This window comes from Leisingera sp. S132, assembly GCF_025144465.1.
In the GTDB taxonomy this organism is placed as follows: Bacteria; Pseudomonadota; Alphaproteobacteria; order Rhodobacterales; family Rhodobacteraceae; genus Leisingera.
Genome location: NZ_CP083553.1, coordinates 3764648 through 3876097, shown reverse-complemented (window position 1 = coordinate 3876097; position 111450 = coordinate 3764648). Strand labels below are relative to the sequence as shown.

Below are 111450 nucleotides of genomic sequence, written 5' to 3'. Positions count from 1 at the left end.
GAGAAGCTGGAATTGCGGGTCGCCGCAACCGTAGTCGACGTGCTGCCCAACGGTGTTCTGGCAATCAGCGGCACCCAGGAATTGCGGGTGAACTTCGAACTGCGGGAGCTTTTGGTCACCGGCTATGTCCGGCCACAGGACATCAGCCGCCAGAACGAAATCACATACGACAAAATCGCCTCTGCCCGCGTCTCTTATGGCGGCCGCGGCCAAATCACCGATGTGCAGCAGCCCCGTTACGGCCAGCAGTTGCTTGACGTTGTTCTGCCGTTCTGAGGATTGTCATGCTGTCCAAACTTCTGCCAGTCATTTTGCTGATCATCGGAACCGCAGGCGGCATCGGCGCCGGCATTATGCTGGCGCCCGCACCTGAGGAAGACCACGCCGCCACCAGTGATGAAGCGGCTCCTGTCCCCTCCGCCGCAGAGGATCACTCCGAAGAAAGCGAAGAGGATCTGCGCGAATACGTCAAAATCAACAACCAGTTCGTTGTGCCGGTTGTTGATCGCGACCAATTGACCTCCCTTGTGGTGATTTCGCTCAGCCTGGAAACGGCCAAAGGCACCAGCGAGAAAATACGGACCTACGAACCCAAACTGCGGGATGTCTTCCTGCAGGTTCTGTTTGACCACGCAAACATGGGCGGGTTCCGCGGGGCCTTCACACGCTCCGACGTGCTTGAGCCGCTGCGCACCGCTCTGCGTGAAGCCGCGCAGAAACATGTCGGCAAAGGGATTTATGACGTCCTGATCATGGAAATCTCCCGTCAGGACGTATGACCAGTCCGTACCGCACGACAAAAGGGCCGGTCCTGCAGGACCGGCCCCTTTCTGTTTGAAAAGCATCCAAAGATTTCAGCTGTCCAGCAGCCTGTCCATAAACGCTTTCGCCTGCGCAGCCTTCTGGCGCTTGCGCTCGGTTGCCGCCATGGTTTCCACGGCGTGCTTGCGGCCAAATGCCGTGCGCAATTGATCCATCATCCTCAGCTTCTGAGCCGTCGCCTTGGCCAGATCCATGTTCAATTGGCGCCGGGTGCGGGAGTGCCAGCCCTCCCACAAAAGATCTGCACCCAAGGCTTTCATCGCGTGATCGCCGCTTGCCTGTTCCCGCGCGGCCTGCACTTGCTCGTTGAGCTTGGCCAGCTGGCCGCGCAGCTCCGCTTCCCGTGCCAGCGCAGGCTGGATCTTTGCGTGCTCCTGCATGTACTGCGCAGCGGTTACGGCCGCCATCTGGTCGAGCATCTTCTGCTTCATGTGATTTTCCCCTTGGCGCGCTTTCGCATTTCCTCGGCAAAGCGGATTGCCGCCGCCACCGGCGCATAGTGTTCTTCCAGAATCTCGTCGCCGATTTCGACTGCTGCATGCAAAGCCCGGGCCGTGGGCGGGTCGCTGTGTATCGGCACCGCATTTTCATTGGCCACACGCCGGATCGCCGCAGCCACTTCATCAACCCCCTTGGCAACGCAAACCGGCGCGGCTCCCTTTTCGCGGCTCCATTTCAAAGCAACCGCATAGTGGGTCGGGTTGACGATCACCACGTCGGCATTCGGCACCTCGGCCAGCATCTGGCCCATCGCAATCTCCTGGCCGCGCTGGCGTCTCTTGCCTTTCACATGCGGGTCGCCCTCGGCATCCTTCATTTCGTCCTGGATTTCCTTGCGCGACATCATGTTCTTGCGGCGGTGTTCAGCGTGCTGGAACACTGCGTCAACGACCCCGATCGCCAATGATATGACGAGAGCCAAGAACAGAAACTCCAGTGCGAGCTGCGACAGCATCAGCACGACCGATTGCGGCCCCGTGCCCGAGGACGAAATCATGTCCGGGAGCCGATGGCTCAAATAGACGCCGAGGCAAACGGAATAGAGCACCAGCTTCAGAAAGCTCTTCAGGAATTCGAAGAGCCCCGCGCGGCCAAGCTTGTTTTTGGCATTGGATATGATCGACAGGCGCGACAGTTTCGGCTCAAGCTTGCTGGGCGCAAAGACCATCGCACGCTGGCCGATGATGGACAGCAAAACCAAGGCAAACGGCACCAGGAACCAAGGCAGAATTGGCCTCAGCAGACTGCCTGCAAAGCCACCTGTGGGCGCAGTTGCGGACCCGCCGTCAAAGAACAGCGGCGCCAGCCTGTCGGGCTGATCCAGAAAAGCCATCAGCGCGGTTCCCATCCCCTCCACACTGGCGCTTCCTGTCGCGTAGAAGGCAACAATAAGCCCCAGATAGGCAGCTGCCACAGACAAGTCGGTGGACTTGGCAACTTCGCCCTTCTCACGCGCCTTGCGGAGTTTCTGTTCCGTTGGCTCAAATGACTTATCAGAATCGTCGTCTTCACCGCTCATGGCATTCCGACTCCGGGGTTGGAAAGAAAAGTCATCAGCGCCCGGGACCAGACATCCAAAATCATCGGACTGCCGACCATCAGGATGAACAACCCAAAGAAGGTGATGACCGGTGCGCCGACCATCGCCACCATAAGCTGAGGCATAGCCCGGTTAATGACACCAAGCGCCAGGTTGTAGATTACGGCTGTGACCACAAAGGGGGCTGCAAGCGTGAAAGCCATGGAGAAGCTCTCCGATACGCGGAACACGCCCCATTCCGTCAGTCCGGCCGCGACAGGGAACTGACCCGCGGGAAACATCTGATAGGATCCGATCAGCAGCTCCGCAATGCGGACATGAAGCCCCATCATGACCGCAAGGGTCACACCGGAAATCATCAGCACAGCCCCAAGTGCTGGCATTGGTTCTGCACCGATGCCGCCAAGGACCTGAGACAAGGAGGTGCTTTGCGCAGCCATCGTGCCGGCCGTCTGGAGCGCCAGAACAAACATTCGTGCGCCCACGCCGATCGCCAGGCCGATAATCGCTTCGGTCACCGCAAACCGCGCATAATCCATGACCCCGTCCGGTTCAGGAAAGGGCGGCAGTGCAGGCGCCACCACAAAGGTGAATGCCACAGCAATCGCCAGTTTGACGCGGGTCGGAACATAAAGCTCCCCCATTGCGGGCAGCACTGAAACCATTGCCGACACCCGCAGGAAGACGATTGCCGCATGCCAGAATCCTGACCCCAGAAGCAGCACCAGCTCCGGCGGCAGGAAATTCAGATTCATGCCTGAACCATCCCGACCAGGGCCGGCCGCGCTTCGAGTCCGATTTCCTCGAAGGACAGGACCGGATTTGTGATTCCGCGCGACTTCAGGATGGTTTTCAAATACCGGCGACGGCGGGTGGACGTCACCACTGCGGCAAAAACCCCCTGATCGGTAATCGTCCCCAGCTTGTCACTCAGCCCGTCTGCAAGCCTGTTGAACAAGTCGGGCGGCAAAGCGATATCCAGCCCAGCGCCCTGTGAATCAACTTGGTAAGTCGAGAACTTGTCTTCCCACTCCGGTGCCAGCTGGATCAGCGGAATGGTGCCGTCTTCGCGCTTCATTTCGGCGACCAGCTGGAATCCAAGGCGCTGCCGCACATGTTCGCAAATCAGCTCCGGCTGGGTGGTGTGCATCCGTGCTTCGGCAATCGATTCAAGGATCAACGGCATGTTGCGGATCGAAACCCGCTCTTCCAAGAGCAGCCGCAACACCGCATGCAGGGTATCCATCGGCACCTTGTCCGGCACCAGCGCATCCAGCAGCTTGCGGTTTGCTTCAGCCCGGAAACCGTCGGAGAGCTGAGTCATCTCATCCAACAAACGGCGCAGCGACTTGAGCGACAGCAGACGGGAGAAGTTCTGTTTGATGATTTCAAGAAGATGAGTTGCCAGAATTTCAGGCGGCGTCACAACTGTTGCGCCGGCCAGCGCGGCCTGTTCCTGCGACTTGGCAGAGATCCAGCGGGCTGGAGCCCCGTAAACCGGTTCAGTGACGTCCGTTCCGGGCGGCAGGGCATCATGATTGTCCGGCATCAGTGCCAGAACCATTTCCGGATGCAATGTGCCGCGCACTTGCTCGACACCTTGCACTTTGATCACGTAAGTGCCCCGCTCCAGTTCATGCTGATCTGTCAAGCGGATCTCGGGCAAGATCAGGCCGAATGTGGTGGCGATATGAGACCGCATATTGGCAATCCGCGCATCCAGGCCTGTGCCCGCATCCAGCACCATGCTGACCAGATCCGGCGAGAACTCCAGATGCAGATCATCCAGGTCCAGGATATCACCCAGCGGCCGGGATGCCGTAGGATCCGAGGCTTCCTCGATCTTTTCTTCGATCTCGGCTTCGGCATCGTCCCTCTTTTTCTTGGCCACACGGTATGCAACGTAGCCCAGCACACCGCCGCCGGTGACAAAAGGCAGGAACGGCAGACCTGGAACCAAGGCAAACAGCACCATCAGTACTGCAACCGTGATCAGCGCTGCCGGGTGACGGCCGAACTGATCGAACAGGGCAATATCCGTTGAGCCAGTCGTGCCGCCGCGAGCCAGCAGCAGCGCTGCTGCAATGGAGATGATCACCGAAGGGATTTGCGATACCAAACCGTCGCCTACGGTCAGGATGGCATAGGTCTCAAACGCGCTGCCGACCGGCATACCATGGACAAGAACGCCCATGATCAGACCCATCACCAGGTTCAGCAGCGTAATCAGCAGGCCTGCAACCGCGTCACCCTTGACGAACTTCGAAGCACCGTCCAGCGACCCGAAGAATGTGGTTTCCTGCTGATCGCGCTCCCGGCGTTCCTTGGCGGTCTGGTGGTCAATGGCGCCTGCTGACATGTCAGCGTCAATTGCCAGCTGCTTGCCCGGCATCCCGTCCAGGGCAAAGCGGGCGCCCACTTCGGCCATCCGAGCAGCACCCTTGGTGATCACCATGAAGTTGACGATCAAGAGAACGCCAAACACCACAAGTCCCAGGAAAACGCTGCCGCCCATGACGAACTGGGCAAAGCCTTCGATCACACCTCCCGCCGCATCGGTGCCTGTATGCCCCTGCCCGATGATCAATTTGGTCGAGGACACATTCAACGACAATCGCAGCATCAGCGACGCCAGAAGAATTGTTGGGAAGGAAGAAAAATCCAACGGCCGCTCGATGAAAAGCGTGATTGTAAAGATCAGGATGGCCAGCGCAAAAGAGGTTGCCAGGCCGACATCCAGAACCCAGGCCGGCATCGGCAGGATCATCATCACGATGATCGCCATCAAAGCCAAAGCCAGAAGCACCGTCGGACTAAAAAGTTGCTCTGTCGTCAGTTTAGGCACAGGTCACGCCTCGCTCGTTGGATTTCACGCTCGAGTTGAAGTGCCGGCCACGAAGCCCAGTCAGCGGGCAGGCAGGGTTATAAACAGATCCGAATTTTTGCTGTGACGCCCGCAGCGGAACGGGAATCGGGCAAGATACCATTCGCATCTTATGAGAACCAAACTCCCCCCTGCCGGCCGGACAGAAGAGCGGCACGATTTCCATTGAACGAAGTTTAACCAGCGCACGCGCGCTTAAATCGGCTTTGCAGCCTGCGGCCGCTGCGCGCTGAAACAGCCCATGCGGGCCAAAGAATATGTAGTTGTCCGGCATTCTGCCCGTTCCAAATCAGGATTCACCCGTTTTTGACGTTACCGGCAGGCGGTTGACAAAGTGTTATCAGAACTATCACCGGCTGCCGCATGGAAACGGCAGCCGGTGAAGCTTTAGTGCCGGGCTTGATTTACTGATTTGCGGCAGGCTGCGCACGACCTGTGCCGATTTGGCTCAGTAGGTCGGCAATACCGCCCCGCGTTCCTTCACTGCTTTCAACCAGCGCCCTGGCATGGGCCAGTGGTGCCAGGCCCACAGGGTCCTGAGCTGTCTCGCCGATCTGCGAGGTTACCGACGCAACGGGTCCGAAAGAGTCTGCAGCGTCTGTCCCGATTGCTTCGATTGCACCCAGGTTTTCAGAATGCCAGAAACCGCGGGCGGCAGCATCTGCCTCATCTTCAGCCAGAAGATATTCCCCCGCCCGTCCGTATTCTCCGTTACGCCACAGGGCCTGTGCGCGCATCCGGTTGGCTTCGGCTCCGTCAAGACCCATCAGCTCCACAAGGGCCCGGTGCGGTTTATCAAGATCCAAGGCTGCTTCGGCCATCAGCAGGCGGCGGGTTTCATCATCCGATTCCAACGCGAGTTTGGTCAGCAGCTCCTGGGCCTGGCTTGCAAAGCCAAGATTCAGCAGCCTGCGCGCCACCTGCGCCGCCACCGGCGCTGCCTCAGCCGGCGTGGCCTGTTTGGCAAACACCAGGGAATACTGAAGGAATGTCACGTCATCTGCACGCTCTGTCAGAAGCAGCATCAGCGGCTCCATCGCCTCGGCCCGCGCGATCGGCCCGTCCCTGTCTGACACGCTCTTCAGTTCCCCGAAGGCTTCGTGGAATTGCCCCATCAGCGCCAATGATGCGACAAGAGCGTGACGCAAATCCGCACCCAGTTCAGTTTCGCGGTTTTCCAGTTCATAAGAGGCAATCAGATCCGGCACATCCGGTGACAAAGCCTTACGTTCCTTGACGCTGAGCGCAACCAGGTCAATCAGTGCGGCAGGCGCGTTGCCAGTCCGCTCGGCGACTTCGCTGGTAAGCTCCTCCGCCATCGTTTCGGTATCGCCTTCCAGCTCAGCAATTGCGGCTTCAGCCAGGTTAATCTCGGGAACTTCCTCCACTCCGGTCCGGTCCACCGACCGCAGCACGGCCTCGGCAACGTGATGATTGCCGGCTTCTGCAAACATTTTGCTGACCCTCGGACCAAGATGCACCCTCAAGTGCACAGGAAGTTTGGAGAACGCCTGCTGAATGGCATCAGAGTTTGCGCTGCGCTTCACAGCACCATCGGCCAATGCCCCCCACAATGCGCTGTCGCCGTCACAGCGCTGCTGCCCGGAAAGCGCGTGGTTGACTGGCAAGGGGGTACCGTCCATCAGCTTTGCCAATGTCTCCAGCAATGCCGCTTCCGGACTATCCTGCTGCTCAGGCGGCAGGAACGTCATGATTGAACGGGCCTCAGCGCCAAAGCTAAAGTACAAGTAGAGCCGCGCAAGCGCCTGGACCGTTTCCGGATTCACATCATCAAATTCCCGAACCAGACCGCTGCGCAGCAGGGCTACCTGATCTGAAAACGGGCTGTCATCGCCCCAATTCTGAATGGCAACATCCCGGTCTTTCAGGCAATGCGACTGTTCGCCATTGTCATCCATCAAGGCGGCGATCAGCCCGGTTTCCCGGTCAATTGCAGAAGTAACGGAGATATGGTCCAGCGGATCAAGCGGCCTGCCAGTCCCGCCGAGCGGATCCAGCCCAGCAGAGGTTTCCGCGGACGGAACACCATCAAGCGTGACATTCAAAAGGCCTTGGTTGGCAGCTCTTCCAATTTGCTGCAGCAGCCGGCGTTCAGATTCGCCAACCGCAGCCGCGCGCTCAGATTCGTCCATATCGAGCAGCAAACCCGTCTCGGGTATACTGACTGGTGCTGCCTCTTCCGCGACGACCATGTCAGGTTCCGGAGCCGCTTCCTCCGCCCTGGTCAGACCGCCTAACAGCGGCAGTTCCAAATCCTTCAGGTCCGGCACGGACCCCTCGGCCACGGCAGAAGCGGAAGCTGCGCCCGCAGGCGGCGGACCCGCCTCTTCGCCCGGCCGCGCTGTTTGCGTGCGCTCCCGTTGTCCAGAAATCGCCGCTGCGAGTTCAAGCGCAAGACGCGCATCTGCTGCAGCCGGCTGGGAGAATCCAAAACGGTAGCCCGTTTCAGGAACCAGGGTCGTGAGCGGCAGAACGGATGCCGCTGAACTGAACTGCGGCTTCGCAGCTGGTTTGCCGCCGTCACGGATGTCGATTACCAGGTATCCATCCTTCTGAACGTAGGATGTAACGGTGCATTCGCATCCCAGCTGCAGGCGCAGTGGCTGGCCCGGACCGTTTTGCGCCAATGATTGCAGCCGGGTCCGGGGGATCAGGTTAAAGACGCGCGACGTATCAAAAACAGCTTCGGGCGCAGCAATGTTCACCGTTGCTGTCATACCGCTTTGTGTCAGCGACCAGTCTGCCCCGTTTGGAAGCCGCATCACAAGACGCGTGAACCCCTTGTGCTCGCCTGAGCGGGTCACGATTGTCTGCGCGTGGACAGCACCCGACGTCAGCAGAAAAGCTGCGGTGGCAAATGCTCGCCAGATCATGCTGCGTCCTGTTTCACCGATTTGAGGGCTTCTTCAAGTTCCGAAAAGCCTGGACGGAAGTGCGAGGGAGTGTTCTGGCGGCCGACCTCGATGCAGATGGCCGCGGCATGATTGTGCAAGTTGGCGACCAGCACTTCGCGGATCAGCTGGTAAAAGTGGGAATCCTCTTCGACCACGGCCTTCACCTTGCCCGCAAAAGGCGCAACCAGGCCGTAGGACAGGAAAACACCAAGGAACGTGCCAACCAGCGCGCCGCCAATCAGCTTGCCCAGTACTTCCGGCGGCTGGTCGATCGACCCCATGGTCTTGATCACACCCAGAACCGCCGCAACAATCCCAAGCGCGGGCAGACCATCAGCCATGGTCTGCAGCGCGTGGCTGGAGTGCAGCGCGTGATGGAGATTGGCCTCCATGCGCTTTTCCAGAACCTCCTCGACCTGATGCGGGTCATCATAGTTCATCGAAGCCGAGCGCATTGTGTCGCAAATCAGGTTCACTGCTTCCTTGTCACCCAGGATCTTGGGGTACTTGTTGAAAACAGAAGAGTTCTCCGGATCCTCGATATGCTGTTCCACTTCAACCGGATTGGCCCTCGCAATTCGGATCAGCGCGAACAGCAGGCAAAGAAGATCGCGGTAGTCATCCGGCTTCCACTTGGGGCCCTTGAACACCTTCCCAAGGTCCTTGAGCGTGTGCTTCACGCCGCCCATGTCATTGGCAATGAGGAAAGCACCGACCGCAGCCCCGCCGATCATCATCATTTCAAACGGCAGCGACTTCAGGATGATCGCCATCTTGCCGCCGGCCAGAAGGTATCCGCCGAACACCATGGCAAAGATCACCACAATGCCTACAATCCCGATCATAGGTCCACTCCGAATTCCGTTGGTTTTTATTAGTTTAGGCGAGTCTTCCTAAGGAAAGACTAAGCCGCCGCGCCCAAATTATTCCTTGGGCACGGATCCGTTACGTCCGGCCAGCACGACGCTGATCGTATAGGCTGCCTCGGGGCTGAGGCCTGCCATGATTCCCGCGGCTGCCTCCGGCTGCATGCGGGCCAGGAAACCCGCAGCAAAAGCCGGGTCCATTTCCTCGAACAATGCTGAGGCTTCCTTGGGTTTCATCTGTTCGTAAACCGTCGTCAGCCGGGACACATCTGCTTCAGTTGCCCCGTCAGCCAGCGCGAGGGTTGCGCGCAGCTTCTCTTCCGCCTGCTCCAACGCCGCCAGCTTCATATCAATCGCCTGATCAGCAATTTCCAGCGCCTTCATCCGGTCTTCGATCTCCGCCTCGCGGGCGGCCAAGACCTCTTCCCTCTGCTGAAATGCTGCCAGCATCGTCTGCAGCTCGGCCGATGTCGGCATCGCGTCGCGCTGCGGCTGCCCGTCATGCGCGGCACCTTCCTGGCCCGCCTCCTTGAGGCTCGCTACTTCACGTGCAATGGCAGGTCCGGCTTCAAGACCCAGCCGCACCACGGCAGAGCCCATCAGCAGCAGCGCCAGCATCATCAGAGTGCCGCTGCGCCGGAAGCGTTTGGTTTTCTTCGCCATCACGCCACCCGATTCTGGCTGCGGTTATGGCGCACAAACATCAAACCGGCAGACTTCGGTTCTTCCTGTGCCTCGGCAGCTGGCTGCGGGTCAGCCTCATAGGCTGCGGCCATTGCGGCGTCTTCGGCGGCGGGCTCCGCTGGCGCAGGGGCCGCAGCACCGGCCTCGGGTATGTCGTGCATCGAAGCCATCATCAGTTCCAGCCTCTGCGCCACAGATTCGGCCCGGCCGGTCAGCTGCTGCAGCGCCTTGCTGGACCCATCGGAAACCTGCTGTGCCGATTGCAGCGATTTGTTCAGGTCATCCACCTGTGCAGACAGAACGGCAACCGCTCCGCCAACACCTTTCTCCAGGTCATTGAACCGCTTCAGCCGGCGCGACAGCACCAGACAATAGAATCCGGCGCCCAACGCTCCGGCCGCAAGCAGGATATCAGCAATAATGTCCATCCTGTCCTCCTAGTTCAGTACGAAATCCATGATCAGCAGATCGCGCACCCGGCCCTGGCCGGTGGCAATATTGATCCGCCGCAGCATCTGCGCCCTCAGTTTCGGAAGAGCCATCGGATCTGACAGATCCTCCAGCTCCAATGCTCTCAGATAGCTGTTCAGGACATCGACAACCCGCGGGAGGACTCTTTCGACTTCAGCCTGGTGTGCCAGGCTGACCTCTAGTTGCGCGCGGAACCTGAGATGCTTCAAACCGCTGGCTTTGCGCAGGGTAATCAGAATCGGGTCCATTTCGATGAAGGCAAGATTGGCGATATCCATCGCCGTCTCACCTGTGTCCACGCCTTCTGGCGCCACTTCGGCCGCGTGCGCCGGTTCTGGCGCCGCTTTCTGACCAAAGGGAAGAAGGCCTGACTGTACGGCAAAGAATCCGCCGCCCGCGCCCGCCAGTGCAAGCACCACCCCAATGATCAGGGGCAATTTGCCTTTCTTGGCCGGGGCATCTGCTTCGATATCTACTGCAGCGTCTGTCATGGCTATCCCTAAAACGTCGTGCAGCTTCTTCATAACCTGCGAGGAACTAACCGAATGTTAAGGCCGATCCGTCAAAACGGTTGCATGCCGGAGAGAACGCCGGTGCGACGGAGGTTAATGTGCAGCAGATCAAGAATGTCTGGGCAGAAATGGACATGAGAAAGCGTCTGATTGCCGTGGGAGCCACGGTAATCATGATTCTCAGCGTCATCGCGATGTCCCATGTGGCAAGCAAGCCAACTATGACACTTCTCTATGCCGGGCTGGAAAGCGGCACGGCCGGGGATGTGGTGCGGGCGCTGGAACAGCGCGGCACCCAATTTGAAGTGCGCGGCGGCTCGATTTATGTGCCATCCACGCAACGCGATGAACTTCGTATGACACTGGCCAGCGAAGGCCTACCTGCCAATGGCGGTAAGGGATACGAACTCCTTGATTCGCTTAGTGGTTTCGGTACCACCTCACAAATGTTCGACGCAGCATACTGGCGTGCCAAGGAAGGCGAACTGGCCCGCACAATCGTCGCCAGCCCGCATGTGAGCCAGGCACGGGTGCATATAGCAAATACTGGGTCGAATCCGTTTCAGCGGACTGTTGAACCCACTGCTTCGGTCTCTATTGTGCCAATGGGATCCCCGATCACGCCCGCCCAGGCCAATGCGATCCGTTTCCTGGTATCATCCGCCGTTACCGGCCTGGCTGTGGATAACGTCGCGGTTATTGATGCCAATGGCGCGCTGATCGGCTCTGCCGATACAACTGCCGCAGCAGCTGCGGGCACTGACGACCGTTCGCAAACGATTCGGGAACGCGTGCTGCGGCTTGTCGAAGCCCGCGTGGGGCAGGGCAATGCCGTCGTCGAAGTGAGTGTGGAAACCATCACCGACACCGAATCGATCCGCGAGAAGCTGGTGGACCCGAAAAGCCGTGTTGCGGTCAGCACCGATGTCGAAGAGCGCGCTGATTCATCGACTAACCAGTCCGGCGAGGTCACAGTTGCGTCCAATATTCCTGACGGCGATGCAGCCTCTGGCCAAGGTTCCAAGGCAAACACCAGCGCCACCCGGGAGAGAATCAACTATGAAATCTCGGAAACTGAAAAAGAAATCCTTCGCGGCCCGGGCGCTATCAAACGCCTGACAGTTGCGGTCCTGATCAATGGCACTGCCGTTACAAACGAGGCAGGCGAAGCCGTTTTCCAGCCCCGCCCTGAAGAAGAACTGGCTGCAATGCGGGAGCTGATTTCCGCTGCGGTCGGCTTTGACGCAGACCGTGGAGACGTGATCACGCTCAAATCGATGGAATTGCCGGCAGTTGAACCGCAGGGCGTCGTGGCGACAGCTTCCTTTTTGGACAAACTGAACTTTGACGCCATGTCGCTGATTCAAATCGCGGCTCTCGCCATCGTCAGCCTGATTCTGGGCCTGTTCGTTGTGCGGCCAATCCTGTCGAACCAGGGTGGCTCGGCAACTGCGCTGCCAGCACCAGGTGGCGGGGCTGATGCGCTGCCTGGGCTTCCCGGAATGGGCGGCGACGGCTTCATGACCGCGCCTGACCTGGGTGCAGGGCTGGCTCTGGATGGCGAGATTGAAAACAACGAAACCGGACAGTTCGAGCCGCTAGGCGGCCTGCCTGAGATGGGCACCGGGGATATGATGGGCGCTATCGGCCTGCCCGCCATGGGCGGCAGCACGGGCGATCCCGTCGACCGGCTGCGCAGCCTGATCGGCGAACGTCAGGAAGAGACGGTTCAAATCCTGCGCGGCTGGCTGGAAGAGAGTAAGGAGCAGGCCTGATGACAATTGCACATTTGCTAGAAGACTTCGGTATGAAGACACCGGTGGAGCCTGCTCTGCCAGCAATTTCCGAGGAGCTCATCGAAGAACAGCGCCTGGCATCATTTGAGAACGGCTATAGTGCCGGCTGGGATGACGCGGTGACGGCCAAGGATCAGGAGAACACCCGGATCTCAGCAGAGCTTGCCAGCTCTCTTGAGGACCTGAATTTCACCTATCAGGAAGCGCAAAGCCAGCTGCTCGACTCACTGGATCCGATGTTCAAGGTTCTGACCAGTGCGGTTCTTCCGGATGCAATGGCCGCATCCTTCGGGCACCATATCGTCGACCAGCTGGCAAGCATGGCCAAGGGGCAGGCCGACCAGCCGATGCAAATCGTGGTTTCTCCAGGCGAGGGCGCTGCTGTGCGCAGTCTGCTGCCGGAGAAGTTTTCCGTGCCAGTGACAGTTCGGGAAGACAGCGTTCTGTCGCCGGGCCAAGCCTACCTGAGCGTGGGCAGCGCGGAGTGCGAAATCAACTGCGACGCCCTTCTCGAGTCCATCCAGGATTCGATCGAAGCCTTTACCTATCACGCAAATGAGGACAGCCACTATGGATGACGCGGCCGATCTGAACATGAAATCTGCCGATGCGAGCAACCCTTTCGTTTCGGTTCCAGTCGAAGTGCTCGTCTCAGTCGGCAAAGCCCGGCCATTGATCCGCGACCTGGTCAGCCTGGGTGAAAACGCCATTCTGACCTTGGACAAGAGAGTCGAAGACCCGGTGGACCTGTACGTCGGCGACCGCCTGGTTGCACGCGGCCAGCTGGAAGAACTGGAAGGCGACCAGGCAGGCCAGCTGGCCGTGCGCCTGACGGAAATTGCCGATCTGCAAAGCGGTTTGGGATGACACATACGACATTTGTGCGGGCGGCTCTGATCTCGGTGCTGCTGCTGACCCTGCCGCACACCGCCCTTGCTCAAGAATTGAGCCTCTCTCTGGCAGACGGGCAGTCGATATCCGCCCGTTCGATCCAGCTGATCCTGCTGATTACTGTGCTCAGCCTGGCCCCTGGGCTGCTGATCATGATTACCTGCTTCCCGTTCCTGGTGACGGTTCTTTCCATCCTCCGTCAGGGCATCGGGCTGCAGCAGGCGCCCCCCAATATGCTGATGATCAGCCTGGCGCTGTTTCTGACCTATTTCGTGATGGAACCGGTTTTCACAGAAGCCTGGTCCACTGGCATCAATCCGCTTCTGGAAGAGCGGCTCGAGCCCGGCGAAGCCATCACGCGCAGCTTGGAGCCGTTCCGGGCATTCATGGCCAACAGGCTGGACCCGGACACGTTTTATGCAATTGCTGATCTCAGACCCGAGACTCAGGGCCTGGACCCGGTGCCTGAGGCACCTTTGTCAGCCTTGGTGCCAAGCTTTCTGCTGTCGGAAATTGCCCGGGCCTTTCAAATCGGTTTCCTGGTGTTCCTGCCGTTCCTTGTGATTGATCTCGTCGTTGCCGCGATCCTGATGTCGATGGGGATGATGATGGTCCCTCCAGCAATCGTCTCCCTGCCCTTCAAACTGGCGTTCTTTGTTGTCGCTGATGGCTGGAGCCTGATCGCAACTGCACTGGTCCGCAGCTACTACCCCTGAACAGTTCGATCCAAGCTGAAGACGCCGGGCACATTGTGTGTCCGGCTTTTTTCTGCGGTAAAGCGATCTGCAAACAGTAGCAGAAAAGGAACCTGCTTTTGCCCGACTGCATTTGAACGCACATCCGGAAACACAGCCACAAACCCCTCTTGAAACAATACGTGCCGCTTCGGACATTCATCTTGGTTCGAAACCGCACATGTTGCCCAGCCAGGACGGCCAGTTTACGCAGCTCCCGTTGAACACACATGCCATCACAGGCAGATCCGGCTGCTAGTAAACCGATGAGAGAAAACCGGCCTTTGCTGAGCAGCTTTCTCTTCCAAAGCTGCGTCAGACGGCATCACCAGACAGCAAAATACCCGGCCCTTACAAGAAAGGCCGGGGCAAGCTTCCTAAGAAGACCAGGGTCAGCGGACCACAAACTCTGCGTGCAGCGCTCCCGCCGCCTTGAGGCTTTTTAGAATGTCGATCATGTCCCGCGGCGATACGCCCAGGGCATTCAGACCGGCGACAACTTCGGACAGCGACGTTGTTTCGGGAACTTCTGCCAGCTGAATTCCTTCCTCTTCCTCGATAGCGGCACCAGTGCGCGGCACGACAACTGTCTCACCATCAGAAAAGGGGTTGGGCTGCACAACCAGCGGCGTCTCCTCGATCCGTAAAGTCAGATTGCCTTGCGCCACGGCGACACGGGAAATCCGCACATCGCTGCCCATCACAATCGTGCCGGAGCGCTGATCGACAACGACGCGCGCCTTGCGCTGCGGCTCAACCAGGATGTTTTCGATCCGTCCCACCGCATGAGCGGTCGAGCGAGTATTGGTGCGGCGAATGTCGACTTCTACCGTGCCGGAATCGCGCATCAGAGCAACGTTGCCGCCAAATTCAGCATTAATTGCCCGCTCAATGCGGCCAGCGGTGGTGAAATCCGGTTCCCGCAGCGCCAGCCGCATGGAATTGAGCGAAGCAAGGTCAAAGTCGATTTCCCGTTCAACCCGGGCGCCCGAGGGGATTACCCCGGCAGTCGGCACCCCTTGGGTAACGACTGCGGCTTCACCTTCGGCGACTGCGCCGCCAGCCAGGATCGTTCCCTGGGAAACGGCGTAGATCTGCCCATCCGCCGCATTCAGCGGGGTCATGATCAGGGTGCCGCCCAGAAGGCTCTTGGAGTCGCCAATCGCAGACACTGTCACATCAATCGTGCTGCCGACACGCGCAAACGGCGGCAGTGTCGCAGTCACAAAGACCGCAGCAACATTCTTCGGCCGGAATTGCTCCCCGGTCACGTTGACGCCCAGACGTTCCAGGATGTTGGACATGATTTCTTCGGTGAAGGGTGAGTTGCGCAAACCGTCGCCGGTGCCATCCAGGCCAACAACCAGACCGTAGCCGACCAGGTCATTGCCGCGCACGCCATCAAATTCAACAAGATCCTTGAGCCGGATGGCATTGGCCTGGGCCACTGCAGGCAGCAGAAACAGGCATGCAATGAGAAGGCGGAGAATTCTGATCATGAGATGTACTTCAGCAGGGACAGCTGCGAGCTTCGCGCGGTGATTGTATAGATGCCTTCGAGCTGTGTCTGTGCTTCCTGCAACCGGGTGTAGGTTTCATACGGGTCGGCAGAGACCAAGTTGTTCTTGACGATGCTCAGGCTCGTTTTCGACGCTTCGTTGCGGGTGCTTATTGCATCCAGGCGGCCCTCGATGAAACCGACATCGGCTTGCACCTTGATCAGACGGTCTTCGCTTTCGGTCAGCTCGCTGCTGGCCTCGATCACCAGATCGATCTTAACATCTTCACTCAGGCCCAGGCTCGGCTCGTCTGCCAGCGCCGTGATGACATAACTCTGCAGTGTGTGTTTGAGGTTGGGATCTGTGGCCTGGATACCCAGAGAAACCTGTTCGCCCTCCCCCACAGTCACTGGCTGCAGCGCTGTTGCAGAACCATTGTACATGACGGTGTCAAAGCCTAACGGATCATCAAACCAGTCCTTGACCGCCTGAATGATGTCATTGGCTGTTGTCAGCCCCGACACTTCCGTCAGAATGGCGCTCATCAGCGTCCCGGAATTGTTGAGCGGTTTGGTATCTGTCGCTGTGCCGGCAAAGATAGTTCGGCCGCCGACAGAGGTGTTCATCATATTGATGGCGCTGGACATCCTTTGCCGGGCCTGGCTGCCAAACTGTTCAGCATTGTATTCATCCATCGCCGGAGACAGTGTCAGGATATCGTTGCGCATCGCCTGAACCTGGCCTTGAACCTTTTCAAGGCTGCCCTGGATAGTGGTGGCAAACAGTTGCACCTCGCTATTGGTGACCATGTAGCTGTCGAGCCGGTTCAAATTGCTCTCCAGATCCGCCAAATAGGTGAAGTCTCCCCCCAAGCGCTCAGTCAGATTCGAGGTTTTCCCCGTCGCGAACTCTTCGGAAAGAGTGGTGACGTTTTCCTTGAGATCCGCATTCCGGCCGCGGAGAAAGAGGTGCTGCGCCATATCGCCGTAAGAATTAATAATCATGCGTCAGATCCTCAGAAGCGTTTCCATAAGTTCATCAACAACGGAGATGACCCGGGCATTGGCGGCATAGTATTTTTCCACCAGCATCAGGTTCTGCAGCTCGGCATCGGTATCGACACCGAGCGCAAGCTCCGCCTGGCTCAGCTCATTGAAGCTGGTGGCCGCAAAGGCCGAGCCGCGTGAAGCTGTTTCATTGTCTTGCGCGAAACGCGACAACAGGTTCGCGCTTAGGGTGCTTGCTGTCAGGTCCGATGTCCCAAGACCAACCGAGGACACCGTGCGGGTGGTGTTCAGCGCGTCGGAATAGGCCTGCAGCAGGCTCGAATCGCCAGGGTCGCCCGGGGTGGCGGCATAAAGCCCGTCGCGGAACCGCCATGTCTCTGCGCTGCCCGTCAGAGACACCAGGTCGTTCAACTCGATCCGGTTGGAAATACCGACGGTGTTGGAAGGATCAAAAAAGCCGCCATCGTCGGTAAAGATACCTGCATCGGTCACCCCGATCGTGCCGTCCAAGGCCGGGTCCTGGAAGCGTTCGATCAGATCCCGTGCCATGGCATCCAGATCTTCCTGGGCTTCCACCGCGGTCACATCCCGGATTTCGAACTGCGCGGTCAAAGTGCCGCCCCGCAGCGGGCCGCCGGGGCTTGTGTCAATGACCCTTCCATCGACCTCAAGCCCGGACAGCATGCCATTGCCAAGCGTCATGTGTGGCATGATATCCCGCGACGGGTTAAAGCTCAGCTCAGACGCCTTGCCATCCAGCAGCCGCACGCCGCCCGTTGAATAGAGCGTCACCTGCCCATTGTCGCGCCGGACCACATTGACCGGAATGATCTTGTTCACCTGGTCGATCAGCTGGTCCCGCTGGTCATGCATGGAGACGGCATCCATGCCGCCAGCTTCCACAACCATGATACGCGCATTCAGCTTCTCGATTTCCTTCAGCGCCTGGTTCACGGTGTCGACCTGGCTGTTAATTGCACTGTCCGCGTTGATCCGCAGGTCCCGCAGTCCTTCCGCCGTTCGGGAAATTGAATCCGCCAGTGTCTCCGCCTTGACCGACAGATCATTAAGCCGGGGCTGCGAGTCCGGGCGGGAAACAACCTCAATCAGAGAAGATTCAAATTCCGACAGCTGGGACGCCAGCGACATCTCGTCGTCAACGGTGCCGACCAGATCTGACATCCGGCCGAAGAAATCGGCCTGAACCTTGGCCGCGCCGTATTCAGCCTCGGCCACCCTGCGGTTGGAAATCACAATCGGGTCGTTCAAGCGCTGGACATTGCCAATCCGGACCCCGGGAACGCCCGCGCCCGGGCTGTTCAGATCCAGGACCCGGCGCGTGTAGCCTGGCGTCAGAGCGTTGGCGAGGTTCTCTGAAACGATCTGCGAGGACCGGCTGGCCGCAGACAGACCGCTCATCGCGCTGTTAAGGGCGGAATAGATTGACATTTTCAGCCTGCTTTCATGAAGCCAGTGTCAGGGGGCCATCAAGCGCCTTAGCGCTTGATGTTGGTGGTTTCCTGCAGCATTTCGTCAACGGTTTGAATGACCTTAGCGTTGGACGAGTAAGCCCGCTGTGTCTTGATCATGTCGGTCAGTTCGGTCGCTACGTCGACGGCGGATTCCTCCTGGGCATACCCAAGGATTTCTCCGGTTGGGCCATTGCCTGCGTCCCACAAGTAGAACGCCCCGGAATCATCCGTCGGCTTGTAAGTTTGGGAATCCAGCGACTGCATGCCGTTCAGGTTGGACACATCCGCCAGCGGAACTTTGTAGATTACCTTGGTGTCACCGGAGTCATACTTAGCAATGACTTCCCCGGACTCGTTGATTTCGACGGACACAAAGGAGCCAACCGCGGTACCATCCTTCACGGTTGTGCCAGGAACGAACTCGTCACCCAACTGGCTCATCCCGTTCTGCTCGCCGATGACACCGATATTGATTTCAACCGGGCCGCTGGCAGTCGTGATGGTTACCGAGCCAGCCGTAGCATCATAAGCACCGCCGGTCACAGTGGCCACGCTTTGAAGCGTGCCGGCAGTGGAAGCACTGTCATCGAAGGTCAGGGTGTATTCGCCGATCACCGTCGCGCCAGTTGCCGAGTCGACGATCTGCATCGTCCATTCATTGGTGCCGGTTGTTGCAGGTGCCACTGCAACTGTCGGCGTGTAGGTGATCGACAGCTCCTCTGACCGGCCCATATTGTCAAAATACTGCACAACATGTTCCACCGGATCGCCGCTTGCGCCAGGGTCAGTTTCAGACGCCGGCAGGTTCGCGGTCAGGCTGATCTCGGTCGTGGGTTCTGCCGACAGGCGGTTCAGGTCAATGTGGATCGGTTCCAGAGAATCGCTGGTGTCGCGCGCGACGTCCGGAACGGTGCCATCAGCCAGTGCAGGGAACCCCATCAGGACCAGGCCGGACTCGGTCGAGAGATACCCGTTCGAATCAGTCCGGAAGGACCCGGTTGAGGTCAACAGCATCGTCGGGCTGCCGCCGGCTTCCACCTCAGTGATCGAGGCCACAGGCAGCATGCCGCGGCCGCGAACAGCCAGGTCGGTTGCGTTGTTGGTCGAGACCAGCGGTCCGCGCTCGTCGATCAGGCGGACGTTGGTCGTGCGCACGCCGCCCGCCGAATACGTGCCGCCGGAGCCGGACAGAACCATTGAGTGGAAGTCGGTCTGCACCCGCTTGTAGCCGCGGGTCGAGGAGTTGGCGATGTTATCGGAAATGGAAGCCAACCGGCTGGCGTTGGCGCTCAATCCTGAAACGCCCGCGTTCAGCGACGAAGAAATGGTCATAGCACGCCTTTCTGCTGCATCTAATCATTCTGGATGCAACAGCTAGCGCATGAGCGATTAACGGGCGGCTAACAGATAAAATATGACTCATCCGTCAGCCGCCGGTTCTCAAGTTTTCAGAGCTTTAGTCCCGCAAAAAGATGATTTCGACCCTGTCGTTGCGCGCCGCCATGGGGTTGCTGACCGCCAGCTTGCGGTCGGCATGGCCGGTCACGCGCTCAATCCGGGACGCCGCCAGCCCGCCTGATTCGAGAAGCTTGCGGGTTTGATCTGCCCGGTCATGGGACAGTTCCCAAACAGGATTCTTTGCCAGCACCACAGGATGCGACCGGATATGGCCGCCAACTGCGATGTGGTTGGTCACGCCGCCAGACACACGGGCAATCATTCTGACCAGATCGCGGAACAGGGCCGTCGGATCTGCGCCGCCGTCCTCGAACAGCGGTGCGTTCTCGCTGGCAAACAGTTCAATGATCAGCCCTTCGTCCGTCACCCGTGTCACGATGTGGCGCGCCATCACGGTAGACACCATGCTTTCACCGCCGCGTCCGGACAGTTCTTCCTCAATCGCGCGGAACTTGTCGTCCTCTTGTTCCCGCTTGTCGTCAGACTCAACACCGGTATCGCCCTGCGCCTTCTGAGCGTTGGCCGGATTGACGTCAGTCGCCCCGGTGCCGGACTTCGGCTGGATATCCTCGGTGAACATACTGTCCCCTTGAAATGCACCGTTTCCGCCGCCGGAAATCCGGCTGAGCGGAATCGACGGCGAGAAGTAATCCGCCAGCCCTTTTCGTTGTTTTTCCGTCGTCGCGTTCAGCAGCCACATCAGCATGAAGAAGGCCATCATCGCGGTCACGAAGTCGGCGTAGGCCACCTTCCATGCACCGCCGTGATGACCATCGCCACCACTGACTTTTTTCCTCTTGATGATAATGGGCGCCACATTGCTCTGTGCGCTCATATCCACCACCACTATTTTCACCCATCACCGGGATAGCAGGCGGCCCGTTAATCTGGACTTAACAATTAAATTTGCCGGCAGTTCATCTGACTTACACGCCAAATTCCACCTGGTCCTATTACGCCTCGCCTCAAGGACCTGTTCCTACTGGGCAGGCCTAAAACCTGTATCTTAAAAACCTCTTATCTCGACATCGAGAAATTTTATCGAAGGTTGATCAAGAGCAATATCCGGCGCCGCCCACGGACCTAAAGTCCGGGCAACACAGCAAATGAGACACCGAAAGGAGAATATCATGCTGACCCGCAGAGCCGCACTGATGGGGGCAGCCGGCGTAGCAGCGCTGCCTGTACTTGCCAAAGCCGCCAAGGCCGAAAGCACCACAGTTCACGAGGCCGCCGCGCCTGTGGACCTGTCCAGCCTGCAGCGCATCAAGCGCGAGCTGGTCGCACCGCCCTTCGTTCATGAGCACGAGCAGGTTGCACCGGGCGAACCCCGGATCGTCGAATTCGAGATGAAGATCGTCGAGAAAGAGATCGAGGTCGACCAGGGCGCTTACCTGCAGGGCATGACCTTTGACGGCTCCATTCCGGGTCCAATGATGGTGGTGCATGAGGGCGACTATGTCGAACTCACCCTGATCAACCCGCCGGAGAACATGTTGCAGCACAACATCGACTTCCACGCTGCAACCGGCGCTTTGGGCGGCGGCGCGCTGACGCTGGTGAACCCAGGCGAAAAGACCGTGCTGCGTTTCAAGGCCACCCGTCCCGGCACCTTTGTCTATCACTGCGCACCGGGCGGTCCCATGATCCCTTGGCATGTCGCCTCGGGCATGGCCGGCACCATCATGGTCCTGCCGCGCGAAGGGCTGTCTGACCACAACGGCAATCCGGTAAAATACGACCGCGTCTACTACATCGGCGAAAACGAGTTCTACATTCCGAAGGACGAAAACGGCGATTACATCCGCTATGAGGACGTCGGCGAAAGCTACCCGGATACTCTGGAAGTCATGAACGGGCTGATCCCCAGCCATGTGGTTTTCAACGGCGCAGTGGGTGCTCTCACTGGCGAAAACGCCATGAAGGCGAAGCAGGGCGAGAAAGTGCTGTTCGTGCACAGCCAGGCCAACCGCGACAGCCGCCCGCACCTGATCGGCGGCCACGGCGACCTGGTCTGGGAAGCTGGCAAGTTCAACAACGTGCCGGACCGCGACCTTGAAACCTGGTTCATCCGCGGCGGCTCTGCCGGGGCGGCACTCTATGAGTTCCTGCAGCCGGGCGTCTATGCCTATGTGAACCACAACCTGATCGAGGCTGTGAACCTGGGTGCAACCGCACATGTGGTGGTCGAAGGCGAATGGAACAACGACCTGATGGAACAGGTGGTCGCCCCGACTGAATACTCCGGCTCCTGATCTTCGGCTGGATCTGAAACTGGACCGGGCGGCTGCATTTCGCGGCCGCCCGTTTTTGCTTGAAGGGGCGCTGACATGAAATCTGAGCTGATTGCCGCCGGATTGGCCGCCGCCATTGGCGTTCCCGGCCTTTGGTTTTCAACAGCCAAGGATCCAGCCCCGCTGGCCGAAACTGTTTTGATTGCGGCAGACACCATCGCCTACCGTCCAATCGGGAATTTTCACAAAAACGGCAAAAGCGTGGTGCCGCCGGAACAGCAGCGCCACGTGGCCGCCTTTGAAATCATGAAGGACCAGGTTTCCGCCGGCGAATACGCCGCCTGCGTTGCGGCTGGCGGCTGCAAGGAGGCAGACAGAGCGCCGGAGGACGGCGGACAGGCGCAGACACATGTCAGCTGGCACGACGCAACCGCCTATGCCCAGTGGTACTCCAAGGAAACCGGCCAGCGCTGGCGACTGCCGGACGAAGCTGAATGGCAGCTGGCAGCAGCCGAGATTTTCGGTGACGAAGCCGTGGAATCGGATGACGGGGACCCCGCTCAGCGATGGCTGCGCCAATATGCGCGCGGGGTGACCCTGCGCGGGCTGCCGGGGCCTGCGCAAAATCCCAAAAGTGAACCCGGCGCCAATAGCAACGGCCTCACCGGTCTTGGCGGCAACATCTGGGAATGGACCGACGGCTGCATGCAAAATGGCGAAGTGAACAAGGATGGCAGCCTAGCGCTTGGCGATCCTTATTGCAGCGCCCGCATCACCGGCGGCCGCCACAGGGCGGTGGTGATTGACTTCATCCGCGATGCAAGTGTCGGCGGCTGCGCTGTCGGTCTGCCGCCGGATTACCTCGGCTTCCGCCTGGTGAAAGCCCCTTGAGCAGTCAGCACGCCCGCTCCTGGCTAAACTGAAATGGGCCTCCAGCAGGAGACCCGTAAACACGCAGGACAGCGTCGAAAACGGATCAGGACGCGCGGCTGTAGCGGACGCCTTCAGGCACATGGGCATCAAAGCAGCTTGCAATTATCCGGGTCAGCGGCCGGCCCTCGGGCAGAATTTCCAGGATTTCCGCGTCCAAGCGCACAAATTCGCCAAACCGGGCTGCAATCCGGGCCAGATCCGCATCCAGACGTCCCGCCAGTCCTCCAAAGCGCTGGCGCAGCTCGGCCCGGTCCAGCCGGAACTCGCACATCAGCATCTCAATGGCACGGCCCCGCAGCAGATCTTCCTGGGTCATCACATGCCCGCGTGACCCCGTCAGCTGCCCGGCCTCAACCCGCTGAACATAGGCAGGTGTTGCGGCAGCGTTTTGGATGTAGCCACCGGCAAAGCGGGAAATCGACGACGCACCGAAACCGATGAGGGTCGGGCAGGTGTCATCTGTATACCCTTGGAAATTCCGGCGCAGGTGACCAGTACGGGCCGCTGTCTCCAGCCCGTCGCCGGGTTTGGCAAAATGGTCGATACCGATTGCGGCGAACCCCGCCTCGGCGAACGTCTCCGCCGCCAGCGTCGCCAGATGGTAACGGGCGAGGTCGTCCGGCAGCGTCTCTTCCTTGATCAGCTTTTGCCGCTTGGCCACCCAGGGGACATGCGCGTAGCCGAACAATGCCAGCCGGTCAGGGTCCAGGCTCAGAACCTTCTCCACCGTATCCGTCATCCGCGCCTGTGATTGGTGCGGCAAGCCATAGACCAGATCGGCATTCAGAGAATTAATCCCCGCCGCACGCAAATCCTCGACACAGGACTTCGTCACCTCAAACGGTTGTTCCCGGCCTATCGCCTGCTGCACAAGCGGGTCGAAATCCTGAATACCGATACTGGCCCGGTTCATGCCTTCTGCCGCCAGTGCGGCAATCTTGTCCCGGTCCACCATGGTCGGATCGATTTCCACCGAGAACTCCCAGTCCTCCGTATGCGGAAAAACCGTCTTCACTGCCTGCGCCAGCCGGTGAATCAGATGCGGCGGCAGGATGGTCGGAGTTCCCCCGCCCCAATGCATCCGCCCCATCCGCAAGCCCTTCGGCAACAGCGGCGCCACCAGTTTCAGCTCCTGCTCCAGCGTGCCGATATAGCTTTCCACCGGGTTCAGCGTCTGGGTGCCTTGCGTGCGGCAGGCGCAGAACCAGCACAGCCGCTCGCAAAACGGAATGTGCAGGTACACTGAAACCGGCACCTGCGGATCCAGCGCCATAAGTTCGCGGGCCTGCTCAGCGGCGCCAACGGCTGCGGAAAACACCGGCGCGGTCGGATAGGAGGTGTAGCGGGGCACCCGGCTGTCAAACAGCCCAAGGGCTTGGAGGCGGTCAATCTGTATCATGACTTTGCTATGCCCCTTTTCTGAATCCTCCACTTTGCGCAGGATCAAACCAGCGGCCGGATTCCGTCTTGGACGCAGCCCAAAACACTCTACTCAAGGCACTGGATTCAAATGAGAAAACAATCCTAAGCCCAATAATGAGAAAATTGTGCTGCAAGGCGAATTTTCCGTTTGACGCTGCCTGCGACTCCGCTTATACGCCGGTTTCACGACACCTGCCCAGGTGGCGGAATTGGTAGACGCGCTAGCTTCAGGTGCTAGTGTCCGTATGGACGTGGAGGTTCGAGTCCTCTCCTGGGCACCATCCCCCAAAACATTCTGAATCTTGACTGCATGGATCGCGGCTGTTCCGGTCTGGTCATGTGCTGTGCAGACATAAAAAAAAGAACGGCAGGGCGCGCCTGCCGTTTCTTCCTGTATAGCCGTTTGAATGGAAACCGGCTTCAGTTCACTGGTTTAACGGTTTCCTGAGTCTCGCTCTCTGCATCCTCTGCAGCCTCGAGAATTTCTGCATCCTCAACCGGTTCCGCGCTCTTGGCCTCAAGCGCGCCGGTGATCAGCGGCAGCATGTGGGCGGCTGCGACGCTGGCCACCTCCGGCGTCTCCGGGCGCTTCCAGGACAGGGTGTCAAAGCTGGAGCAATGCTCGCAGACCGGCGCCCATTCCGCGTGGATATGGTTGCAGCTGTCGCAGACCCACTGGGGCCCGCGCGGCGCGGTCAGCGCCTTGGCCAGCCAGCCCTGCACCACCTTGTCGCTGGCGCCTTCGCCGCGTTCAATCGCCGCCATCAGCGTCAGCGCGCGGGCATCAGGCGCCCGTTTTGCCAGGTCATTCAGCCAGCGGCGGGCTTCAGGGAAATCCTCCGCCACGATGTTCAGCTCCGCCATCACCAGACGGGTCTCGTCGTTCAGCGGCTTGATGCGCGCCAGCTGGTCAAACCGTTTGACGCGCTCAGCGGCGGTTTCCTCCGGTTCGATTGCGGCAAAGGCATGCGCCAGATCCGGGTGCGGCTGGCTTTCCCAGGCTTTCTTCAGCAGCCGCACAGCGGGGCGTTTCTTGCCCTTGGCGATATAGGCGCGGGCCGCCATGGCAGCCGCCGGGACCAGATCCGGCGACAGGCGGTTGGCCTCAATCGCCTGTTCCTGCTGCTCAACCGTTGCGCCCTCGTCCAGAACCCCCTTGGAGGCCGACAAAGCCAGAACCGCATCGCGGCGCTTGTACACATCGCGCGGCAAAGTGCCGGTCTTGAGCTTGGTTGACAGTGTCTTGCGCGCACCGGCCCAATCTTCCGCCTGCGCCTGCAGGCGCAGCAGCGTGTCCTGCACTTCCTCATGCTTGGGGCGCAGCGCCAGCGCCTTTTCGGCCAGCTGGCGGGCAGTATCCGTGTCGCCCTCCGAGAGCTTCTGCTTCATGATCCCGCGCACGCCGACAAAGCGGGTCGGCTGGTTCGACAGAAGCCGCTTATACGCCTCCGCAGCCTTGTGGGTATCGCCGCTCATCTCTGCCGCCTGGGCCACCAGCAAATCGGTCAGTTCCGGCTTCTGCAGATACTTCTCCGCCCGTGCCGCCTTGGCCAGTGCCAAGCGCCCTTCGCCAGAGGCCAGCGCCATCAGTCCGTCAGACAGCGCCTGATAGCCTTTTTGTTCGCGGCCTTTGTCCCAATACCGTGACAGCGCGGTTTCATCGCCATTCAGGAAGCGCAGCGTCGCAACCAGCAGCGACAGCAGTTTCAGGAACAGCCAGAGGCCAACAACCAGCACGCCCAGCGCAATGACGGACTGCAGCGCGCCAAGAGTGTATTCCGTGCCGGCAACGGTGATCTGCACCCCGCCTGCTGTTTCCATCAGCAGGCCTGCGCCAAAGGCCAGAACCGCGACGATTGCGACAAATACGAGGATCTTCAACAACGACCAGAGCATGGCGGCTTCCTTATTTGGCTTGCAGGCTTTGGGCCAGTTCAGCAGCTGCTGTGACAGCAGCCGCCCGCGCATTTGCCGCGGCTTCCCAATTGGACAGGGCGGCACGGGCCGTTTGGGGCAATACAGTGAGTTCGTTCAGCGCATCCTGCAGCTTGCCTGCTGCCACAGCAGCCTCCGCACGGGACAGGACCGCATCCGGGCCATCCCCCTCCTGCGGGGTGACCGAGCGCGCGCCCAGATGCCGGTTCACGTAATCCAGCAAGCCGCCGCTTCCCTTTGTCTCCTCACGTGCCGCGGCCAGCGCATCCCGGGCCGCCGGGGCAAAGCTGTCACGCAAGGAGGAAATGGTGGCGACACCACTGTCAGCCGGACCGGACAGGGCCGCGGGCACGTCCACGCCAAGATTGGAAAGCTCCTGCACATTGGCGGCATAGCTGTTGCCGCTGTCCAGTGCGGAGCGCAGCTGCGCCAGCTGTGTTTGGGCGCTGGCGATCCGCGCAGCCTCGGCGCTGGCGGCATCCATTGCCTGGGCCTCGGCCAGCATCTGTTCAACTTCAGAGCGCTGCGCGGCAAGGCTGTCCTGCAGTTTGGCCAGCTCGGTTTCAAACGCGGCCACAGCCTCAGGCGAGGTGCCTTCCGGCGGCCGGGTTTCCAGTGCAGACATCCGGGCGGCCAGTGCGTCCAGGTCCGCCCGCAAGCCCGCATCCGGGACAGGTGCGTTTTTCAGCGGTTCAATGTCAGCCGTCAGGGCATCAATGCGGGACGCAAGCGGCGCAAGGTCAGGAGCCTGATTGGCCTCAACCTGCTGTTTCATGGCGGCAAGGGCTGTCTCCAGCTCTGCCTGGCCGGTCTCTAGCGCGGTTAGTTCAACCCCGCCGCGCATAGACGCAGGCAATAGACTGTCGAGCCAGCCGCCCTGACCGGCCGCAAAGCCGATAACGGCCGCCACTGCACCGCCCAGAACCGCAGATCCGAAGCCGCCGCGCTTTTCCACAACCCGTTCGATTTCGCGGGGCGCCTCAGCCGCGGCAAGCGGCTCAACCGAAGCCTCTTCCCGCTCTGCAGTGGTATCCTGCTCAAAGGAAACCGTCTCGGTCTCGGTCTCGGTCTCGGTCTCGGTCTCGGAAACCGGGGAGTCTACATCCTCAGGGGTGTCAACGGACTCTGCACCGGTTTCGTGCGCAGCGTCCTGTTCAGAAATTTCTGCAGCATCTTCAGCCGGCTTGGTTTCACCGGGGCCGGGCTCAATCACGTCTTCCGGATTTTTCTTGTCAGCCACGCCGGCCTCCCCCTCGATTCCTAAAATACATTCTTGCGAACACGCTGGACCCTACTCCGCGCGCCCCCTGCCCTCAAGCCGGGACAGCTGCGCTGCGGCATCAACGACAGCCGCCGCCATGGCAGGTGCATCCGGGGCTTTACTTACGCTGAAAGCCTTGTAATTCAAGCCTTTCAGAGGCTCAGAAACGGTTTGGCTCAGCGCAATCAGATGCAAATGCGACGCGTCCCCGCACAGATTGGCAAAATGGCGCGCGGTCCTGGGTGAGAATAGCGGCACGATCACATCTTTTTGCGCAGCAAGCGCAGCTTTCGCCTCCTCCGTCAGCGGCAAAAGCACCTGATCATACACGATTTGCTCCCCGCAAGGGAGGCCGCCATCCGTCAGAAGCTGCGCAATTGCGCCCCGCGCATGGGCGCCGCGCAAATGCAATAGAGGTGCCTCGGGGCGCTTTTGCAGCAGGGCAGCCGTCAGCTCTTCGGCGCATTGCCCCAGAAACTCAGCCTGCCAGCCCAGTTCTGCGGCGGTCTGCGCCGTGCGTTCCCCAACACAATAGGCAGGCAGCCGCACTGTAGTTTCACGTGAAGCGGCCTCAACGCCGTTGGCAGAGGTGAAGATCACCCCTTTTACACCTTGCGTTCTGACCGGTGCCTGAACCGGCTGAATCTCCATCAGCGGAGTATAGATCACATGCAGCCCGGCAAGCGCTTCGGCTGGCAGGCTGGCGGCAAACCGCTTTGCCGCTGCCAGCGGGCGTGTCATCAGCAATGGCACCATCCAAAGGCTCCCGGGATTGTTTGCACCCCGCTTCGGTGGTAGCCCCGGCAGCAGTTTGATGCAACGGTAAGGCCATGACAAAGACCCTGACAATTCTGGGGCTGGAGAGCAGCTGTGACGACACTGCCGCCGCCGTGGTGCGGCAGGCTGAGGGTGAGCAGCCCGAGGTTCTGTCCTCGATCGTGTTCGGACAGACTGAGCTGCACAGTGCTTTTGGCGGCGTGGTGCCGGAGATTGCCGCCCGCGCCCACGCTGAAAAGCTGGACATCTGCGTCCGCGATGCACTGGCAGAAGCCGGGCTGCGCCTGAACGAAATGGATGCGGTGGCCGTCACCGCCGGCCCCGGGCTGATCGGCGGCGTGATGTCCGGTGTGATGTGCGCCAAGGGGATTGCCGCCGCGACCGGCCTGCCGCTGGTCGGGGTAAACCATCTGGCGGGACACGCGCTGACACCGCGGCTGACGGATGGGGTTGCCTATCCGTACCTGATGCTGCTGGTTTCCGGCGGCCACTGCCAGTACCTGCTGGTGCGCGGGCCGGAGGATTTCACTCGTTTGGGCGGCACTATTGACGACGCTCCGGGCGAGGCCTTTGACAAGACTGCCCGGCTGCTGGGGCTGCCGCAACCGGGCGGTCCGTCAGTGCAGGCTGAAGCGGAAAAGGGTAGTCCCAAGCGGTTCCGCTTTCCGCGGCCCTTGCTCGACCGGCCGGACTGCAACCTGTCATTCTCGGGGCTGAAGACCGCGCTGATGCGGATGCGCGATCAGATCGTTGCGGATAAAGGCGGCCTGACCCGTCAGGACCGCGCCGACCTATGCGCCGGGTTTCAGGCTGCTGTGGTTGATACTCTGGCGGAGAAAACCCGCCGCGCAATCCGTCTGTATCTCGAAGAGCAACCAATGCAGCCAACCATTGCCGTGGCTGGCGGAGTAGCAGCAAATACCGCCATCCGGGCAGCGTTAGAGACAGTTTGTGCAGAGGCAGGCACCGCCTTTACCGCCCCGCCGCTGCGGCTATGCACCGACAATGCAGCAATGATCGCCTATGCGGGCCTTGAGCGGTTCAAAGCGGGCGCGCGCGACGGGCTGGACCTGACCGCCCGGCCCCGCTGGCCGCTGGATAAAAGCAGCCCGGCGCTGATCGGATCCGGCCGCAAAGGAGCCAAAGCATGAGCATTTCTGTATTGGGCTCGGGCGCCTTTGGCACCGCCCTGGCAATCTCGCTGGCCGGCAACGGCCCCGTGACCCTTTGGGCGCGCAACGCGGTGAAGGCCCAGGCGATGCAGGACAGCCGCCGCAACGGGACCCGCCTGCCTGGTGTGGCACTGCCGGAAAGCCTCTCCGTCACGGCGGATATTGCCACGGCGAGCCAGTCCGGCGTCCTGCTCCTGGCGGTGCCGATGCAGACGCTGCGCATTGTGCTGGAGGAGTACGGCGCGCAGCTGGCAGGAAAGACACTTGTCGCCTGCTGCAAGGGCATTGAACTGGAGACCGGGCTAGGCCCTGTTGCCGTCATCCGCGAAGTTCTGCCGGATGCGCAGGCCGCGCTGCTGACCGGGCCAAGTTTTGCCGCTGACATCGCCCGTGGACTGCCAACCGCGCTGACGCTGGCCTGCGGTGATGTGGAGCTGTGCAAGTCCCTTCAGGAACAGCTGACCACAGCCAATCTGCGCCTGTATCGAACCACAGACACCATCGGCGCGGAAATCGGCGGCGCGCTGAAGAATGTGATGGCGATTGCCTGCGGTGCGGTCATCGGCGCCGGGCTGGGTGACAGCGCCCGTGCGGCGCTGATGACCCGCGGTTATGCGGAGATGCAGCGCATGGCGCTGGCAAGCGGTGCCAAGGCGGAAACCCTGGCCGGGCTTTCAGGCTTTGGCGACCTCGCGCTGACCTGCACTTCTGACTTGTCCCGCAACTACCGGTTGGGCCTGTCCATAGGCCGCGGCGAGGAGTTCGACCCCAGTATCACGGTGGAAGGCGCCGCCACAGCGCGGGCCGTCGCGGAGCAGGCCCAGCGGATGGTTTTGGATATGCCGGTCACGCTCACGGTAACCAATTTAGTAGATCAGCGCTTGACGATCAGCGAGGCAGCGGCACATTTGCTTAAAAGACCATTAAAAGAGGAATAAAATGCTCATCGCATTGATCGCCCGCGACAAACCCGGCCATCTGCAAACCCGGCTGGACAACCGAGACGCCCATCTGGCCTATATCAACGACACTGGCGCGGTAGCGCAGGCAGGACCGCTCTTGGATCAGGAAGGCAATATGGCTGGTTCCCTGGTAATCCTGGATGTAGAGGACATGGCAGCCGGCGAGGTATGGGCAGCGAACGACCCTTACAACAAAGCAGGCCTGTTCGAAGCAGTAGAATTGATCACCTGGAAAAAAGTTATCGGCTGATGCGGTATTGGCTGTTCAAATCCGAACCCTCCACCTGGAGCTGGGATAACCAGGTCGCCAAGAGCGATGAAGGCGAGGAATGGGATGGCGTTCGGAACTACCAGGCGCGTAACTTCATGCGCGAAATGAAAATCGGCGACCGAGGCTTTTTCTATCATTCGCAGAAAGAGAAATCCGTGGTCGGCATTGTCGAGGTCTGCGCCGAGGCGCATCCCGACAGCACCACCGAGGACGGCCGCTGGGAGTGCGTGGACATCAAGGCGGTGCGATCCTTTGCAAAACCGGTCAGCCTGGACCAGATCAAGGCCGACCCGCGGCTGGAAGACATGGTGCTGGTGAAAAACTCCCGCCTGTCTGTGCAGCCGGTGAGCGAAGCCGAATGGGCCGCCATCTGCGCTCTGGGGGAGACAGATCCCGGCTGATCTGACACTCTGCTCTCAAGTGGGTGAAACCATTGAGGAGAGCATCATGGGATATATCAGCGTGATTGCCGCGGCTGCGGCTGCCTTTGCCTTGGGAGCCGCGTATTACGGTGCCCTGGCGAAACCCTGGATTGAGGCTTCGGGAGTCGAGTGCGACGAGACCGGAAAGCCGAAGGGCGGGCAAAGCCCGATGATCTTTGCCATGGCTTTTGTCCTGCAATTGATCGTCGCCGGCATGATGCGCCATGTGTTCAGCCTGTCAGGCATCGAAACCATAGGGGCGGGTCTGGTTGGCGGCGCCGGTATCGGCTTGTTTTTCATCAGCCCCTGGATTGCGCTCAACAACATGTACGGAATGCGGCCGGTGAAACTGACGCTGATCGATGGCGGATATGCGACGCTGGCCTGCGCGGCCGCCGGGCTTGTGCTGGTGCTGTTCTAAGCCGTCACGAACCTGAAATGAAAAAGGGAAGGACCTGAGGACAATCAGGACCTTCCCTTCCACCCCGCGTGCTCCACTATCCACCACACGCGTATGAAAATCTGGTTCCTGGCCGTCCTGGCCGGTTACTTAGGTATAGGCCGCCCAGCGCCGATTCCGCAAAACAATAACCCGGACAATGCGAGCTAAATCAGAAGTGACGGGAAGCAACCGGGAGGGTTTCATCTTCAGGTTTTACCGTCCGCACTTGTCCCGCCCCCTGTTTCGCAATACCCGCCGCCATCTGGCGCCAGTGCGGATGCCTTTCCGGAACCGGGACCTATATCGAGGCCTGCGTAGTAGAAATATGGAGGAGATATGCCATGCAAAAGTTTCTCATCGAACGGGACATCCCAAAGGTCGGCAGCATGAGCGGTGAAGAACTAAGCGGCGCGGCGCGCACCTCCAATGATGCACTGGCCAAACTGGCCCCCCGGGTCCAATGGCAGCACTCCTATGTTGCCGGCGATAAAACTTTCTGCATTTATCTGGCCGACTCCGAAGACGCGATACACGAGCATTCGAAACTGAGCGGCTTTCCGGCCAGCAAAATCACCAGAATCGAAACTGTCATCGACCCCACTACCGGCAATTAGCATCATGCAAAGAAAAGCGCCGCCGGATTTCCCCGGCGGCGCTGTTTTGTGTTCTGCTGCTCCCGCTTAGTAGCGGTAGTGCTCCGGCTTGAACGGGCCTTCCGGCTTGACGCCGATATAGGCGGCCTGCTCAGAGCTCAGCTGGGTCAGCTTGACGCCGATGCGGCCCAGATGCAGGCGGGCGACTTTCTCGTCCAGGTGCTTGGGCAGGATGTAGACGTCGTTTTCGTAGTTGTCGCCGCGGGTCCACAGCTCGATCTGGGCCAGCACCTGGTTGGTGAAGGAGGCCGACATCACGAACGACGGGTGGCCGGTGGCGTTGCCGAGGTTCAGCAGGCGGCCTTCGGACAGCAGGATGATGCGGTTGCCCGAGGGCATCTCGATCATATCCACCTGGTCCTTAATGTTGGTCCACTTGTGGTTCTTCAGCGCGGCGACCTGAATTTCATTGTCGAAGTGGCCGATGTTACCGACAATCGCCATGTCCTTCATCTCGCGCATGTGCTCGATGCGGATCACGTCCTTGTTGCCGGTGGTGGTGATGAAGATGTCGGCGGAACCGACTTCCTCTTCCAGCAGCACCACTTCAAATCCATCCATGGCTGCCTGCAGGGCGCAGATCGGGTCGGCTTCAGTGACTTTCACCCGGGCGCCGGCGCCGCGCAGGGAGGCTGCGGAGCCTTTGCCCACATCGCCGTAACCGCAAACCACGGCAACCTTGCCAGCCATCATGGTGTCGGTAGCGCGGCGGATGCCGTCGACCAGCGATTCCTTGCAGCCGTATTTGTTGTCGAACTTCGACTTGGTGACCGAGTCGTTCACGTTGATCGCCGGGAACGGCAGCTGGCCGTTCTTCTGCAGCTCGTACAGTCGGTGGACGCCGGTGGTGGTTTCCTCGGACACGCCCAGGATCGCGTTGCGGGTCTTGGTGAACCAGCCCGGGGAGGCCTCCATGCGTTTCTGGATCTGCGCCTTGATGACCGCTTCCTCTTCGGACTGCGGCACCGGGATGATGTCTTCGCCTGCTTCGGCGCGGGCGCCCAGCAGCACATAGAGGGTGGCGTCGCCGCCATCGTCCAGGATCAAGTTGGCACCTTCGGGGAACATGAAGGATTTGTCGAGATAGTCCCAATGCTCTTCAAGGGTCTGGCCCTTGATCGCGAAGACAGGAATGCCGGCTTCGGCAATCGCCGCGGCGGCATGATCCTGGGTCGAGAAGATGTTGCAGGAGGCCCAGCGCACATCCGCGCCCAGCGCCACCAGCGTTTCGATCAGCACAGCGGTCTGAATGGTCATATGCAGCGAGCCGACGATGCGGGCGCCCTTCAGCGGCTTGCTTGCGCCGTATTCTTCGCGCAGCGCCATCAGGCCCGGCATTTCGGTTTCAGCGATGTCCAGCTCTTTGCGGCCAAAGCCTGCCAGCGCGATGTCTTTGACGATATAATCCCCGGCCATAGTCTGCTCCATTCCGGTTGCGAGTACACTTGGTGCAGGGCCTAGCACTGCAATAGTTGATATTCAACGAAGATACCCGCTGCCGGAGCCGCTGGCTCAGGCTTTTCGTCATGTGTCAGGCAGGTGGGGAAGCCTGTCAGGCAGCCAAAGTCAGCTTGGCGTGCCCAAGTCCGGGGCTTTTTCCGCAATGTGGAAAAAAGAGGATCCGGTTGCGACAACGCAGCTGATCCCGTTTGCATGTGTAACGAGAACCGTAAAGGTGCCGGTTTCATCCGACGACCAAACTTCAATCACTGTCGCTTCGGGGCGGCTTTTCTGCAGTCCGCCGGCGGTCAACCGTTCGGAGTATCCGCTTTCCAGTTTTTGCGTCATGACCTCTCGGTCACCGCAACTGGCGGCCAAGGCTGGCGGCGCTGTCGCTGCCATGCCAAACAACAGGGAAAGACCTAGTAAACGCTTGAACATGACAAACTCCTTTCTGTTGCGTGTCACGTCGCAGAAGGGGTTTGCCGCAGGGTGGGGGCGGTGCCCCTTGTCTCAATAATATTGGGTCTGAATGCACCTTTTTCAAACTCACGCCGCATAAACTGCCCGTTTTCATACGTGTTCGCGCAAACACGTAAACGATGGCAGGCATTGTCCGAGACTGCCCCAGAAGGTAGTCAAAGAACTGAGTGCAGCGACAGGAAACCCCATGCCCGCCAAACCCGCCCGCGCCTGGCAGCGTATGCTGTCCGGCCGCCGTCTGGACCTGCTGGATCCGACACCCGTGGATATCGAGATCGAGGATATCGCCCACGGGCTGGCCTTTGTGGCGCGCTGGAACGGCCAGACGATGGGGGACTTTGCCTACTCAGTCGCAGAGCATTCATTGCTGGTCGAGGACATCTTTACCCGTTTGCAGCCCAAGGCGCCGGTCAAATGGCGGCTGGCGGCGCTGTTGCACGATGCGCCGGAATATGTGATCGGCGACATGATCTCTCCGGTGAAAGCGGCCGTAGGGCCGGACTACGGGGAGCTTGATCAGCGGCTGACGGCAGCCATTCACTTGCGGTTCGGGCTGCCGGCGGCGCTGCCCAAGGCGGTCAAGGCGCTGATCAAGCGGGCGGACAAGGTCAGCGCCTGGATGGAAGCGGTGCAGATCGCGGGGTTTTCTGAAGCCGAAGCCAGCAAGTTCTTTGGCCGCCCGAATGCGGACATTGCCGAGGGCCTGCACATCCGGCTGCGTCCGCCGGTCGAGGTGCGGCAGGATTTCATTGCCCGGCACCTAGCACTATTGCAGCAGATGTGAATGAAACGGGTTGTACCCAGCCAGGGCCGCTGCCCTGCCGGTGGTTCCAATCGGTAACCTGCTGCCTGTCCTGCATTTAAAGAATAGCAAAGTAAGGATGGCGGCGCCGCCATGGGGCGGAGGCGGGACGGGAGAGTTACTCCCGCACGCGAAACGTCGTCTGTGCGTGCCCGTGCCAATGGGCCCTGTTCCAAAGTGCCGGGGGTGTCAGGCCCGGCGGTGACCGCGATCGATTGGAACTATGCCGCAGGCCGCTTAAGATCCCGTGAGACCAGCGTGCGCCGGGTGCGCAACACCCTGCGGGTGAGGGGCGTAGCCCGTTTTTGGAGAGGAAGGCTCAGCGCGGGCTGCGCTTGGCCAGGATCCGCTGCAGGGTGCGGCGGTGCATATTCAGCCGGCGGGCGGTTTCCGAGACATTGCGGTCGCAGAGCTCATAGATCCGCTGGATGTGTTCCCAGCGCACCCGGTCGGCGCTCATCGGGTTTTCCGGCGGCGGCGGCAGCTCATCTCCGGTGGACAGCAGCGCGTTCATGATGTCTGTGGCATCGGCCGGCTTGGACAGGTAATCGGTCGCGCCGATCTTGACCGCTGCCACTGCGGTGGCGATGGCGCCATAGCCGGTCAGAACCACAACCCGGCTGTCGGGGCGTTTCTCGCGCAGTACCTCAACCACATCCAGGCCATTGCCGTCCTCCAGCCGCAGATCAACCACGGCATAGGCCGGCGGGCGGGCGGTAGCGATGGCGCTGCCTGCGGCAACAGATCCCGCGGTCTCTACCTCGAAGCCGCGTTTCTCCATTGCCTTGGCCAAGCGCCGCAGGAACGGCTCGTCATCATCCACGAGCAGCAGTGTCTTGTCAGGTCCAATGTCCTGCAGAGCAGTTTCGGCCATGCCCGGTCCTCCGCGCGGTTTTATCTATTGGCGCAAGAATATGTCCGTGCAGGGGAAAAGGTCAAACAGCTATCCTGCTTCAGATTTTCCCGACAAAGCAGGCTGTCTTGTCGGCCATCTGCTCCGCCGTTTCATCGCGTCGGAAGAACTCAACAAAACCTTCCTCGGGCAGGACCAGGTAGGACATGGTTGTGTGGTCGACGAGGTAATAATCCTCATCCCCTTCGTTCTTCTTGAAGTAGGTCTTGTAGGCCTTGCTGGCCGCCTTCACCTGCTCCAGCGAACCTGTCAACCCGATCATCTTCTCGTGCAGGTTGGCAGCGAAATCACCAACGGCTTCAGGGGTATCGCGGTCCGGGTCGATGGAAATGAACACTGGTGTCGCACTAATGCCGCGCTTCGCCAGAACGTCGATGGCGTCTGCATTGCGGGCGGCGTCCATCGGGCAGACATCGGGACAGAAGGTGTAGCCGAAATAGACGATGGACGGCTCGGTGATCACATCTTTGTCGGTGACGGTTTCGCCCTTGGCATTGATCAGTTCGAACGGCCCGCCGATGGTTTCACTGCCGCCTGCAATCTGACTGCTGCGGCACTGCGCGAATTTGTCACCCCCGCCGCCCCCACGTGTCAGAAACCAGACACCGCCCACAAGGGCAGCGACAAAAGCAGCAGCGAGGAGAGCAAAGACGCGGGTCATGGGATCACACTTTTCGTCTGGGAAGGGTTGTTGATCGTTTGCGGCGCCAGACCTATCAAGAAATACGGCCGATGCAACTGGCGCACGGCGTCACATCTGCGGGAGCACCGGAACCGGATGAACGATCGACTTTTCATGCTGGCAAGCAGCCACGATCACAGTCATTGGGTCCGGCTGCGGACACTTATCCTGCTGCGCTGGGTGGCCATTGCCGGCCAGATCACGGCTATTGCGGTGGCACAGCACCGGTTCAACCTGCAGCTGGAACTGGGGTTATGTTACCTGGCGATCGGCATCTCCGCGGCCGGCAACCTGATTGCCATCTTTGCTTTTCCGGAAAACAAGCGCCTCAGCGAGTTCGAAAATTTCCTGATGGTGCTGTTCGACCTGCTCCAGCTTGCCTTTCTGGTTTACCTGACCGGCGGGCTGAACAACCCCTTTGCCTTGCTTGTGCTTGGACCCGTGACGATTTCCGCGGCGGTGATGGGGCTGCGCTCCACCCTGATTATCGGGGCAACCGCCATCATTCTGGTCACCCTGATGGCTGAATTCCACCTGCCTCTGCGGACGGAGCAGGGGTTCATCCTGCGGATCCCGGATGTGTTCATTTTTGGCAACTGGATTGCCATCGTCATCGCGATTCTTTTCATCGGCGCCTACTCCTTCCGGGTCAGCAACGAGATGCGGCTGATGTCGGACGCGCTGAGCGCCACCCAGCTGGCCTTGTCACGCGAACAGAAACTGACTGACCTCGGCGGCGTTGTTGCCGCAGCGGCGCATGAACTGGGTACCCCGCTGGCCACAATCAAGCTGACCAGCGCCGAGCTGATCGAGGAGCTGGACGACCGGCCGGACCTGCGTGAGGACGCTGCCCTGATCCGCGAACAGGCGGACCGCTGCCGGGATATCCTGCGCAGCATGGGGCGGGCGGGCAAGGACGACCTGCACCTGCGCCAGGCACCGCTGTCAACTTTGGTGACCGAGGCTGCAGAGCCGCACATGCATCGCGGCAAGGCGGTGCTTTACCACGAGGAACCGCTGGAAGGCGGGAGCTTTCAGCAGCCCACGGTCCTGCGCAAGCCAGAGATCATTCACGGGCTGCGCAATCTGGTCCAGAACGCGGTCGACTTCTCCAAGTCCACCGTTTGGATCAATGCGGCCTGGAACGACGAACGTATCGTTCTTCTGATCAGCGATGACGGCCAAGGCTTCCCGCCGCATCTGCTCGGCCGCATCGGCGACCCGTTCGTGCGCCGCCGCCGGGGGGAAAGCGAACTGAAGCAGCGCCCGGAGTATGAGGGCATGGGTTTGGGGCTGTTTATTGCCAAGACACTGCTTCAGCGCACCGGGGCACGGCTGAAGTTCGCCAATGACTGGGACCAGATCCAAAGTGCGTCGCATACGCCCGAAGGGCGCGGTGCCATCGTTGAAGTGGTCTGGCCGCGCGAGAAAATCGACGCCATAGAAGCAGGAGGCCCTGTTACCGGAAAAAATTTGCCTTTAGAAATTTAACTATTCACTTTTGGGAAACCAATTAAACTTCATTTAACCATTTTTAGGGAACCATGAGGGCAAACGAGAGCTGAGCTAGGCAGGAAGACATGCAGGATTTCGCTTCGATCGAATGGTTTGTACTGGCCGCGCTGTGTGCCGCCACGGCTGCAGCCGCAGTCTGGTGGTTGTCGCCCACGCCGCGGCGCAATGGCATGGAGCATGATCTGCTTGCCGCTGACGGCCGAACCGACGCCGTCTTTCTGTTTGACGACAGCAGCCTGATCGGCTGGTCCTCCGGCGCCGGCAAGTTTATCGGCGACCAGGCAGAGAATTTTGACTGGAGCATGCTGCGCGACCAGCTGGCCCGCAGCTACCCCGGCCTGCCGCAATCGCCCGGTTTTCTCAAGGATGTGGGACCGCTTGTGCTGTCAGGCACTGCCGCGGCTGAAAGCCGCGAGGCGCATTGCGAGTGGATTGACGGTGTCACCCGCGTGCAGCTGCGCCGCAGCACATTGGAAGAACAGAACAAGTCCTTGGATCAGGAGCTGACCACCTTGCGCGCAGCCGTGCATCAGGCCCCCTACCCGGTCTGGCTGCAGTCGGAGGAAGGAAACGTCACTTGGTCCAATCTTGCTTACGACAATCTTAACCAGAAGATTCGCGGCCGCAGTTCTGATTTTGCAGATCCCTTGTTCACGGACCTCCACGATCCGATGACAAGCGGCAAGCCTGAGCGGATTCACATTCCGCTGCCGGACAGCGGCAAGAAGCTTTGGTACAATGTTTCGACCACTGAGACCGAGGCCGGCTGGCTCTGCCATGCGGTCGACGTGAACGCCGTGGTCGACGCCGAGGTTGCCCAGCGCAATTTTGTGCAGACCCTGGCCAAGACCTTTGCGCAGCTGTCGATCGGCCTGGCGATCTTTGACCGCAACCGCCAGCTGGTGCTGTTCAATCCGGTGCTGATCGACCTGACCGCATTGCCGGCCAATTTCCTCAGCTCGCGGCCCAACCTGCTCACTTTCTTCGACCGGTTGCGCGACCAAAGGATGATGCCGGAGCCCAAAAGCTATTCCAGCTGGCGCCACCAGATGGCCGACCTGCTGGAAGCCGCTGCCGAGGGCCGGTACCAGGAAACCTGGTCGCTGCCGTCAGGCTCTGTCTACAAGGTCTCCGGCCGGCCGCATCCGGACGGCGCCATCGCCTTCCTGTTCGAGGATATTACTGCCGAAGTCACGCTGACCCGCCAGTTCCGCTCTGAGCTGGAAATGGGGCAGTCGATCCTGGACCAGATGGACGAAGCCATCGCGGTGTTCGCCAATGACGGCAGCCTGAGCTTCTCGAACAGCGCGTATGACAACCTGTGGCAGATGGATCCGGACTCCAGCTTTGCCAAAGTATCGATCATGGACGCCAGCCGGATATGGCAGGATACCTGCGCGCCGACGCCGGTCTGGGGCGAAATCCGGGACTTCGTTGCGGGCTGCGAAGGGCGCGAGGCCTGGTGGTCCCATGTTCAGCTGCGCAGTGGCACCAAGATGGTCTGCAAGGTAACGGCAATCCAGAACGGCGCCACTATGGTCAGCTTCCGAAAGCCCGAAGCAGCTGCCCTTCCGGCGGGCCAGGAACGCTTTGCCTCCAACCCGCAAGACTGATCCTTGAATCCGGCTTGCAGCGGTAGCGCGGCGGCGTCATTGTACCGCCATGACCACAAAAACCGCGGCTTGCACGCTGAATTCGCCTGAGGAAACGGCCGAGCTGGCCGCCCGAATCGCCGGAGCTCTGCGCCCCGGCGATTGCTTGTTGCTGGAAGGTGTAATCGGCGCCGGAAAGACGCATTTCGCCCGCCATCTGATCCAGTCGCTGATGGGCGTGCCTGAAGATGTGCCTTCGCCCACCTTCACATTGGTGCAAACCTATGAGGTGCCCGCCGGCGAGCTGTGGCACACCGACCTTTACCGTCTGTCCTCCTTGAATGAGCTGGAGGAGCTGGGCCTGACCGAAGCCTTCGACAACGCGATCTGCCTGGTCGAGTGGCCTGACAGGTTGCAGGAACTGACGCCGCCGCACGCGTTGCATCTGACACTGGCCCTGGACCCGGAACACGAAGACCGCCGCCAGTTGGCGCTCCGCTGGAGCGACACAAAATGGCAGCCCCTGATGGAGCGCATCTGCGCATGACCAAGCGTAACACCCTGTGCGAAAGTTTTTTGTCGCATACCCCCTATGCCAGCTGGCAGCGCAGACCGCTGGCTGGCGACGCCTCCAACAGGCGTTATGAACGGCTTACAAATACCGGCGGCGGGACTGCCGTGCTTATGGATGCGCCGCCAGAGAAAGGCGAGGACGTCCGGCCCTTCATCCGCATTGCCGAATACCTCCGTGCCCAGGGCCTCAGTGCACCGGAGATTCTGGCCAAGGATGTTGAGAACGGTTTTCTGCTGCTGGAGGATTTGGGCGACGACCTTTATGCCCGCGTCATAGAACGGGAACCGGTTCTGGAAAGGGAACTTTATGAGGCCGCAACAGACACTCTGGTTGCCCTTCATCAAGCGCCGATGCCGGAACTGGAACCCTACGGTCCGCGGCTTATGGCGGAAATGGCCGGGCTCGCGCTGTTAAAATACCGCGATGGGATTCAAGGCGGCCACGACCCGGAGCTGCAGTCACGGTTCGAAAACCAGTTCGAGGACATCCTTCGCGAAACGGTGAAGGGTGATCCGGTCCTGGTGCAGCGGGACTACCACGCAGAAAATCTGCTGTGGCTGCCGGACCGGGACGGTGTCGCCCGCGTGGGCCTTCTGGATTTTCAGGACGCACGCGCAGGCCACCCCGCATACGATCTTGTTTCTCTTCTTCAAGACGCCCGCCGCGACGTGCCCGCCGGAATCGAGATGCAAATGATCAGCCGCTATATAGCAGCTGACGGCGCTGATGAATCCGGCTTCCGTACCGCCTATACCGTGCTGGGCGTGCAGAGGAATCTGCGTATTCTCGGTGTCTTTGCCAGACTCAGCCTAGACTACGGCAAGCCGCATTATGTGGATCTGATCCCGCGCGTCTGGGACCATTTCATCCGCGGGCTGGAGCATCCGGCACTGGCCCCGGTGGCAGGCCTTTTGCGTGACAGCCTGCCAGCCCCAACCCCGCAAAATCTCGACAAGCTGAGGCCCTGATGCAGCGCTCGCCCGAAGCCGTCATGCTGTTCGCCGCAGGTTTTGGCACCCGGATGCGGGAGCTGACCCGCGACATGCCAAAACCGATGATCGAAGTTGCCGGCCGGCCGCTGATTGCCCATGCTCTGGCCTTGGCCAAAGCGGTCCATCCGGCCCGGATTGCGGCCAACGTGCATTACAAACCTGGACCTCTGAAAGCCCTGTTAGAGCCTGAAAGCGTACTGGTCAGCCATGAAAAGCCAGACATTCTCGATACCGGCGGCGGGTTGCGCCATGCGCTGCCCCTGCTGGGCGGCGGGCCGGTTTTCACCATGAACACGGATGCCATCTGGAAAGGCCCGAACCCCCTGCAATTGGCGCAAGAGGCCTGGGATCCGGACCGGATGGATGCGCTTTTGGTCTGTGTACCGCTTGCGAATGCCGCTGGCCGCAGTGGACAGGGCGATTTCTCAGCCGATGCCGACGGCCGTATCAGCCGCGGCGGAAACCTGGTCTATGGCGGGGTGCAGATCCTGAAGACGGTGGGGCTGCACGAGGTTGAGGAGCAGGCATTCTCACTCAATATCCTGTGGAACCGGATGGCTGCAGCCGGGCGGCTGTTTGCGCTGGAGTATCCCGGCCGCTGGTGCGATGTGGGCCATCCCGAAGGGATCAAGCTGGCCGAGGACCTGATCGCCCAAGATGATGTTTGAACCATCCGTCAAACCGCGCGTCTTTGCCGTGCCCTGCGGCATCGATTTCCCGCGCGCGCTGGTCGAGGGTCTGCGTGATCGTTCGCGCAAACTGCCGCCAGAGGCGCTGGCCCGGGCTGAACTGATCGTCAACACCTCCCGCATGGCACGGCGTATCCGCAGCCTGTTTGACGAGGGCCCCGCAATGCTGTTGCCGCGAATGATGATGCTGACCGATCTGGCGCATCGGGCTGCACTGGACGGGCTGCCGCCTCCCCTGCCCCCGCTGCGGCGCCGGCTGGAGCTGTCGCAGCTGATCGCCAAGCTGCTGGACGCACAGCCCGACCTCGCCTCCCGGGCGTCTCTTTATGACCTTTCTGACAGCCTCGCGGCTCTGATCGACGAGATGCAGGGTGAAGGTGTCAGCACCGACTCCATCCGCAATCTGGACGTCTCGGACATGTCCGGCCATTGGGCGCGGGCACAGGCTTTCATCGGTATCGCCGATGAGTTCACCGGCCTGCACGAGGGGGCGATGGATGCCCAGGCGCGGCAGCGGCAGATGGTTCTGAACCTGATTGAGGAATGGCAGCAAAACCCGCCGCTGCACCCTGTCATTCTGGCCGGTTCCACCGGGTCCCGCGGCACCACCTTGATGCTGATGCAGGCCATTGCCCGGCTGCCGCTGGGCGCCGTGGTGCTGCCCGGTTTCGATTTCGATCAGCCGGATCATGTCTGGGGCGGCCTGGATGACCCGATGATCTCGGAAGACCATCCTCAGTACCGGTTCCACAAGCTGATGAAAGACCTGGAGCTGGCCCCGCGCGATGTGCGGCCTTGGACCGTTACCCCTCCGGTCTCTCCCGAACGCAACCGGCTGGTCTCGCTGGCATTGCGCCCGGCCCCGGTGACGGACGCCTGGATGAGTGAAGGCCCCAAACTGACCGGTCTGGACCGCGCAACGGAAAACGTCTCGCTTGTCGAAGCTCCCGGCCCCCGTGCCGAGGCGCTCGCCATTGCGCTGCGCCTGCGGCAGGCGGCGGAGGACGGCCAGACCGCTGCACTAATCACGCCCGACCGGATGCTGACACGCCAGGTGTCCGCCGCGCTGGACCGCTGGGACATCCTGCCGGATGATTCCGCCGGCCAGCCGCTGCAGCTGTCGCCGCCGGGCCGGTTCCTGCGCCACGTGGCGGGGCTGTTCTGCAAGCCGCTGGCCTGCGACAGCCTGCTGACGCTGCTGAAACACCCGCTCACCCATGACGGCGCGGAGCGCGGCAATCACCTGCGCCAGACCCGCGAACTGGAGCTGTCCCTGCGCCGCAACGGCCCGCCCTTCCCCGATGCCGCGGCCTTTGCCAGTTTTGAAAAGGGCCGTCAGCTGACACCGGGCTGGACCGGCTGGCTAAGCGCCTGTTTCGCGGATCAGGAGATCGCCGGCACCCTGCCCCTGACCGATTGGATCGAACGGCTGCGAGAGCTGGCCGAGCGCATCGCCGCCGGCAGCCAGGCGGACGGTTCCGGCACGCTGTGGGACAAGAAGGCCGGCCAGGCGGCGCACGCCTGCATCGAAAACCTGGAAGCTGAAGCCCCCTATGGCGGTGAGATGACCGCCCGCGATTTCGCCGACCTGCTGGGCGCGCTGCTGAGCCAGGGTGAGGTGCGCGACCGCGATGCGCCATATGGCTCGATCATGATCTGGGGCACGCTGGAGGCCCGGGTCCAGGGCGCCGATCTGGTCATTCTGGGCGGGCTCAACGAAGGCAGCTGGCCGGAGGCCGCCAGCCCCGATCCCTGGCTGAACCGCCAGTTGCGCAATCAGGCAGGGCTGTTGCTGCCTGAACGCCGCATCGGTCTGTCGGCGCATGACTTCCAGCAGGCAATTGCCGCACCTGAGGTCTGGCTGACCCGCGCTGAACGGTCGGAAGAAGCCGACACAGTACCCTCGCGCTGGCTGAACCGGCTGACCAATCTTCTGTCCGGCCTGCCGGATCAGGGCGGCCGGGATGCGCTGAATGCAATGCGTGCAAGGGGCCAGCGATGGCTCGGCTGGGCAGACGCACTGGAGGAGCCTGCGCCCATTCCGCAGATGCCGCGCCCCTCGCCGCGCCCGCCGGTTGCGGCCCGCCCACGCCGTCTGACGATCACGGAGATCCCGCGGCTGATCCGCGACCCTTATGCGATCTACGCCAAACATGTGCTGCGGCTCAAGCCGCTGAACCCGCTGGTGCAGGAGCCCGACGCCCTGCTGCGCGGCATCGTGGTGCATGAAGTGTTTGAGCACTTCATCAAAGAAGCCCAGGCGGATCCGAGCCTGCTGACTGCCAGCCATCTGATCGAAAAAACACGGCTGCTGCTGGAGACCCATGTGCCCTGGCCCGTTGCCCGCATCCTGTGGCACAGCCGCATCCGCAAGATTGCCGGCGAATTCGTGTTGGCGGAACAGGAGCGCCAGGCCCGCGCCAAACCTGTTGCCTTTGAGGCCAGGGGCAGCGCCCGGCTGGATCCGCTGGATTTCACTATCGCTTGCCGCGCCGACCGGATCGACATGGATGACCGGGGATTCCTGCATCTTTACGACTACAAGACCGGCACGCCGCCCAGCGAGTCGCAGCAGAAGAAATTCGAAAAACAGCTTCTGATCGAGGCCGCCATGGCTGAAGAAGGCGCATTTGACGATCTTGGCCCGGCGGAGGTTGCCCGCGCCCTGTTCATCGGCCTTGGCTCCAGCATGAAGGAGGTGCGCGCGCCGCTCGAGGACGAGCCGCCCGCCAAGGTCTGGGATGAGCTGCGCACCCTGATTGGGGCTTATTTCGAGCCTGAACAAGGCTATTCGAGCCGCCGCATGGTGCACAGGGATGACATCGCCGGCGACTATGACCACCTGGCGCGCTACGGCGAATGGGACCGCAGCGCCGTACCGCAGCCGGAGGATCTGGCATGACCATCCGCGACGCCGCCTCAGAGGCGCAGTTCCGCGCCGCCCGGCCTGATGCCTCCACCTGGCTGGCGGCCAATGCGGGCTCCGGCAAGACCAAGGTGCTGACCGACCGGGTGGCACGGCTGCTGCTGAAGGGCGTGCAGCCGCAGCACATTCTGTGCCTCACCTACACCAAGGCCGCCGCAAGCGAGATGCAGAACCGGCTGTTCAAGCGGCTGGGGGAATGGGCGATGCTGGAAGACCCGGCGCTGATTGCGGCACTGACCGAATTGGGGGAGGTCAACACCGCAGCTGAGGATTTGGCACAGGCGCGCACCCTGTTTGCCCGCGCGATCGAGACGCCCGGCGGGCTGAAGATCCAGACCATCCACTCCTTCTGTTCATCGCTGCTGCGCCGCTTTCCGCTGGAGGCCGGCGTCAGCCCGCAGTTTTCCGAGATGGACGACCGTGCGGGCCAGCTCTTGCGGGCGGAAATCATGGAGGATTTTGCCCAAGGAGCCGAGGCGCTTCTGGTGGATGCCCTGGCGCGGCATGTGAGCGACAGTGACTTCGAAGCTCTAACCTCCGCGATTTGCCAGCGCCGCGCCGATTTCGGCGAGCCGCGGGACTGGGACGGGCTGTTGGACCTTTTCGAACTGCCCGCAGGTTTCGACGAAACAGCGCTGGAATCTCTGGTGTTCCTGGGCGGCGAGGAAGAGCTGCTGCAGCGCACGCATGAGATGCTGGGGCAGGGCGGCTCAACCGACCAGAAGGCAGCGGAGAAACTGGCAGGTATCACCAAACCAAAGCTCGCCGATCTGAGTATATTGGAAAGCGTGTTCCTGACCGGCGCCAGCGCCAAGGAGCCTTATACCGCCAAAATAGACAAGTTCCCGACCAAGAAACTGCGCGAATCCCACCTGTCTCTGATGGATCAGCTGGAACCGCTGATGCGGCGGATTGAGGACGCGCGTGCAAAACGTCTGGCGCTGACCGCCGCACGCAAGAGCCACGATCTGCACCGCTTCGCCGCTGCCTTCCTGCCGGAGTATGAGCGCCGCAAGCAACTGCGCGGCTGGCTCGACTTTGATGACCTGATCCTGAAGGCGCGCCAGCTTCTTAACGATCCGGGCGTGGCCGCCTGGGTGCTGTATCGGCTGGACGGCGGCATCGACCACATCTTGGTGGACGAGGCGCAGGACACCAGCCCGGTGCAATGGGACGTGATCGAGAAGCTGGCGCAGGAATTCACCGCAGGCGAGGGCGCGCGTTCGGATGTGGAGCGCACCATCTTCGTGGTCGGTGACAAGAAGCAGTCGATCTATTCCTTCCAGGGCGCTGACCCGGATGCGTTTGACCGGATGCAGCTGGAGTTCGGCAACCGGCTGGCGGAAACCGGAGCCGGGCTGCAGGATGCCTCGCTCGATTTCTCCTTCCGCTCTTCTGCGGCAATCCTGAAGCTGGTCGACCTGGTGTTCAAGGACAGCCCGCGCGCCGGCTTTCGCAAGGACGCGCTGCACCGTGCCTTCAAATCGGACCTGCCGGGCCGGGTTGACCTGTGGCCGGTGGTCGAGAAGGTGGAGGATGACGCGGATCCCGACTGGACCAGCCCCGTCGACCGCCCCAGCAGCCGCCATCACACGGTGATCCTGGCGGAACGGATTGCCGGGTCGATCAAGCAGATGATTGAAAACGGCGTCACCATCCCCGAGGATGGCGCCGAACGCGGCACCTTTCAGCGCCGTCCGGTTCAGGCCGGCGATTTCCTGATCCTGGTGCAGCGCCGCTCTGACCTGTTTTCGGAAATCATCCGCGCCTGCAAGAAGGCGGAACTGCCCATTGCCGGCGCTGACCGGCTGAAAGTCGGCGCGGAACTGGCGGTGAAAGACATTGCCGCGCTTTTGCGGTTTCTGGCGCTGCCCGAGGATTCCTTATCCTTGGCGGAAGCGTTGAAATCGCCGCTGTTCGGCTGGAACGAGCAGGCCTTGTTCGACCTCGCGCACCGGCGGGAGGCCATGTATCTGTGGCCAGCCCTGCGCGACCGGGCAGGGGAGTTCCCGGAAACTATGGCAGTGTTGGATGACCTGCGCGCCAATGCGGATTTCCTGCGCCCATTTGACCTGATCGAACGCATTCTGACCCGCCACGGCGGCCGTCAGAAGCTGCTGGGTAGACTGGGGCCGGAGGCAGAGGATGGTATCAACGCGCTGTTGTCGCAGGCGCTGGCTTATGAGCGCACCGACGTGCCCAGCCTCACCGGGTTTCTGGTCTGGATGCAGACCGACGATCTGGAAATCAAACGCCAGATGGGCGCCGCCGGCAACATGATCCGGGTGATGTCGGTGCATGGGTCCAAGGGGCTGGAAGCGCCGATCGTGATCCTGCCGGACACCGCCAAACGCCAGGCTCCGCGCGACGCGGAGATCATGCTGGCCGAGGGCACCCCGGTCTGGAAGCTGCCCAAGGACCAGATGCCTGCCGCCATGCTGGCGGCCCGTGAAGCTGCGCAGGAAAAGCTGCAGAATGAACGTCTGCGGCTGCTCTATGTGGCTCTAACCCGGGCGGAAAAGTGGCTGATTGTCGCTGCCGCCGGCGACGCTGGCGAGCCGGGCGACAGCTGGTACCGCCTTACAGAGCGTGCCATGCGCGAGGGCGGTGCAGTGGAGCTTGATTGTCCTGGCGGGGCAGGATTGCGCCTGCAGCACGGGGATTGGGACGATCTGCCTTTGGTCGAAAAACCGGTCGAGAAGGCCATAAAACACTGCTTTCCAGAGGTCTTTTCCCGCGTGGCCAGAGCCTATGATCCGCCGCCGCCGGCGCTCAGCCCTTCCGACCTGGGCGGAGCGAAGGCCTTGCCGGGTGACTTGGGTCTGGAAGAGGAAGCCGCCAAGGCGCGCGGCAGCCGGCTGCACCTGCTGCTGGAGCACCTGCCGGGCCGCTCTGAAGGGGATTGGCCGCAGCTTGCCGGCAACTTGCTGCAGGGTGCCGAGGATACTGCAGAGCTGCTTGCCGAGGCGTCAGGTGTTCTTCAAAATGCCGACTTGTCCCATGTTTTCGCCCCGGAAACTCTGGCCGAAGTGCCCATCACCGCGGACCTGCACGGGACCCGCCTGCATGGCATCATCGACCGCCTGATTGTCACATCTGACACGGTGCTGGCCGTCGATTTCAAATCCAATGCCACCGTGCCTGCAACACCCGTTCTATGCCCCGAAGGGCTGCTGCGGCAGATGGGTGCCTACACTCATTCGCTGGCGCAGATCTACCCGGGCCGCACTATCGAAACCGCGCTTCTTTGGACCCGAACGGCCACGCTGATGCCGCTGCCGCACGAACTTGTGACAGCGGCGCTGATGCGGCGTCTGGAACCTTGACGATCCGTTAAGCCGTACATAGGTTCCAACTCCAGTTGCCACACACTCATGGAGACATGCATATGTCCACCGTAGCCGTCACCGACGCCACCTTTGACGCCGAAGTCAAGAATTCCGATATCCCCGTTGTGGTGGATTTCTGGGCCGAGTGGTGCGGTCCCTGCAAACAGATCGGCCCTGCTCTGGAAGAGCTGGCCGCGGAATTCGGCGGCAAGGTGAAAATCGCCAAAGTCGACGTTGACAGCAACCCGAACTCCGCTGCTGCCATGGGCGTGCGCGGCATTCCGGCGCTGTTCATCTTCAAGGATGGCCAGGTGATCTCCAACCGCGCCGGCGCCGCCCCCAAGGCCGCGCTGCAGAGCTGGATCGAAGAGTCGATCTGAGCCGGATCCAAATTGGATTTCCAAGGGCTGCCCCTGTCGGGGCGGCCCTTTTTTGTTTTGAGCGCTGGCGTACCGGCCGGCAGCAAACTGGCACTGTCCTTTGCGCTGATACCCTGCGACGGTTCGCCTTGGACAGGTAAAGGAGGCAAAATGGCAAAGACACGGGTACTGGTGGAATTCGGCATGGGCACGTCGCTGAGGCGCGAGGACTATACCGAAGCCGCCCGCCGCGCGATCAAGGACGCGCTGTGGCACAACTCCGTCAGCATGGCGGAATTGTTCGATTTCCAAAAGGAAGACATGATCATCGAAGCCGAGATCGGCGTTCAGAAACCGGAGGCGGTGGACGCGGAGGCGCTGCTGGAGATTTTCCCCTACGGCCAGCCCAGCATCCGGGTGGTGGAAGGCGGGCTCGACATCGGGAAGCCGCATGGCGGACGCACGGTGATTGCCAATGCGGCCGTGGTTGTATCCTTTGACATGGAGGCAGCGGAATGAGCGAGAAACGCATCATCCTGGAAATGGGCACCGGCAACGACCTTTACGGTCAGGATTACACCAAGGCTGCACGCCGTGCGGTGCAGGACGCGCTGCATCATTCGTCGATCACCCTGTTCGCCAAGCTTGGTATCGATCACAGCGAAATGCGCGTTGATGTGACCATCGGGGTGCAGCAGCCGGAGGCAGTTGATTGCGATCTGGTGGCGCAGGATCTGCCGCGGGGCAGGGCCAGCGTGCGTGCCGTCAAGGGCGGGCTGGATGTGGAGGATGCAGAAGCCGGCAGCCGCCATGTGGTGGCTACAGCGGCAGTCGAGGCCTGGCTGCCGGACCAGGCCCGGATATACAAAATCTCAGCCCCAAAATGAACAAAGCCGCCCGTTTCTGGGCGGCTCATTCAATGTCTTCGACCATTTTAGTCTCAGATCTTGGCGATGTCAGCCCGGCTCATGCCAATGTCATCCAGTTGTGCATCGGTCAGCCGGGCCAGAGCCTTGCGGGTCTCGCGGGCTTCATACCACTCCACGATGGAGGTTTTCACATTGGTCATAGCATCGACCACGCGGAGAACGGTGACTGCTCCGAGCGGCGCATGAATGTTTGCGGTCGTCATTTGCGCATATCCTTCTAAGAAACAGCCGACCCTGTGCCGGTTGTGAGCCTCATGTAGGATGCGCAGCTGAGTCCCGCAATTGCCGGTTCAACAGCCCCGCCTTGCGCTTTCTGCATAGCAGCAAAATGCCATGCGGACGTTGCAATGCCCACGATCCGGCCCGCTCCCTTGTGCCGGCGGGGGGATGGTTCCATATAGGGGGCAACTTAACGGAGGCATAAATGGCAGACGATCAATTCCCCGGCTGGCACGGCACCACCATCATCGGCGTCAAGAAGGGCGGGCAGGTTGTCATTGCCGGCGACGGCCAGGTGTCGCTGGGGCAGACTGTGATCAAGGGCACCGCCCGCAAGGTGCGGCGCCTGTCGCCTGGCGGCTTTGATGTGGTGGCGGGTTTTGCCGGCTCTACCGCGGATGCATTCACCTTACTGGAACGTCTGGAAGCCAAGCTGGAAGCCACCCCCGGGCAATTGGCCCGCGCCAGTGTTGAACTGGCCAAGGACTGGCGCACCGACAAATACCTGCAGAAACTGGAGGCGATGCTGATCGTCACCGACGGTACCGACATGTTCGTGATCACCGGCGCCGGCGACGTGCTGGAGCCTGAGCATGATGTTGCTGCCATCGGTTCCGGCGGCAATTTTGCCCTGGCTGCGGCCCGCGGCATGATGGACAGCGATAGATCCGCCGAAACCGTGGCCCGCGACGCCATGGCCATCGCCGCCGACATCTGCGTCTATACCAATGGCAGGCTGACGGTGGAAACCATCGGCCAGGACGGCTGAGATGAGCCGGATAGGTCAGGATGACCTGCGGGCCGCTGTTGGGTCAGGTTTGGTAAGCGAGGCACAGGCGGCGTCATTACTGGCGCTGGCAGACAGCCGGCGGGGGGCACGTGAAGACCTCGCCCCCGGAGATGAGCCTTTTGAGCTGTTCAAAGGTTTCAACGAGATTTTCATCGTCATCGGCCTGCTGATCCTGACCTCGGGCTGGGTGGGTTTCATCGCAATTGATCTGAGCGGATCTCCGAGCGACTATCAAAGAAAGACCGTAACGGCCGCCATCGTCGGCGCCGTCGTATTATGGGGTCTGTCCGGCTACTTCATCCGCCGTCGCCGCATGGTGGCGCCGGCGATTGCGCTGTCGCTGCTTTGGGCCATCAATGCGGGCACCGGTTTGAATGCCCAGTTTAGCCAGCCCTTCATGATTGCCCAGAACGATTATGGAAGCCTGCCGCTGCCCCTGGCATTGACAACAGCGGCCATCGCGCTCTTTTGGCTGCGCTTCCGGGTGCCATTTGCTATGGCTTTGATTGCGCTGGGAGTCTTTGCCTTTGCGCTGCTGTCCGGCGCCATTCAGGCCGGCACCCCGACAGGGATTGGCGATCTGTTCCTGCTGTCAGCCACAGGTTCGTTTGCCTGGATCACCCTGGCGGTTGGGTTGGCGGTGTTTGCCGTTGCCATGGGGTTTGACCTCAGCGATCCGCACCGCGTCACCAGGCGATCAGCGCAAGGGTTCTGGTTGCATGTCGTTGCCGCGCCAGCCCTGGTCAACACCATTGCTCTCAGCCTTCTGGACAATGGAACCTCCAGTTCAAATCTTCTCTTGTTTGCCGTCCTTGTACTGTTTGCCCTCATCGCAATCATCATCGACCGCCGGTCCTTCCTGATTGCCGCCATCGGCTACAGCGTCACCCTGGCCGGCGCCGTGTTCAACGGCGAAGGCACCGCCATCACCATACTGGCGCTTGGTGTGTTTCTGGTTGCCCTCGGCGCCTTCTGGAGCCGCATCCGAGCGGCCATGCTTACCCCCTTGACCGGTGTGCTGCCACTTGACCGGCTGCCGCCCTCACACTGAAACGGAAAGACCCATGACTGATCTGACCCCGCGCGAAATCGTTTCCGAACTGGACCGCTTTATTATCGGCCAGAAGGAAGCCAAGCGTGCCGTAGCAGTAGCGCTGCGCAGCCGCTGGCGGCGCAAGCAACTGGCCGACGACTTGCGCGACGAGGTATATCCCAAGAACATCCTGATGATTGGGCCCACCGGCGTCGGCAAGACCGAGATTTCCCGCCGCCTGGCCAAGCTCGCGCGGGCACCTTTCATCAAATTGGAGGCCACCAAGTTCACCGAAGTCGGCTATGTCGGCCGTGACGTGGAACAGATCATCCGCGACCTGGTGGACAGCGCCATTGCTCAGACCCGCGAGTACATGCGCGAAGACGTGAAGGCCAACGCCCACAAGGCTGCAGAGGACCGCGTTGTGGAAGCCATCGCCGGCACCGATGCCCGTGAAGCCACCCGCGAAATGTTCCGCAAAAAGCTGAAGGCGGGCGAACTCGACGACACGGTGATCGAGCTTGATGTGGCCGACAACTCCAATCCGATGGGCATGTTCGAAATTCCAGGCCAGCCCGGCGGCGGTAACATGGGGATGCTGAACCTGGGCGACCTGTTCGGCAAGGCGATGGGCGGGCGCACCACCCGCAAGAAGATGACCGTTTCCGAAAGCTATGAGGTGCTGATCGGCGAAGAGGCCGACAAGCTGCTGGACGACGAAACCGTTACCCGCACTGCTCTGGAAGCCGTCGAACAGAACGGCATTGTGTTCCTGGATGAGATCGACAAGGTTTGCGCCCGCCAGGAAACCCGTGGCGGAGATGTCAGCCGCGAAGGCGTGCAGCGCGACCTGCTGCCGCTGATCGAAGGCACCACCGTCAGCACAAAGCACGGGCCGGTCAAGACCGACCATATTCTGTTTATCGCCTCAGGTGCATTTCACATTGCCAAACCGTCCGATCTGCTGCCGGAACTGCAAGGCCGCCTGCCAATCCGGGTGAACCTCAGGCCACTGACCGAAAAGGACTTTGTCCGCATCCTCACCGAGACCGACAACGCGCTGACGCGACAGTACACAGCGCTGATGGGGACCGAGGAAGTTGAAGTGACTTTCACGGAGGACGGTATCGCTGCACTGGCCAAGATTGCGGCCGAGGTGAACCAGACAGTGGAAAACATCGGCGCACGGCGGCTCTATACCGTGATGGAACGTGTCTTCGAAGAGCTATCGTTCACGGCGCCGGACCGCTCTGGAGAGGCCGTCACGGTTGACGCAGCCTTTGTCAAAAAGAACCTGGGCGAGCTTGGCCAGTCTGCGGATGTCAGCCGTTACGTGCTGTAAACCGCCATCATCAGGCACAGCCACTGGACAATGGCGGCAGGTCGGATAGCCTGCCGCCATTTGAGTTTGGGGGCTGGCACCATGCAGGATCTGCGCGCGGTTTGCGTTTTTTTACTGATTTGGCTGGCAGGTTGTGCGGACAGATCCTACTCGCCGACAGTCCCTGAAGCCTTGGACGTTGGACAACCCGCAACTGTCTTTGCAGCTACAAACCGGGAACCCTTGCCCGATGGCACGTTCGGAGCCGAGAGAACCGACGGTTTAAGCCTGCTTGAATTGACAGTTTCAATTCCGCCCGAACACACACCCGGCTCTCTGAAATTCGGTTACGCAAATCCGGACCCTTCGGCTGAGTTCACTATGGCGGGCCGCAGGAAATTTCAAACTGAGGCCGCCTTTTCTTCCAGGCTGCAACAGGAATTGGCCAAGTTTCCAGCCAATGAGCGGGACGTTACAGTTTTTGTGCACGGCTTCAATTCCACCCAGGCGGAAACAGCGTTCAGAGCCGCCCAGCTGACACATGACCTGAATGTTCCCGGTGCAACTGTCATTTATTCCTGGCCCAGCAAAGGCAAGGCGCTTGGCTATGCCTATGACGGTGACAGTGTTCTGTTCGCCCGTGACGGTCTGGAGTCTCTGCTGCGCAAGCTGCGCAGCTTCGGCGCTAGCCGGGTTGTTGTCGTGGCACATTCGATGGGCGGGCTTCTCACCATGGAGGCGCTGCGGCAGATCGAGATCAAGTCGCCAGGGTGGACCGCGCGTAACCTGGGCGGCGTGGTGCTGATGTCACCGGATCTGGACGTGGATGTTTTCAAATCGCAAATGAGCCGCTTTGCAGAAGTCCCGCAGCCGTTTGCGATTTTCGTTTCGCAAAAGGACAATATCCTGACCCTGTCGCAGCGGCTGCGCGGGTTGAACGGGCGTGCAAGGCTCGGCAACCTGAACAATGCAGAGGAGATCAGTGATCTCCCCGTGGAGATTATTGATACGACAGCTTTTGCTGATGAAGCGGAATCCCAGCATTTTGTCGCTGCGACCTCGCCAGCGCTGCTGGCGCTGCTGAACGGTGCGCGTGAAACAGCACAAACCTTTGACCGTGATCAGGATCGTCTGCGCAGGCTTTTGCCCGGTCAAGTCATTGTCCGGGACAACGCAATTGAAATCGCCCTGGACGGCCCCCCGTCGGACAATCGGTGAATTCCCTTAACGGCTGCGCCTGAGATAGACATAGTAGGCGCCTTCTCCGCCATGGCTGATGTGGGCCGGCGTGACCTGCAAGACGGCTTGCGACAAAGGCGGCAGGGCCAGCCACTGCGGCACCTTGTGACGCAGGACACCGCGCGGCACCGGCATCGGACCCGGCTCGTCCCGGTCCTTTCCCTTGCCGGTTACCACCAGCACCAGCCGCTTTCCCGACGCCTGTGCCGACAAGATAAAGCGCGTGAGAGAAGGATGCGCAGTGTCGATCCGCATGCCATGCAGATCCAGTTTACCTTCCGGCCGGATCTTTCCGCGCTTCATGCGGCGGAAGGCCTTTTCGTCCATTTGCAGCGGATCACTGGAAAGGCTGCGGGCTATCGTTGGTTTCAGATCGTGTTTGAGGGGTTTCACCTTGGCCCGGCTGCCAATCTCAAACGCGGTCATGCGCGGCTCCGGCTGCTTGACCGGTTTGGGTTTGGGCATCGGCGGAGCTGGCGGCGAAGAATGCGCACCCGGATGCAACCGCTCTGTGTGCTTCACGACCTTGTGCCAAAGGTCGATTTCGTCGCCTGTCAGTTTGCGCCGTGTCATTCAAATGTCTTCCGGCAGCATCGCATAGGCCCGCTGGATCGGCAGCAGCAGCACCATCCGGCCCGGGTCTTTCATGGTGCCAGCGGTCTCGCCCGCTGCATCACCTGTTCCGACAAAGATGTCGGCCCGCTGTGCGCCCTTGATCGCAGAGCCGGTATCCTGCGCGACCATCAGCCGCCGCAGCGGCATATGCCCGTCCTTTTCCACCCAGACCGGCGCACCGAGCGGGGTGTAGGCAGGATCGGCGGCAATGGTGCGCATTGGTGTGACAGACCGGTTCATCGCGCCAAGCGGCCCCTTGGACGCCGCAACTTTGCGCACCTCCCGGAAGAACACATAGGAAGGATTGTGGAACAACAGTTCCTTGCCGTCGGCCGGGTTGCGGCGCACCCAGGACTTAATCACCTGGGCACTCACCTGGTGGGCGTTGTAGACGCCGCGGCGCACCAGTTCCTGACCGATGGATTTATAGGGATGACCGTTGGCCCCGCCATAGCCCACGCGAATTGTGGAGCCATCAGGCAAGCGAATTCGACCGGATCCTTGGATTTGCAGAAAGAACAGCTCCACCGGATCATCGACCCAGGCGATTTCCAGACCCCGGCCCTGCATCACGTCGCTGGTCAGGATATCCCGCCGCGGCAACCACAAGCCGTCACCCCGTGCCTCGGGCGGCATCTTGTAAACCGGATAACGGAAGCGGCCCGTGGGATAGCGGGAGCCACTCAGTTCTGGCTCGAAGTAGCCAGTAAACAAGGCAGGGTTACCGTCTTCGATCAGAACCGGACGGAAGAACAACTCAAAAAAGGCCTTTGCACCTTCTTTTGGCTGGGACTGTGCTGCGTTGCACAAGGCCGCCCAGTCAGGGTCCTTGAGGTCCTGGCAGGTTCCCAGGAAAACCTCCAGCGCAGCCGCGTGGTTATCCTTTTCCCAGCCATCCAGCTGGGAAAATTCCAGAATGCTGGACACAGTTTCGGAGTGCGCCCCGGAGGCGGTCATCGCGGCACCTGCAATCGCAGCTGCCCCAAGTGCCCCCCGAAGCGCCGCAATCATGCGTCCGTCGCGACAAGCTGCCAATTCGGATCGTCGCTGCCCATGTTGCGGGCAAAGACCCAGGTGTCCTTTTGGCGTTTCACCGCCTTGGGGTCGCCCTCGACGATGTCGCCGCCGCGGTCCCGCACAACCGAGGTCAGCTCGCCGACGAACCGCATGGTGATCTCGGCTCGTCCCGACTGGGCATCAAATTGCGCGTCTGCCAGCGATGTTTCACGCACGCCAATGAATTCAGCCTCGATCTTAAGGCCCTGGTCTTCGCGATGCGCGACAGCTTCGACGAAGCTGTCGAACACATCCTCGGCCAGGAAGGGCTGGATTTCATCCAGGTTGCCGTGCTCAAACCCCATCAGGATCATTTCATAAGCGCCGCGGGCGCCCTGGACAAAGTCCTGAACCTGGAACGAGGGTTCAACCCGTTTCATGGACGCCAAGGCCTGCGCCTGCGGACTGCCTTCAGCGACATAATCGGTGATGTCACGGTCCGGGCCGCCTTCGATCACTTCCAGATCCGGACGGCGGCTTTTGGCTTCGGATTTTGGCAGCGGCGGTTTTTCGAACCCTTCGCGTGTTCCTAGAACGCTTTTCAAGCGCAGGATCAGAAACACGGCAATACCGGCCAGAACCAATAGCTGAATCACAGGCGACTCCATGGATACCTCATGCTAGGCGTTCGTGCTTTGTTTGAAACCAAAGCGATCAGACCTTATGTAGGTGACGGGCGGGAGCAAGTCTACCGCCCGGACGTATGATCGCAAGGAAACCCCATGTATCTCTTCCTGGCCTTTCTGATGGTTCCCATCATTGAAATTGCTTTGTTTATTCAGGTCGGCGGCGCCATCGGCCTGTGGCCGACCCTGGCCATCGTGGTTCTGACCGCAGTATTGGGCACCTGGCTGGTCAAAACCCAGGGGCGGATAGCAATGGGACAGCTGCGGTCATCCTTTCAACAGCTGTCCGATCCGGCGGAACCGCTGGCACATGGAGCAATGATCCTGTTTGCCGGCGCTTTGCTGCTGACACCTGGTTTCTTTACCGACGCAGCTGGCTTTGCTCTTCTGATGCCACCTGTGCGGCTGGCGGTTTACCGCTATTTGCGCGCCCGTATCACTGTGGCTCAGTTTCAGATGGGACCGGGCAGCATGCAGAGCCGCCACTATCCCGGCACCTCTGGCAGGCCGGATGATGTCATTGATGGCGATTACAAAGATGTGACCCCAGGTCAGCGCCCAAGCGGCACTTCAGGCTGGGTTGACGGCCCCCGTTGAGCTGCCTGAACCAAGCTGTTAAGCACGTTTCAAAGTATATTTTCAGGAGTATCCCCATGGCCGAAAACGGCGAAGCGCAGCAGCAGCCGCAAGTCCAGATGAACATTCTGGCCCAGTTCATCCGCGACATGTCGTTCGAGAACGTGATGGCGCAAAAAGGCACCGGCGGCGAAGTTCAGCCTGACGTCAGCGTACAGGTGAACCTGGATGCGAAGAAACGCTCGGCAGAGAACCAGTACGAGGTTGTCACCAAGCTGACCGTGGAATCCAAGAACAAGGAAGGCGGCAACGTCCTGTTCGTGCTGGAGTTGGAATACGTTGGTGTTTTCAACATCGTCGGTATTCCGGAAGACCAGCTGCATCCGTTCCTGCTGATCGAATGCCCGCGCATGACTTTCCCGTTCCTGCGCCGCATCGTTTCCGACGTGACCCGCGACGGCGGCTTCCCGCCGCTGAACCTGGACAACATCGATTTTGTGGCGATCTACCGCAACGAGCTGGCCCGACGCCAGTCCGAAGCGGCAGCAGCGGCCCCCACACAGTAAGCAGGTCTAGTTTACTTTAGGAAACGCCGCTGACATTCAGCGGCGTTTTTTGTTTGTGCCATCTGCAGTGTTAAGCGGTCTTCCATAGAGCACCATCACCCATCTTGCCGACAAATGCCTCATGCGCTTCCAGTTCCTTAGCTGTGATCCGCGGTGGCAGCGGCGATTGCCGGGGGGCAGGGCGCCAGTCATCCTCTGCTTGGGCAGTGGCGGAAGAGCTGGCTTGTGTGGAAAGGCCGAAATCCGGCTGCCGGCCGCCGATCAGCTCCAGGTAGACGTCTGCGAGAATTTCGGAGTCGAGAAGTGCTCCGTGCAGGGTCCTGTTGGAATTGTCGATGTTGAACCGTCGGCAAAGCGCGTCCAGAGTCGCGGGCGAACCAGGGAAGCGCTGGCGCGCCATTGCCAGCGTGTCGATTGCCTGATCCATTGGAAGTTTGGGCAGCCCCATCCAGTCGAGTTCCGCATTCAGGAACTTCATGTCAAAGCCGGCGTTATGAATGACCAGTTTGGAATCCTGCACAAAATCCAGAAACTTCTGGCCAACCTTGGCAAAGACCGGCTTGTCCCTCAACGTCACTGCCCCGGGCTCTGGTTTCTGCGGCGGCTCCAGAAGGTCCGGCCCGATGCCATGGACCGAAAACGCCTCCGCCGGCATTGACCGTTCCGGGTTGATGTAAACGTGAAACGTTTCTCCGGTCGGCATGTGGTTGTAGAGTTCCACCGCGCCGATCTCGACGATCCGGTCCCCCGAAAACGGATCGAATCCGGTGGTTTCAGTATCGAGAACGATTTCACGCATGGCCGATCTTGCTCCTGATATCTGAGAGGATCTCTGCCACCTGCGCGGCGGCATGGTCGAGAGTATCTGTCTCGATCACATAGTCCGCGCGGGAGAGTTTTTCCTCAATTGGCATCTGTTTCTGCAGAATATGCCGGAATTGCTCAACCGTCATCGTGCCGCGGGCAAGAACCCTCTCTTGCTGGGTCTGCGCATCTACTGTCACGCAGGCCACCGCATCCATTTCCGCGTTGCCCCCGGTCTCAAACAGAAGCGGGATGTCGAACACCAGTATGTCGCTTTGCGCCGCTGCCCGGAACGCCGCCCGGTCCTGCGCGACCAGCGGATGCACAATGGCCTCAATATGCGCCAGCGCTTCCGGATCGCGTCCGATAATCTGCTTCAGCACTTCACGACTGACCTCATCCCTCTCCACAGCTTCAGGAAAGGCAGCCTGCATGGGCACAACGGCAGCACCACCCTTGCCGTAAAGCCGATGAACCGCTGCATCGGCATCCCAAACCGCGCAGCCCTGTGCCGCAAACAACTGGGCCGTGGTGCTTTTGCCCATACCGATGGAGCCGGTGAGACCAAGGCTGAAACTCATCCGAGCACCGCGTCCCGCGTGGCAGCGTTAACTTCCGGACGGTGGCCGAACCAGCGCTCAAACCCCGGAACCGCCTGGTGCAGGAGCATGCCCAGCCCATCAACCACGGTGCAGCCCGCGTCCTCTGCTGTCTGCAAAAGATCGGTTTTGAGGGGCGCGTAGATAAGGTCAGTCACCACCGCACTGGTTTGCAAGCCATCAAACGGCACCCGAAGACGCGGCTTGCCGACCATACCAAGCGAGGTTGTGTTCACAATCAGCGCACCTTCCTCAACGATGTTGCCGGCCTGAAGCCACTCCACCACTTTAACCCGGTTCCCGAAATCCTTGTGCAGCTGATCAGCGCGGTCCCGGGTGCGGTTGCTCAGTAGGATTTCCGGAACACCTGCTTCCAACAAAGATGCAACAACCGCCCGGCAAGCGCCGCCGGCACCCAACACGACCGCAGGCCCAGACTGAGGGTCCCAATCCGGCACTCCCTGATGCAGGTTGGTAATAAACCCGTAACCATCCGTGTTATCAGCTAAAATGGTCCCGTCTGAGCGGAAAGTCAGCGTGTTGGCCGCTCCGATCAGCTTGGCACGGTCTGTCACCTTGTCGGCGATTTCCATCACCGCTTCCTTGTGCGGGATGGTCACATTTGCCCCAACAAACCCCATCTTCGGCATCATCCGAAGGGTTTCGGAAAGGTCTTCCGGCTCTACGTGCAAGGGAACATAGTGACCAGAGATACCATGCGTCCTCAGCCAGTGGCCATGAAGTTGAGGCGACTTGGAATGCGCAACCGGACAGCCGATAACGCCGGCAAGCGGGATTCTTGCATCTGTCATTGCTCGATCACCCCCTGAAGTCCCAAGTAACTGATAAGCTCCATCAACGGTAGTCCCAAGACATTAAAGTAGCTGCCCTCTATGCTGGCAAACAACCGCACCCCCTCCTCCTCCAGCTTGTAAGCACCGACCGCGTGGCGGATGCTGTCCCAGTTCCGGGTGACATAGCTTTCCAGATAGCTGTCACTGCACTTGCGCATCGCCAGCCGGACTTGCCCCACATGGCGCCAGAGCGGTTTTCCATCACGGTAAATTACCGCGGCAGACAAAAGCATATGGCGTTTGCCGCGCATGTCCTTCAACTGACGCAGTGCTTCCTCGGAGCTGGCAGGTTTGGAAAGGATACTTCCTTCGAAATCCAGAACTTGATCACATCCCAGCACCAGCTTTCCAGGGTGCTTTCCGCTTATCTTACGTGCCTTTGCCTCTGCCAGCGCATCAGCAATGTCCCGCGGCGGAGCCTGTTCGGTCAGCAACGCCAACTTGATTGACTCCTCATCTAGGCGCGGCACGTCAGGCTCGAACTTAATACCGGCCTGACGCAACAGATGCGCCCGGATTTCGGAACCGGAAGCCAGCACAATGTGGGCAGTCATGTGGAAAACCCCGTGGGAAAGACGCAGATCGTTTCAGGACGTTTTGTATGGTTTTCCGCGGTTAAGTAAAGACTCCAGGGGTTGACGCAAATCTCAGGATTCTGCCGGCCGAGTCGTCCTTTGTGAGTCAGGATAACTTCTGAATCGTGGATATGCCGGCTCTCCCCGGTTCATCCCGCTGTTATCCCCAAGACAAGAAAGGTAAACTGATCCTTAACAAGCCATGTTTTACGGGCGTTAAGGAATTTTCCACGTCTCCTGTCCCATGCACGCTGGAATCTTATCCCTGCTGGGGATAAGCGGAGGAAGATGCACTTATCCACTGGAATCCACGCACACTACAAAAACATCATCCTTCTAATATTTCTTTAATTATTAGGGTGGTCCGATCTGACCGGGGAGAACAGACCATGGACCTGAGCGATTTGATGTTCACGCTCTACCCATATGCCAAGTCACTGCACATCATGGCCGTGCTGAGCTGGATGGCAGGGCTCTTCTATCTCCCCCGTCTGTATGTGTACCATGTGGAACAGGCAGAGAAGGTTCAGAACGCAGTCCCGATTTTCCTTACCATGGAAGAAAAGCTTCTCCGGATCATCATGCGGCCTGCAATGTATGTGTCCTGGGCTGCTGGCCTGTTCATTGTTCTGACACCGGGCATTGTTGACTGGAGCTATCTGTGGCCCTGGATCAAGGGAGTATCCGTGATCGGCATGACCTGGTTCCATCACTGGCTTCTGTTTCGCTACCGTGATTTCAAAGAAGGCCAGAATACACTGACCGGACGGCAATTCAGGCTGATGAATGAGGTGCCAACTGTTCTGATGGCGGTGATCGTGATCTCGGTTATCTTCAAATTCTGACGGAGCGGCGCTGGGACGGGGGCTGTAGCTGTGAAACGTTTACAGCCGGCGTTTGACTCATCTGAAGCGAGTCCCTATGTATGGCTCTCAGCGGGCCCGTCCGGGCAGCCGTGTTTTCCAATCCTGTCGTGTGACCGACCCCCGAACGAGCGGGGAGTAGAGGCCGTATCTATATGACCGTGCAATCCCTGAATCTGTCCGATCTCAAGGCGAAAAGCCCCAAAGCGCTGCTGGCGATGGCTGAGGAGCTGGAGATCGAAAACGCCTCGACCATGCGCAAGGGCGAGATGATGTTCCAGATCCTGCGGGAACGCGCGGATGAAGGCTGGGACATCGGCGGCGATGGTGTGCTGGAAGTGCTGCAGGACGGTTTTGGGTTCCTGCGCTCGCCTGAGGCAAACTACTTGCCGGGTCCGGACGACATTTATGTCTCCCCTGAAATGATCCGCCAGTACTCGCTGCGCACCGGTGATACCGTGGAGGGGCAAATCAAGGCACCGTTGGAGACAGAGCGTTATTTTGCGCTGACCAATGTCACCAAGATCAACTTCGAGGAGCCTGAAAAGGCCCGTCATAAGATTGCGTTCGACAACCTGACGCCGCTCTATCCCGATGAACGCCTGAAGATGGAGATCGAGGATCCCACCATCAAGGATCGCTCTGCCCGGGTGATCGACCTGGTGGCCCCCATTGGCAAGGGGCAGCGTTCTCTGATCGTGGCGCCGCCGCGCACCGGTAAGACGGTGATCCTGCAGAACATCGCGCACTCGATCGAAAAGAACCATCCGGAGTGCTACCTGATCGTTCTGCTCATCGACGAACGCCCGGAAGAGGTGACGGACATGCAGCGCTCGGTGAAAGGGGAGGTCGTCTCCTCTACCTTCGACGAGCCGGCGACCCGCCACGTTGCGGTCTCGGAGATGGTCATCGAAAAGGCAAAGCGCCTGGTAGAGCACAAACGAGATGTTGTTATTCTTCTAGATTCGATCACAAGACTTGGTAGAGCGTTCAATACAGTGGTGCCGTCCTCCGGTAAGGTTTTGACCGGTGGTGTGGATGCTAACGCTCTGCAGCGCCCGAAACGCTTCTTTGGTGCTGCGCGCAATATCGAAGAAGGCGGTTCGCTGACCATCATTGCCACAGCGCTGATCGACACCGGTTCGCGCATGGACGAGGTGATCTTTGAAGAATTCAAGGGTACCGGCAACTCGGAAATCGTGCTGGACCGCAAGATTGCCGACAAGCGCGTGTTCCCGGCGATCGACATCCTCAAGTCCGGCACCCGGAAAGAAGATTTGCTGGTCGATAAGGGCGATCTGGCAAAAACCTTTGTGCTACGCCGGATCCTGAATCCGATGGGCACCACCGACGCAATCGAATTCCTGCTGTCCAAGTTGAAGCAGACCAAGTCGAACTCCGAGTTCTTCGATTCGATGAACACCTGATCCGGGCCGGCAAGAGAGAAAGGCCATCCCATGGACACGATCTTTGCGCTGGCCTCCGCCCAAGGGAAGGCCGGGGTTGCGGTGATCCGCGTCTCCGGTCCGCTGGCGCTCAGCGCGGGCGCGGCGCTTTGTGGTGGAATTCTGCCGGCCCGGGGTTCCAGCCTAAGGATTCTGAAAGACGAATCGGGTGAACGCCTGGACGAGGCTCTGGTCCTGAGTTTTACTGCTCCCAACAGTTTCACAGGTGAAAATACTGTTGAATTTCAAACACATGGGAGTACCGCAGTTGTTTCTGCGGTCCTTGAGACTTTGCGGCGAATCGATGGACTTAGGATCGCTGAACCTGGCGAGTTCACTCGCCGGGCCTTGGAAAACGGAAACTTGGATCTCGCTCAGGTTGAAGGACTGGCTGATCTTATTGACGCGGAAACCGAAGCGCAGAGAAAGCAAGCGCAAGTCATTCTCGCCGGCGGGCTAGGGAAACTCGCGGAAAATTGGCGGGCGAAGCTGATCCGGGCTGCGTCCTTGATCGAAGTGACCATTGATTTCGCTGATGAGGACGTACCAGTTGATGTCACTCCGGAAGTGTCCGGTCTGCTAGACGAAGTTCAGACCGGCCTCGAAAAGGAGACCGCAGGCGTAAAGATCGCAGAACGTATACGTAGCGGTTTCGAGGTTGCAATTGTCGGCGCTCCGAATGTCGGGAAGTCCACTCTTCTGAATGCACTGGCCGGCCGCCAGGCTGCCATCACTTCCGAATATGCCGGTACAACCCGTGATATTATCGAAGTTCGCATGGACCTTGCCGGCTTGCCAGTGACTTTGCTGGATACTGCCGGCCTGCGGGACACCGAAGACCACGTTGAGGGTATTGGCATTGCTTTGGCGCGCGAGCGGGCTGAAAACGCCGATTTGCGGGTGTTTCTGGCGGAAGACAATGACGTCTTGGATGTTGAAATGCGGGCCGGCGACATTCGTTTGCGGCCAAAGGCGGATCTACGTGCCGATCAGGTAAACGCAATTTCCGGTCAGTCCGGGCACGGGGTCGATAGACTGATTGATCATGTAGCACTGGTTCTCAAGAACCGGTCTGCTCAGGCCGGCATCGCCACTCGGGCGCGTCACCGGGACGCCATGCTTTCAGCCTTGGTTAACCTTACTAAAGCACAGAACATACTGAAGCGTGGACCGGAATTTTATGATATTGCCGCCGAAGAAATGCGTTCGGCAATCCGCGCCTTGGAAATGCTTGTAGGGCGTATCGGGGTTGAAAATCTCCTGGATGAGATTTTCTCTAGTTTCTGTCTGGGTAAGTGAAGGAGTGTTTCACGTGAAACATTCATCTTATGATGTGATTGTTGTCGGCGGCGGACATGCCGGTACCGAAGCGGCCCACGCATCGGCACGGATGGGCGCATCAACCGCACTGGTGACTTTGGACCGGGGCGGTATCGGGGTGATGTCATGCAACCCCGCAATTGGTGGCCTAGGAAAGGGCCATCTCGTTCGGGAAATTGACGCTATGGATGGCGTCATGGGGCGTGTTGCGGATCTCGCAGGCATCCAATTCCGCTTGCTGAACCGGCGTAAGGGGCCGGCTGTACAGGGGCCGCGTGCTCAATCAGACCGCAGTATCTACCGCCGGGAAATGCTCCATCTGACGGAAGCCCAGAAGAACCTGGATGTACTAGAAGGCGAGGTGACAGATTTCCTGATGTCCGGGCAGTCTGTGGCTGGCGTGATACTCTTCGACGGAAGCGAGATTCCGGCCAAGTCAGTGGTTCTGACATCGGGCACCTTCCTTCGCGGTCTAATTCACATCGGCGATGTCTCTAAACCAGGGGGGCGAATGGGGGATAAGCCTTCGGTCAAGCTTGCCGAGCGCCTTGACAGCTTTGAACTGCCGCTAGGCCGCTTGAAGACTGGCACGCCGCCCCGACTGGATGGGAAAACCATAAACTGGGGCGTCCTGGACGCGCAGCCTGGTGATGATGACCCGGTTTTCTTCTCCTTTCTCACAAAGACACTGAATACCAGACAGGTGTCGTGCGGCATCACGCATACAAACTCAAAAACTCATGACATCATTCGCCGGAACCTCGACCGTTCGGCAATGTACGGCGGGCATATTGAGGGAGTAGGGCCTCGTTACTGCCCGTCGATCGAAGACAAAATTGTTCGGTTTGCAGAAAAGGACTCTCATCAGATCTTTCTGGAGCCGGAAGGCGTATCAGATCACACGGTTTACCCAAACGGTATCTCCACCAGCCTGCCTGTAGAAGTTCAGGAAGATTATGTGCGCTCGATTGTTGGCCTCGAACAAGCTGTCATTCTACAGCCAGGGTACGCAATTGAATATGACTATGTAGATCCTCGCGCGCTACAACTGGATCTGTCCTTGAAGGATGTGCCTGGCCTATACCTCGCAGGGCAGATTAATGGCACGACGGGCTATGAGGAAGCGGCCGCGCAGGGTCTTGTCGCGGGACTTAATGCAGCGCGACGGGCGATGGGTGATGAGCCTGTGAATTTCAGCCGGTCAAATAGCTATATCGGCGTGATGATCGACGATTTGACGACAAATGGAGTCACCGAACCTTACAGAATGTTCACGTCCCGCGCGGAATTCCGTTTGTCTCTTAGAGCCGATAATGCGGATCAAAGACTCACACCTCTTGCGATTGAATTGGGATGTGTGGGCGATGCGCGCCAAGAGGCATTCGTGAAAAAGAGCGAAAATCTGGTTTCAGCGCGCCGGATGCTTGAAGCGCATAGCTATACGCCAAAGCAAGTCGCGTCTGCCGGGATCCGGATAAATCAAGATGGCAACAAGCGGACGGGTCTGGATGTTCTGGCCTTCCCGGACGTCAGTTTCGAAGATGTGATTCAACTGATGCCGGGATTGGTGGAGGTAGAACCGGAGATTCGCCGGCAAATGGAACGGGATGCTCTGTACGCGAACTACATCGCCCGTCAGGAGCGGGAAATCTCCGCTTTGAAACGAGACGAAGGTCATTCGATACCAGCTAGCTTCAGCTATGAGGGGATTGAGGGGCTTTCCAAGGAACTCCAGCAGAAGCTTAAACGTGCTAGCCCGCAGACTTTGGCGCAGGCAGCCCGAATTGATGGTATGACACCGGCGGCCCTTGCACTCATCCTCGCAAGGATTCGAAGAGAAAAGGTAGGTCAGGAGAAAACTGCATGAGCAGTAAGGAACTCCTCGGTTCTCTCAATGTTTCACGTGAAACAATGCAGCGCCTAGATGTTTTCGACAAAGTCATTCACAAGTGGAATCCAAAGATTAACCTGGTATCCCGGTCCAGTATGGATCAGCTTTGGACCCGTCATATAGCAGACTCGATCCAGGTTTTCCGTTGCGTCGGAACACCGGATCATTGGGTTGATATTGGCAGTGGTGGAGGGTTTCCGGGACTTGTCGTTGCAATTCTAGCCGCTGATGAGGCGCCTGGAATGAAAGTTACGCTGATTGAGAGCGATCAGCGTAAATCAGCATTCCTACGGACAGCGGCTAGGGAGTGCGGGGTGCCTCTTTCCGTGATTAGTGGCCGAATTGAACGGGTTGAACCCCAGAACGCGAATGTCCTTTCCGCCCGGGCACTGGCCAGTTTGGAAGATCTGATCGAGTTTGCAGATCGTCACCTTGCGTCAGACGGTACTGCTGTCTTTCCAAAAGGGGAGAACTGGAAAAAAGAAGTGGATAAAACGCGGCAGCGATGGCGGTTTGAAATGGAAACCGCTAGAAGTTTGACTGAGCCAGAAGCAGTAATCCTGAAAATCAGGGGAGTGGAACGTGTCTGATTATTCCCGGCCGGAGGGGCCTCGTATTATCGCGGTCGCAAATCAGAAAGGCGGAGTAGGGAAGACAACAACGGCTATCAATCTCGCAGCAGCTTTGGTGGAATGCGGCCTTCGTGTGCTGGTCGTTGACCTGGATCCGCAAGGAAACGCATCCACTGGATTGGGCATTGTAGCTTCTGACCGGGATCTGACAACTTATGATCTCCTTGTGGAGGATGCATCCCTGACCGATGTCATCCGGCAAACCGCGATTGAAGACCTTTGCATTATTCCGGCAACTGTTGATCTGAGTTCTGCGGATATTGAGTTGTTCACCAATGAAAAGCGAAGCTTTCTACTGCATGACGCGCTGCGCCAAACGGCAATGGATGATTATGACTGGGACTATGTTCTGATTGATTGTCCACCGTCTTTGAATCTTCTGACGGTCAATGCGATGGTCGCCGCGCATTCAGTTCTGGTTCCCTTGCAAAGCGAATTCTTTGCGTTGGAAGGGGTTACACAACTGATGCTGACGATCCGCGAAGTCCGGCAGTCGGCGAATCCGAACCTGCGCATCGAGGGAATTGTTCTGACCATGTTTGACCGGCGCAACAATTTGTCACAACAGGTTGAGCAAGATGCGCGCGATAATCTGGGTGACCTGGTGTTCCAAACGAAGATTCCGCGCAATGTGCGTGTCAGCGAAGCACCGTCTTATGCTCAGCCTGTCCTAAACTATGACAGTAACTCCCAAGGTGCACAGGCTTATCGGGCACTGGCAGAAGAAATCCTGAATAAACATCACAAGATAGCGGCGTAAATGCAAAAAACGAACCGGAGGCATCCATGGCAGACAAGAAAACAAAACCACGCGGGCTGGGCCGGGGATTGTCGGCGTTGATGGCGGATGTGAACCCCGCTCCTGTGAGCACGCAAGCAGAGGCACCGAGGAATGCGGAAATACTGGTGCCGATCGAGAATGTCATTGCCAACCCCAACCAGCCGCGCCGGCAGTTCCTGCAGGAAGATCTGGATGATCTGACGGCCTCCATCAAGGAGAAGGGGGTCTTGCAACCGCTGATCGTGCGGCCCAGGACCGGCGGGAAATATGAAATTGTCGCAGGTGAGCGCCGTTGGCGGGCGTCCCAAGCGGCCCAGCTGCATGAAGTTCCTGTTCTGATCCGGGATTACTCCGATCTGGAAATGATGGAAGTTGCCATCATTGAAAACATCCAGCGGTCTGATCTGAACGCGATGGAAGAGGCGCAAAGCTACAAGCAGCTGATGGAAAAATTCGGCCATACCCAAGAAAAGATGGCAGAGGCGCTCGGAAAAAGCCGCAGCCACATTGCCAACTTGGTGCGTCTATTGCATCTGCCTGAGGATGTTCAGACCCTCGTCCAGGAACGTAAACTTTCGGCGGGCCATGCACGTGCATTGATTACGTCCGACAATGCGTCTGAGTTGGCGACGAAGATCGTAAAAGGCGGCTTGTCTGTCCGTGCAACTGAAGCATTAGTCAAAAAGGATGCCGCGGGTATACAGACAGGCGGGCCTAAAAAGGCACGCAAAGTGCCAGAGAAGGATGCCGACACCCGGGCATTGGAAGGCGACCTATCCGCTATGCTGAAAATGAAGGTTTCGATCGACCATAAACCTGGCGGTGAGGCCGGCGCGGTGACGATCAGCTATGAGTCCCTGGATCAGCTGGATGAGCTGTGCAATCTGCTCAGCCGCTAGGCCGGGTCCAGATGAAGGTAAGCACGGCGGACAGAACCACTGCTTGAATACCAAGAACGTGACCGGGGGCTCCTAGCAGCAAAGACAGGCCAAAGACGGCGGCAATCGACAGGGTTGCCGCCTTTTTTGCGCTCGGCCGGATGGCGCCATGATCACGCCAATCCATGATCATCGGACCAAATACATTGTGGGCGACAATCCAGTTATGCAGGCGTTCTGAAGAATTTGCGAAGAAGAAGGCTGCCAGCAGCAGGAATGGGACGGTGGGGAGCAGGGGGAGAACAATGCCGATGACGGCCAGAGCGACGCAAAAAAGTCCCAGGCCGCCGTAGAGGAAACGCATTGCTTCAATCCATCAACAGTTCGCGGAGCACCGCATTTAATACCGCGCGGCCTTTGTCAGTTGCGCGAAGCCTCTGATCAGAGATAGTGACCATACCCATTTGTGCAAGGTCAGCCAGCCGGTCTTCCGGCAGTTTGTGACCTGAAAGCTGGCCGTAACGTCCCATATCCAGACCTTGGGACAGACGCATCCCCATCATAAGGTATTCAGCCACAGCATCTTCCCTGTTTAGAAGCTCCCGCAGGCATTCTCCATTGCCTTTGCTCACCGCTTTCAGCCAAGCTCCGGGCGCCAAATGGGTTTCAGTGGCGTAACGCCGGCCATTCAAGGTCAGACGCCCATGGGCGCCGGGGCCGATGCCGGCATAGTCGCCATAGCGCCAGTAAATCAGGTTGTGGCGGGATTCCGCGCCCTCTTTGGCGTGGTTTGAGACTTCATAACCGGCCATGCCGAAGCCGGCGCAGATGTCCTGGGTGGCTTGGTACATGTCCGCGGCGGTGTCGTCTTCTGGCAGGCCGCGCAGTTTGCCGCGCGCGTAGCGGTCGCCGAAGGCGGTGCCTTCCTCAATTGTGAGCTGGTAGAGCGAAAGGTGGTCAATGGCCATGGAAAGTGCTTCGCGCAGCTCTGCCTGCCAAGCTTCCAATGTCTGTCCCTGGCGTGCGTAAATCAGGTCAAAGCTCACACGGTCAAAACATTTGCGGGCTATGTCGAAAGCTGCCTTGGCTTCTGCGACACTATGAACGCGGCCAAGCCGGCGCAGGTCTTCGTCGTTCAGGGCCTGAATGCCCATGGAGACCCGGTTCACGCCTGCGCCGCGGTAGCCTGCAAAGCGTCCGGCCTCGACTGACCCGGGGTTGGCCTCAAGAGAAATCTCTATGTCATTGGCAAAAGGCCAGATTTCACGTGCGCGCTCAATGACTGCGGCTACGGTTTCCGGCTGCATCAGGGAAGGGGTGCCGCCGCCAAAGAAAATGGAGTTCAGAACACGGCCCTGAAGCTGTTCGGAGAGTCTATCGAGTTCTTGCAGATAGGCTCTAACCCAAAGGTTCTGGTCAATTTTTGCCGAAACATGGCTGTTGAAATCGCAATAGGGGCATTTGGCCTGGCAAAACGGCCAATGCACGTACAGGCCAAAGCCCCCATTGCGCCAGTCATCCACCGAAACAGCCCTGGACAAACTGCGCAACCGCCTTGCCGCGGTGGCTGATCTTGTTCTTCTCCGCCGGGTCCATCTCGGCGCAGGTAATGCTGTAGCCGTCCGGCTGGAACATCGGATCATAGCCAAAGCCACGCTCTCCCCGGATCGGCCAGACCAGCTGCCCCGGCATCACGCCTTCGAACACCTCGTCGTGGCCGTCGGGCCAGGCAATCACCAGAGTGCAGCGGAATTGGGCAGTGCGGGGAACTGCTGGGCCAGCCGCGGCCAGTTCGTCATTGGCACGGGTCATCGCCAGTTTGAAGTCGCGGCCATTGGGTGTTTCTGCCCAGTCGGCAGTGTAGACACCGGGTGCGCCGTTCAGTGCGTCGATGGTTATGCCGGAATCATCGGACAGGGCCGGGAGGCCGGTTGCCGTTGCGGCGGCATGAGCCTTGATGCGGGCATTGCCGACGAATGTGTCCTCGGTTTCCTCCGGTTCCGGCAGGTTCATCTCGCCGGCGCCAATGACCTCAACGCCGAACGGCGCGAGGATCTCGGTGATCTCGTTCAGCTTGCCTTTGTTGTGGGTGGCGACAAGCAGCTTGCCGCCTTCCAGTTTGCGGGTCATTTGCAGGCGGCCTTTTGCATCTCTGCCAGCTCAGCCGTGCCCTTGGCAGCCAGGTCCATCAGCTGGTTCATCTGATCACGGGAGAAGATGGAACCTTCTGCAGACATCTGCACTTCGATCAGCTTGCCGGAGCCGGTCATGATGAAATTGCCGTCGACGCCGGCTTCGGAATCCTCGGGGTAGTCCAAGTCCAGCAACGGCTGGCCGGCATAGATGCCGCAGGACACCGCAGAAACGGGGTCGATCAGAGGATCGATCTGAACGTCGCCGGCTTTCATCAGCTTGTTGACGGCCAGACGCAGGGCGACCCAGCCGCCGGTGATCGAGGCGCAGCGGGTCCCGCCGTCGGCCTGCAGCACGTCGCAATCTATGGTGATCTGTCGTTCGCCCAGGGCAACACGGTCGACGCCGGCCCGAAGCGCACGGCCGATCAGGCGCTGGATTTCCACGGTGCGGCCGCCCTGCTTTCCAGAAGCGGCCTCGCGGCGCATCCGGGTATTGGTGGCACGGGGCAGCATTCCGTATTCAGCGGTGACCCAGCCCAGGCCGGTGCCTTTGATGAACGGCGGCACACGGTCTTCAATAGTTGCGGTGCACAGGACGTGAGTATCGCCGGCCTTGATCAGGCAGGAGCCCTCGGCGTGTTTGGTGAAGCCGGTCTCGATCGAGACAGGGCGCATTTCATTCAGTTCTCGTCCTGAGGGTCGCATGGCACATCCTTTTGCTGTTGGCTTGGGGATATCCCCCGGATGCAGGGCTATGCAAGCCCGATTGACCTTTTGGTCTGCTGCTCTTTAATGACAACTCCGGCCGGGGTTCTTATGTTTATCCCGGGCAACGCGCTGGAAGGCTGATGAGCGATCCGAACAACATTCTGAAAGACCTGAATGACCGTTCACGGGACGTGTTCCGGGCGGTCGTAGAAAGCTACCTGGAGAGCGGCGATCCGGTTGGCAGCCGCACGCTGACCCGCTCGTTAAGTGAAAAAGTCAGTGCAGCAACGGTCCGCAATGTTATGCAGGATCTGGAATATCTTGGCCTGCTGGACAGCCCGCACATCAGCGCTGGGCGGGTGCCTACACAGATGGGGCTGAGAATGTTTGTCGACGGTCTTTTGGAGGTTGGCGACCTCGACGCAAAGGACCGGCAAAAGATCGATGCGACCTTGGGCCGGAATGCGGGTGACGTCGGCGGGATGCTGGACCGTGTTGGTGCAGCACTGTCCGGGGTGACGCAAGGCGCCTCTTTGGTACTGACTCCCAAACATGAGGCGGAAATCAGGCATATCGAGTTTGTTTCCCTGGCGCATGACCGGGCATTGGTGGTTCTTGTTTTCTCCGATGGTCATGTGGAAAACCGGCTGTTCACTCCGCCACCGGGTCAAACACCCAGTTCGATGAGGGAGGCTGCGAATTTCCTAAACGCATTGATTGAAGGCAAGACGCTGAGCGAGGTTCAACGGCAGATCCAGAAGGAGATCTCTGCCCGCCGTCAGGAAATTGACAGCCTTGCACATGCAATGATCGAAAGCGGGCTGGCCGTCTGGGATGACGAAGGCAGCGAACAAGCCCGGCTGATTGTGCGCGGACGCGCGAATCTCCTGGCGGAGACTGGTGCGGTGGAGGAACTCGAGCGGATCCGCACACTGTTCGACGATCTGGAACGAAAGCGGGACATTGCTGAATTTCTGGAACTGACGGAAGAAGGCGAGGGAGTTCGCATTTTTATCGGTTCAGAGAACAAACTTTTCTCACTTTCGGGTTCCTCTTTGGTGGTGTCTCCCTATATGAACGCTGATCGAAAGATCATCGGTGCGGTCGGGGTGATTGGCCCGACGCGCCTGAATTACGGACGGATTGTGCCGATTGTGGACTACACGGCACAGCTGGTCGGCAAGCTTTTGTCCGACCGGAGTTAGAGGTGAAATATGGCAGAGCTCAAGGACGAAGACTTTCTGGATGACATCGCCGCCGCTGAGGCTGAAGAGCTGGAAGCGCAGACTGAGGAATATGATGATGCCTCGCTGGAAATCGATGCGCTCCGGGCGGAACGGGATGAGCTGAAGGATCGCTTCATGCGGGCGCTGGCGGATGCGGAAAACGCTCGCAAGCGCGGCGACAAGGCACGCCGCGAGGCAGAGAATTATGGCGGCTCGAAACTGGCCCGCGACATGCTGCCGGTTTACGATAACATGAAACGTGCAATCGAAGCTGCTACCGAAGAGCAGCGCGAGGTGTCAGCGGCATTGATCGAGGGCGTGGAACTGACAATGCGTTCGCTGCTTGGCGTGTTTGAGAAGCACGGAATCCGGATTGTGTCGCCCGAGGTTGGCGACAAGTTCGACCCAAAGGTGCATGAGGCGATGTTCGAGGCGCCGGTACCGGGCACCAAGGCGGGCGACATCATTCAGGTATCCGCGGAAGGATTCATGCTGCACGACCGTCTGCTGCGCGCGGCGCAGGTGGGCGTGTCCTCGACCCCGGCCAGCTGATAAACAGACCCTGGCGGGTCTGAGCCTCCGGCGGGAGTATTTTTGAAAGATGAAAGGGCGGGTCCGTTTGGATCCGCCCTTTGCTTTAATTCGCAGCTTCCTTGAGCTTGTAGAGCATATCCAGCGCTTCCCGCGGGGAGAGGTCGTCCGGATGGATGCCGGCCAGAAGCTCCTCGGCAGCTGAGGGACCCGAAGGCGCCTTGGGTTGCGGTGGCGGGGCGGCTGCGAACAGGGGCAAGTCGTCAATCTGGATCTTGGAGCCGCCTTCGCGGCTGCCCTGTTCCAGCATGTCGAGCACATCGCGGGCGCGAGCGACAACCGAAGCAGGCAGGCCGGCGAGCTGGGCCACCTGGACACCGTAAGACCGGTCGGCAGCGCCTTTGCGTACTTCATGCAGGAAGATGACTTCGCCTTCCCACTCCTTGACCGCAACGGTGGCGTTGTCGACGCCGTCGAGCTTGGCAGCAAGCTGTGTCAGCTCGTGATAGTGGGTGGCAAACAGCGCGCGGGAGCGGTTGACCTCGTGCAGGTGCTCCAGCGTCGCCCAGGCAATGGACAGGCCGTCGTAGGTGGCTGTGCCACGCCCAATTTCGTCGAGGATCACCAGCGCGCGGTCGTCTGCCTGGTTCAGGATCGCGGCGGTTTCGACCATTTCAACCATGAAGGTTGAGCGGCCGCGGGCCAGATCGTCGGAGGCACCGACCCGGCTGAACAGCTGGCTGACAAGGCCGATATGTGCCGCCTCAGCCGGGACATAGCTGCCCATTTGTGCGAGCAGGGCTATCAAGGCGTTCTGACGCAGGAAGGTCGATTTACCGGCCATGTTGGGGCCGGTCAGCAGCCAGACAGCAGCACCGTCCTGCGCAGTCAGATCGCAGTCGTTTGCAACAAAGGTCTCTCCACCTTGCTGGCGCAGGGCCTGTTCCACAACCGGGTGACGGCCGCCTTCCACGTGAAACGCACGGCTGTTGTCGACCTTGGGGCGGGTCCAGTTTTCGCCGCGGGCCAAATCAGCAAGGCCTGTCAGAAGGTCCAGTTCCGCCAATCCCCGTGCGGCAGTGTTGAGGCGCGCTGCGTTGTTGAGAATAGCACCAGAAAGCCCTGCATAGAGCCGCTTTTCGATCTCCAAAGCCAGGTTGCCCGCGTTAAGAATGCGGGTTTCGATCTCACTCAACTCCACCGTTGTGAACCGGACCTGGTTGGCTGTGGTTTGGCGGTGGATATAGGTCTCGTTCAGCGGCGGCGACATCATCTTGTCCGCGTGTGTCGCAGTGGTTTCGATGAAATAGCCCAGCACGTTGTTGTGCTTGATCTTCAACGAAGCGACTCCTGTGTGTTCTGCGTATTTCTTTTGCATTGATGCGATGACCGAGCGGCCCTCGTCGCGCAGAGTGCGGGCGTCGTCCAGATCATGGTCATGGCCGGCAGCAATGAAGCCGCCATCGCGGGCCAGCAGTGGCGGTTCCGCTACAAGGGCGGCGTCAAGCAGCGATAACAGATCATCGAATCCTTGCAGATCAGATATGGCGCCGGAGATCAGGTCCGGCAGATCGAAACCGGTGCAGAGTTCCGCGATCACCTTTGCCTGCGACAAACCGTTTCGGATAGCGGCTAGATCCCGGGGGCCGCCGCGCTCCAAGGCCAGGCGTGACAAAGCCCGGTCGAGGTCCGGTGTCTTGCGCAGCGCGGCGCGTAGGTCTTCGGCAGTACGCGTATTCTCAAAGGAAAAGTCGACGGCGGCCAGCCGCTGGTGGATAATGTCCAAGTTGCGCGACGGGCTGGATAGCCTCTGTTCCAGAAGACGAGCGCCGCCTGGGGTGACGGTCCGGTCCACGACGGACAGCAGAGAGCCAGCACGGCCGCCGGACAGGGACCGCGTCAGTTCCAGATTGCGGCGGGTTGCGGCGTCGATCTGCACCACCCGGTCCTGGGCTTCCTGCTGCGGCGGCTGCAGCAAAGGCAGTTTGCCCTTCTGAGTGATTTCCAAGTAGTCGATCAGTGCACCCATGGCCGAAACTTCGGCTCGGGTAAATGTTCCAAACCCATCCAGAGCGCTGACATTAAACAGGGAGCAAATACGTTTCTCAGCCGCAGTGCTGTCAAAGCTCGCTTTGCCCAAGGGGGTCAGCGGGATCTTGTATTCATCTGCGAGCGGGCGAACGGCATCATAGGCCGGACCATCCGTAACAATCAGTTCCGAAGGTGCAAGGCGGGCCAGTTCCGGAGACAGGCGCACCCGCGCAACCGGCATAACGTGAAACGCCCCGGTGGAGATATCGGCCCAGGCCAGCGCAGCCTCTTCGCGCAGTTCGGAGAATGAGACCAGGAAATTGTGGCGGCGGGCCTCGAGCAGGGAGTCTTCGGTCAGGGTGCCGGGGGTCACCAAACGCACCACATCGCGTTTTACCACCGATTTGGATCCGCGCTTCTTCGCTTCGGCGGGGCTTTCGAGTTGCTCGCCAACAGCCACCCGAAACCCCTTTCGGATCAGGGTCAGAAGATAGCCCTCGGCAGCATGAACCGGCACGCCGCACATCGGGATGTCTTCGCCGTTGTGCTTGCCGCGTTTTGTCAGTGCGATGTCCAGCGCCTCGGCGGCGTTGACCGCGTCCTCAAAGAACATCTCGTAGAAGTCGCCCATCCGGTAGAAAAGCAGCGCATCCGCATGCGCTTCTTTGATCTCGAGATACTGCGCCATCATGGGCGTTACGGTCATTGGAGGTCCCCCGGGGTCGTCTTTGCAAGACATCTACAATGGGGGCGGGACGAGGAAAACCCGGATATGGCTGCCGCCGGGTCGCCCGGCGGCAGCCTGCTGTCAGTAGAGGTTACGCAGAGTGTCGGGCATCGTGTTGACGATTGAGAGCGACAGTGTGCTCAACTGCTGCTGTGCCTGAAGGGCAAGCAGCTTGGTTGCGGCTTCTTCCATATTGGTGTCGATCATGGAGCTGACACCCCGGGTGAGCGCATCGGACTGTTTGCTGATATAATCACCTTGGCCAGCCAGCTGATTGGCACTCGACCCAAAAGCTGCCGAACCTTCGATTGCGTAGGCAAGAAAGCCCTCGATTTCACCCAAAGCGGTCAGGGCGCTGGCCCCGTCGGTGATTGAAGTCCTGCTGCCGAGGTCGAACAATGGGCTGCCTTCAAAGTCCACACCGTCAACGCTGAGGGTACTCAGGCCGCCATCGCTGGAAATCGCTGACGGTACTGTCAGCCCAGTTCCGCCGGCACCATCGACATCGGTCTTCAGCAGATTCACACCGTTAAAGCCGGAAGACGAGATGATCGAATTGATTTGCTCGGTCTTCTTTGCCATGGCCGCTTCATACTTGCTGAAGTCGCCCATGCCGCTACTGGCCATGATGGCCAGTGACCTCATTTCAGTCAGTGTTTCAGTAATCTGCTCCGCACCGGCCGAGGCAACGGCCACGGTGGCTTCGCCCAGCGACAAAGAGTCCGACACCGAGCGCAAGCCGGAAATATCGGAGTTCATTAGTTCAGAGATGGCCCAAAGGGCCGCATTGTCTGGAGCGGAATTGATAGTCTGACCGGTAGAAATGCTGTCTTGCGTTTGATTGAGCTGAGAATTGACTCCGCCCAATGTCTGCAAGGCCACCATCGCACCGGAATTGTTATGGAAGCTTATCATTCCTCACTTTTCCTTTGATCCTATGCCCTTGTCGGGCGGACAATCGTCATTCTGACCGATGCTTGCAGGCCCATTGCTTCCGGACCTTCGCGCCACCTGGAAGACAGGTGCGTGTTAATACCTATTAAGAAATTACAGCATTCCGCGGTCTGCTTTGAGGCGAAAACCTGACGGAATCTATCGTCTTTTAGCCGCTTTTTTCTAAAATCTGGCGATACAGATTCTTGAAACCGCGGATTGAGGGGCGCCGTGGGCTGGGCTAAGACGGTCCGCGACGAGGAGAGGACACGAACTTACATGCCCAAGAACAAGATCACCGATGAAGAAGCTCTGGCGTTTCACTTGGAGCCGTCTCCGGGCAAGTGGGAGATCAATGCGACCGTTCCGATGACCACGCAGCGGGATCTTTCGCTGGCGTACTCTCCGGGTGTTGCAGTGCCCTGCGAGGCAATCGCGGAAAATCCTGAGACCGCCTATGACTATACCAACAAGGGCAACCTTGTTGCGGTGATCTCCAACGGTACTGCCGTGCTGGGACTGGGCAATCTCGGGGCGCTCGGCTCCAAACCGGTGATGGAAGGCAAGTCTGTCCTGTTCAAACGCTTCGCTGACGTCAATTCGATCGACATCGAGTTGGATACTGAGGACCCGGACAAATTTATCGAAGCTGTCAAGTTGATGGGGCCGACCTTTGGCGGCATAAACTTGGAAGACATCAAGGCGCCTGAGTGTTTCATCATTGAGCAGAAGCTCAAGGAAGAGATGGACATTCCCGTGTTCCATGATGACCAGCATGGCACAGCGGTGATCTGTGCCGCGGGTCTGATCAACGCGCTGCATCTGTCAGGAAAGAAGATCGAGGATGTAAAGATCGTTCTCAATGGTGCCGGCGCAGCGGGTATCGCCTGCATCGAACTTCTGAAGGCAATGGGCGCGCGGCATGAGAACTGCATCGTATGTGATACCAAGGGTGTCATTTACCAGGGCCGCACGGAGGGGATGAACCAGTGGAAATCGGCGCATGCGATCAGCACTGATCTTCGCACCCTTGAGGAAGCAATGCGCGGGGCCGACGTGTTCCTTGGCGTTTCTGTCAAAGGAGCGGTGACCCAGGATATGGTCGCCTCCATGGCAGACAATCCGGTGATCTTTGCCATGGCCAACCCGGATCCGGAAATCACTCCGGAAGAAGCGCACGAAGTGCGGGTGGATGCCATTGTTGCCACTGGCCGGTCGGACTACCCGAATCAGGTCAACAACGTTCTGGGCTTTCCGTATCTGTTCCGCGGCGCGCTGGATATTCATGCCCGTGCAATCAACGACGAAATGAAGATTGCCTGCGCCCACGCACTGGCGGCATTGGCGCGGGAGGATGTGCCGGATGAGGTGGCGCTGGCTTATGGCAAGTCGCTGACCTTCGGCCGTGATTACATCATCCCGACCCCGTTTGATCCGCGCCTGATCCACCGGATCCCGTCGGCAGTCGCTAAGGCGGGTATGGATACCGGCGCGGCGCGGCGCCCGATTGTGGACATGGATGCCTATGAGGTCGGACTGAAATCACGGATGGATCCGACAGCGTCTATCCTGCGCGGCCTGAACGCCCGTGCGCGCTCGGCCCAGTCGCGGATGATCTTTGCCGAGGGCGACGATCCCCGTGCGCTGCGGGCTGCAGTGATGTACCAGCGCTCCGGTTTTGGAAAGTCGCTGGTTGTCGGTCGTCAGGAGGACGTGCGGGTCAAGCTGGAAAAAGCCGGTCTGGGCGATGCGGTGCGCGAGCTGGAAATTGTCAATGCGGCCAACACGCCGCATTTCGAAATGTATAAAGATTTCCTGTACAACCGGCTGCAGCGCAAAGGGTTTGACCGAAAGGACATCCACCGCCTTGTTGGACGCGACCGGCATGTGTTCTCCAGCCTGATGCTGGCGCATGGGCATGGTGACGGTCTGGTCACCGGTGCAACGCGGAAGTCGGCGCACGTGCTGGATCGGATCAACCATGTGTTTGATGCCGACGCAGACCACGGTGTGGCTGGTGTGACTGCACTTCTGCACAAGGGCCGGATCGTGCTGATTGGTGACACGCTGGTGCACGAATGGCCGGATGAAAACCACCTGGCAAATATTGCCGAGCGTGCTGCCGTAGTTGCCCGCCACATGGGGCTTGAACCGCGAGTGGCCTTCGTTAGCTTCTCCACATTCGGCTATCCGGTATCGGAGCGTGCTGAAAAGATGCATGTCGCGCCAACTGTGTTGGACCAGCGGGGGGTGGATTTCGAGTATGAAGGCGAGATGACCGTTGATGTGGCTCTGAATGAGCGTGCGCAGCGGTATTATCCGTTCCAGCGCCTGACCGGCCCGGCCAATATCCTGATTGTCCCGGCCCGCCATTCGGCTTCGATCTCGGTCAAGCTGATGCAGGAGATGGGCGGAGCCACCGTGATTGGCCCGATCCTGTCCGGTATCGACAAACCAATCCAGATCTGCTCGACCACCTCCACGACCAATGACATTTTGAACATGGCGGTGCTGGCAGCCTGCAATATCGGGTGATCTGTCATGGCGATCTGGAATCTAGGCTCAATCAACGCGGACATGGTCTATGCCATGCCGCATCTGCCGGCGGCGGGGGAAACCCTGGCCGCCCTAAGACTTGACCGCTTTCTTGGCGGCAAGGGCGCCAACATGTCCGTCGCCGCCACCCGCGCAGGCAGCGACGTTCACCATATCGGTTCTGTGGGGCCTGACGGCGATTGGGCGGTGAAGCGACTTGATGATTATGGGGTTGGCATCAGACATATCGTCCAGGCGGACACTCCAACCGGGCATGCCATCATCGCGGTGGAACCTGAGGGAGAAAACCAGATCATTCTGTTTCCCGGGGCCAACAGGACACTGAACCGGGAACAGGTGGAACAGGCTCTGTCCCGGGCGGGCGCCGGTGATATTCTGGTCATGCAGAATGAAACCAGTATGCAGGCAGAGGCGGCGCAGCTGGGGAAGAAGATGGGGCTGCGCGTCTGCTACGCAGCCGCACCGTTTGATGCCGATGCGGTGCAGGCGGTTCTTCCGTGCCTGGATTTTCTGATCTTCAATGAGGTCGAAGCCCAGCAGCTCCAGCAGGCCACAGGAAAAGAGCCGGGTGGGTTGGGCGTCAAGGATGTGATCATCACCCTGGGTGCCAAGGGCGCGCGGCATATCGACGGGGAAACGGGGGTGGTCAGTGATGTGCCTGCCTTGCCGGTCACGCCGGTCGATACAACTGGTGCAGGCGATACCTTCACTGGTTACGTCCTGTCTGGCTTGGATCTCGGCCTTACGGTTGCCGAAGCAATGGCACAGGCCAGCCGGGCAGGGGCGCTTATGGTCACGCGACGGGGCACGGCTGATGTCATTCCAACCTTGGAAGAAGTTCAAGCCGCCCGGTTTTAAATCAGGGCGGCTTGGCCTCAGTGTCCCTTTGCAAAGGAGGCTGCGCTGCCCCAAAGCTTTGCCACCCTGGCGTCCCGCCCGCACGCTTGGCGGTAGCGCTTGTAAGCTTCTGCCTGCCGTTTGGGGCCAAACCGCGTAAACACCAGGCTTTGACCCTTGTAATAGTCCTGGTGGTAATCTTCCGCTTTGTAAAATGTTTGGGCTGCCAGAATTGGGGTGACGATTTTCTGCCCCAAGGCGTGCTGTGCCTCGGCCGTTACCTCTCTCGCCAGTGCATTTTCTTCCGAGTTAGAGACAAAAATCGCGGTGCGGTAGCTGTCCCCGCGGTCACAAAACTGGCCACCTGAGTCGGTCGGATCAACCGATCGGAAAAATAATTCCAGCAGCCGTTTGCGGGAGACTTTGGTGGGGTCGAATGTAATTTGAACGGCCTCAAAATGTCCCGTTCCGCCGCCGGTAACGTCCTTATAAGTGGGATCCTGTGTCGTTCCCCCGGTGTAGCCTGAAACGGCTTCGATGACGCCTGGCACACTTTCGAAATCGCTTTCGACGCACCAGAAACAGCCGCCGGCAACAGTCAGAACCGCAGAAGACTGCGCTTGCACCGGATTGCCATGTGCAACGAGGCCAACAGCGATCAGGCTGGTCAGTACGAAAGGTTTCAGTTTCTCCAGAACCCGCATTTCCGACTCCATGATGACTTGCTGCCAGCCTGTGGCCTGCAGGGCAAACTCTCAACCCGGCAAGTCAGGATTTCACGGACTGGTGACAGCACGTTATCGTTTGGATTCCGGATCCAGTATCAATAACGTGCCGGCCAAGGAGGATCCCATGACCGACAAGATGAGCACCCACCAGGCCGAAGAAGATCAAAGAAACGAAGAGATCCTGATTTATCTGAATGGTGAAATTGTACCGAAGGCCGAGGCTAAGGTCAGTGTGTATGACAGTGGCTTCATGCTCGGTGATGGCGTGTGGGAGGGGTTGCGTCTATACAACGGGACCTGGGCGTTTCTGGATGAGCACATGGACCGGTTGTTTGAAGCCGCCAAGGCCATTGATCTGGACATTGGGCTAGATCAGGATGGTGTCAAAAACGCCTTGTTAGAAACACAAAAGTCCAATGAGATGACAACGGACGCTCATGCCCGGCTGATGGTAACGCGTGGAGTGAAGACCCGGCCGTTCCAGCATCCTTCGCTGTCGCGCCAGGGCCCGACCATGACCATTATCATGGAGCATTCCCGCCCTAATCTGCCGCGCCCGATTACACTGGCGACAGTACCGCATCTCCGCGGGCTGCCGATGACCCAGGATCCAAAGCTTAACTCCCATTCCAAGCTGAACTGCATCCTCGCCTGCATTGCGGCGGAGAAGGCCGGCGCGGATGAGGCACTGATGCTGGACGTGAATGGTTTTGTGAACACGACCAACGCCTGCAACTTTTTCATTGTACGCAAGGGAGAGGTTTGGACCTCAACCGGAGATTACTGCATGAACGGTATTACCCGGCAGAAAGTGATCGAACTTTGCCGTGACAACGGCATCCCGGTCTATGAGAGAAACTACTCTCTGGTGGACACCTACGGTGCGGACGAGGCGTTTCTAACCGGGACCTTTGGCGCGCAGACACCGGTGGGCAGCATTGATGGCCGCCAGATCGGTGAGGGGCAAATGGGCCCGGTGACAGAGCGCATCCGCAGTCTCTACAAAGAGCTGATCGAAAGGGAGTGCGCCTGATGAGGATAGCCATGTGGTCCGGGCCGCGAAACCTGTCGACGGCAATGATGTATGCGTTCGGCAACCGCGGCGATTGCGCCGTTGCGGATGAGCCGTTTTACGCGGCTTATCTGGCGATGACGGATCTCGACCATCCGATGCGCGCGGAAATCCTGGAAAGCCAGCCCCAGGATCCTGAGGCCGTGGCGCAGGCGCTGCTGGGGCCCGTGCCGGCGGCGAAGCCGTTCTATTACCAGAAACATATGACCCAGCACATGATCCCAGGGGTTCCGCGGGAATGGTTGCGGGATGTCACCAACGTTTTTCTGATCCGCCATCCGGCGCGAGTGATTGCGTCTTATGCCGCGAAACGGGAGAACCCGACGCTGGAGGACATCGGCTTCCGCCAGCAGGCGGAGCTGTTTGATTTGCTGCGAAGTTGGGGTCAGGTGCCGGTAGTGGTGGACAGCCATGACATCCGCGAAGATCCGGCCGCCAAGCTGGAGCAGCTGTGCGAGAAGATTGGAATGCCGTATTCGCCGAAGATGCTGAACTGGCCGAAAGGCGGCCACAAGGACGACGGGGTCTGGGCTGCCCATTGGTATGGCGCTGTCTGGACCTCTACCGGATTCGCTGGTCCCGAGGGCCCCTTGCCGGACGTGCCGGAAGAGTTGCAGCCTGTCTTGCAGGCAGCGATGCCCTTTTACGAACAAATGAAGGCGGCCAAAATCTGATGGGCTGAAGGGAGATGCGCCTCGTGCCTGCGGTGCTCAGCTCCGGAAACCTGCCGCCCGAAATTGGATCAGCTGATCAGCTTGCTCAGTTTCATGGCAACGCCCATATCGCCGGAAATCTTGATCTTGCCCATCATGACGGCGGTCATCGGATTGAGGTTTCCGGTCAGCAGCTTTTTCAGATTTTCAGCCGACAGCCGCAGCGTGCAATCTGTTTCGCGGTGATCTGTGCTGGCGCTTCCGTTCGACAGGACAATCACACCGTCCGTTCCGCAATCGAATTTCAGTGACCCGTCGAAGCTCTTCCCGGTCAGGCCATCACGGATGCCTGCTGCAATTTCCTCCAATGCCATCTTGTCCTCCTTGATTTTGCAAGAGGGTTAGGCAGAGGTGGGATGCCGAACAAGGTTGACCGCAGGAAAGGTGAAGGGATTACGCAGCGGCAAGCGCAGCCTTCGTCAGCGGGCATGGCTGGCCGCCATAAAAAACATCCAGAACCTGCTGGAATTCTGTCGGCGCGCCGGGGACGGCGGCAAACAGCGTCATTGAGGAGCGCAGTTTCTTGGCGTCGATGCTGCCGATAATCTGTTCGGCATCCTCACCCTGATGCGTCAGCATCAGTTTGCTGACCTCAACTAGTCGGGCGCGCAGTACCTCATGGTTTAAATAAGCTGTGGCTTCGGTCAGATCTTCGATACCATAAAGTTGCGCCATATGGGACCGGCCAAGTTCAGCAAGTTGGGGAAAGACGAACCACATCCAGTGGCTCGTCTTTTGACCTTCAGACAGTTCACTCAGAACTGCCGCCCAAACGGTGTCCTGCGCTTCGACGAACATGTCCAGCTCTTCCGCGAAATCGTCCTCGAATTCGCCGTCTATGCCGTCTTGGTCGCTCACTTCTTGATGCGGCGCTCGCGGGCAGCCAGCAGTTTGAGACGCAGGGCATTCAGCTGAATGAAGCCTGCTGCATCTTTCTGGTCGTAGGCGCCGGCATCTTCTTCAAAGGTCACATGCGCCTCGGAGTAGAGCGAGTTTTCGGACCAGCGGCCAACGGTGTTTACCGAGCCTTTGTAGAGCTTCACGCGCACGGTGCCGGAGACATGTTTCTGGCTCGCGTCGATCGCGGCTTGCAGCATTTCACGCTCAGGGGAATACCAGAAGCCGTTGTAGATCAGCTCCGCGTATTGCGGCATCAGCTGGTCCTTCAGGTGCATTGCGCCGCGGTCCATGGTGATGGACTCGATGCCGCGGTGGGCTTCCAGCATGATTGTGCCACCCGGGGTTTCGTAGATGCCGCGGGATTTCATGCCGACAAATCGGCCTTCGACCAGGTCGAGGCGGCCGATGCCGTGTTTGCGGCCGTATTCGTTAAGCTCGGTCAGAATGGTAGCCGGGCTCATCGCCTCGCCGTTGATGGCAACCGGATCGCCCTTTTCAAAGGTGATCTCGATGAATTCCGGGGTGTCCGGCGCTTCTTCGGGGTGGACGGTGCGCTGGTAGACATAGTCGGGCGCCATTTCCGCCGGATCCTCCAGCACCTTTCCCTCGGAGGAAGTGTGCAGCAGGTTGGCGTCGACCGAGAAAGGAGCCTCGCCGCGCTTGTCCTTGGCGATCGGGATCTGGTGTGCCTCGGCGAACTCCAGCAGCTTGGTGCGCGAGGACAGGTCCCATTCACGCCAGGGTGCGATCACCTTGATATCAGGGTTCAGCGCATAGGCTGCCAGTTCGAAACGGACCTGGTCGTTGCCTTTGCCGGTGGCACCATGGGCAACCGCGTCGGCGCCGGTGGCCTCTGCAATCTCAACCAGACGTTTCGAGATCAGCGGACGGGCGATGGAGGTACCCAGCAGGTAGAGGCCTTCATAAACCGCGTTGGCGCGGAACATTGGGAAGACGAAATCGCGGACAAATTCCTCGCGCACATCTTCGATGAAGATGTTTTCCGGTTTGATGCCCAGCATTTCCGCTTTCTTACGGGCGGGCTCCAGCTCTTCACCCTGGCCTAGGTCGGCGGTGAACGTGACAACTTCGCAGCCGTATTCGGTCTGCAGCCATTTCAGGATGATCGAGGTGTCGAGGCCGCCGGAATAGGCGAGCACAACTTTCTTGGGCGCGGACATGGAATTCCCTCTCAGGTCAGAACGCCTGCGGCGTAACGGGTTTTGGCCGCAAGGGCAAGGTTTTCCGGGGTTTTCAACGCGGATGATTGTGCATAGCTTGCGGTCGATTTTTCAATGTAGATTTGAGGACGGCTGAGATGAAAGCGTGGTCGATATTTGCCCATTCACTTGCGATGGTTTTCCGTAACTTGAGGGAGGCTGTTCAGATCGCTTTGGTCCCAGCGGCGATTGCCTTTGGAGTGTTGCTCGCACTGGGAGCAACAGTAGGCCTGAGCTTCTCGGCATTTTCTGATCAGGCTGTAATGGAAAAGATGTTGGTGGAGAACTCTGGCAGCTTCGCTGGCGGGGTTATTGTGTTCTGGCTTTTGATCATGATTACGATGTTGTGGATCGTCGTGTCCTGGCATCGGTTTGTTCTGCTTGAAGAATACCCGTCCGGCTGGGTGCCGGCTTTCCGGTTTGATCGTATGCTGTCCTATTTTGGGCATGGCTTGCTGATGCTTCTGGTCGCTTTTGCCATGATGATACCTGTCATGTTGTTCATCATGGCAGTTTCCGCCGTGTCGCCGGTAGTTTCGATCATTGGCATGGTTGTCGCTTACCTGGCTGTGCTGGTTGCGATGTACCGGTTGGTGCCGGTGCTGCCGGCTGCGGCAATTGGCAAGCCTTTGAAACTGAGAGAAGCATGGAACGCGACTGCAGGGGCTAATGTGACAATCATTATGCTCTTCCTGATTATGGTTGCGTTTCAGCTTTTAGTTCAGCTTGCGGCGGCAGTGCTGCTGCTGATCCCGGTTATCGGTGCAATTATCGTCTTTGTGGCGATGCTTATGTTGTCCTTGGTAAGCGCCAGCGTCCTGACCACGTTCTATGGCCACTATGTCGAAGGCCGTCCGATCTGATTTCCAGTATTCTTATGTATGCTTCGCACCCGCCCCTTGCCTTGGGCGCGGGCATGCGCCACTGAAGGATGCATGAGCGATTTCAAGACCCAAGCCCGCGCCGCTGAACAGGCGATGCGCGATGTGTTCCCTGCAACACCCTTGCAGCGCAACGTGCATTTGTCCGAACGCTTCGGCGCCGACATCTACCTCAAGCGCGAGGATTTGAGCCCGGTCCGCTCCTACAAGATACGCGGCGCCATGAACGCGATGCGCAAGCAGCCGGATCAGGAGCTGTTTGTCTGCGCCTCAGCTGGCAACCACGCGCAAGGCGTCGCCTTCATGTGCCGCCACATGGGAAGGCGCGGGGTGATCTTCATGCCGGTTACCACGCCGCAGCAGAAAATCCAGAAGACCCGGATGTTCGGCGGCGACAATATCGAAATCCACCTGGTCGGCGACTATTTCGACGTCTGCTTGGCTGCCGCGCAGGAATGGTGCGCGCAGGAGGGCGGGCATTTCCTGTCTCCCTTTGACGATGCCGATGTAATCGAAGGCCAGGCCTCCATCGCGGTTGAGATTGAGGAACAATTAGGCAAGGCGCCTGATCATGTGCTGTTGCCGGTCGGCGGTGGAGGGATGTCTGCAGGCGTGTCGTCGTGGTTCGGTGAAGAGGTGCACAGCCTGTTTGTGGAGCCGGACGGCGGCGCCTGCCTTCGGGCGGCGCTGGCAGCAGGCAAGCCTGTGCCTTTGGACACTGTGGACACCTTCGTAGATGGCGCAGCGGTGGGCCGGATTGGTGATATGCCTTTCGATATATTGAAGAACGTGCCACTGCCGGACGTGCTGGCGATCTCTGAAGACCGGATCTGCGCGACCATCATAGAAATGCTGAATGTCGAAGGCATTGTGCTGGAGCCGGCCGGAGCGCTGTCAGTTGAGGCGCTGCAGGATGTGCGCTCCTGGATCCGCGGCAAAACCGTGGTTTGCGTAACCTCCGGCGGAAACTTCGATTTCGAACGCCTGCCTGAGGTCAAGGAGCGGGCGCAGCGCTATTCCGGGGTCAAGAAGTATTTCATTCTGCGGCTGCCGCAGCGGCCGGGAGCGTTGAAAGAATTCCTTGGCATTCTGGGGCCTGAGGATGATATTGCCCGCTTTGAGTACATGAAAAAGTCGGCGCGCAATTTCGGTTCTGTTCTAATCGGGATCGAAACCAAGCGGCCCGAGAACTTTGAGCAGCTGTTTGCGCGTCTTGATGCTGCGGGCATGACCTACACGGATATCACCCGAGATGAGACACTGGCGCAGTTTGTCATCTGACCCAGCGCGGGGATCAGAACTTTTCGGACAGACCAGTCAGAAAAGCGGACTTGGAAGCTTGGAAATTGGCGATGATGGCGGCAACGTCGACGCCTTCTGCTTCCCCCTGTGCGGACCTCCGCTCGCCGTCCAGGCACATTGAGGAAAACTCTTCAAATCCAAGGTTGAGAGCGCTGCCTTTCAGAAAGTGCAGGTCTTGTTCCAGCTGTCCGCGGTTGCCGCCTTCCAGCTTGCCAATGACTTCTTCGACTTCTTCCAGAAAAATGTCGACGACTTCCCCAAAATCTTCGGCGCCTACCTCATCGCGCAGCTCTGTCACGCGTGGCCAGTCAATCATGTGATACGTCCTTACGATCTTTCGCTGTGCGCACATCTTAAGTTGCTTGCAGTAAAAATATGGTGAAATAAAGTAGAAAGCTCAAATTTTAGGCTTCACCGCCTGTTAAATCTCTGGGCCGATAGTATCACAAGATCTTCTGATTTTGCCATTTGTGAGGTGCCTTCGGTGCTGCCAGAAAGTTCGATGGACGACGAGGACCAGACAGTGGCCGGATCAATACGCCGTGTGCTGGTTGTGGACGACAGCCGCCTGCAAAGACGCATTCTTGTGGCTTCTCTCAAGAAATGGGGATTCGATGTTGTTGAAGCAGACAGCGGCGAGGCAGCAATGGAAATCTGCCAGAAGGAAACCCCTGATCTGATTCTCAGCGACTGGATGATGCCAGGAATGAACGGGCTGGAGTTTTGCCGCGCGTTCCGCTCCCGCAGAAGCGAGGACTATGCCTATTTCATTCTGCTGACCTCCAAGAGTGAAAAGAATGAGGTCGCTGAAGGGCTTGATGCGGGTGCTGATGATTTCCTCACAAAGCCGGTCAGCTCTGATGAATTGCGGGCAAGGATATCCGCCGGCGAGCGTATTTTGCGGATGCAGCGGGAGCTTTCTGAGAAGAACCGCATAGTGTCGGAAACCCTGGGCGAGTTGCAACGGGTCTATGACGCTATCGACAAAGACTTGATCCAGGCCCGAAAAATCCAAGAATCCCTGGTACCCGAGCTTTCTAAGGAATTTGGGTCCTCGACGGTCAGTTTGCTGCTGAAACCTTGCGGCCATATCGGCGGAGATCTGGTCGGGATGTTCTCCCCAGGAGTGAATCGAATCGGTTTCTACTCGATCGATGTTTCTGGCCACGGCATAACCTCTGCAATGATGACAGCGCGTTTGGGCGGTTACCTGTCCTCCAATTACTTTGACCAAAATGTTGGTATGGAGAAGCGGTTCAACCGCTTCTATGCCCTGCGCCAGCCGGAAGAGGTGGCCAGTCTTCTGAACGCACGGCTGATTGCCGATACCGGGATCGAAGAATATTTTACCATGGCGTATTGCATCGCTGATCTTCGCAGCGGGGTCGTCAAGATGGTGCAAGCCGGTCATCCGCATCCATTGCTGCTGCGTAAGTCCGGCGAAATGGAGTTCATTGGCAAAGGTGGCGTTCCTGTCGGCCTAGTACCGGATATCGGCTACAGCCAGGAAGAATTTAAAATGGAACACGGCGATAGGTTGCTGCTGTTTTCTGACGGATTCACCGAAGCACGGTTGGAGGATGGGTCCATGCTTGAGCCTGAGGGCTTGATAGATCTGGTGCAGAAATGCGGACCAGAGCAGAGCGGGAAAGAGTTCCTCGACGACCTCTATTGGCATCTGACCCAGATGATGAGTAAGGAACATGGGCTGGAAGATGACGTCTCCGCCACCTTGTTTGAATACCAAGGCTCATAGGCGCGTTTTTTACTGCGGAATGCTGACGTCCTGGCTGCGGCTGGGATTTTGTGTTTAGTATTTCTGCTGCCCCGGCCGCTTGCGGACCGCCAGCAGAGCGGCAAAGTAGCGGTCTCCGGCATTTCCCAGTTGGGCGGCAGCTTCAGCTGGGTCTATCCAGAGCGCTTCATGTCCTTGCTCTGCCGGCGGGCCGATCCTGCGCAGAGGCCTGGCCACATAAATGTGGCACAATTTTTCGGCCCAAAGATCGTATTCCGGCATATAGGCGAAGCGCCTGAAGGCTCCCAGTTTCCGTGGGGTGTGGATCTTCCAGCCTGTTTCCTCATAGACCTCGCGATGCAGGGCGGGGATCGGCGACTCGCCAGGGTCGATGCCGCCTCCGGGCAGCTGCAGATCCGGATGAGGATCATATTGGCAAGTGACCAATAGCCTGCCGTCGCGGGGCAGCAGCGCATATGCGCCCGGGCGCATCTGGTAGCGCCGGCCCTTCTGCGGTGTGTCGCCAAAACGTCTGATCAAGGGCCGGCCCCTTCACTCTGGTGTCGTTTCTCCTATATAGCCCCGGTATGCCAATCCCCGGCGCGTAAGGAAACCCCATGACTCTTGGTTCGAAAATCGCGTGGGACGACACCGTCCTGCCATTCCAGCTTGATGCATCCGACATGCGCGGCCGCGTGGCGCGGCTTGACGGTGTTCTGGACGGTATCCTGAAACAGCATGATTACCCGCCCGTCGTCGAGGCGCTTGTTGCTGAGATGGCGCTTTTGACGGCATTGATCGGTCAGACGATTTCCCTGCGCTGGAAATTGTCGCTGCAGGTGCAGTCCAAAGGGGCAGTGCGGATGATCGCAACCGATTACTACGCGCCGCGAAAAGAAGGTGAGATCGGTCAGATCCGCGCCTATGCCAGCTTTGACCGTGACAGGCTGACAGACAGCAATCCTTTTGAACAGGTTGGTGAAGGATATTTTGCTATTCTGATCGATCAGGGCAATGGCACCCAGCCTTATCAGGGCATCACGCCGCTGTCCGGCGGGTCTCTGAGTGCCTGTGCCGAAGCATATTTTGCACAGTCAGAACAGCTGCCGACCATGTTCAAGCTCAGCTTTGGAACGTCGGCAGAACCGGGCGTCGCTGAGCATTGGCGCGCCGGCGGTGTTATGCTGCAGAGCATGCCCAAGGCGTCTCCCTTTGCGGCGCAGGGCGAAGGGTCCGGCGAGGTTCTGCAGGCCAGCGACCTGATCTCCGGGGATGAGGAAGAGAATTGGAACCGCGCCACAACGCTACTGAGCACGGTGGAAGAGCTCGAACTGATCGGCCCGTCAGTGACCCCGACCGACCTACTGATCCGATTGTTTCACGAGGAACAACCGCGGGTCTACGACACCCAGCCGGTGCGATTTGGCTGCACTTGTTCCGAGGACCGGGTACGGCAAAGCCTGTCGATCTACTCAGCCAAGGATATCCAGAAGATGACCACGGATGACGGCCGGGTGACTGCCGACTGCCAGTTCTGCGGCGCGCATTACGATCTGGATCCGGCAAGTGTCGGATTTGAAGCGGAAAACCCGCCAAGTGAGTGACACTGGTCAGGATCTGATTAACCGGATTTCCGCTGCCCTGAACAGACAGGGTGGCGGCTCGTCTGATTTTGACCTGAACCCTGAAACTGTACTGAAGGAGGGGCGCAAGCTGCGCCCAGCCGGTGTGCTGGTGCCGGTCACTATTGCTTCAGGCACGCCGCGGCTGATCCTGACGAAACGCTCCTCTGCGCTCAAGCATCATCCAGGTCAGATTGCCTTTCCCGGCGGTAAGGTGGATGCGGGCGACAAGGACGTCTGCGGTGCTGCGCTGCGGGAAGCTTGGGAAGAGATTGGCCTGCCGCGAGACCTTCCTCAGGTCATTGGCTGTTTGCCAGAGCATGAAACCGTGACCGGTTTTTCCGTGACTCCTGTGGTTGCGCTGATCCGGGACTGGTTTGAGGAGCTCCCTGAAACCGGCGAAGTGGCAGAGGTGTTTTCGGTTCCGCTGAAACATGTGCTGGAGCCGGATAACTATATCATCGAATCCCGCCGCTGGCGCGGCACCCGTCGCCGCTACTATACCGTTCCCTACGGGCCATATTACATATGGGGGGCCACTGCACGTATGCTGCGCGGCTTTGCGGCCCGGATGGAGGGGGAATGCGGCTAAACCAGCCATGGCTGAAGAACCCAGCAACGCAAGCTGTGTGCCTGGCCGTTGCCGCGGATGGAGCGCAAGTGCTGTTTGTTGGCGGCTGTGTGCGCAATGCGCTGTTGGGTGAACCGGTTTCCGATATGGACCTTGCCACCGACGCGCGGCCGGAGCAGGTGATGGAGCTGGCTGCCCGTGCCGGGATCAAGGCGGTGCCGACCGGGATCGACCATGGCACCGTGACCCTCGTCAAAAACGGCATCCCGCATGAGATAACCACCTTCCGCAAGGATGTGGCGACCGATGGCCGCCGGGCCGTGGTGGCATACTCCCCCGACATCGCTGAGGATGCTCGCCGCCGCGATTTCACCATGAATGCGATTTATGCCCGCCCGGATGGAGAAGTCGTCGACCCGCTGGGCGGACTGGCGGACCTCACCCGACGCCGGGTGCGCTTTATCGGCACTGCGGAACACCGGATCTGCGAAGATTACCTGCGCAGCTTGCGTTTTTTCCGCTTTCATGCCTGGTACGGCGATCACGCAGAGGGTTTTGATGCGGATGCGCTGGCAGCGATTACTGCCAACCTGGACGGGCTGGCCTCGCTGTCCAAAGAGCGCGTGGGTGCGGAGCTCTTGAAACTGCTGGCAGCACCCGACCCGGCGCCTTCGGTTGCAGCAATGCGGCAGGCTGGCGTCCTGGCACAGATTTTGCCTGGGGCCGATGACCGTTCCCTTGCGCCGCTGATTCACCTGGAGGCAGGCCGGGCGGCCTCCGCCATACGCCGCCTTGCGGCGCTGGGCGGGGAGGATCTGCAAAAGGCGCTGCGGCTGAGTAAGGCACAGGCCTCGCATCTGGAAAAAATCCGTGAGGCAGCCGCTGTTACTGCGGGGGCAGGGGAGCTGGGGTACCAGTTGGGTCCGGAGAAAGCGCTGGATTCGCTTCTGCTGCGCGCTGCCTTTCTGGAACAGCCGCTTTCCCCTAGTTTAGAGACTGATATTGAGCTGGGCGCCAATGCCAAGTTCCCGGTGAAAGCGCGGGATCTTTTGCCGGATTTGAAGGGGCCGGAGCTGGGCGCGGCGTTGAAGAAAATGGAAGCCGACTGGATAGAGTCAGGTTTCTCCCTTAGCCGCGGGGAACTGCTGGACTCCTTGCACTGACAAGGGATGTCAGCAGCGTCACAACCTTGGGGGGTGACAAAACGGCAAATCTTGCGTACCCATAAGGCAGCAACCACATGACGGAGGAATGCTGATGTATTACGGGATCTGGTTTCTCTAACGCCTGAGACCTTGCCCCGTGTGACGTGGGAGCCTTGGGCGGCCCGCTGTCTTCATCTGTATTCCGATTTGCTCGAACTCCTGGAGCTCCCGCATGTTTCGCTTTTTCGAAAACCTTATTGACCCTTATTGTGCCTATCCGGAAACCAACACGCCGCCGACGCGTCTGTGGCCGTTCCTGCGCGACTACTCCAAACCCTTCAACAAGATCTTTGTGCTGGCTGCGCTGATGTCGGTGATTGTCGCCGCAATTGAGGTCGGTTTGATCTACTATATGGGCCGGGTGGTGGACATCATGTCCGGCACTCCTGAGCAGGTTTGGGAGGACTACGGGATCGAATTGATTCTGGTCGCCCTGTTCATTTTGCTGCTGCGGCCGCTGATCCAATTTCTGGATGTTGTGCTGCTGAACAACGCCATTCTGCCAAATTTTGGCACCTTGATCCGCTGGCGGGCGCACAAACATGTGCTGCGCCAGTCTGTGGGATGGTTCGAGAACGATTTTGCCGGCCGCATCGCCAACCGGATCATGCAGACCCCGCCCGCGGCGGGGGAGGTGATCTTTCAGGTTTTTGACGCGATCACCTTTTCGCTGGCTTACCTGGTGGGCGCGGCGGTGTTGCTGTGGGTTGCAGACGTGCGGCTGATGCTGCCGCTAGCGGTGTGGTTTACGCTGTATGCGATGCTGGTGATGTGGACCGTTAAACGGGTCGGGCCAGCCAGCCAAGCATCGTCTGATGCGCGTTCTACAGTGACGGGGCGGGTGGTCGACAGCTACTCCAACATTCACTCGGTCAAGATGTTTGCCCACCATGACCGGGAGCTGACCTATGCCAAGGATGCAATCGAAAATACCCGTAAGACGTTCCAGACGGAGATGCGAATCTTCACAGTCATGGATGCCACGCTGGTCACGCTAAATGGGCTTCTGATTGTCGGCGTGGTGGGCTGGGCGGTGATGCTGTGGATGCAAGGCTCCGCCTCGGTCGGGCTGGTTGCCGCCGCGACCGCGCTGACCTTGCGATTGAATGCTATGACAGGCTGGATCATGTGGGCGCTGACGTCCTTCTTCCGGCAATTGGGGGTGGTCGCCGAGGGGATGGAAACCATTGCCCAGCCGATTGATCTGGTGGATGCGGCCAATGCGGAACCGCTGCAGCTGACAAGGGGAGAAATCGAACTGCGCAATCTCTCGCACCACTACGGGCGCGAAGCTGGCGGTCTGAACAAGATTAGCCTCACTATCCAGCCCGGTGAAAAGATCGGGTTGATCGGGCGCTCAGGTGCCGGAAAATCGACCTTGGTGAAACTGCTCTTACGGTTCTATGACGCCGAGTACGGTCAGATCCTGATCGACGGTCAGGATATCCGTTGTGTCACTCAGGATAGTTTGCGGAGCCGCATCGGCATGGTGCAGCAGGACAGCACGCTGATGCACCGGTCGGTGCGGGACAACCTCTTGTACGGCCGCCCGGATGCATCGGAAGAGCAGATGATTGCTGCTGCCAATCAGGCCCAGGCGCATGAGTTCATTCTGGACCTTGAGGACCCGCACGGGCGCAGGGGGTATGATGCCCATGTCGGTGAACGCGGTGTGAAACTTTCAGGTGGGCAGCGCCAGCGGGTTGCTTTGGCACGGGTGATCCTGAAGGATGCGCCGATCCTGGTGCTGGATGAAGCGACATCCGCACTGGACTCCGAAGTGGAGGCGGTAATTCAGGAAACTCTTTACGGCATGATGCAAGGTAAGACGGTGATCGCCATTGCACATAGGCTGTCCACCATCGCGCAGATGGACCGTATCCTGGTGATGGACCAGGGCCGTATAGTTGAAGAGGGGTCGCATGAGGCACTATTGCAGGCGAAGGGGCTGTATGCACAGCTCTGGGCGCGTCAGTCCGGCGGATTCCTGAACATCGAGGCAGCAGAATGAACATAGGAAACCTGATTGATGCATTCCGCCCGGCCAGCGGACCGCCGCCGCAAAGGCTGGGAGCTTTTTTGCGCTGGTGCCTAGCCGGTGCCTGGCCAATGCTGCTACTCGCGGCCGCATTTTCGGCTTTGGCAGGCGGGATGGAGGCGGGCACCGCCTTTATCCTCGGCATAGTGATCGACACCGCGATTGCGAGCGGGCCGGAACAGTTCTTTTCCATTGGCAACGTTGCGGTAATCGCGCTAGCGCTGGGCTTCTTCCTGTTTGTGCGCCCGGTTCTGTTTGGACTGTCTGCTGCGTCCAACGCAATTATTGTGCAGCCGAATGTGAATCCGCTGGTTCTGTCGCGGCTGAACCGCTGGACGCTGGGCCAGTCGGTGCGGTTTTTCGACGACGATTTTGCCGGCCGGATCGCGCAAAAGCAGATGCAAACAGCATCTGCTGTCACGTCTGTCACCACTGAGATGATCAATGTTGTGGCCTTCGCGTTGGCGTCACTCCTAGGCTCCTTGACCTTGCTAGGGTCTATTGACTGGCGCATCACCGGGGTATTTCTGGCGTGGCTGATCGGCTATTTCGTCCTGATCCACTGGTTCCTGCCGCGCATCCGCAAGCGTTCCGGTTCACGGGCCGGCGCACGCGCAATGGTCACCGGGCAGGTGGTCGATTCGATCACGAACATCAAGACGGTAAAACTGTTTGCCCATGCCGAGCACGAGGAGCGCACAGCCCAGGACGCCATGGTCTCCTTCCGGGAAAAGTCGCTTGATTTCGGCTACCTCTCGGCTGGTTTCCGGTTTTGCCTGATGTGCCTGGCAGGCATTCTGCCTGTGCTGCTGATTGGGGCGACCCTGTTACTGTGGCAGTCCGGCACAGCCACTGAAGGCGATATCGTAGCAGCTGGCGCTGTTTCGATCCGGATTGCACAAATGACTGGCTGGGTCAGTTTCACGCTGATGGCGATTTACTCCAATGTGGGTGAAATCGAAAACGGCATGAAAACCCTGGCCGTGCGCGACAGGGTGGAAGACGCGCCAGAGGCAAAGCCGCTTGTAGTCAGAGAAGGCGGAATTGTCTTTGATCAGGTGGAGTTTGCCTATGGCCGTGATGCCGGCGGGGTGCAAGGTATAGATCTGACAATACACCCAGGTGAAAAGCTGGGTATTGTCGGCGCCTCTGGGGCGGGAAAGTCGACACTCGTTTCGCTCCTTCTCAGGCTCTATGACGAAGAGAAGGGCCGCATCCTGATTGATGGACAGGAGATTTCGGAGGTCACGCAGAACTCTTTGCGCAGCCAGATTGGCATGGTCACGCAGGAGACTGCCATGTTCAACCGGTCTGCACGGGACAATATCCTGTACGGTCGGCCGGACGCCTCAGAGGCTGATCTGATTGCCGCAGCCAGGAAAGCAGAGGCGCATGCGTTCATCACTGAACTGGAGGACGGCCAGGGGCGTACAGGCTATGATGCGCACCTTGGCGAACGCGGTGTGAAGCTGTCAGGCGGGCAGCGGCAGCGGATAGCACTGGCCCGTGCGATTCTGAAGGACGCACCGATCCTGGTACTGGATGAGGCGACCTCGGCACTGGATTCTGAGGTCGAAGCGTCGATCCAGGCTGCATTGCACCGTGTGATGGAAGGCAAAACGGTTCTCGCCATTGCGCACCGTCTGTCGACGCTCAGCGAAATGGATCGGATTGTTGTAATGGACAAAGGCAGGATCGCAGAAAACGGCAGTCATCAGGAGCTGCTGGCGAAAGGCGGTCTCTATGCTTCCTTCTGGGCGCGTCAATCCGGCGGCTTTATCTGCACGGATAATGGGCATACAGCTGCAGCCGAGTAATCAATTCGGCGCATTTTTCTTTTGCTGGCATGAATGCCGGGGTAATGAGCGCCCATGACTGACGCAGCCAGAATCACAGCAACGATCAGCAGGCTGGGCCATCAGGGTGATGGTGTGGCCGATGGTCCCTTGTTTGCCCCTCGGACCCTGCCGGGCGAGCTTGTCAGCGGTGTAGCTGAGGGCAACCGCCTGACGCATATCCGCATTGAAACTCCGTCTGAATACCGCGTGCAGCCACCCTGCCGTCATTACAAGGCTTGCGGCGGATGCCAGTTGCAGCACGCCAGCGATGCTTATGTGGCAGAATGGAAGACGAATGTGGTCCGCAATTCGCTTGCAGCGCAGGGGGTAGAGACTGAGTTTCGGCCAATCCAGACATCGCCGCCACGGTCCCGCCGCCGCGCCACATTGGCTGTTCGGCGCACAAAGAAAGGGGCGATGGCCGGATTCCATTGCCAGGCTTCGGATGTGATTACCGAAATTCCGGGCTGCCAGCTGCTGAAGCCAGACTTGCTGGCGGCCGTTCCAACGGCAGAAGCGCTGGCCCTGGCAGGTGCCAGCCGAAAGGCACCGCTGGCTGTGACAGTCACTGCATCTGTTGCTGGGCTTGATATTCTGGTCCGTAATGGCAAACCGCTGGATGGACCCTTGCGGATCGAACTTGCACAGCTGGCTGAGAAACACCAGATTGCCCGGCTGACCTGGGATGATGAGCCAGTTGCGATGGAACAGCCGCCTGTACAGCCCTTTGGTGCTGCGCAAGTTTGCCCGCCTCCCGGAGCCTTCTTGCAGGCTACCTGCGAAGGAGAGGCGGCTTTGCTGTCCGCTGTGCTGGAGATCACCAGGGGCGCCAAGCGGATTGTCGACTTGTTTGCCGGCTGCGGCACCTTTTCGTTGCCTCTGGCGCAGGCGGCCGAAGTGCATGCAGTTGAAGGCGAGCGCGAGATGGTCAAGGCCTTGGATGCGGGCTGGCGAAAAGCGAAGGGGTTGAAAAAAGTCACCACCGAAACCCGTGACCTGTTTCGCAATCCCTTGCTGCCAGAGGACCTCAACCCTTTTGGTGCCGCCTATGAAGCCGCAGTGATCGATCCGCCCAGGGCTGGAGCAGAGGCGCAGGTAGTGCAATTGGCCAAGGCTCGGACGCCTGTAGTCGCCTATGTGTCTTGTAACCCAGTCAGCTTTGCCCGTGATGCCAAGCTGCTGGTTGAGGCAGGCTATGCACTGGACTGGGTTCAGGTTGTTGACCAGTTTCGCTGGTCAGCCCATACCGAACTGGCCGCAAAGTTCGCCCTGAAAGACTAAGATGACGGATATTCAAGTGATGACACCGACCCGCCGCCTGGAAGCCATTCTGGACAGCAGCCGTTTTGGCCGCTTCATCACCGCGGTCATTCTGGTCAATGCGGTTACCTTGGGCCTTGAGACGTCCCCGACGGTGATGGCTAAGTTGGGAGCGCCTATCCACCTTATCGACAAGGTCTGCCTTTCAATCTTTGTCGTTGAGATCCTGGCCAAGCTGCTTGTACGTCGGCTGCGGTTCTTCCTCAGCGGCTGGAATGTATTTGATTTCGTGATTGTTGGAATTGCTCTTGCGCCCGGAACCCAGGGCTTGTCGGTTCTGCGGGCACTGCGGATTCTCAGGGTGCTGAGGGTGATTTCTGTCGCACCGCGTCTGCGCCGGGTTGTCGAGGGCTTTATCACTGCTCTTCCCGGGATGGGCTCGGTTTTTCTGCTGATGGCGATCATTTTCTACATCGGCTCTGTGATCTCAACTAAGCTGTTCGGCCAGGATTTCCCGGAATGGTTCGGCAACCTCGGTCTCAGTGCCTATTCGCTGTTCCAGATTATGACACTGGAAAGCTGGTCGATGGGAATCGTGCGCCCGGTGATGGAAGTGCATCCGCATGCTTGGGCATTCTTCGTGCCCTTCATCATGGTCACGACCTTTGCTGTGGTGAACCTTCTGGTCGGCCTGATTGTGAATTCGATGCAGGATGCCCACGGTGAAGAAGAAGGTGAGCGCACAGATGCTTACCGCGATGAAGTGCTGAGCCGGCTGGAAGCAATTGAGCAAAAGCTATCCAATAAGCCGGTACAGGACAGGAAAATGTGAATTTCCTTAACAGCGCTTTCGCGTTAAATCCTGATTAGAGGCACAAGAAAAATACAGGCTGGGACAATGAACAGAAGGGCATTTGGCATTAGTGCGGCCGCGAGCCTTGCGCTGGCCGGCTGCAGCACCAACGGTGGTACAGTAGGCAGGTTCAAGTTTTATGGTGGTCCGCAGGTCACGTCGATCGTGATCAATAAAGGCGCACGTAAGCTTTATCTGATGCACAACGATGAAATTTTGCGGGAATACAAGGTGGATTTGGGATTTGCACCACTTGGCCCCAAGCGGTTTGAGGGTGATGGTAAAACGCCAGAAGGCACTTACGTGATCAACCGGCGGAATCCGAACAGCCGTTACCATCTGTCGGTAGGCATCTCCTATCCCAACAATCAGGATCGCGCTCTTGCGCGGGCCAACGGTAAACGGCCTGGCGGGGAGATTTTCATCCACGGTCAGCCGAACAACCCCAAGGAACGCAAGCGCGCAGCCCGGGTTGATGACTGGACGGCTGGTTGTATCGCTGTGACCAACGAGGAAATCGAAGAGATCTATGCGATGGTGCAGGACGGCACAACGATCGCTCTGCGGCCCTGACCCAAGGAATTTGTCCAAAGAAAAAGGTCCGGCGCGTCAGCGTCGGACCTTTTTCTTTGGAACTGTATTAGTTCTAGGCGCAGTGGGTTAGCTGCCCATCACCAACGTCCACCAGATCTTGCCGTTTGGTTCCTGAAACCAGGAAAAGCCCATGTTTTTAGCCTTGGGATCCAGGATCACCGCACGGGTGGCCGGTTTTTCCAGCCAGGCAGTCAGGGTTTGCTGTTCATTCTCGTAGGTTTCAGAGATGTTTTCACCCAGTAATGTGCCGATGTACCCTGCGCGGGCAACCCGGTCCAAAGGCGACGATCCGTCAGACCCAAAGTGCCAAGGCCGGTTTTGCACGGACATATCTCGGGAATGAGTCGCTGCAGCAGCGGTCAGCTCCGCGTTTAGCTGAACCGTCTGAGCACCAGCAGCCTGGCGCAGAGCATTGACCGAGTCGAGCATTCGCAGCTGCACCTTATCTGCATTCCTGATGCGGTATGACCCGCCGGATTCTGATGACGGTGTACAGGCTGCCGCCAGTGTTAGGATTGCAGCAGCCATCAGCAGAAAAACGCGATTCATAATGCTCTCTCGCTCTATCAGTCGCTGATGCATCTATCCTTCCTGTGGCAGCTGTGCAAACGGGCCGGCAGAATTATGCGGACTTTGCCGCCGGATTGATTTGCGACTGCGGCTTTCCGGCCATAAAATGCTGCAATCTATGATACTGAAAGCGCAAGTTGGAAGATGTGATGTCCCGAAAACCATTTGAAATCTTCAGCCGCAGGCAGTTCCTTGCCGGAAGTGCTGCCTTGATATCCTCTTCGGCGCTGGCGCAGGAGGATCCTGATAACGTTGAGCCGGCCTATGACCCTTTGCGCCCGCCGCCAGAGCCGGAACCGCCTGTCCAGCGCAACATTTCCGCTTTCCGGGCAAAATCCTGGCGGCCGTATTTTGACAACTTGCGCAACGGAGCGATTCTGGTCGATATCGACAGCCGGGCGCTGCACTATTGGTCGGCAGACGAAAACACCTACAAGCTGTTCCCATCATCGGTACCGCTGTCAGACGATCTGACACGCCGTGGCCGCACTCAGATTGTGCGCAAGGTGGAGGGGCCAAGCTGGTCGCCAACGCCCAATATGCGGAAGCGGAACCCGGAATGGCCCGCCTACATTCCGCCGGGCCCGGATAATCCGCTGGGTACCCATGCGCTGTATCTGGCGTGGAAGTATTACCGGATCCACGGAACCCATGACACGCGCAAGATCGGGCGCAAGTCATCGAACGGGTGCATCGGGCTTTACAATGAGCATATCGCCGAGTTGTTCAGCCTAGCAAAAGTCGGCACTCAGGTGTTGCTAATTTGACGACACGCGGCGGGGCGCTAAGCTGTTAACTATAACAAGCAATTGCAATCCCGCGTTTTTGCTGGTTAGAAAAAAATACGAGGTAAGTCTTGGGTGCGTGGTTCAGATGTTTGATCCGCGCAAATTCTGGAGGTTAACATGAAAAAACTCGTTATCGCTGCTGCGCTGACCGCTGCTGCTTCCACCGCCACCGCTGGCAACCTGTCCGAGCCGGTTGTTGAACCGCCGGTCATCGTGGAAGAAGCTCAGGGTTCTTCCAGCGGCATCCTGCTGCCGCTGCTGCTGCTGGTTCTGGTTGGCGCAGCTGTTGCATCGAATTAATTTCGATACACGGTTACAGAGAAGGCGGTGGTTTTCCACCGCCTTTTTTGTTGCGTGAAGGGAGTGCGGGAGGGGCCGTCAGCCCGCCTCCACCTCCTGCAGAATACTATCCAGGGTTTTGATGATCATGTCAGTGTCATCGGACGCTATGGTCAGCGGCGGCCGGATTTTCAGGATATTGTCCTTGGGGCCTTCGCTGCCAATAAGGATACGGTGATCTCGCATCCGGTTTTTGACATAGGAACAGATATCTGTGGCTTCGGTGCCGTCCGGGTTGTTCAGCTCCAGTCCAAGGAACAGCCCCATGCCGCGGACGTCACCAACGCAGGCATATTTTTGTTCTAGAATTTTCAGGCCTTCAATCAGTTGTTTGCCCTGTACACGGGCGTTTTCCTGCAGACCCTCGTCATCCACAATATCCAGGACCTCTTTTCCAATCCGGCAAGACAGTGTCGAGCCGCCGAAGGTGGAAAAGAACTCAATCCCGTTATCGAAGCTTTCGGCGATTGCCTTAGTCGTCACAAGTACACCCAAAGGGTGGCCGTTGCCGATTGGCTTGCCCAGCACAACGATATCTGGCAGGGCGCCCTGATGTTCGAACCCGAAATAGTATTTGCCAAGCCGTCCGAGGCCGGTTTGCACTTCATCTGCGATGCAGACGCCGCCCGCCCTGCGTATTTTTTCATAAATCGCAGGCAGATACCCTTTTGGGGGAATGATTTGGCCGCCAACTGACGGGAAGGTTTCCGCGATGAAACCGGCCACACCGTGGCCCTTTTCCTGAAGTCGATCAATCGCTGTATCTGCAAGAGCGGCATACTTTTGGGCCTTATCCGGATCATCTCGGCGGAAAGATCCGCGGTAATCATCGGCAACTTCAATTAGCTCTACCCAGTCAGCCTGCCCGACCCCGCCGGGTTTGTTGAACTTGTAGGCGGAGATGCTGATCGCACCGGTGGTGTTGCCGTGATACCCATGATCTGGCGTCACCATACCTTTGGCTCCGGTGTGTGCCCGCGCGAGGCGCAAGGCCAGTTCGTTTGCCTCAGTCCCGGAGTTGACAAAGAAACAGACCTCAAAGTGATCGGGCAGCTTGGACAGTACTTTGTGGGCAAATGCGGTTTGCGCCGGGTGAAGGTACCGGGTGTTGGAGTTTACTCGCTTTAATTGGTCGGCAGCAGCGGCCTGGATGCGCGGGTGGGCGTGTCCCACATGCGGCACGTTGTTGTAGGCATCCAGATATGGTCGGCCCCACTCGTCAAACAGGTGGTGTTTCCAGCCGCGCACCAGCATCACGGGGTCGGTGTAAGTAAGGCTCAGGTTGCCTCCAAAATGCGCGTGGCGTCCTGCCAGAACGCTGTCCTTGCTGGTCGGCTTATAAATGACCTTCTCATCCGGCAGATTGAGCAGCGCCGCCGGGTTCGGGCAGAGTGCGCGCCATAGATACATCTCGTCCGGGTCGCCGACGCCGGGCCAGTCGGCCTCCATTCCCTCAGTGGACAGCGCCAACTGGAAATGAACATGCGGCGCCCATCCGCCGTTTTGGCTGGGATCGCCAAGGCGGCAGAATTCTTCTCCCTTTTCGATAGTATCACCCGGCTTCAAGCGGTCCAGGAACTCAGGATCCAGATGGCCGTATAAAGTGAAGAAGGAATCGCCCTCGGGTGTTTCATGACGCAGGATGATCAGCCCGCCGTAATCCAGATGCCCGCTACGGTATTCAGCGATAACCACTTCACCTCGCAGCGGTGCGAACATCGCAGTCCCGGCAGGGGCGAACGCGTCTACTGCCAGATGAACCGTGCGTCTGTTGCTGGCTTTCCATGGCCCCGTGCGGAAGGCTGCATCCGTGTAAATCAGCCTGGGCTCATGGTAGTAGCCCAGCCAGACCCGGCCGCAGTCTTCGAACTCTTCACCGACCTTGGCTGCTTCCTCCAAGGGCATGAGGAAGGGGTTCTGAGGCCAGGTTGATTGCTCCACCGACAGCGATCCCATCGGTGCATCTGCCAGGTTTTTCCCCATGAGGGGAGCAAAATCGCCGCGTTCCTGTTCAAGCCATGCCAGGATGCGGTCTGCGCCATCGACCACGGGCAGGCCGCAGGCCGCTCGCAGCCGTGCATTCAGCAACCCGCCATGCAGAGCTTTACCCTCCAGGAACCGCCAGGCTGGCGCTTGTGAGACTGTCACATAAGGATCGTCCGGGTTTTCTGCCGCCATGAGTGTGGAGTTCACCACACTCACTGCAAGCCGCATCCGCAGAAGCGGCCAGACCATGTCCACTTCGGCGGCGGTCAGCGGGCAGGTCTCGTGATACCCGGCAACCAGCGATGCAAGGGCTGCCTCCGGTGCCGGGTGATCCAGAACGATATAGGCCGCAGCAATTGCCAGATCGCAGACGCGCGGTGCCGCGCACATGTCGCCCAGGTCGATCAGCCCGGAAACACGCCGAGGTGCAGTCAATTCGCCAGCTACCATGATGTTGTAATCATTGGCGTCGTTGTGGATGGCCTGTTTAGGGAGCTTCGCCAGTTCGGGCTCTAACTTGGCGAACTCTGCAGAAATTTCGCGCAGGATGGCGAGGCGTGCGGGGGATTTGATGCAGGAAAGCTGTTCCGTGATCCACCCCGCCTGCATCAGGTCCCATTTGAAATCGCGTTCAAGGCCTTCGTGACGGAAGTCTGCAAGCGCCTTGGCCGAACCGCCCAAAACTCTGCCGACCTCTTGGATCAGCGCATCGCTTTTCGGCTCTGCCTTGGCATAACAACGGCCCGGCAATTGGTTCAGCAACCAAACCAGCCGGTACTGGCCGTCTTCATCCGGCAGGGATAGAAGTGACTGTCCGGAACATGACGCAATGACCCGCGGGCAGGGCAGGTCAGGCTGGCGTTTCGCAATATGTTCGAACGCCTTCACTTGCATATCGACCAGCCATCCGTCGCAACCAGGGCGCATTGCTTTCAGGATATAGCCTTGGCCGTCTTGCCTCTTGGCCAGGAAATTCAGGTCGTATTCCCCGTCCAGGCGGGTCAGCTCTGCCTCGATACCCCAATGCTCCCGGAGGGCTTTGGCCCAATGCGCAAGCGTCATCCAATATCTCCCCGTTTTCCGGCCGGTCCGGAAATTGAATATTGGATACTTTCTGGACTGAGCCAGCCGGTTAGTCCAGCCAGCCTTTCAGGTTCTCCTCGATAACACCGGCCAGAGCCGCTACGTGATCGTCGTTGTCATTGAGGCACGGAATATAGAGGAAGTCTTCCCCGCCTGCGTGCTCAAAGCTTTCGCGGATCTCTTCGTTGATTTCTTCGAGCGTCTCGATGCAATCGGCTGAGAAGGCCGGCGCAATCAACGCAATGTTCTTCTTGCCTTCCTTGGCCAGAGTGGCGACATGGTCCACTGTATAGGGTTTCAGCCACTCTTCAGGACCGAAAACTGACTGGAAAGTGGTAGTGATCCGGGTGTCGTCCCACCCCAGCCGCTCCTTCAGCAGACGTGTCGTCTTCTGGCACTGGCAGTGATAAGGATCTCCCTGCATCAGATACCGTTTTGGCATCCCGTGATAGGAAACCACCAGAATATCCGGGCGTTTCGCTGCCTTGGCGTAGGCTTCTTCCACAGAGCGTGCCAAGGCGTCGATATAGGCGGGCTGATCGAAATAAGGTGCGATAGTGCGGGCAGCGGGTTGCCAGGGCTCTTCCATCAGCGCCCGGAAGAACTGGTCGTTGGCGGTGCCCGATGTTGCGCCTGCATACTGCGGATAGAGCGGGACAAACAGGATCTTCTGACAGCCTGCCTCAACCATTTGCCGCACTTTGGTTTTGGTGGATGGATTGCCGTATCGCATGCAGAAATCGACCATTACCTGGTCTCCGTAACGCGCTTTCATCACCTCCGCCATCTTGGTGGTTTGGTCCTTCGTGATAGTCATAAGCGGGCTTTCGCCCTTTTCGTGATTCCAGATCGATTTGTAGGCCGCTCCTGAGGAGAACGGGCGTTTCGTCAGGATGATCAACTGCAAGAGCGGCTGCCATTTCCAGGATGGGTAGTCGATTACACGTTTGTCGGACAGGAACTCGCTCAGATACCGGCGCATCGGCCAGTAGGAGTAATCATCAGGAGTGCCGAGGTTGGCCAGCAGGATGCCGACTTTTTCTGCCGGGATCTTGGGGTGATCGGCCGGGGCGTGGGCAGGGCATTTGGCGGTCCGGGCGGCGTCCAGCATGGGAAGGTCCTGTTCGGCTGAGATTTTTGTTAGCGGATAATTACTGTGTTTACGCGTGGAAGGCCAATTGGATCACATTGGCGCAGCAATAGCTTAAACTAATCAAGGCTACAGTTTCGATTCGGGCACCTTGAGCGCGTCGGCCAGACGCATCTGAGCTGAACCTGGACGCAGCGGTTTCTGCTGGTTGTCCGATGGCGACCAGCCAGTCAGGCAGACAAGTTCGAACGTCGCGGGCAGCCGGCCTTCGGCGTTGGCGAAATGCTTCCGGTAGATGTGATCGGCCAGTTGGAAAAGACCGCGCGGCGCCGGGCGTTTCAGACGCTGGGCAAGGGCGTTGGTCTCACCCATTCCGCGCAGGTCATGGATCAGGTGGGGCACGTCGCGGTATTCGGCCTTGAGCGGTACCAGGTCGGCCACCGGCAGAGCGAAGCCGGCCCGCTGCAGCAGGCCGCCGAGATCGCGGATCTCCCCCATCGGCGCAATTCGCGGTGAAAGGCCTCCTAGCAAAATTGTCTCTGCTTCGGCCATGGCCGAGCGCAACTCGTGCAGGGTCCGGCCGCCCAACAGCATCACCAGAAGAAGACCGTCCTCCTTCAGGGCGCGGCGGCACTGAATCAGCTGCCCGACCGGATCATTGGCCCAATGCAGGCACATGGCGTGGATTACCACGTCGTGCGCTCCATCCTCCAGATCCAGCACCTCCTCATCGGCAACAATTTTTGCTTCAGGCCCAAATCTCTCCCAGACCTCAGGAAAAGGACAAACCACTGCGGGTGCTGTAAAGCTTCTGTTAACCAAGCTCAGGCGATCCTCAGCCTCGACCCGTGCCATGTAGTGCAGGAACAGTGCTTCCTGTTGCCGGCGTGAACGATGGGCTTCAAGGGCGCGGCGGTCGAAAAGCTGCAAAGGTGCTTGTGTCATGGGGGCTATTTAGATGCTGACAGCCCGGATTCAAACCGCTGTTTCACTGATTTACCCATCCCAGTGCCTGGGGTGCGGCGAGATGGTTGGCAGTGACTTCGGACTATGTGCGGCTTGTTGGGCAGGCATGCATTTCATCAGTGGAACAGTCTGCGAAGGCTGCGGTGCTCCGCTGCCAGGTGAAGCGGACGGGTTCCGTCTGGAATGCGACAGTTGCCTGCGCCATCCAAGACCCTGGAGTCAGGGCCGGTCTGCACTTCTGTATGAAGGGCAGGGGCGCAAATTGGTGTTAGCCCTGAAACACGGCGACCGCACGGAAATCGCCGGTCCAGCAGCGAACTGGCTGCACCGTGCGGCAGCGCCTTTGCTGGAAGACGATCCGCTGATTTGCCCGGTGCCGCTGCATTGGACCAGGCTGCTGAAGCGAAAGTACAATCAATCCGCATTGCTGGCTGCTGCCTTGGCCAAACGTGGTAGATGGGAGCATTGTCCGGATCTGCTGAGACGTGAGTGGCGGACAGCCTCGCTGGAGGGGAAAACCCGGGAACAACGGTACCGGCTGCTGGGGTCAGCCATTGGTGTTCCGAGAAGCCGAAGAAGCAGGGTCAAGGGACGGGTTGTGCTGATAGTGGACGATGTAATGACTTCAGGTGCCACTCTCAGCGCCAGCACCGATGCCTGCTTGCAAGCAGGCGCGGCTGAAGTGCGTGTGGCCGTTCTGGCCCGGGTCACGCAAGCGTGAGGTTTACCGGGTGCCACTGGCAATTGTTGCAATGAATGCCCAATTCCTCCACAACCTTCGAAACTTGAACATGGGGCCATGAATGAAACCGGTTGAAATCTACACCTCTCCGCTGTGCGGTTTCTGTCACGCAGCCAAGCGGCTGCTGAAACAGAAAGGTGTTGCCTTTTCGGAAATCAATGTGCTTGCACAGCCGGGCCGCAAGGCGGAAATGATCCAGCGCGCCAATGGCGGGCGCACTGTCCCGCAGATTTTTATCGGCGATACCCACGTCGGCGGTTGCGACGACCTCTATGCTCTTGAGCAAGCGGGCAAGCTCGACCCGCTGCTGGCAGCCTAAGACCCGGAGACCGGACATGCGCGCAGCTCTGCTTCAAATGACATCCACGGATGTTCCGTCTCAAAATCTGGAGACAGTGAAGACGATGATGGCGGAGGCTGTGCGCGGTGGAGCAGGTTTTGTTCTGACGCCGGAAGTCACCAATTGCCTTTCAGGCAGCCGGACACATCAGAACAGCGTGCTGTGCCACGAGGAGGGCGATCCGACTCTGGCGGCCCTGCAGGAAGAAGCTTCCAGGCATGGCGTCTGGCTTCTGCTTGGGTCTTTGGGGATCAAAACCCATGACGACGACGGCCGTTTTGCCAACCGCCAGTTCCTGATCTCGCCCGACGGTGAAATCAAGGCACGCTATGACAAGATTCACATGTTCGATGTGGAGGTCACGCCGGAAGAGACTTACCGGGAATCTGACGGCTACCGCCCCGGCACCACGGCCGTGGTCGCCGAAACACCTTTTGCGAAGATCGGAATGACCATCTGCTATGATGTGCGCTTTCCGAGTTTGCACCGGGCGCTTGCCAAGAGCGGCGCGCAGATCATCACTGTTCCAGCGGCATTTTCCTATGTCACAGGCGCCGCACACTGGCATTCGTTGCTGCGCGCCCGTGCCATCGAAACCGGCTGCTTCGTGCTGGCGCCCGCGCAAACCGGCAAGCATCCGGCGTCCCGTGGTCCCAGCCGTCAGACCTATGGCCATTCTCTGGCTGTTGCTCCCTGGGGTGAGGTGTTGGCGGATGCAGGGCAGGAACCTGGCGTGACTTACGTTGATCTCGACATGGAAAAAGTGGCAGAAGCACGCAAGCGCGTGCCTTCCCTGACCCACGACCGGGAGTTTGACGGACCCTGATGGACGAGACCCATTCTCTGGCAGTATCGCTGTTCAGCGAAATTCTGATGGCTGACCAGCTTGCCCGGTCACGCCTCAGCAAAGTGCTGCCCAAGGGAATGGAGCTGTCGCATTTTTCGGTATTGAATCATCTTGCGCGTGCAGGGCTCGAGCGATCGCCAGCTCAGCTGGCGAAAGCGTTTCATGTCACGCGCGGGGCGATGACCAACACGCTGAACAAGCTGGAAGTGGCAGGCTACATACATGTCCGCCCCGACTGGGATGACGCCCGGCGCAAGATGGTGGCCATCAGCCCTGCAGGAAAACAAGCCCGTGACGCCGCACTGGCAGGAATTATTCCCGTGATTTCTGAAGTTGTGGGGGAACTGGGCAGTGACCGGGTCCGGGCAACATTGCCAATCCTTAGAGAGCTGCGCGGCAAACTTGAAGAGAGCGGCTGAAAGCTGGAACTTCCATAAGCTTTTGATCTAAGACATTGAAAAAGACGCCTGCAAGCAGACGCCTTTTTCCCCATCAGTCCCCATCAGTCCGTGAGTGGCGGTTCCGGTTACCTTTGGGTGGACCCACCAACGTTAAAGCGGCAAGCAATCACTCGGTTCAGGAGCTTGCGCCCAAGAAACGAGGCGAAAGTATTCCATTTTCGCTATTTGACGATAGCAAGCGGCAGTCTGCGGCTAAAGTGTTCATAAGGATTACCACCTATCCTTTTGGATGGAGGCTGCTGGAATTGGACTGCGAGGAGGGCTGTCAGCCCGGCTTCACGCTGGCGGTTACATAGTTGACTGACAGGTCCCGTTCCGAAACTGACCAGTTCCAGGTAATCGGGTTGAACACGAAACCTTTTCGGTCGACCGGTTTCAGTCCCGCATGCTGCAGCAATTCGAAAAGTTCGCTTGGTGTGATGAACTTTGACCATTCATGGGTGCCTCGTGGCAGCCAGCGCATGATCACTTCTGCCCCGATAATTGCCATGGCAAAGCTTTTGGGGTTGCGGTTGATGGTTGAGCAGATTTCCAGCCCCCCGGGTTTCAGGAGCTTCTGGGTTGCCGTCAGGTAGCTGAGCGGGTCGGTGACATGCTCCACAACTTCCATATTCAGCACGACGTCGAACTGCTCGCCAGCATCGGCCAGCGCTTCCGCGGTGGTGTGGCGGTAATCGATTTCCAATCCGGATTGTTCGGCATGAATGCGCGCGACCGGAAGGTTGCCTTCCGCAGCATCGGCGCCAACCACAGTCGCTCCCAGCCGTGCCATAGGTTCGCTCAGCAATCCGCCGCCGCAGCCGATGTCCAGCAGCCGCAGCCCTTCGAACGGGCGCTGTGACGTCAGGTCGCGTCCGAACTCACCGGCAATCTGGTTTGTGATATAGTCCAGACGGCACGGGTTTAGCATATGCAGGGGCTTGAACTTGCCGTGCGGGTCCCACCATTCCGCAGCCATCGCTTCGAATTTGGCGATTTCCGCAGGGTCGACCGTGGATTGAGGCGCTTGCATTCCTGTCTCCGTGTGCTCTTTTGTAGTCTGACGTTTCACTAAGGTCAGTAATGGATAGATACCCGGACCAAAAGCGCGCTGTGCATTATCTTTACCCGCCGGTTGAGCCTTTTGACCAGCGCATGATCGACGCAGGCCAGGGCCACCGCATTTATGCGGAGCAAAGCGGCAATCCGAATGGAATTCCGGTCATCGTTTGCCACGGCGGCCCCGGGGGCGGCAGCAGCCCGGCGATGCGGCGCTACTTCGATCCGCTTATCTTTCGAATCATTCTGTTCGACCAGCGCGGCTGCGGCCGGTCGCGACCGTATGCCTCCTGCGAGAATAACACCACTTGGCATCTGGTGGCAGATATGGAGTTGATTCGAGCACAGCTCAGCATCGAAACCTGGATTTTGTTCGGCGGCAGCTGGGGAGCAACTCTTGCGCTGATCTATGCGCAGTCTCACCCGGAACGGGTGCAGCAGATCATCCTGCGCGGCGTTTTCCTGATGACCAAAGCAGAGCTGGACTGGTTCTATGGCGGTGGTGCAGGAAAGTTTTGGCCGGAGACCTGGGCAAAATTCGTCTCCTTGATACCCGATGCAGAGCGAAACGATATGATTGCCGCATATAAAAAGCGGCTGTTTTCGGGCAACCTGGAGGAAGAAGTGCGATACGGCCGGGCCTGGTCTGCCTGGGAAAACGCACTGGCCTCCGTCCATTCCAATGGTCAAAGCGGTGAAAGCCCAGGGGACTATGCACGTGCCTTTGCCCGACTGGAGAACCACTACTTCAGCAATGGCGGCTTTCTCGACTACGATGGTCAGATCCTCGCCAATATGGGCCGGATTTCCCACGTGCCCGGTGTAATTGTGCAGGGCCGCTACGACATGATCTGCCCGCCGTCTTCCGCCTGGCGGCTGAATGAACTGTGGCCAAATGCGGAGTTGAAGATGGTGCGCAATGCCGGCCATGCTCTGTCGGAGCCGGGAATCAGCGCTGAGCTGGTACGGGCAATGGACCGGATCGCAGGAGAGCTTGTGCCATGACGCGCATCGACCGTCGCGCGCTGTTCACCTCGGGTGCTGCTGCTGCCTTGCTGGCCGCAGCAGGCGGGTCGGTTCATGCGTCACCCAAGGCTGGCGGTGTGCTGCGCCTGGCAGTGCCGCGTGAAGCTGGAATGCTGGAGCAAGCCGCCCATGGAGCGGTATTTGATACGCTGACGGAAATAGCGCCTGACGGGCTGCTACGCGGTGAACTTGCGGCCAGCTGGCAATCAGCTCTGGATGCGCGCGCTTGGACCTTTGATTTGCGCGACGGCGTAACTTTTCACGATGGCACTCCGTTAACGGCGGAGGATGCCGCGGCCTCTTTAAATGCGCTGGGCGTGACAGGGGCCGATCTGAGGGCCGCCACCGCGTTGCACGGCCATCAGCTGCTGCTCGAACTGGAGGCGCCGAATCCGCATCTGCCGTATTTGCTGGCTGGAGCGGACCATCTGATTGCCCCGCGGGGGGAGCTGTCAGCCTCTCTTGCAAATGCGGTTGGCACGGGCTGTTTCCGTGTTGAGCGTGCTCAGGATGGCCGTCACTTCCGCGCATCCAAGGTGGCGGGGCACTACAAGGCCGGTACAGCAGGCTGGGTAGACACGGTGGAAATCATTGTGATTCCGGATGCCTCAGTTCGGGCTGAGGCCCTGCGCGACGGCTATGTCGATGTGGCTGCTCTGCCAGAACCCCGCGGTCTGCTGAAGCGCGGCGAGTTCCTGTATTATCCGTCCTCCAAGGAAATGGCTTTAGCGGCTCGGCACAATGTTGGTATTCCACGAAAAGTGGGCCAGCGTGCACCCTTGGACGATGGCCGCATTGCCGAACGCTGGTGGCGGCTGTAAGGGCGTCCGCGGGTTCGCTTCAATACAAGCCTTGCAGTTTTCCCCAATCTTGCCTATATGCCTTTTACAACAGCGGCGCGTTGAACCTCTGGCTCAAGGCTCCACCGGGAATTTCGACGGGCCGCGCGCCCGTTTTTTTGTGTTTGCAGGCCCTTGTCTGCATGCCCCAAGTGGAGGTCTGATGACCAACGACCTGATTGCCAAAGCTGCCATTGACCGGCGCCTGGCCGAGATCGTCACCCCGGTGATCGAGGATCTGGGTTACGAGTTGGTGCGAATCCGGCTGATGTCTGGTAAGGCGACCACGCTGCAGATCATGGCCGATAAGCCTGATGGCGGCATTGAAGTGGACGATTGTGCTGCGATCTCGAACGCGGTCAGCGCGACGTTGGACGTCGAAGATCCGATCATCGACGCCTATGCACTGGAAGTATCGAGCCCGGGTATCGACCGGCCGCTGACCCGGCTGAAGGACTTTGACATGTTCGAAGGCTACGAGGCCAAGCTGGAAACTGAAGAGCTGGTCGGTGGCCGGCGCCGCTTTAAGGGTGAGCTGGCGGGTACTGAAGAGGATGAGGTTCTGATCAATATCGACGATCAGGGCGAGACTGTGACCATTGGTCTGAAATTCGACTGGCTGAGTGACGCCAAGCTGGTCCTGACCGATGATCTGATCAAGGAAATGCTGCGGCAGCGCAAAGAGGCCGGCACGCTGAACGAAGACGCATTCGACGAAATCGAGACCGAAGAGTCTGACGAGGAGAACAAGTAATGGCTATCACCTCTGCAAACCAGCTGGAGCTGTTGCAAACCGCCGAGGCCGTGGCGCGCGAAAAGATGATCGACCCGGGTCTGGTGATCGAGGCGATGGAAGAGAGCCTCGCCCGCGCGGCCAAGAGCCGCTATGGCGCCGAGATGGACATCCGCGTCTCGATCGACCGTAAGACCGGCCGCGCCACCTTTACCCGTGTACGTACCGTTGTGGCCGATGACGAGCTGGAAAACTATCAGGCCGAAATGACTGTCGAGCAGGCGCGCCAGTATATGGCGGACCCCGAAGTGGGCCAGACTTATGTCGAGGAAGTGCCGCCGGTTGAGATGGGCCGCATCGCGGCCCAGTCGGCCAAGCAGGTGATCCTGCAGAAGGTCCGCGAAGCAGAGCGCGACCGCCAGTACGAAGAATTCAAGGACCGC

113 protein-coding genes and 1 tRNA gene (2 of these 114 only partly in view) are annotated in these 111450 nt (G+C 59.2%); 66 read left to right on the top strand and 48 right to left on the bottom strand.

All coding sequences use genetic code 11. From position 1 onward, the window contains the following. Both flgH and K3725_RS19085 read left to right on the top strand, forming a co-directional pair. Nucleotides 1–276, top strand: the 3' end of a protein-coding gene (gene flgH / locus K3725_RS19090; protein ID WP_260016811.1) for a flagellar basal body L-ring protein FlgH. 465 nt of this gene lie to the left of the window's left edge; the window shows 276 of its 741 coding nt (coding positions 466–741); its start codon lies beyond the left edge, outside the window; the stop codon is at nucleotides 274–276. Between the two features lie 8 nt (nucleotides 277–284). Beyond that, nucleotides 285–779 carry a flagellar basal body-associated FliL family protein gene (locus tag K3725_RS19085; RefSeq protein ID WP_260016810.1) on the top strand — a complete coding sequence of 165 codons (495 nt, stop codon included), beginning with the start codon at nucleotides 285–287 and terminating at the stop codon, nucleotides 777–779. 75 nt (nucleotides 780–854) lie between these two features. Here the strand turns inward: K3725_RS19085 and K3725_RS19080 are convergent, their stop codons facing one another. The 10 genes from K3725_RS19080 to fliL form a co-directional block, all read right to left on the bottom strand. Then, a complete protein-coding gene (locus tag K3725_RS19080) occupies nucleotides 855–1253 on the bottom strand; it encodes a hypothetical protein (protein WP_260016809.1) in 399 nt (132 codons plus the stop codon). Then, nucleotides 1250–2341 carry a flagellar biosynthesis protein FlhB gene (locus tag K3725_RS19075; RefSeq protein WP_260016808.1) on the bottom strand — a complete coding sequence of 364 codons (1092 nt, stop codon included), beginning with the start codon at nucleotides 2339–2341 and terminating at the stop codon, nucleotides 1250–1252. Before K3725_RS19075 ends, K3725_RS19080 begins: the two co-directional genes overlap by 4 nt. Beyond that, nucleotides 2338–3117 (bottom strand): flagellar biosynthetic protein FliR, encoded by a 780-nt coding sequence (locus K3725_RS19070; RefSeq protein ID WP_260016807.1) that lies wholly within the window; start codon nucleotides 3115–3117, stop codon nucleotides 2338–2340. Before K3725_RS19070 ends, K3725_RS19075 begins: the two co-directional genes overlap by 4 nt. Continuing rightward, a complete protein-coding gene (gene flhA, locus K3725_RS19065) occupies nucleotides 3114–5147 on the bottom strand; it encodes a flagellar biosynthesis protein FlhA (RefSeq protein ID WP_409201600.1) in 2034 nt (677 codons plus the stop codon). Before flhA ends, K3725_RS19070 begins: the two co-directional genes overlap by 4 nt. A 52-nt stretch (nucleotides 5148–5199) precedes the next feature. Next, complete coding sequence (locus K3725_RS19060) at nucleotides 5200–5520, bottom strand: DUF3684 domain-containing protein (protein WP_260016805.1); 321 nt, start codon at nucleotides 5518–5520, stop codon at nucleotides 5200–5202. Nucleotides 5521–5650: 130 nt separating this feature from the next. Further along, nucleotides 5651–8140 carry a hypothetical protein gene (locus K3725_RS19055; protein WP_260016804.1) on the bottom strand — a complete coding sequence of 830 codons (2490 nt, stop codon included), beginning with the start codon at nucleotides 8138–8140 and terminating at the stop codon, nucleotides 5651–5653. Continuing rightward, nucleotides 8137–9006 (bottom strand): flagellar motor stator protein MotA, encoded by an 870-nt coding sequence (motA, locus tag K3725_RS19050; protein ID WP_260016803.1) that lies wholly within the window; start codon nucleotides 9004–9006, stop codon nucleotides 8137–8139. Before motA ends, K3725_RS19055 begins: the two co-directional genes overlap by 4 nt. Before the next feature lie 78 nt (nucleotides 9007–9084). Continuing rightward, the gene (locus tag K3725_RS19045) at nucleotides 9085–9690 is read right to left on the bottom strand and encodes a MotE family protein (protein WP_260016802.1); all 606 of its coding nucleotides are present in this window, start codon (nucleotides 9688–9690) and stop codon (nucleotides 9085–9087) included. Further along, complete coding sequence (locus K3725_RS19040; RefSeq protein ID WP_260016801.1) at nucleotides 9690–10139, bottom strand: hypothetical protein; 450 nt, start codon at nucleotides 10137–10139, stop codon at nucleotides 9690–9692. The genes K3725_RS19045 and K3725_RS19040 overlap by 1 nt, the downstream gene beginning before the upstream one ends. Before the next feature lie 9 nt (nucleotides 10140–10148). Next, nucleotides 10149–10673, bottom strand: coding sequence for a flagellar basal body-associated protein FliL (gene fliL, locus K3725_RS19035; RefSeq protein WP_260018640.1), 525 nt, complete (start codon nucleotides 10671–10673; stop codon nucleotides 10149–10151). Between the two features lie 119 nt (nucleotides 10674–10792). Between fliL and fliF the strand changes: the two genes are divergently transcribed. From fliF to fliP, 4 genes are read left to right on the top strand one after another with little or no spacing between them, the layout of a single operon-like run. Beyond that, nucleotides 10793–12469, top strand: a complete 1677-nt coding sequence (fliF, locus tag K3725_RS19030; RefSeq protein WP_260016800.1) for a flagellar basal-body MS-ring/collar protein FliF — start codon at nucleotides 10793–10795, stop codon at nucleotides 12467–12469. Beyond that, nucleotides 12469–13068 (top strand): ABC transporter ATP-binding protein, encoded by a 600-nt coding sequence (locus K3725_RS19025; RefSeq protein ID WP_260016799.1) that lies wholly within the window; start codon nucleotides 12469–12471, stop codon nucleotides 13066–13068. The genes fliF and K3725_RS19025 overlap by 1 nt, the downstream gene beginning before the upstream one ends. Next, complete coding sequence (locus tag K3725_RS19020; protein ID WP_260016798.1) at nucleotides 13061–13357, top strand: FliM/FliN family flagellar motor C-terminal domain-containing protein; 297 nt, start codon at nucleotides 13061–13063, stop codon at nucleotides 13355–13357. Before K3725_RS19025 ends, K3725_RS19020 begins: the two co-directional genes overlap by 8 nt. Next, the gene (fliP, locus tag K3725_RS19015) at nucleotides 13354–14097 is read left to right on the top strand and encodes a flagellar type III secretion system pore protein FliP (RefSeq protein WP_260016797.1); all 744 of its coding nucleotides are present in this window, start codon (nucleotides 13354–13356) and stop codon (nucleotides 14095–14097) included. Before K3725_RS19020 ends, fliP begins: the two co-directional genes overlap by 4 nt. A gap of 410 nt (nucleotides 14098–14507) precedes the next feature. On the opposite strand, the gene K3725_RS19010 is transcribed toward fliP, so the two are convergent. From K3725_RS19010 to K3725_RS18990, 5 genes are all read right to left on the bottom strand, one after another. Further along, on the bottom strand, nucleotides 14508–15614 hold the full coding sequence (locus tag K3725_RS19010; RefSeq protein ID WP_260016796.1) for a flagellar basal body P-ring protein FlgI: 1107 nt from the start codon (nucleotides 15612–15614) through the stop codon (nucleotides 14508–14510). Then, nucleotides 15611–16618 carry a flagellin gene (locus K3725_RS19005; protein ID WP_260016795.1) on the bottom strand — a complete coding sequence of 336 codons (1008 nt, stop codon included), beginning with the start codon at nucleotides 16616–16618 and terminating at the stop codon, nucleotides 15611–15613. Before K3725_RS19005 ends, K3725_RS19010 begins: the two co-directional genes overlap by 4 nt. A 3-nt stretch (nucleotides 16619–16621) precedes the next feature. After that, nucleotides 16622–18070 (bottom strand): flagellar hook-associated protein FlgK, encoded by a 1449-nt coding sequence (flgK, locus tag K3725_RS19000; RefSeq protein WP_260016794.1) that lies wholly within the window; start codon nucleotides 18068–18070, stop codon nucleotides 16622–16624. Nucleotides 18071–18117: 47 nt separating this feature from the next. Then, nucleotides 18118–19425 (bottom strand): flagellar hook protein FlgE, encoded by a 1308-nt coding sequence (locus tag K3725_RS18995; protein WP_260016793.1) that lies wholly within the window; start codon nucleotides 19423–19425, stop codon nucleotides 18118–18120. A gap of 124 nt (nucleotides 19426–19549) precedes the next feature. After that, entirely contained in the window at nucleotides 19550–20386 is an 837-nt protein-coding gene (locus tag K3725_RS18990) for a flagellar motor protein MotB (RefSeq protein ID WP_260016792.1), read from the bottom strand. Between the two features lie 295 nt (nucleotides 20387–20681). Here K3725_RS18990 and nirK point away from each other — a divergent pair, with 295 nt between their 5' ends. Next, complete coding sequence (gene nirK / locus K3725_RS18985; RefSeq protein ID WP_260016791.1) at nucleotides 20682–21806, top strand: copper-containing nitrite reductase; 1125 nt, start codon at nucleotides 20682–20684, stop codon at nucleotides 21804–21806. Nucleotides 21807–21881: 75 nt separating this feature from the next. Further along, a complete protein-coding gene (locus tag K3725_RS18980) occupies nucleotides 21882–22676 on the top strand; it encodes a formylglycine-generating enzyme family protein (RefSeq protein ID WP_260016790.1) in 795 nt (264 codons plus the stop codon). A gap of 85 nt (nucleotides 22677–22761) precedes the next feature. On the opposite strand, the gene hemN is transcribed toward K3725_RS18980, so the two are convergent. After that, on the bottom strand, nucleotides 22762–24117 hold the full coding sequence (gene hemN / locus K3725_RS18975) for an oxygen-independent coproporphyrinogen III oxidase (protein ID WP_260016789.1): 1356 nt from the start codon (nucleotides 24115–24117) through the stop codon (nucleotides 22762–22764). 217 nt (nucleotides 24118–24334) lie between these two features. Between hemN and K3725_RS18970 the strand changes: the two genes are divergently transcribed. Next, a tRNA-Leu gene (locus K3725_RS18970) sits at nucleotides 24335–24421 on the top strand. A 139-nt stretch (nucleotides 24422–24560) separates the two neighbouring features. Here K3725_RS18970 and K3725_RS18965 read toward each other — a convergent pair. Genes K3725_RS18965 through K3725_RS18955 form a run of 3 tightly spaced genes read right to left on the bottom strand, consistent with a single transcriptional unit; the run spans nucleotide 24561 to nucleotide 28077 of the window. After that, entirely contained in the window at nucleotides 24561–26036 is a 1476-nt protein-coding gene (locus K3725_RS18965) for a heme biosynthesis protein HemY (protein WP_260016788.1), read from the bottom strand. A 10-nt stretch (nucleotides 26037–26046) separates the two neighbouring features. Beyond that, nucleotides 26047–27315: a COG4223 family protein gene (locus K3725_RS18960; protein WP_260016787.1), complete on the bottom strand. Its 1269-nt coding sequence runs from the start codon at nucleotides 27313–27315 to the stop codon at nucleotides 26047–26049. A 51-nt stretch (nucleotides 27316–27366) separates the two neighbouring features. Then, nucleotides 27367–28077 (bottom strand): uroporphyrinogen-III synthase, encoded by a 711-nt coding sequence (locus tag K3725_RS18955; RefSeq protein WP_260016786.1) that lies wholly within the window; start codon nucleotides 28075–28077, stop codon nucleotides 27367–27369. A gap of 89 nt (nucleotides 28078–28166) precedes the next feature. Between K3725_RS18955 and tsaD the strand changes: the two genes are divergently transcribed. The 6 genes from tsaD (at nucleotide 28167) to K3725_RS18925 (ending at nucleotide 31996) form a co-directional block, all read left to right on the top strand. Next, nucleotides 28167–29264, top strand: a complete 1098-nt coding sequence (gene tsaD / locus K3725_RS18950; RefSeq protein WP_260016785.1) for a tRNA (adenosine(37)-N6)-threonylcarbamoyltransferase complex transferase subunit TsaD — start codon at nucleotides 28167–28169, stop codon at nucleotides 29262–29264. Then, complete coding sequence (locus K3725_RS18945) at nucleotides 29261–30223, top strand: NAD(P)H-dependent glycerol-3-phosphate dehydrogenase (RefSeq protein ID WP_260016784.1); 963 nt, start codon at nucleotides 29261–29263, stop codon at nucleotides 30221–30223. The genes tsaD and K3725_RS18945 overlap by 4 nt, the downstream gene beginning before the upstream one ends. Before the next feature lies 1 nt (nucleotide 30224). After that, complete coding sequence (locus tag K3725_RS18940) at nucleotides 30225–30497, top strand: YciI family protein (protein ID WP_260016783.1); 273 nt, start codon at nucleotides 30225–30227, stop codon at nucleotides 30495–30497. Continuing rightward, the gene (locus tag K3725_RS18935) at nucleotides 30497–30919 is read left to right on the top strand and encodes an EVE domain-containing protein (protein WP_260016782.1); all 423 of its coding nucleotides are present in this window, start codon (nucleotides 30497–30499) and stop codon (nucleotides 30917–30919) included. The genes K3725_RS18940 and K3725_RS18935 overlap by 1 nt, the downstream gene beginning before the upstream one ends. 46 nt (nucleotides 30920–30965) lie before the next feature. Continuing rightward, nucleotides 30966–31361: a DUF1761 domain-containing protein gene (locus tag K3725_RS18930; protein ID WP_260016781.1), complete on the top strand. Its 396-nt coding sequence runs from the start codon at nucleotides 30966–30968 to the stop codon at nucleotides 31359–31361. 362 nt (nucleotides 31362–31723) lie between these two features. Continuing rightward, on the top strand, nucleotides 31724–31996 hold the full coding sequence (locus K3725_RS18925; protein WP_260016780.1) for a DUF4242 domain-containing protein: 273 nt from the start codon (nucleotides 31724–31726) through the stop codon (nucleotides 31994–31996). A 66-nt stretch (nucleotides 31997–32062) separates the two neighbouring features. Here K3725_RS18925 and ahcY read toward each other — a convergent pair whose 3' ends face one another. Both ahcY and K3725_RS18915 read right to left on the bottom strand, forming a co-directional pair. Next, a complete protein-coding gene (gene ahcY, locus K3725_RS18920; RefSeq protein WP_260016779.1) occupies nucleotides 32063–33451 on the bottom strand; it encodes an adenosylhomocysteinase in 1389 nt (462 codons plus the stop codon). Between the two features lie 150 nt (nucleotides 33452–33601). Next, the gene (locus K3725_RS18915; RefSeq protein ID WP_039184465.1) at nucleotides 33602–33916 is read right to left on the bottom strand and encodes a hypothetical protein; all 315 of its coding nucleotides are present in this window, start codon (nucleotides 33914–33916) and stop codon (nucleotides 33602–33604) included. 229 nt (nucleotides 33917–34145) lie between these two features. Between K3725_RS18915 and K3725_RS18910 the strand changes: the two genes are divergently transcribed. After that, nucleotides 34146–34742 (top strand): HD family hydrolase, encoded by a 597-nt coding sequence (locus K3725_RS18910; RefSeq protein ID WP_260016778.1) that lies wholly within the window; start codon nucleotides 34146–34148, stop codon nucleotides 34740–34742. Nucleotides 34743–35079: 337 nt separating this feature from the next. On the opposite strand, the gene K3725_RS18905 is transcribed toward K3725_RS18910, so the two are convergent. Together K3725_RS18905 and K3725_RS18900 are read right to left on the bottom strand one after the other, a co-directional pair. Beyond that, on the bottom strand, nucleotides 35080–35634 hold the full coding sequence (locus K3725_RS18905; protein WP_222476806.1) for an ActR/PrrA/RegA family redox response regulator transcription factor: 555 nt from the start codon (nucleotides 35632–35634) through the stop codon (nucleotides 35080–35082). A gap of 79 nt (nucleotides 35635–35713) precedes the next feature. Beyond that, nucleotides 35714–36334 (bottom strand): SCO family protein, encoded by a 621-nt coding sequence (locus tag K3725_RS18900; RefSeq protein ID WP_260016777.1) that lies wholly within the window; start codon nucleotides 36332–36334, stop codon nucleotides 35714–35716. A gap of 117 nt (nucleotides 36335–36451) precedes the next feature. Between K3725_RS18900 and regB the strand changes: the two genes are divergently transcribed. The 10 genes from regB (at nucleotide 36452) to K3725_RS18850 (ending at nucleotide 49218) form a co-directional block, all read left to right on the top strand. Then, nucleotides 36452–37846 carry a sensor histidine kinase RegB gene (gene regB / locus K3725_RS18895; protein ID WP_260016776.1) on the top strand — a complete coding sequence of 465 codons (1395 nt, stop codon included), beginning with the start codon at nucleotides 36452–36454 and terminating at the stop codon, nucleotides 37844–37846. Nucleotides 37847–37935: 89 nt separating this feature from the next. Next, the gene (locus tag K3725_RS18890) at nucleotides 37936–39483 is read left to right on the top strand and encodes a PAS-domain containing protein (protein WP_260016775.1); all 1548 of its coding nucleotides are present in this window, start codon (nucleotides 37936–37938) and stop codon (nucleotides 39481–39483) included. Between the two features lie 49 nt (nucleotides 39484–39532). Then, nucleotides 39533–40009, top strand: coding sequence for a tRNA (adenosine(37)-N6)-threonylcarbamoyltransferase complex ATPase subunit type 1 TsaE (gene tsaE, locus K3725_RS18885; protein ID WP_260016774.1), 477 nt, complete (start codon nucleotides 39533–39535; stop codon nucleotides 40007–40009). Beyond that, nucleotides 40006–41004 carry an aminoglycoside phosphotransferase family protein gene (locus K3725_RS18880; protein ID WP_260016773.1) on the top strand — a complete coding sequence of 333 codons (999 nt, stop codon included), beginning with the start codon at nucleotides 40006–40008 and terminating at the stop codon, nucleotides 41002–41004. Before tsaE ends, K3725_RS18880 begins: the two co-directional genes overlap by 4 nt. Then, entirely contained in the window at nucleotides 41004–41696 is a 693-nt protein-coding gene (locus K3725_RS18875; RefSeq protein ID WP_260016772.1) for a nucleotidyltransferase family protein, read from the top strand. Before K3725_RS18880 ends, K3725_RS18875 begins: the two co-directional genes overlap by 1 nt. Then, nucleotides 41686–44619, top strand: coding sequence for a double-strand break repair protein AddB (gene addB, locus K3725_RS18870; RefSeq protein WP_260016771.1), 2934 nt, complete (start codon nucleotides 41686–41688; stop codon nucleotides 44617–44619). Before K3725_RS18875 ends, addB begins: the two co-directional genes overlap by 11 nt. Then, a complete protein-coding gene (gene addA, locus K3725_RS18865; RefSeq protein ID WP_260016770.1) occupies nucleotides 44616–47969 on the top strand; it encodes a double-strand break repair helicase AddA in 3354 nt (1117 codons plus the stop codon). Before addB ends, addA begins: the two co-directional genes overlap by 4 nt. A 62-nt stretch (nucleotides 47970–48031) precedes the next feature. Further along, complete coding sequence (gene trxA, locus K3725_RS18860; RefSeq protein WP_019295334.1) at nucleotides 48032–48352, top strand: thioredoxin; 321 nt, start codon at nucleotides 48032–48034, stop codon at nucleotides 48350–48352. Nucleotides 48353–48502: 150 nt separating this feature from the next. Continuing rightward, a complete protein-coding gene (locus K3725_RS18855) occupies nucleotides 48503–48850 on the top strand; it encodes a Lin0512 family protein (protein ID WP_260016769.1) in 348 nt (115 codons plus the stop codon). Beyond that, nucleotides 48847–49218, top strand: a complete 372-nt coding sequence (locus K3725_RS18850; RefSeq protein WP_260016768.1) for a Lin0512 family protein — start codon at nucleotides 48847–48849, stop codon at nucleotides 49216–49218. Before K3725_RS18855 ends, K3725_RS18850 begins: the two co-directional genes overlap by 4 nt. Nucleotides 49219–49271: 53 nt before the next feature. Here the strand turns inward: K3725_RS18850 and K3725_RS18845 are convergent, their stop codons facing one another. Further along, the gene (locus K3725_RS18845; protein WP_019295331.1) at nucleotides 49272–49463 is read right to left on the bottom strand and encodes a DUF1127 domain-containing protein; all 192 of its coding nucleotides are present in this window, start codon (nucleotides 49461–49463) and stop codon (nucleotides 49272–49274) included. Nucleotides 49464–49684: 221 nt separating this feature from the next. Here K3725_RS18845 and hslV point away from each other — a divergent pair, with 221 nt between their 5' ends. The 4 genes from hslV (at nucleotide 49685) to K3725_RS18825 (ending at nucleotide 53841) form a co-directional block, all read left to right on the top strand. Then, a complete protein-coding gene (gene hslV, locus K3725_RS18840) occupies nucleotides 49685–50248 on the top strand; it encodes an ATP-dependent protease subunit HslV (RefSeq protein ID WP_260016767.1) in 564 nt (187 codons plus the stop codon). A gap of 1 nt (nucleotide 50249) precedes the next feature. Beyond that, complete coding sequence (locus K3725_RS18835; protein WP_260016766.1) at nucleotides 50250–51320, top strand: hypothetical protein; 1071 nt, start codon at nucleotides 50250–50252, stop codon at nucleotides 51318–51320. A 13-nt stretch (nucleotides 51321–51333) separates the two neighbouring features. Continuing rightward, nucleotides 51334–52644 (top strand): ATP-dependent protease ATPase subunit HslU, encoded by a 1311-nt coding sequence (hslU, locus tag K3725_RS18830; protein WP_260016765.1) that lies wholly within the window; start codon nucleotides 51334–51336, stop codon nucleotides 52642–52644. Between the two features lie 81 nt (nucleotides 52645–52725). Further along, nucleotides 52726–53841, top strand: coding sequence for an alpha/beta hydrolase (locus K3725_RS18825; RefSeq protein WP_260016764.1), 1116 nt, complete (start codon nucleotides 52726–52728; stop codon nucleotides 53839–53841). A gap of 6 nt (nucleotides 53842–53847) precedes the next feature. Here K3725_RS18825 and K3725_RS18820 read toward each other — a convergent pair whose 3' ends face one another. Genes K3725_RS18820 through K3725_RS18810 form a run of 3 tightly spaced genes read right to left on the bottom strand, consistent with a single transcriptional unit; the run spans nucleotide 53848 to nucleotide 56141 of the window. Next, nucleotides 53848–54435: a Smr/MutS family protein gene (locus K3725_RS18820; protein ID WP_260016763.1), complete on the bottom strand. Its 588-nt coding sequence runs from the start codon at nucleotides 54433–54435 to the stop codon at nucleotides 53848–53850. After that, nucleotides 54436–55488, bottom strand: coding sequence for a murein transglycosylase A (locus K3725_RS18815; protein WP_260016762.1), 1053 nt, complete (start codon nucleotides 55486–55488; stop codon nucleotides 54436–54438). Next, nucleotides 55485–56141 carry a Tim44/TimA family putative adaptor protein gene (locus tag K3725_RS18810; protein ID WP_260016761.1) on the bottom strand — a complete coding sequence of 219 codons (657 nt, stop codon included), beginning with the start codon at nucleotides 56139–56141 and terminating at the stop codon, nucleotides 55485–55487. Before K3725_RS18810 ends, K3725_RS18815 begins: the two co-directional genes overlap by 4 nt. Nucleotides 56142–56255: 114 nt before the next feature. Between K3725_RS18810 and K3725_RS18805 the strand changes: the two genes are divergently transcribed. Then, nucleotides 56256–56756, top strand: a complete 501-nt coding sequence (locus K3725_RS18805; protein ID WP_260016760.1) for an FxsA family protein — start codon at nucleotides 56256–56258, stop codon at nucleotides 56754–56756. A gap of 56 nt (nucleotides 56757–56812) precedes the next feature. Further along, complete coding sequence (gene secB / locus K3725_RS18800) at nucleotides 56813–57301, top strand: protein-export chaperone SecB (protein WP_260016759.1); 489 nt, start codon at nucleotides 56813–56815, stop codon at nucleotides 57299–57301. A 70-nt stretch (nucleotides 57302–57371) separates the two neighbouring features. On the opposite strand, the gene dnaQ is transcribed toward secB, so the two are convergent. Genes dnaQ through K3725_RS18780 form a run of 4 tightly spaced genes read right to left on the bottom strand, consistent with a single transcriptional unit; the run spans nucleotide 57372 to nucleotide 60112 of the window. Continuing rightward, on the bottom strand, nucleotides 57372–58100 hold the full coding sequence (gene dnaQ / locus K3725_RS18795; protein WP_260016758.1) for a DNA polymerase III subunit epsilon: 729 nt from the start codon (nucleotides 58098–58100) through the stop codon (nucleotides 57372–57374). Beyond that, nucleotides 58093–58686: a dephospho-CoA kinase gene (coaE, locus tag K3725_RS18790; protein ID WP_260016757.1), complete on the bottom strand. Its 594-nt coding sequence runs from the start codon at nucleotides 58684–58686 to the stop codon at nucleotides 58093–58095. The genes dnaQ and coaE overlap by 8 nt, the downstream gene beginning before the upstream one ends. Next, nucleotides 58683–59516: a shikimate dehydrogenase gene (locus K3725_RS18785; RefSeq protein WP_260016756.1), complete on the bottom strand. Its 834-nt coding sequence runs from the start codon at nucleotides 59514–59516 to the stop codon at nucleotides 58683–58685. The genes coaE and K3725_RS18785 overlap by 4 nt, the downstream gene beginning before the upstream one ends. Further along, complete coding sequence (locus K3725_RS18780) at nucleotides 59513–60112, bottom strand: nucleoside triphosphate pyrophosphatase (protein WP_260016755.1); 600 nt, start codon at nucleotides 60110–60112, stop codon at nucleotides 59513–59515. The genes K3725_RS18785 and K3725_RS18780 overlap by 4 nt, the downstream gene beginning before the upstream one ends. Nucleotides 60113–60522: 410 nt before the next feature. On the opposite strand from K3725_RS18780, the gene K3725_RS18775 reads away from it, so the two are divergent. The 7 genes from K3725_RS18775 to K3725_RS18745 all read left to right on the top strand — a co-directional run bounded on the left by K3725_RS18775 (nucleotide 60523) and on the right by K3725_RS18745 (nucleotide 67964). Next, nucleotides 60523–60978 (top strand): CopD family protein, encoded by a 456-nt coding sequence (locus K3725_RS18775; RefSeq protein ID WP_260016754.1) that lies wholly within the window; start codon nucleotides 60523–60525, stop codon nucleotides 60976–60978. A gap of 173 nt (nucleotides 60979–61151) precedes the next feature. Further along, nucleotides 61152–62423, top strand: a complete 1272-nt coding sequence (gene rho / locus K3725_RS18770; protein WP_065268657.1) for a transcription termination factor Rho — start codon at nucleotides 61152–61154, stop codon at nucleotides 62421–62423. Nucleotides 62424–62453: 30 nt separating this feature from the next. After that, nucleotides 62454–63740: a tRNA uridine-5-carboxymethylaminomethyl(34) synthesis GTPase MnmE gene (mnmE, locus tag K3725_RS18765; RefSeq protein WP_260016753.1), complete on the top strand. Its 1287-nt coding sequence runs from the start codon at nucleotides 62454–62456 to the stop codon at nucleotides 63738–63740. Nucleotides 63741–63753: 13 nt separating this feature from the next. Next, nucleotides 63754–65628, top strand: a complete 1875-nt coding sequence (gene mnmG / locus K3725_RS18760; protein WP_260016752.1) for a tRNA uridine-5-carboxymethylaminomethyl(34) synthesis enzyme MnmG — start codon at nucleotides 63754–63756, stop codon at nucleotides 65626–65628. After that, nucleotides 65625–66242 carry a 16S rRNA (guanine(527)-N(7))-methyltransferase RsmG gene (gene rsmG / locus K3725_RS18755; RefSeq protein ID WP_260016751.1) on the top strand — a complete coding sequence of 206 codons (618 nt, stop codon included), beginning with the start codon at nucleotides 65625–65627 and terminating at the stop codon, nucleotides 66240–66242. Before mnmG ends, rsmG begins: the two co-directional genes overlap by 4 nt. Next, nucleotides 66235–67044 carry a ParA family protein gene (locus K3725_RS18750; RefSeq protein ID WP_260016750.1) on the top strand — a complete coding sequence of 270 codons (810 nt, stop codon included), beginning with the start codon at nucleotides 66235–66237 and terminating at the stop codon, nucleotides 67042–67044. The genes rsmG and K3725_RS18750 overlap by 8 nt, the downstream gene beginning before the upstream one ends. A 26-nt stretch (nucleotides 67045–67070) precedes the next feature. Continuing rightward, on the top strand, nucleotides 67071–67964 hold the full coding sequence (locus K3725_RS18745) for a ParB/RepB/Spo0J family partition protein (RefSeq protein WP_260016749.1): 894 nt from the start codon (nucleotides 67071–67073) through the stop codon (nucleotides 67962–67964). On the opposite strand, the gene K3725_RS18740 is transcribed toward K3725_RS18745, so the two are convergent. The 4 genes from K3725_RS18740 to rph are packed head-to-tail and all read right to left on the bottom strand — an operon-like array spanning nucleotide 67954 to nucleotide 70783. Further along, the gene (locus tag K3725_RS18740) at nucleotides 67954–68307 is read right to left on the bottom strand and encodes a YbaN family protein (protein ID WP_260016748.1); all 354 of its coding nucleotides are present in this window, start codon (nucleotides 68305–68307) and stop codon (nucleotides 67954–67956) included. The two genes, K3725_RS18745 and K3725_RS18740, sit on opposite strands and share 11 nt — an antisense overlap. A gap of 4 nt (nucleotides 68308–68311) precedes the next feature. Next, entirely contained in the window at nucleotides 68312–69466 is a 1155-nt protein-coding gene (gene hemW, locus K3725_RS18735; RefSeq protein ID WP_260016747.1) for a radical SAM family heme chaperone HemW, read from the bottom strand. Next, nucleotides 69459–70073, bottom strand: coding sequence for an RdgB/HAM1 family non-canonical purine NTP pyrophosphatase (gene rdgB / locus K3725_RS18730; RefSeq protein ID WP_260016746.1), 615 nt, complete (start codon nucleotides 70071–70073; stop codon nucleotides 69459–69461). The genes hemW and rdgB overlap by 8 nt, the downstream gene beginning before the upstream one ends. Further along, nucleotides 70070–70783, bottom strand: coding sequence for a ribonuclease PH (gene rph / locus K3725_RS18725; RefSeq protein ID WP_260016745.1), 714 nt, complete (start codon nucleotides 70781–70783; stop codon nucleotides 70070–70072). The genes rdgB and rph overlap by 4 nt, the downstream gene beginning before the upstream one ends. A gap of 143 nt (nucleotides 70784–70926) precedes the next feature. Here rph and hrcA point away from each other — a divergent pair, with 143 nt between their 5' ends. Next, the gene (gene hrcA / locus K3725_RS18720; RefSeq protein WP_260016744.1) at nucleotides 70927–71991 is read left to right on the top strand and encodes a heat-inducible transcriptional repressor HrcA; all 1065 of its coding nucleotides are present in this window, start codon (nucleotides 70927–70929) and stop codon (nucleotides 71989–71991) included. Nucleotides 71992–72000: 9 nt separating this feature from the next. Then, a complete protein-coding gene (locus tag K3725_RS18715; RefSeq protein WP_260016743.1) occupies nucleotides 72001–72564 on the top strand; it encodes a nucleotide exchange factor GrpE in 564 nt (187 codons plus the stop codon). Nucleotides 72565–72649: 85 nt separating this feature from the next. Here K3725_RS18715 and mutS read toward each other — a convergent pair whose 3' ends face one another. Continuing rightward, complete coding sequence (mutS, locus tag K3725_RS18710; protein WP_260016742.1) at nucleotides 72650–75280, bottom strand: DNA mismatch repair protein MutS; 2631 nt, start codon at nucleotides 75278–75280, stop codon at nucleotides 72650–72652. A gap of 102 nt (nucleotides 75281–75382) precedes the next feature. Beyond that, nucleotides 75383–76216, bottom strand: coding sequence for a flagellin (locus K3725_RS18705; RefSeq protein WP_260016741.1), 834 nt, complete (start codon nucleotides 76214–76216; stop codon nucleotides 75383–75385). A gap of 297 nt (nucleotides 76217–76513) precedes the next feature. Between K3725_RS18705 and K3725_RS18700 the strand changes: the two genes are divergently transcribed. Together K3725_RS18700 and K3725_RS18695 are read left to right on the top strand one after the other, a co-directional pair. Further along, complete coding sequence (locus tag K3725_RS18700) at nucleotides 76514–78769, top strand: NADP-dependent malic enzyme (RefSeq protein WP_260016740.1); 2256 nt, start codon at nucleotides 76514–76516, stop codon at nucleotides 78767–78769. A gap of 6 nt (nucleotides 78770–78775) precedes the next feature. Beyond that, nucleotides 78776–79648: a ribokinase gene (locus K3725_RS18695; RefSeq protein ID WP_260016739.1), complete on the top strand. Its 873-nt coding sequence runs from the start codon at nucleotides 78776–78778 to the stop codon at nucleotides 79646–79648. Nucleotides 79649–79665: 17 nt separating this feature from the next. Here the strand turns inward: K3725_RS18695 and msrA are convergent, their stop codons facing one another. Further along, on the bottom strand, nucleotides 79666–80331 hold the full coding sequence (gene msrA / locus K3725_RS18690) for a peptide-methionine (S)-S-oxide reductase MsrA (RefSeq protein WP_260018639.1): 666 nt from the start codon (nucleotides 80329–80331) through the stop codon (nucleotides 79666–79668). A gap of 148 nt (nucleotides 80332–80479) precedes the next feature. Between msrA and K3725_RS18685 the strand changes: the two genes are divergently transcribed. Both K3725_RS18685 and K3725_RS18680 read left to right on the top strand, forming a co-directional pair. Further along, nucleotides 80480–81388: a D-amino acid aminotransferase gene (locus K3725_RS18685; protein WP_260016738.1), complete on the top strand. Its 909-nt coding sequence runs from the start codon at nucleotides 80480–80482 to the stop codon at nucleotides 81386–81388. Next, nucleotides 81388–82101, top strand: a complete 714-nt coding sequence (locus K3725_RS18680) for an HAD family hydrolase (protein WP_260016737.1) — start codon at nucleotides 81388–81390, stop codon at nucleotides 82099–82101. Before K3725_RS18685 ends, K3725_RS18680 begins: the two co-directional genes overlap by 1 nt. Nucleotides 82102–82169: 68 nt before the next feature. Here the strand turns inward: K3725_RS18680 and K3725_RS18675 are convergent, their stop codons facing one another. The 3 genes from K3725_RS18675 to K3725_RS18665 form a co-directional block, all read right to left on the bottom strand. After that, nucleotides 82170–82454 carry an SCP2 sterol-binding domain-containing protein gene (locus tag K3725_RS18675; RefSeq protein ID WP_260016736.1) on the bottom strand — a complete coding sequence of 95 codons (285 nt, stop codon included), beginning with the start codon at nucleotides 82452–82454 and terminating at the stop codon, nucleotides 82170–82172. A gap of 79 nt (nucleotides 82455–82533) precedes the next feature. Beyond that, on the bottom strand, nucleotides 82534–82998 hold the full coding sequence (locus K3725_RS18670) for a DUF1810 domain-containing protein (RefSeq protein ID WP_260016735.1): 465 nt from the start codon (nucleotides 82996–82998) through the stop codon (nucleotides 82534–82536). After that, nucleotides 82995–84221 (bottom strand): argininosuccinate synthase, encoded by a 1227-nt coding sequence (locus K3725_RS18665; RefSeq protein ID WP_260016734.1) that lies wholly within the window; start codon nucleotides 84219–84221, stop codon nucleotides 82995–82997. The genes K3725_RS18670 and K3725_RS18665 overlap by 4 nt, the downstream gene beginning before the upstream one ends. Before the next feature lie 137 nt (nucleotides 84222–84358). Here K3725_RS18665 and K3725_RS18660 point away from each other — a divergent pair, with 137 nt between their 5' ends. Together K3725_RS18660 and ilvA are read left to right on the top strand one after the other, a co-directional pair. Next, a complete protein-coding gene (locus tag K3725_RS18660; protein ID WP_260016733.1) occupies nucleotides 84359–85123 on the top strand; it encodes a hypothetical protein in 765 nt (254 codons plus the stop codon). 72 nt (nucleotides 85124–85195) lie between these two features. Beyond that, entirely contained in the window at nucleotides 85196–86422 is a 1227-nt protein-coding gene (gene ilvA / locus K3725_RS18655) for a threonine ammonia-lyase IlvA (protein ID WP_260016732.1), read from the top strand. A gap of 13 nt (nucleotides 86423–86435) precedes the next feature. On the opposite strand, the gene K3725_RS18650 is transcribed toward ilvA, so the two are convergent. Beyond that, the gene (locus K3725_RS18650; RefSeq protein WP_260016731.1) at nucleotides 86436–86759 is read right to left on the bottom strand and encodes an Hpt domain-containing protein; all 324 of its coding nucleotides are present in this window, start codon (nucleotides 86757–86759) and stop codon (nucleotides 86436–86438) included. Nucleotides 86760–86945: 186 nt separating this feature from the next. On the opposite strand from K3725_RS18650, the gene K3725_RS18645 reads away from it, so the two are divergent. After that, on the top strand, nucleotides 86946–88199 hold the full coding sequence (locus tag K3725_RS18645) for a PP2C family protein-serine/threonine phosphatase (protein WP_260016730.1): 1254 nt from the start codon (nucleotides 86946–86948) through the stop codon (nucleotides 88197–88199). A gap of 54 nt (nucleotides 88200–88253) precedes the next feature. On the opposite strand, the gene K3725_RS18640 is transcribed toward K3725_RS18645, so the two are convergent. After that, the gene (locus K3725_RS18640; RefSeq protein WP_260016729.1) at nucleotides 88254–88718 is read right to left on the bottom strand and encodes an NUDIX hydrolase; all 465 of its coding nucleotides are present in this window, start codon (nucleotides 88716–88718) and stop codon (nucleotides 88254–88256) included. 77 nt (nucleotides 88719–88795) lie between these two features. Here K3725_RS18640 and K3725_RS18635 point away from each other — a divergent pair, with 77 nt between their 5' ends. The 8 genes from K3725_RS18635 to K3725_RS18600 all read left to right on the top strand — a co-directional run bounded on the left by K3725_RS18635 (nucleotide 88796) and on the right by K3725_RS18600 (nucleotide 98138). After that, nucleotides 88796–89782: an Hsp33 family molecular chaperone HslO gene (locus K3725_RS18635; RefSeq protein WP_260016728.1), complete on the top strand. Its 987-nt coding sequence runs from the start codon at nucleotides 88796–88798 to the stop codon at nucleotides 89780–89782. Further along, a complete protein-coding gene (locus tag K3725_RS18630) occupies nucleotides 89775–90392 on the top strand; it encodes a CoA pyrophosphatase (RefSeq protein WP_260016727.1) in 618 nt (205 codons plus the stop codon). The genes K3725_RS18635 and K3725_RS18630 overlap by 8 nt, the downstream gene beginning before the upstream one ends. After that, nucleotides 90383–91534 carry a CCA tRNA nucleotidyltransferase gene (locus tag K3725_RS18625; RefSeq protein ID WP_260016726.1) on the top strand — a complete coding sequence of 384 codons (1152 nt, stop codon included), beginning with the start codon at nucleotides 90383–90385 and terminating at the stop codon, nucleotides 91532–91534. Before K3725_RS18630 ends, K3725_RS18625 begins: the two co-directional genes overlap by 10 nt. A 214-nt stretch (nucleotides 91535–91748) precedes the next feature. Next, the gene (locus tag K3725_RS18620; RefSeq protein WP_260016725.1) at nucleotides 91749–93587 is read left to right on the top strand and encodes an ABC transporter ATP-binding protein; all 1839 of its coding nucleotides are present in this window, start codon (nucleotides 91749–91751) and stop codon (nucleotides 93585–93587) included. After that, nucleotides 93584–95431, top strand: coding sequence for an ABC transporter ATP-binding protein (locus K3725_RS18615; RefSeq protein WP_260016724.1), 1848 nt, complete (start codon nucleotides 93584–93586; stop codon nucleotides 95429–95431). The genes K3725_RS18620 and K3725_RS18615 overlap by 4 nt, the downstream gene beginning before the upstream one ends. Before the next feature lie 54 nt (nucleotides 95432–95485). After that, nucleotides 95486–96733 carry a class I SAM-dependent RNA methyltransferase gene (locus K3725_RS18610; RefSeq protein WP_260016723.1) on the top strand — a complete coding sequence of 416 codons (1248 nt, stop codon included), beginning with the start codon at nucleotides 95486–95488 and terminating at the stop codon, nucleotides 96731–96733. 1 nt (nucleotide 96734) lies between these two features. Next, entirely contained in the window at nucleotides 96735–97544 is an 810-nt protein-coding gene (locus tag K3725_RS18605) for an ion transporter (RefSeq protein WP_260016722.1), read from the top strand. Nucleotides 97545–97610: 66 nt separating this feature from the next. Next, the gene (locus K3725_RS18600) at nucleotides 97611–98138 is read left to right on the top strand and encodes a murein L,D-transpeptidase family protein (RefSeq protein WP_260016721.1); all 528 of its coding nucleotides are present in this window, start codon (nucleotides 97611–97613) and stop codon (nucleotides 98136–98138) included. An 87-nt stretch (nucleotides 98139–98225) separates the two neighbouring features. Here K3725_RS18600 and K3725_RS18595 read toward each other — a convergent pair whose 3' ends face one another. Next, nucleotides 98226–98708: a CAP domain-containing protein gene (locus tag K3725_RS18595; RefSeq protein ID WP_260018638.1), complete on the bottom strand. Its 483-nt coding sequence runs from the start codon at nucleotides 98706–98708 to the stop codon at nucleotides 98226–98228. A gap of 170 nt (nucleotides 98709–98878) precedes the next feature. Here K3725_RS18595 and K3725_RS18590 point away from each other — a divergent pair, with 170 nt between their 5' ends. Together K3725_RS18590 and K3725_RS18585 are read left to right on the top strand one after the other, a co-directional pair. Further along, nucleotides 98879–99496 (top strand): L,D-transpeptidase, encoded by a 618-nt coding sequence (locus K3725_RS18590; RefSeq protein WP_260018637.1) that lies wholly within the window; start codon nucleotides 98879–98881, stop codon nucleotides 99494–99496. Nucleotides 99497–99634: 138 nt separating this feature from the next. Then, the gene (locus K3725_RS18585; protein WP_024092111.1) at nucleotides 99635–99817 is read left to right on the top strand and encodes a hypothetical protein; all 183 of its coding nucleotides are present in this window, start codon (nucleotides 99635–99637) and stop codon (nucleotides 99815–99817) included. 78 nt (nucleotides 99818–99895) lie between these two features. On the opposite strand, the gene K3725_RS18580 is transcribed toward K3725_RS18585, so the two are convergent. From K3725_RS18580 to K3725_RS18570, 3 genes are all read right to left on the bottom strand, one after another. Beyond that, nucleotides 99896–102904, bottom strand: a complete 3009-nt coding sequence (locus tag K3725_RS18580) for an aminotransferase class III-fold pyridoxal phosphate-dependent enzyme (RefSeq protein ID WP_260016720.1) — start codon at nucleotides 102902–102904, stop codon at nucleotides 99896–99898. 70 nt (nucleotides 102905–102974) lie between these two features. Beyond that, a complete protein-coding gene (hemH, locus tag K3725_RS18575) occupies nucleotides 102975–104036 on the bottom strand; it encodes a ferrochelatase (protein WP_260016719.1) in 1062 nt (353 codons plus the stop codon). 108 nt (nucleotides 104037–104144) lie between these two features. Next, complete coding sequence (locus K3725_RS18570) at nucleotides 104145–104960, bottom strand: methyltransferase domain-containing protein (protein ID WP_260016718.1); 816 nt, start codon at nucleotides 104958–104960, stop codon at nucleotides 104145–104147. A gap of 13 nt (nucleotides 104961–104973) precedes the next feature. Between K3725_RS18570 and K3725_RS18565 the strand changes: the two genes are divergently transcribed. From K3725_RS18565 to K3725_RS18550, 4 genes are all read left to right on the top strand, one after another. Then, the gene (locus tag K3725_RS18565; protein ID WP_260016717.1) at nucleotides 104974–105702 is read left to right on the top strand and encodes a ComF family protein; all 729 of its coding nucleotides are present in this window, start codon (nucleotides 104974–104976) and stop codon (nucleotides 105700–105702) included. Nucleotides 105703–105784: 82 nt separating this feature from the next. Then, nucleotides 105785–106042, top strand: a complete 258-nt coding sequence (gene grxC / locus K3725_RS18560; RefSeq protein WP_260016716.1) for a glutaredoxin 3 — start codon at nucleotides 105785–105787, stop codon at nucleotides 106040–106042. Between the two features lie 16 nt (nucleotides 106043–106058). After that, nucleotides 106059–106889: a carbon-nitrogen hydrolase family protein gene (locus K3725_RS18555; RefSeq protein WP_260016715.1), complete on the top strand. Its 831-nt coding sequence runs from the start codon at nucleotides 106059–106061 to the stop codon at nucleotides 106887–106889. Continuing rightward, nucleotides 106889–107329 (top strand): MarR family winged helix-turn-helix transcriptional regulator, encoded by a 441-nt coding sequence (locus K3725_RS18550; protein WP_019295272.1) that lies wholly within the window; start codon nucleotides 106889–106891, stop codon nucleotides 107327–107329. The genes K3725_RS18555 and K3725_RS18550 overlap by 1 nt, the downstream gene beginning before the upstream one ends. Before the next feature lie 307 nt (nucleotides 107330–107636). Here the strand turns inward: K3725_RS18550 and ubiG are convergent, their stop codons facing one another. Then, on the bottom strand, nucleotides 107637–108383 hold the full coding sequence (ubiG, locus tag K3725_RS18545) for a bifunctional 2-polyprenyl-6-hydroxyphenol methylase/3-demethylubiquinol 3-O-methyltransferase UbiG (RefSeq protein WP_260016714.1): 747 nt from the start codon (nucleotides 108381–108383) through the stop codon (nucleotides 107637–107639). A gap of 50 nt (nucleotides 108384–108433) precedes the next feature. Between ubiG and pip the strand changes: the two genes are divergently transcribed. The 4 genes from pip to nusA all read left to right on the top strand — a co-directional run. Next, entirely contained in the window at nucleotides 108434–109414 is a 981-nt protein-coding gene (gene pip / locus K3725_RS18540) for a prolyl aminopeptidase (protein ID WP_260016713.1), read from the top strand. Beyond that, entirely contained in the window at nucleotides 109411–110256 is an 846-nt protein-coding gene (locus K3725_RS18535) for an ABC transporter substrate-binding protein (protein ID WP_260016712.1), read from the top strand. The genes pip and K3725_RS18535 overlap by 4 nt, the downstream gene beginning before the upstream one ends. Before the next feature lie 181 nt (nucleotides 110257–110437). Continuing rightward, complete coding sequence (gene rimP / locus K3725_RS18530; protein ID WP_039172090.1) at nucleotides 110438–111028, top strand: ribosome maturation factor RimP; 591 nt, start codon at nucleotides 110438–110440, stop codon at nucleotides 111026–111028. After that, on the top strand, nucleotides 111028–111450 hold the 5' end (the start) of the coding sequence (gene nusA / locus K3725_RS18525) for a transcription termination factor NusA (RefSeq protein ID WP_260016711.1). The gene runs 1194 nt beyond the window's last position; only the first 423 of its 1617 coding nucleotides appear in the window; it begins with the start codon at nucleotides 111028–111030; its stop codon lies off the right edge, out of view. Before rimP ends, nusA begins: the two co-directional genes overlap by 1 nt.

Coding starts and splice junctions, on each gene's coding strand:
- K3725_RS19085 (WP_260016810.1), top strand. CDS start 285: ATGCTGTCCAAACTTCTGCCAGTCATTTTGCTGATCATCGGAACCGCA.
- K3725_RS19080 (WP_260016809.1), bottom strand. CDS start 1,253: ATGAAGCAGAAGATGCTCGACCAGATGGCGGCCGTAACCGCTGCGCAG.
- K3725_RS19075 (WP_260016808.1), bottom strand. CDS start 2,341: ATGAGCGGTGAAGACGACGATTCTGATAAGTCATTTGAGCCAACGGAA.
- K3725_RS19070 (WP_260016807.1), bottom strand. CDS start 3,117: ATGAATCTGAATTTCCTGCCGCCGGAGCTGGTGCTGCTTCTGGGGTCA.
- flhA (WP_409201600.1), bottom strand. CDS start 5,147: ATGGCGATCATCGTGATGATGATCCTGCCGATGCCGGCCTGGGTTCTG.
- K3725_RS19060 (WP_260016805.1), bottom strand. CDS start 5,520: ATGCCGGACAACTACATATTCTTTGGCCCGCATGGGCTGTTTCAGCGC.
- K3725_RS19055 (WP_260016804.1), bottom strand. CDS start 8,140: ATGATCTGGCGAGCATTTGCCACCGCAGCTTTTCTGCTGACGTCGGGT.
- motA (WP_260016803.1), bottom strand. CDS start 9,006: ATGATCGGGATTGTAGGCATTGTGGTGATCTTTGCCATGGTGTTCGGC.
- K3725_RS19045 (WP_260016802.1), bottom strand. CDS start 9,690: ATGGCGAAGAAAACCAAACGCTTCCGGCGCAGCGGCACTCTGATGATG.
- K3725_RS19040 (WP_260016801.1), bottom strand. CDS start 10,139: ATGGACATTATTGCTGATATCCTGCTTGCGGCCGGAGCGTTGGGCGCC.
- fliL (WP_260018640.1), bottom strand. CDS start 10,673: ATGACAGACGCTGCAGTAGATATCGAAGCAGATGCCCCGGCCAAGAAA.
- K3725_RS19025 (WP_260016799.1), top strand. CDS start 12,469: ATGACAATTGCACATTTGCTAGAAGACTTCGGTATGAAGACACCGGTG.
- K3725_RS19020 (WP_260016798.1), top strand. CDS start 13,061: ATGGATGACGCGGCCGATCTGAACATGAAATCTGCCGATGCGAGCAAC.
- fliP (WP_260016797.1), top strand. CDS start 13,354: ATGACACATACGACATTTGTGCGGGCGGCTCTGATCTCGGTGCTGCTG.
- K3725_RS19010 (WP_260016796.1), bottom strand. CDS start 15,614: ATGATCAGAATTCTCCGCCTTCTCATTGCATGCCTGTTTCTGCTGCCT.
- K3725_RS19005 (WP_260016795.1), bottom strand. CDS start 16,618: ATGATTATTAATTCTTACGGCGATATGGCGCAGCACCTCTTTCTCCGC.
- flgK (WP_260016794.1), bottom strand. CDS start 18,070: ATGTCAATCTATTCCGCCCTTAACAGCGCGATGAGCGGTCTGTCTGCG.
- K3725_RS18995 (WP_260016793.1), bottom strand. CDS start 19,425: ATGACCATTTCTTCGTCGCTGAACGCGGGCGTTTCAGGATTGAGCGCC.
- K3725_RS18990 (WP_260016792.1), bottom strand. CDS start 20,386: ATGAGCGCACAGAGCAATGTGGCGCCCATTATCATCAAGAGGAAAAAA.
- nirK (WP_260016791.1), top strand. CDS start 20,682: ATGCTGACCCGCAGAGCCGCACTGATGGGGGCAGCCGGCGTAGCAGCG.
- K3725_RS18980 (WP_260016790.1), top strand. CDS start 21,882: ATGAAATCTGAGCTGATTGCCGCCGGATTGGCCGCCGCCATTGGCGTT.
- hemN (WP_260016789.1), bottom strand. CDS start 24,117: ATGATACAGATTGACCGCCTCCAAGCCCTTGGGCTGTTTGACAGCCGG.
- K3725_RS18965 (WP_260016788.1), bottom strand. CDS start 26,036: ATGCTCTGGTCGTTGTTGAAGATCCTCGTATTTGTCGCAATCGTCGCG.
- K3725_RS18955 (WP_260016786.1), bottom strand. CDS start 28,077: ATGACACGCCCGCTGGCAGCGGCAAAGCGGTTTGCCGCCAGCCTGCCA.
- tsaD (WP_260016785.1), top strand. CDS start 28,167: ATGACAAAGACCCTGACAATTCTGGGGCTGGAGAGCAGCTGTGACGAC.
- K3725_RS18945 (WP_260016784.1), top strand. CDS start 29,261: ATGAGCATTTCTGTATTGGGCTCGGGCGCCTTTGGCACCGCCCTGGCA.
- K3725_RS18940 (WP_260016783.1), top strand. CDS start 30,225: ATGCTCATCGCATTGATCGCCCGCGACAAACCCGGCCATCTGCAAACC.
- K3725_RS18935 (WP_260016782.1), top strand. CDS start 30,497: ATGCGGTATTGGCTGTTCAAATCCGAACCCTCCACCTGGAGCTGGGAT.
- K3725_RS18930 (WP_260016781.1), top strand. CDS start 30,966: ATGGGATATATCAGCGTGATTGCCGCGGCTGCGGCTGCCTTTGCCTTG.
- K3725_RS18925 (WP_260016780.1), top strand. CDS start 31,724: ATGCAAAAGTTTCTCATCGAACGGGACATCCCAAAGGTCGGCAGCATG.
- ahcY (WP_260016779.1), bottom strand. CDS start 33,451: ATGGCCGGGGATTATATCGTCAAAGACATCGCGCTGGCAGGCTTTGGC.
- K3725_RS18915 (WP_039184465.1), bottom strand. CDS start 33,916: ATGTTCAAGCGTTTACTAGGTCTTTCCCTGTTGTTTGGCATGGCAGCG.
- K3725_RS18910 (WP_260016778.1), top strand. CDS start 34,146: ATGCCCGCCAAACCCGCCCGCGCCTGGCAGCGTATGCTGTCCGGCCGC.
- K3725_RS18905 (WP_222476806.1), bottom strand. CDS start 35,634: ATGGCCGAAACTGCTCTGCAGGACATTGGACCTGACAAGACACTGCTG.
- K3725_RS18900 (WP_260016777.1), bottom strand. CDS start 36,334: ATGACCCGCGTCTTTGCTCTCCTCGCTGCTGCTTTTGTCGCTGCCCTT.
- regB (WP_260016776.1), top strand. CDS start 36,452: ATGAACGATCGACTTTTCATGCTGGCAAGCAGCCACGATCACAGTCAT.
- K3725_RS18890 (WP_260016775.1), top strand. CDS start 37,936: ATGCAGGATTTCGCTTCGATCGAATGGTTTGTACTGGCCGCGCTGTGT.
- tsaE (WP_260016774.1), top strand. CDS start 39,533: ATGACCACAAAAACCGCGGCTTGCACGCTGAATTCGCCTGAGGAAACG.
- K3725_RS18880 (WP_260016773.1), top strand. CDS start 40,006: ATGACCAAGCGTAACACCCTGTGCGAAAGTTTTTTGTCGCATACCCCC.
- K3725_RS18875 (WP_260016772.1), top strand. CDS start 41,004: ATGCAGCGCTCGCCCGAAGCCGTCATGCTGTTCGCCGCAGGTTTTGGC.
- addB (WP_260016771.1), top strand. CDS start 41,686: ATGATGTTTGAACCATCCGTCAAACCGCGCGTCTTTGCCGTGCCCTGC.
- addA (WP_260016770.1), top strand. CDS start 44,616: ATGACCATCCGCGACGCCGCCTCAGAGGCGCAGTTCCGCGCCGCCCGG.
- trxA (WP_019295334.1), top strand. CDS start 48,032: ATGTCCACCGTAGCCGTCACCGACGCCACCTTTGACGCCGAAGTCAAG.
- K3725_RS18855 (WP_260016769.1), top strand. CDS start 48,503: ATGGCAAAGACACGGGTACTGGTGGAATTCGGCATGGGCACGTCGCTG.
- K3725_RS18850 (WP_260016768.1), top strand. CDS start 48,847: ATGAGCGAGAAACGCATCATCCTGGAAATGGGCACCGGCAACGACCTT.
- K3725_RS18845 (WP_019295331.1), bottom strand. CDS start 49,463: ATGACGACCGCAAACATTCATGCGCCGCTCGGAGCAGTCACCGTTCTC.
- hslV (WP_260016767.1), top strand. CDS start 49,685: ATGGCAGACGATCAATTCCCCGGCTGGCACGGCACCACCATCATCGGC.
- K3725_RS18835 (WP_260016766.1), top strand. CDS start 50,250: ATGAGCCGGATAGGTCAGGATGACCTGCGGGCCGCTGTTGGGTCAGGT.
- hslU (WP_260016765.1), top strand. CDS start 51,334: ATGACTGATCTGACCCCGCGCGAAATCGTTTCCGAACTGGACCGCTTT.
- K3725_RS18825 (WP_260016764.1), top strand. CDS start 52,726: ATGCAGGATCTGCGCGCGGTTTGCGTTTTTTTACTGATTTGGCTGGCA.
- K3725_RS18820 (WP_260016763.1), bottom strand. CDS start 54,435: ATGACACGGCGCAAACTGACAGGCGACGAAATCGACCTTTGGCACAAG.
- K3725_RS18815 (WP_260016762.1), bottom strand. CDS start 55,488: ATGATTGCGGCGCTTCGGGGGGCACTTGGGGCAGCTGCGATTGCAGGT.
- K3725_RS18810 (WP_260016761.1), bottom strand. CDS start 56,141: ATGGAGTCGCCTGTGATTCAGCTATTGGTTCTGGCCGGTATTGCCGTG.
- K3725_RS18805 (WP_260016760.1), top strand. CDS start 56,256: ATGTATCTCTTCCTGGCCTTTCTGATGGTTCCCATCATTGAAATTGCT.
- secB (WP_260016759.1), top strand. CDS start 56,813: ATGGCCGAAAACGGCGAAGCGCAGCAGCAGCCGCAAGTCCAGATGAAC.
- dnaQ (WP_260016758.1), bottom strand. CDS start 58,100: ATGCGTGAAATCGTTCTCGATACTGAAACCACCGGATTCGATCCGTTT.
- coaE (WP_260016757.1), bottom strand. CDS start 58,686: ATGAGTTTCAGCCTTGGTCTCACCGGCTCCATCGGTATGGGCAAAAGC.
- K3725_RS18785 (WP_260016756.1), bottom strand. CDS start 59,516: ATGACAGATGCAAGAATCCCGCTTGCCGGCGTTATCGGCTGTCCGGTT.
- K3725_RS18780 (WP_260016755.1), bottom strand. CDS start 60,112: ATGACTGCCCACATTGTGCTGGCTTCCGGTTCCGAAATCCGGGCGCAT.
- K3725_RS18775 (WP_260016754.1), top strand. CDS start 60,523: ATGGACCTGAGCGATTTGATGTTCACGCTCTACCCATATGCCAAGTCA.
- rho (WP_065268657.1), top strand. CDS start 61,152: ATGACCGTGCAATCCCTGAATCTGTCCGATCTCAAGGCGAAAAGCCCC.
- mnmE (WP_260016753.1), top strand. CDS start 62,454: ATGGACACGATCTTTGCGCTGGCCTCCGCCCAAGGGAAGGCCGGGGTT.
- rsmG (WP_260016751.1), top strand. CDS start 65,625: ATGAGCAGTAAGGAACTCCTCGGTTCTCTCAATGTTTCACGTGAAACA.
- K3725_RS18745 (WP_260016749.1), top strand. CDS start 67,071: ATGGCAGACAAGAAAACAAAACCACGCGGGCTGGGCCGGGGATTGTCG.
- K3725_RS18740 (WP_260016748.1), bottom strand. CDS start 68,307: ATGCGTTTCCTCTACGGCGGCCTGGGACTTTTTTGCGTCGCTCTGGCC.
- rdgB (WP_260016746.1), bottom strand. CDS start 70,073: ATGACCCGCAAACTGGAAGGCGGCAAGCTGCTTGTCGCCACCCACAAC.
- rph (WP_260016745.1), bottom strand. CDS start 70,783: ATGCGACCCTCAGGACGAGAACTGAATGAAATGCGCCCTGTCTCGATC.
- hrcA (WP_260016744.1), top strand. CDS start 70,927: ATGAGCGATCCGAACAACATTCTGAAAGACCTGAATGACCGTTCACGG.
- K3725_RS18715 (WP_260016743.1), top strand. CDS start 72,001: ATGGCAGAGCTCAAGGACGAAGACTTTCTGGATGACATCGCCGCCGCT.
- mutS (WP_260016742.1), bottom strand. CDS start 75,280: ATGACCGTAACGCCCATGATGGCGCAGTATCTCGAGATCAAAGAAGCG.
- K3725_RS18705 (WP_260016741.1), bottom strand. CDS start 76,216: ATGATAAGCTTCCATAACAATTCCGGTGCGATGGTGGCCTTGCAGACA.
- K3725_RS18700 (WP_260016740.1), top strand. CDS start 76,514: ATGCCCAAGAACAAGATCACCGATGAAGAAGCTCTGGCGTTTCACTTG.
- K3725_RS18695 (WP_260016739.1), top strand. CDS start 78,776: ATGGCGATCTGGAATCTAGGCTCAATCAACGCGGACATGGTCTATGCC.
- msrA (WP_260018639.1), bottom strand. CDS start 80,331: ATGCGGGTTCTGGAGAAACTGAAACCTTTCGTACTGACCAGCCTGATC.
- K3725_RS18685 (WP_260016738.1), top strand. CDS start 80,480: ATGACCGACAAGATGAGCACCCACCAGGCCGAAGAAGATCAAAGAAAC.
- K3725_RS18680 (WP_260016737.1), top strand. CDS start 81,388: ATGAGGATAGCCATGTGGTCCGGGCCGCGAAACCTGTCGACGGCAATG.
- K3725_RS18675 (WP_260016736.1), bottom strand. CDS start 82,454: ATGGCATTGGAGGAAATTGCAGCAGGCATCCGTGATGGCCTGACCGGG.
- K3725_RS18665 (WP_260016734.1), bottom strand. CDS start 84,221: ATGTCCGCGCCCAAGAAAGTTGTGCTCGCCTATTCCGGCGGCCTCGAC.
- K3725_RS18660 (WP_260016733.1), top strand. CDS start 84,359: ATGAAAGCGTGGTCGATATTTGCCCATTCACTTGCGATGGTTTTCCGT.
- ilvA (WP_260016732.1), top strand. CDS start 85,196: ATGAGCGATTTCAAGACCCAAGCCCGCGCCGCTGAACAGGCGATGCGC.
- K3725_RS18650 (WP_260016731.1), bottom strand. CDS start 86,759: ATGATTGACTGGCCACGCGTGACAGAGCTGCGCGATGAGGTAGGCGCC.
- K3725_RS18645 (WP_260016730.1), top strand. CDS start 86,946: ATGGACGACGAGGACCAGACAGTGGCCGGATCAATACGCCGTGTGCTG.
- K3725_RS18635 (WP_260016728.1), top strand. CDS start 88,796: ATGACTCTTGGTTCGAAAATCGCGTGGGACGACACCGTCCTGCCATTC.
- K3725_RS18625 (WP_260016726.1), top strand. CDS start 90,383: ATGCGGCTAAACCAGCCATGGCTGAAGAACCCAGCAACGCAAGCTGTG.
- K3725_RS18620 (WP_260016725.1), top strand. CDS start 91,749: ATGTTTCGCTTTTTCGAAAACCTTATTGACCCTTATTGTGCCTATCCG.
- K3725_RS18615 (WP_260016724.1), top strand. CDS start 93,584: ATGAACATAGGAAACCTGATTGATGCATTCCGCCCGGCCAGCGGACCG.
- K3725_RS18610 (WP_260016723.1), top strand. CDS start 95,486: ATGACTGACGCAGCCAGAATCACAGCAACGATCAGCAGGCTGGGCCAT.
- K3725_RS18605 (WP_260016722.1), top strand. CDS start 96,735: ATGACGGATATTCAAGTGATGACACCGACCCGCCGCCTGGAAGCCATT.
- K3725_RS18600 (WP_260016721.1), top strand. CDS start 97,611: ATGAACAGAAGGGCATTTGGCATTAGTGCGGCCGCGAGCCTTGCGCTG.
- K3725_RS18595 (WP_260018638.1), bottom strand. CDS start 98,708: ATGAATCGCGTTTTTCTGCTGATGGCTGCTGCAATCCTAACACTGGCG.
- K3725_RS18590 (WP_260018637.1), top strand. CDS start 98,879: ATGTCCCGAAAACCATTTGAAATCTTCAGCCGCAGGCAGTTCCTTGCC.
- K3725_RS18585 (WP_024092111.1), top strand. CDS start 99,635: ATGAAAAAACTCGTTATCGCTGCTGCGCTGACCGCTGCTGCTTCCACC.
- K3725_RS18580 (WP_260016720.1), bottom strand. CDS start 102,904: ATGACGCTTGCGCATTGGGCCAAAGCCCTCCGGGAGCATTGGGGTATC.
- hemH (WP_260016719.1), bottom strand. CDS start 104,036: ATGCTGGACGCCGCCCGGACCGCCAAATGCCCTGCCCACGCCCCGGCC.
- K3725_RS18570 (WP_260016718.1), bottom strand. CDS start 104,960: ATGACACAAGCACCTTTGCAGCTTTTCGACCGCCGCGCCCTTGAAGCC.
- K3725_RS18565 (WP_260016717.1), top strand. CDS start 104,974: ATGCTGACAGCCCGGATTCAAACCGCTGTTTCACTGATTTACCCATCC.
- grxC (WP_260016716.1), top strand. CDS start 105,785: ATGAAACCGGTTGAAATCTACACCTCTCCGCTGTGCGGTTTCTGTCAC.
- K3725_RS18555 (WP_260016715.1), top strand. CDS start 106,059: ATGCGCGCAGCTCTGCTTCAAATGACATCCACGGATGTTCCGTCTCAA.
- K3725_RS18550 (WP_019295272.1), top strand. CDS start 106,889: ATGGACGAGACCCATTCTCTGGCAGTATCGCTGTTCAGCGAAATTCTG.
- ubiG (WP_260016714.1), bottom strand. CDS start 108,383: ATGCAAGCGCCTCAATCCACGGTCGACCCTGCGGAAATCGCCAAATTC.
- pip (WP_260016713.1), top strand. CDS start 108,434: ATGGATAGATACCCGGACCAAAAGCGCGCTGTGCATTATCTTTACCCG.
- K3725_RS18535 (WP_260016712.1), top strand. CDS start 109,411: ATGACGCGCATCGACCGTCGCGCGCTGTTCACCTCGGGTGCTGCTGCT.
- rimP (WP_039172090.1), top strand. CDS start 110,438: ATGACCAACGACCTGATTGCCAAAGCTGCCATTGACCGGCGCCTGGCC.